The following is a 115,343-nucleotide window of genomic DNA, read 5'->3' on the forward strand; positions in this document are numbered from 1 at the left end:
TGAAAAAAGGCATCGAGAAGGGGGATGTTTTCGTCAGCGACGATCAGCATGGCAAAGCTCCTTTGGCGGGGATGGGCAGTGTAGGCGCTACGCGGCTAGATGGGCCAGCGCATTACTTCAGTGAACGATGTTGTGGCGAGGGAGCTTGCACCCGCTGGGTTGCGAAGCAACCCCTATCCAAAGAGCGACGACTGCTGCGCAGCCGAGCGGGAGCAAGCGCCCTCGCCACGGGTCACCCTATCCCCGGTCAACAGTACAGGCTGGACACACGGGAGCAGGCGATTACAAATCCCCAACACAGCTTTTTTCCTGACCACTGCGTCAAGGCGTAGAATGCGCCGCCTCGCGCTTAATCTTTTCGGACGCTTCGCCTGTGAATACGGTTACAGACACCCCCCCACTCTCCCGCCCGGCCCGGATTCGCCTGGAACTCAAGACGCTGCTGGCCCTGGCAGTGCCGATCATGGTGGCGCAACTGGCGACCACTGCGATGGGGTTCGTCGATGCGGTGATGGCCGGTCGTGTCGGCCCGCGGGATTTGGCGGCGGTGGCGCTGGGCAACTCGATCTGGGTGCCGGTGTTCCTGTTGATGACCGGCACGCTGCTGGCCACCACCCCGAAAGTCGCCCAGCGCTTTGGCGCCGGCACGTTCGACGAGATCGGCCCACTGGTGCGCCAGGCGTTGTGGCTCGCGCTAGTGGTGGGATTGATCGCAACGCTGGCGCTATTCAGCGCCGAACCCATCCTGCACGTCATGAAGGTCGATCCCGAATTGATCGGCCCGTGCATGGAATACCTGCGAGGCATCGGCACGGGCCTGCCAGCCGTGGCGTTGTATCACGTGCTGCGGTGTTTCAGCGACGGCCTGGGTCGTACGCGACCGGCCATGGTGCTGGGCTTGTGCGGGCTCGCCCTGAACATTCCGCTCAATTACATTTTCATTTACGGCCACCTGGGCGTGCCCGCCATAGGTGGCGTGGGTTGCGGCTGGGCCACCGCCATCGTGATGTGGGTCATGGCGCTGGGCATGGCCGGTTGGGCCCGCTGGGCGCCGGCCTATCAGTCGAGTCGACTGTTCAGCCGTTTCGACTGGCCGCAATGGGCGACCATCAAGCGCCTGCTGGGCATTGGCCTGCCGATTGGCATCGCGGTGTTTGCCGAATCGAGCATCTTTGCAGTGATAGCCCTGCTGATCGGCAGCCTCGGCGCTACGGTGGTGGCTGGACACCAGATCGCCCTGAACTTCAGCTCCCTGGTGTTCATGATCCCCTATTCTCTAGGCATGGCCGTGACCGTGCGCGTCGGTCAAGCCCTGGGGCGGCGCCAGCCTCGGGAGGCGCGCTTCGCCGCCGGCGTGGGAATGGCCACGGCGCTGGCCTATGCCTGCCTGTCGGCGAGCCTGATGTTCGGCTTGCGCGGCCCCATCGCTGCGATCTACACCGCCGATCCGATAGTGATCGAGGTGGCATCGATGCTGATTGTCTATGCGGCGCTGTTCCAGTTTTCCGATGCGATACAAGTCACGGCGGCGGGTGCGTTGCGCGGTTACCAGGACACGCGTGTGACGATGATCCTCACCCTGTTCGCCTACTGGGGCATCGGGTTGCCGGTCGGTTACGCCCTGGGCCTGACCGACTGGCTCGGCGCAGCCAGCGGCCCAAGCGGGTTATGGCAAGGCTTGATCGTGGGCTTGAGTTGCGCGGCGCTGATGCTGTCGATCCGCCTGGCCCGCAGTGCGCACAAGCAGATCCGCATCAGCCGCTCGATCGATTAAGCGAGTTTCTTGCGGATCCAGTAGAGGTAGGTGCCGGCCTCTTCCTGCTGCGCCACCAGCTCATGGTCGAGAAACACGCAAAACTTGGGGATGTCGCGGCGGGTCGACGGGTCGGTGGCAATCACCTTGAGCAAACCGCCGGGGGCCAGGTCGCGGATGTGCTGATGCAGCATCATCACCGGTTCCGGGCAATTAAGGCCCGTGGCATCCAGTGTGCCGTCGACCGGCGTATCGTTCATTTCACTCATGTTCTACTCCTGAAACAGGCCGGCATTGTCGCGCAATGCCGGCGCCCTTAACAGACCTGCATCAATCCCTGTGGCGAGGGAGCTATTCAAGGCAACGTCAACGGGACTTCGGCTTTTTACTATCCAACCGCCGCAGATGGCAGGTCACTTCTTCGCGATCGTGGTACAGCTGCTTGCAACCGATCTCAACCTTGATGCCCCGGGCCTTGAAGCCCTCGGCGATGCGTTCGAGCAAGCGCTTGACCTCGGCATACCGTTGTTTCATCGGCAACTTGAGGTTCACCACCGCTTCGCGGCAATGCCCGTCGCCGATCCATTCTTCCAGCATTGCCGCGTTACGTGCCGGCTTCTCGACGATGTCGCAGACCATCCAGTCCACCGGCTGCTTGGGCTTGAAGGTAAAGCCGTCCGCCATCAAATGCTGCACCAAGCCGGTGTCCATTAGGCTTTCGGCCATGGGACCATTGTCGATGGCCGTGACCAACATGCCACGGTTGACCAGTTGCCAGGTCCAGCCGCCCGGTGCCGCGCCGAGGTCCACGCCGGTCATGTCGCTGTGCAGGCGTTCGTCCCACTGGTCACGCGGGATGAAATGGTGCCAGGCTTCCTCGAGCTTGAGGGTCGAGCGGCTCGGTGCTTCCCGGGGGAATTTAAGGCGTGGAATACCCATGGGCCACATCGCCGAATTATCCGCATCCGCCAGGCCCATGAACACTTCGCGGCCGCTCTTGAAGGTCAGCAGTAAACGCGGCTTGCGCGGGTCGTCCACCAACTTGCCGGCCCCAGTCAACGCCTTGCGCAGCGGGCCTTCGAATTTCTTGCAAAAATTCGAAAGTTCCTTGCCGTCGTTGGTGTCCACCACTTCCAGCCACAGGCTGCCGCAGGTCGGGAATGCCGCCATGTGCGCCAGGATCACACTGATGCGGTCGGTTTCCGGCAAATCGATGAAAGTGCCGCGCGCCCATTGGCGCGGAAAAATAAGGTCGGCGAAACGCTGGCCGCGCATCAGGCGCTCGGCCCCGTCGTCTTCGGTGCAGACGAATTCAGCGCAGGCACTGGCCGGTTTGGCCTTGGCGTAGCCGGCCACGTTGAGCCGGGCAGCATGCTCGGCGATCTCGGAACAGACCTCGCCTTCGAAGCCCGGCCGGCAGTGCATAAAAAGCGTGTTCATTGAAACTCCGTAGCAAAGCCTGTCACGAAAACCGCCGCATGATAGCGGAGTTCGGAACCCCGAACCTGCTCGTAGAGTCCAGTGATTAGTCATTCGCTAAAAACAGGGCTAGGTTAAAGGCTCTGTCCGTTCCGTCAGTCCGTAGCCGTGCGGACTCAAAGGAGTGATTTCAATGCCGTCCCTCGATAGCCTGAAAACCCTTAAAACGCTGCAAGTCGACGCCAAGACCTATCATTATTTCAGCCTGCCGGATGCCGCCCGAAGCCTGGGCGACCTGGACAAGCTGCCCATGTCGCTGAAAGTGCTGCTGGAAAACCTGCTGCGCTGGGAAGATGAAAAAACCGTCACTGGCGCTGACCTCAAGGCCCTGGCCGCGTGGCTCAAGGAGCGTCGCTCCGACCGGGAAATCCAGTACCGCCCGGCACGGGTATTGATGCAAGACTTCACCGGTGTCCCCGCCGTGGTCGACCTGGCTGCCATGCGCGCCGCAGTGGAAAAGGCCGGCGGCGATCCCCAGCGGATCAACCCGCTGTCACCCGTGGACCTGGTGATCGACCATTCGGTGATGGTGGACAAATTCGCCAGCAGCCAGGCGTTCGAGCAGAACGTCGACATCGAAATGCAGCGCAACGGCGAGCGCTACGCCTTCCTGCGCTGGGGCCAGAGTGCCTTCGATAATTTCAGCGTGGTACCGCCGGGCACCGGCATCTGCCACCAGGTCAACCTCGAATACCTGGGCCGCACCGTGTGGACCCGCGAGGAGGATGGCCGCCTTTATGCATTCCCGGACACGCTGGTAGGCACCGACTCCCACACCACCATGATCAATGGCCTCGGCGTACTGGGCTGGGGCGTCGGCGGCATCGAAGCCGAAGCGGCCATGCTCGGCCAACCGGTGTCGATGCTGATTCCCGAAGTCGTCGGTTTCAAACTCACCGGCAAGCTGCGCGAAGGCATCACCGCCACCGACCTGGTGCTTACCGTCACGCAGATGCTGCGCAAGAAGGGCGTGGTGGGCAAATTCGTCGAGTTCTATGGCGACGGCCTCGCCGACCTGCCCTTGGCCGACCGTGCCACTATTGCCAACATGGCCCCGGAATATGGCGCCACCTGTGGATTCTTCCCGGTCGACGATGTAACCCTGGACTATCTGCGCTTGTCCGGCCGGCCGGCCGACACTGTGAAACTGGTGGAAGCCTACTGCAAGACCCAGGGCCTGTGGCGCTTGCCCGGCCAGGAACCGGTGTTCACCGACACCCTGGAATTGGACATGGGCAGCGTCGAGGCCAGCCTCGCCGGGCCGAAACGCCCCCAAGACCGGGTATCGCTGCCAAACGTCGGCCAGGCCTTCAGTGACTTCCTGGGACTCCAGGTCAAACCCACCAGTAAGGAGGAAGGTCGCCTGGAAAGCGAAGGCGGCGGTGGCGTGGCGGTGGGCAACGCCGATCAGGTGGGCGAAGCCGAGTACGAGTTCGAAGGCCAGACCCATCGTCTGAAGAACGGCGCGGTGGTGATTGCTGCCATTACGTCCTGCACCAACACCTCCAACCCCAGCGTGATGATGGCCGCCGGGCTGCTGGCCAAAAAAGCAGTGGAAAAGGGCTTGACCCGCAAACCCTGGGTCAAGAGCTCCCTCGCACCGGGCTCCAAGGTCGTCACCGACTATTACAAGGCCGCTGGCCTGACCGAGTACCTGGATAAACTCGGTTTCGACTTGGTGGGCTACGGCTGCACCACCTGTATCGGTAACTCCGGACCGCTGCGGGAACCGATTGAAAAAGCTATCCAGAAAGCCGATCTCACCGTGGCTTCGGTCTTGTCGGGCAACCGCAACTTCGAAGGACGAGTCCATCCGCTGGTCAAGACCAATTGGCTGGCCTCGCCGCCCCTCGTGGTCGCCTATGCCCTGGCCGGTACCGTGCGCATCGACATCAGCAGCGAGCCGCTGGGTAACGATCGAGATGGCAACCCAGTGTACCTGCGGGACATCTGGCCGAGCAGCCGGGAAGTGGCCGACGCCGTGGCCCAGGTGAACACCAGCATGTTCCACAAGGAATACGCGGCGGTGTTCGCCGGGGACGAGCAATGGCAAGCCATCGAAGTGCCGCAAGCGGCCACCTACGTATGGCAATCGGACTCGACCTATATCCAGCATCCGCCGTTCTTCGACGACATCGGCGGGCCGCCACCAGCGGTCAAGAACGTCGAAGGCGCCCGGATCCTGGCCCTGCTGGGAGATTCGGTGACCACCGACCATATTTCCCCGGCCGGCAACATCAAGGCTGACAGCCCGGCCGGTCGCTACCTGCGCGAGCAGGGCGTGGAGCCTAGGGACTTCAATTCCTACGGCTCAAGACGCGGCAATCACCAGGTCATGATGCGTGGCACCTTCGCCAATATCCGCATTCGCAACGAAATGCTCGACGGCGAAGAAGGCGGCAACACGATCTACATCCCCAACGGCGAAAGAATGCCGATCTACGATGCTGCAATGCTCTATCAAGCCACGGGGACGCCGCTGGTGGTGATTGCGGGGCAGGAATACGGTACGGGGTCGAGCCGCGACTGGGCGGCCAAGGGCACTAACCTGCTGGGGGTCAAGGCGGTGATCGCCGAAAGCTTCGAGCGGATCCATCGCTCCAATTTGGTGGGGATGGGCGTGCTGCCATTGCAGTTCAAGCTCGATCAGAATCGCAAGAGCCTGAACCTCACGGGCAAGGAAACCGTGGACATCCTGGGCCTGGACAACATCGAACTGACGCCACGCATGAACCTGCCCCTGGTCATCACCCGCGAGGACGGCAGCCAGGAACGGATTGAAGTGCTGTGTCGGATCGATACCCTCAATGAAGTCGAGTATTTCAAGGCCGGTGGCATCCTTCACTATGTCCTACGGCAATTGATTGCAGCTTAACAGGACCGCTCCTACAAAAACACCGCCGCTTTAGGGCGGTGTTTTTGTATCGGTCTGCCTATAATCCCCGCCGCTAACTTTGCCCTGCCCGCTTTGCGCGTTCGTCAGCCTCAAAAGGATGTGATATGTCTGCCCTGCCCTGGCCCTATCTGGCCCTCCTTTCAATCGGTTACGTCATGGCCCTGGCCTACGGTCAGTTGGCTTGGACTGCCGCCATCTCGGTTGCGCTGCTGCTATTTGCCGGCTATGCCGTTCGCCAGCAGAAGACACCGGTCGGCCAGTTTCTCGGGCACGCGCTGTTCGTGGTGATGGCGCTGGCACTGGCCATGCATTGGATGCCAGGCTTTTTCAACGGGCGGGCCATTGCCGCGCAACGCTTGACCGATGATGCAACGCGCTTCGCCATGTACCTGAACCAGGACAAGCCATTGATCGGCTTCTGGCTGCTGCTGGCCTGCCCGTGGATCGTTGGCCGCCGCTCGTTTCGCCTGTCGGTCTACGCCACGGCCCTGGGCCTGGGCCTAAGCGTAGCGCTGGCCCTCGGCGGGGCCCTGCTGCTGGGCATGATCCACTGGGCACCGAAGTGGCCGGATCACGCCTGGCTGTGGCTACTCAATAATCTTCTATTGGTCACCCTGGTGGAGGAAGCCCTATTTCGCGGCTACATTCAGGGTGGCCTGAGCCGGCACTTCAAACACTTGGCTCATGGCGACAATCTGGCGTTGCTGCTGGCCTCGCTGCTGTTCGGCCTGGTGCATGCGGGCGCCGGTTGGGAATGGGTGCTGCTGTCCGGCCTGGCGGGGATCGGTTATGGCTTGGCGTATCGTTTCGGCGGCCTGAGCGCGGCGATCGCCACGCATTTTGGCCTCAATCTGCTTCATTACGCCCTATTTACTTACCCGATGCTGGCGTGATAGCGACAGGTGAAAATAACTTCAATAAAAACCTGACGACGCCGACAACCTTTCAAAGCCTTGCGGACTCACACACCATGCGTAACAACCAGCCCGTCACACAGCGTGAAAGGACCTTCCCGGCCCAGCAGCGATTGATTTCCACCACCGACGCCAAGGGCGTGATCACCTACTGCAATGACGCCTTCATTGAAATCAGCGGGTATTCGAAAGAAGAACTGATCCGTTCGCCACACAATCTGGTGCGCCATCCCGATGTTCCGTCCGCTGTGTTCGCGCACATGTGGGGCACGCTCAAACAGGGCTTGCCATGGATGGGCATTGTCAAGAACCGCAGCAAGAACGGCGACCATTACTGGGTCAACGCCTATGTCACGCCCGTGTTCGAGGGCAACCAGGTGGTCGGCTACGAGTCGGTGCGGATCAAGCCCACCGCCGAGCAGATCGGCCGGGCCGAGGCGCTCTACCTGCGCATCAACCAGGGTAAATCTGCGGTTCCCAGCAGCGACAAATGGTTGCCGATGCTGCAGGACTGGCTGCCGTTCATTCTGGTCAGCCAGTTGAGCTTCGTCGTTGGCGCCTTCCTCAACTCCCATTGGGGCTTTGCCCTGGCGGCGGTGCTATCGGTGCCCTTGGGACTGATGGGCCTGCAATGGCAGCAACGCGGGATCAAGCGCCTGCTGCGCCTGGCCGAACAAACCACCTCCGACCCGCTGATCGCCCGGATGTACACCGACAGCCGCGGCGCCCAGGCGCGCCTGGAGATGTCGATTCTCAGCCAGGAAGCTCGCCTGAAAACCTGCCTGACCCGCCTGCAGGACACCGCCGAACACCTCAACGATCAGGCACGCCAATCCAACACGCTGGCCCACGACAGCTCCAGCGGCCTGGAACGCCAGCGCGTGGAAACCGAACAGGTTGCCACTGCCGTCAACCAGATGGCCGCGACCACCCAGGAAGTCGCCAGCCATGTGCAACGCACCGCCGACGCTACCCAGGAAGCCAATCGCCTGACCGGACGTGGCCGAGACATCGCTGGGGAAACCCGCGAAGCCATCGAGCGATTGTCGGTGGTGGTCGGCGAGACGGGGCAGACCGTGACCCAACTGGCCAAGGACAGCGACGAGATCGGTGGCGTGGTGGACGTGATCAAGGGCATCGCCGACCAGACCAATTTGCTGGCCCTCAACGCAGCGATCGAAGCGGCCCGTGCCGGTGAGATGGGTCGTGGCTTTGCCGTGGTAGCCGACGAAGTACGCCAACTGGCACAACGCACCAGCGAGTCCACCGGGCAGATCCATGCCCTGATCGCCAAGCTCCAGCAAACCGCCACCAACGCCGTGCAGACCATGGACGCCGGTCATCGCCAAGCCGAAGAAGGCGTGGCGCGGGTCATGGAAGCCGACCGGGCATTGGTTGGCATCAGCGAAGCGGTGGCTCACATCACCGACATGACCACGCAGATCGCAGCCGCAACCGAAGAACAGAGCTCGGTGGCCGAGGAGATCAGCCGCAACATCAGCAACATCTCCGCACTGGCCGACCAGACCTCGGGCCAGGCCCACAGCTCGGCCCTGCTGAGCGAAGAACTGACCCGTACGGCCAATACCCAGTATTCGCTGGTGGAGCGATTCAACCGCTGATAGATGTCTGCCCCATAAAAAACCGGGAAGGTGACGCTTCCCGGTTTTTTATTGCTAATTCAAAATGGTGTCGCGTTATGAACCGTCTTCGCAAGCAAGCCCGCTCCCACAAGGGGATTACAGTTGTTCATGCGAACGCATTTCAAAATGTGGGAGCGGGCTTGCTCGCGAAGAGGCCAGGACAGACGCTATCAATCCTGAAGAAACGCCGCCACCTTTCCCGCCGCCGCCTCCAGATGCTGTTCATGGCTAAACCCCGAAGCCTTCAGCGGCTTGAGATCATGATCCCCAGCCACCAGCCACATCACCTCGATGCTCGGCGACAAGTCATAACCCTGCACCGCCTCCCGATTGCCCAACGCATCGCGCTCGCCCTGGACGATCAAGGTGGGAGTCTTCAGTTCCGCCAGGTGCTCGACCCGTGGCTTTTCTGGCTTGCCCACCGCATAGAAGGGATACCCCAGGCACACCAGCGCGTCGGCGCCCAATTCATCGGCGAGCAAACTCGCCATTCGTCCGCCCATGGATTTGCCGCCGATGGCCAGCCGGCCAGCGACATAAGGCCGCACCGTGGCGTACACCTCACGCCAACACTCCAACAGTTTCGGTGCTGGGTTCGGAGGACGCTTACCACCGTCCTGGCGCCGCTGAGCCATGTAGGGAAACTCGAAGCGCAGCACGTTGACGCCCTGTGCGGCAAGGCGCGCGGCCATTTCGTCCATGAAGCCGCTGTCCATCGGGGCACCGGCGCCATGAGCCAGGATCAGGGTCGGCGACTCGCTTCCACTCTTTGATTGGGCGACGTTCCATAGCCAGCCATGTTGCTCCACACACTGCGCCCATTGATCCCCGTCAATACTGGCCTTGTGCTGTTTGTCCATGCTTGCCTCGCTTTTAGTCTGCCTATAACTCCAGGCGAAGAACGCTGCACTGCCCTGCGCAGGCGCTCACTTCGGCTGAACCGTGGATGGGGAACCATGAACACTTCTATCAGTACCGCCTACAACTACAAGGTGGTCCGCCAATTCGCCATTATGACGGTGGTGTGGGGCATCGTCGGCATGGGGCTCGGGGTTTTTCTCGCGGCTCAATTGGTCTGGCCACAACTCAATTTCGATTTGCCCTGGACCAGCTTCGGCCGCCTGCGCCCGCTGCACACCAACGCGGTGATCTTCGCCTTTGGCGGCTGCGCCTTGTTCGCCAGTTCGTTCTATTCGGTGCAACGCACCTGCCAGACGCAATTGTTCGCCCCGAAAATCGCCGCGTTCTGCTTCTGGGGCTGGCAACTGGTGATCGTGCTGGCGGCCATCAGCCTGCCACTGGGCTACACCAGTTCCAAGGAATACGCCGAGCTGGAATGGCCGATCGACATCCTGATCACCATCGTCTGGGTCGCCTACGCCATCGTGTTCTTCGGCACCGTGGCCAAGCGCAACACCAAGCACATCTATGTCGGTAACTGGTTCTTCGGCGGGTTCATCCTCACCGTGGCGATCCTGCACATCGTCAACAACCTGGAACTGCCGGTGAGCTTCACCAAGTCCTACTCGGTGTATGCCGGGGCCACCGATGCGATGGTGCAATGGTGGTACGGGCACAACGCCGTGGGCTTTTTCCTCACCGCAGGCTTCCTGGGGATGATGTACTACTTCGTGCCCAAGCAGGCTGAGCGTCCGGTGTATTCCTATCGCCTGTCCATCGTCCACTTCTGGGCGCTGATCACCCTGTACATCTGGGCTGGCCCGCATCACCTGCACTACACCGCGCTGCCGGACTGGGCACAGTCGCTGGGCATGGTGATGTCGCTGATCCTGCTGGCGCCCAGCTGGGGCGGCATGATCAACGGCATGATGACCCTCTCGGGCGCCTGGCATAAGTTGCGCAGCGACCCGATCCTGCGGTTCCTGGTGGTATCCCTGGCGTTCTACGGCATGTCGACCTTCGAGGGCCCGATGATGGCCATCAAGACCGTCAACGCCCTCTCCCACTACACCGACTGGACCATCGGCCACGTACATGCCGGCGCCCTCGGCTGGGTGGCGATGATCTCCATCGGTGCGCTGTATCACATGATCCCGAAAGTCTTTGGCCGCCCACAGATGCACAGCATCGGCCTGATCAACGCGCACTTCTGGCTCGCGACCATCGGCACCGTGCTGTACATCGCCTCGATGTGGGTCAACGGCATCGCCCAAGGCCTGATGTGGCGCGCAGTGAACGAGGACGGCACGCTCACCTACTCCTTCGTCGAAACACTGGTGGCCAGCCACCCGGGCTTCGTCGTACGGCTGGTGGGCGGAGCGATTTTCCTCAGCGGCATGCTGCTGATGGCCTACAACACCTGGCGCACCGTGCGGGCCTACCAACCCGCCGAAGCCGCCGCTGCCGCGCAGATGGCCTGAGGAGTCCGCCATGAAACACGAAACCATCGAAAAAAACGTCGGCCTGCTGATGCTGCTGATGGTCCTGGCCGTGAGCATTGGTGGCCTGACCCAGATCGTGCCGCTGTTCTTCCAGGACGTGACCAATAAACCGGTGGACGGCATGAAGCCCTACACCGCCCTGCAACTGGAAGGCCGCGACATCTACATCCGCGAAGGTTGCGTCGGCTGCCACTCGCAGATGATCCGTCCGTTCCGTGCCGAGACCGAGCGCTACGGCCACTACTCGGTCGCTGGTGAAAGCGTCTGGGACCACCCGTTCCTGTGGGGTTCCAAGCGTACCGGGCCAGACCTGGCCCGGGTCGGCGCACGCTACTCCGATGACTGGCACCGTGCGCACCTGTACAACCCGCGCAACGTCGTGCCCGAGTCGAAAATGCCGGCCTACCCGTGGCTGGTCACCCAAGCGGTAGACAGCAGCCACACCGAAGGCAAGCTGCGGGCCATGCGCACCCTGGGCGTGCCGTACACCGACGACGACATCGCCGGCAGCGTGGCCTCGCTCAAGGGCAAGACCGAAATGGATGCGCTGGTGGCCTACCTGCAAGTGCTCGGCACTGCCATCAAGAGCAAGAGGTGAGCCATGGTTTTTGAAATGAGTACCGGAATGATCCGCGGCCTGGGCACCGTCGTGGTGTTCATAGCCTTCATCGGCCTGACCCTGTGGGTGTTCAACAGCAAGCGCAGCCCGGAGTTCGCCGAGGCACGCCTGCTGCCGTTCGCCGACGAACCCGCCGCCGACATCGCCAACCCCCAAGACCCTGCAACAAGGAGTACCCGGCCATGACCACCTTCTGGAGTACGTGGATCTGCGTACTGACCATCGGCAGCCTGATCGGCCTGACCTGGCTGCTGATCGGCACCCGCAAGGGCGAGACCAAGGGCAGCGTCGACCAGACCATGGGCCACAGCTTCGACGGCATCGAGGAATACGACAACCCGCTGCCACAGTGGTGGTTCCTGTTGTTCGCTGGCACCTTGGTGTTTTCCGTCGGTTACCTGGTCCTGTACCCAGGCCTGGGCAACTGGAAAGGCATCCTGCCGGGCTACGAGAATGGTTGGACCGGCGCCCATGAATGGGAAAAGGAAATGGCCAAGGCCGACGCCAAATTCGGGCCGATCTTCGCCAAATTCGCCGCCATGCCGGTGGGGGAAGTGGCCAAGGACCCCCAGGCCCTGAAGATGGGCGGCCGGCTGTTTGCCTCCAATTGCTCGGTCTGCCACGGCTCGGACGCCAAGGGTGCCTTCGGCTTCCCGAACCTGGCCGACAGCAACTGGCGTTGGGGCGGCGCGGCCGACACCATCAAGGCCACCATCCTGGGCGGCCGTATGGCGGCGATGCCGGCCTGGGGCGAAGTGCTGGGAGATGCCGGGGTCAAGAATGTCGCCGCGTATGTGCGCCATGACCTGGCCGGCCTGCCTCTTGCGGCCGACAGCGGTGCCGACCTGCAAGCCGGCCAGCAGACGTTCAACACCACGTGTGCTGCCTGCCATGGCGCCAACGGCCAGGGCACCGAGGCCATGGGCGCGCCGAACCTGACGCAACCGGCCGGCTTCATCTACGGCACCAGCCTTGCACAATTGCAGCAGACCATTCGCCACGGTCGCCAGGGTCACATGCCCGCGCAGAACGAACTGCTGGGTAACGACAAAGTGCAACTGCTGGCCGCCTACGTTTACAGCCTGTCCCACACCGTCAGCGCCGAGCGCCTGCAAGCTGACAGCAAAAGCGAATAAATCCTGACCACACGAACAGCCGCATTCTTCCGGATGCGGCAGTTCCGTGCCCCAGCGCGACGCATTGTCGCACCCTTCCAAGGTCTGCCTTTCGGTTCCCTCCAATCGGGTCTAAGCTAGTTTTGACGTGCACGGGTGATTGCCGGTTTTCAGGTTGACGCGACTCGATGTGTTCGACAATCCGTTCGATAAAAGGCCGCAAATTCAGGTGGATACCCGCTGTTGCGAGATCTGTCCCGCCTGACCCGGACACGGTGTTCGAACACACCCCGTTACAACCGATCCGCCCCCCTCACCTGTTTCATTCGCTGCGACAATTTGTCGGGGGTCAATTTTGACCCTACCCTGCGCATGGAAAGGCCGCAGAATCAGCTTTTGAAAGCATTGACCCAGGTCATGGCGCGTTGCAATGACCCCCCGCTTTCTCCATACTTGCGACCGATTTTTATCCTAATAAAACACCCAAACCGTGGAACCTTAGAATGAGCACAGCAATCAGTCCGACTGCTTATAACTATAAGGTAGTCCGCCAGTTCGCCATCATGACGGTGGTCTGGGGGATCCTTGGCATGGGGCTCGGTGTCTTCATTGCCTCGCAATTGGTCTGGCCGGAGTTGAACTTCGATCTGCCATGGACGACATTTGGACGCCTTCGCCCGTTGCACACCAACCTGGTGATCTTCGCCTTCGGTGGTTGTGCATTGTTTGCCACTTCTTACTACGTCGTGCAGCGAACCTGCCAAACGCGACTGATTTCCGACAGCCTCGCCGCCTTCACCTTCTGGGGTTGGCAAGCGGTGATCGTCGGCGCGATCGTGACCTTGCCACTGGGTTACACCACTACCAAGGAATACGCGGAACTGGAATGGCCCCTGGCTATTCTGCTGGCCATCGTCTGGGTGACCTACGGTCTGGTGTTCTTCGGCACCATCGTCAAGCGCAAGACCAAGCACATTTATGTCGGCAACTGGTTCTACGGCGCCTTCATCGTCGTGACGGCCATGCTGCACATCGTCAACCACGCCTCCCTGCCGGTCAGCTTCTTCAAGTCGTACTCGGCCTACTCGGGCGCGACCGATGCGATGATCCAGTGGTGGTACGGCCACAACGCCGTGGGTTTCTTCCTGACCACCGGTTTCCTGGGGATGATGTACTACTTCGTGCCGAAACAGGCCGAGCGTCCGATCTATTCCTATCGCCTGTCCATCGTCCACTTCTGGGCGCTGATCACCCTCTACATCTGGGCCGGTCCGCACCACTTGCACTACACCGCGCTGCCGGACTGGGCACAATCGCTCGGCATGGCGATGTCGATCATCCTGCTGGCGCCAAGCTGGGGCGGCATGATCAACGGCATGATGACCTTGTCGGGTGCCTGGCATAAATTGCGCACCGATCCGATCCTGCGGTTCCTGGTGGTGTCCCTGGCGTTCTACGGCATGTCGACCTTCGAAGGCCCGATGATGGCCATCAAGACCGTCAACTCCCTGAGCCACTACACCGACTGGACCATCGGCCACGTACACGCCGGCGCCCTCGGCTGGGTAGCGATGATTTCCATCGGCGCCATCTACCACATGATCCCGAAACTGTTCGGGCGTGCCCAGATGCACAGCACCAGCCTGATCAACGCGCACTTCTGGCTCGCGACCATCGGTACCGTGCTGTACATCGCTTCGATGTGGGTCAACGGCATCACCCAGGGCCTGATGTGGCGTGCAATCAACGACGACGGCACCCTGACCTACTCGTTCGTTGAAGCGCTGCAAGCCAGCCACCCTGGCTATATCGTGCGTGCCCTGGGCGGCGCGTTCTTCGCCAGCGGCATGCTGTTCATGGCCTACAACGTGTACCGCACCGTTCGTGCCTCTGACCCGGCTGAAGCTGAAGCCGCCGCCAAGATCGCCGTAGTTGGAGCTCACTGATGAAGCACGAAGCAGTAGAGAAGAATATCGGCCTGCTGGCCTTCTTCATGGTCATTGCCGTGAGCATCGGCGGCCTGACCCAGATCGTTCCGCTGTTTTTCCAAGACGTGACCAACAAGCCGGTCGAAGGCATGAAGCCGCGTACCGCCCTTGAACTGGAAGGCCGCGACATTTACATCGCCAACGGTTGTGTCGGCTGCCACTCGCAGATGATCCGTCCGTTCCGTGCCGAGACCGAACGCTACGGCCACTACTCGGTCGCCGGTGAAAGCGTCTGGGACCACCCGTTCCTGTGGGGCTCCAAGCGTACCGGCCCGGACCTGGCCCGTGTTGGCGCCCGCTACTCCGACGATTGGCACCGTGCGCACCTGTATAACCCGCGCAACGTGGTGCCCGAGTCGAAGATGCCGGCCTACCCGTTCCTCGTGGAAAACAAGCTCGACGGCAAAGACACCGCCAAGAAAATGGAAGTCCTGCGCACCCTGGGCGTGCCTTACACCGACGAAGACATCGCCGGTGCCAAGGATGCCGTGAAGGGCAAGACTGAAATGGACGCGCTGGTGGCCTATCTGCAAGGCCTGGGCACCATCATCAAAAGCAAACGGTGATTGTTAATGGATATCGGGATGATTCGAGGCCTGGGCACCGTCGTTGTGATGGTGGCCTTCATCGGCCTGGCCCTGTGGGTGTTCAGCCCCAAGCGCAAGTCGGAGTTTGACGACGCGACCCTGCTGCCGTTCGCGGATGATCCCGAAGCCATCAAGCACGTCGAGCAAGCTTCTAGGAGTAACAAAGAATGACTACGTTCTGGAGTCTGTACGTCACAGTCCTCAGTCTGGGTACGATCTTCGCCCTGACCTGGCTGCTGCTGTCGACCCGCAAGGGCCAGCGCGCCGAACAAACGGACGAGACCGTTGGCCACTCGTTCGATGGCATCGAGGAGTACGACAACCCTCTGCCGAAATGGTGGTTCATGCTGTTCGTGGGCACCATCGTGTTCGCCCTCGGCTACCTGGCGCTCTACCCCGGCCTGGGCAACTGGAAAGGCCTGCTGCCAGGTTATAACTACCTGGACACGGAAAAGCAGACCGCCTTCGCCAACGGCCAGACCGGCTGGACAGGCGTTCATGAGTGGGAAAAGGAAATGGCTCGCTCGGACGCCAAGTTCGGTCCGATCTTCGCCAAGTTCGCCTCCATGCCGATCGAAGAAGTCGCCAAGGACCCGCAAGCCTTGAAGATGGGGGGCCGCCTGTTTGCCTCCAACTGCTCGGTCTGCCACGGTTCCGACGCCAAGGGCGCCTACGGTTTCCCTAACCTGACCGACGCCGATTGGCGTTGGGGCGGCGAACCGGAAACCATCAAGACCACCATCATGGGCGGTCGTCACGCAGTGATGCCTGGCTGGGCTGCCGTCGTTGGCGAACAGGGCGTGGCCGACGTGGCTTCCTACCTGGTCACCAGCCTGCACGGTCGCAAGCTGCCGGAAGGCGCCAAGGCCGATCCGGCCAACGGCCAGAAGCTGTTCGCTGCCAACTGCGTGGCCTGCCACGGTCCGGAAGGTAAAGGTACGCCCGCCATGGGCGCACCGAACCTGACGCATCCAGCCGCGTTTATCTACGGCTCGAGCTTCGCCCAACTGCAGCAGACCATCCGCTACGGCCGCCAAGGCCAGATGCCTGCCCAGGCCGATCTGCAGGGCAACGACAAGGTCCACTTGCTGGCCGCCTATGTCTACAGCCTGTCCCACGGCGAAAAGGCTCCTGCGGCTGACGCCCAGTAAAGCCCGCTGCCGATGTACGAAAGGCCCCGTCAACCAACGTTGACGGGGCCTTTTTATTTACCGCAGCGATATGGTCAGATTGTTATCTTGCCCGCAAGCAGCGGCGGTAGTAACGTGCCTACATTAAAGTTTCTTGAGGACGCCGCCATGTCCATCACCACGATTTCCAGCCGCGAATTCAATCACGACACAAGTGGTGCCAAAAAAGCCAGTCGCGAGGGGCCGGTCATCATCACCGACCGTGGCAAGCCGGCTCATGTACTGCTAAGCATTGAGGAGTACCAAAAACTGACCGGCCTTGGCAGCAGCATCGTCGAGTTGCTGGTCATGCCCGATACGCCGGATATCGATTTCGACACCGAGCGTGCCGTCATCACGCCTCGACCGGTGGACCTGTCCTGATGTACCTGCTCGATACCCATGTCATTTCAGAATTACGCAAACCTCAAGCCGATAAAAACGTACAGGCCTGGGCGCGTAGCGTCCCCGCCCCCAGCCTCTACGTCTCGGCCATTACCGTATTGGAACTGGAAACCGGCGTATTGCGCTTCGAACGCAAGGACCCGGAGCAAGGGAGCCGCTTGCGCGCATGGCTGGATAATCATGTCATGCCCGCATTTGCCGGAAGAATCCTGGCGGTCGACCGCGCCGTCGCGCTACGCTGCGCTCGCCTGCACGTTCCGGATCGCAGCAATGAATGCGATGCAATGATTGCCGCCACCGCGCTGGTCCACGGGCTGACTGTCGTCACTCGCAACGTCGCAGATTTCCAAAGCAGCGGCGTGGCGTTGCTTAATCCGTGGTCGCACTGATACGCCCCTGCAACAGCCCCTCAATAAAATCGCCAAGGAGACAGGCGCAATGGAAGGCATCGAAGTACTCAAGCGCACAGCCCATATGAGCGTCGAGCATGTCTGACGCGCTCTGGGCGGCCCGCCTGGGCGATGCACTCAACCACACTTCAATGATGGCCGACATCCTCGGCGGCGTGCTGGAGGTGGCGGCGAATATCGCCATCACAGCCCTGGCCACCGCCGCCGTCGTGGCGGCCACCGGCATCACCGTCGTCACAGGCGGCCTGGGCTGCTTCGTCCTTGGCCTGGTGGTCGGCACCATCGTTGGCCTGGCCATGAGCAAGACCGGGGCCGACAAGGGCTTGAGCAATATATGCGAGGGCATCGGCAACGCCCTCTTTCCGCCCACGGTGCAGGCGAACATTCTCACCGGCTCCACCGACACCCTGACCAACAACATCCCCGCCGCCCGCGCTGCCGGAGCGATCGAGTCCCATGTCGCGCCAGCCGGCACCGAGTTGGAAGCTCCCGAGGCGCAAGCCGAACCCAGCTACCTGGACATGGCCGGCAATTTTTTCTCGCAGATGTGGCGCCCCACCGTCGCCACGCCTGCGCCAGGGGCCGTGCCCAAGCCGCAAGACCTGGTCATCTGCATGAAGCACCCGCCGATGCCGCCGCAGTTCATGGCCGAGGGCTCCGACAAGGTCACTATCAATGGCCAGCCTGCCGTGCGCAGTGGCGACCGCAGCACTTGCGATGCGACGGTGGTGTCATCGGGCTTGATCTCTTCGAATGTGACCATTGGCGGCGGTTCGGTGGTGGTGCGTGAAATCCGCAGCGGCAAGACCCCGGGCGTCGGCCTGGCGGTCACGGCGCTGCTGATGCTCAAGGGCGGCAAGGGCAAATTCTTCAGCAAACTGCCCTGCATGCTGGTGGGCGGCGCGGTATCCATGGCCGCCAGCAGCGCCGCGAACGCGGCGGCCAATGCGGCGCTGGGTTCGTCGAACCCGGTCCACGCGGCCACCGGAGCCAAGGTGCTGGGCGGCAACGAAGAGCTGGATTTCGTATTGCCCGGTCTCCTGCCCATCGACTGGCAACGCGTCTACAACAGCCGCGACGAGCGCCGCGACAGTTTGTTCGGTAATGGCTGGAGTGTGTCCTACGAAGTGCAGGTGGAAATCGTCCCTCACCCGGACGGCGGCGAAACCCTGGTCTACACCGACGAACAGGGCCGCCCCATCGACATGGGTTCGATCCCCTTGGGTGGCGCGGTGTTCAGTGCGGGCGAAGGCCTGGCCGTGCGCCGCCACGTCAATGGCCAGTTGCTGATCGAAAGCGACAATGGCCTGTATCGCTTGTTCGAGCCCACGCCGGCCAACCCGTCGCGGCTGCGCCTGAACCAATTCGGCGACCGCAACGACAACCGTATTTATCTCGACTACGACGACGCCGGACGCCTGGTGCGGCTGCGTGACACCTTCGACCTCGTGCAAATCGACCTGATCCGCGAAGGCCAGCACGTCAGCCAGATCGAACGCCTCTACCCGGACCAACAGCGCGAGGTGCTGGTCAGCTACGCCTACGACGCCGCCGGCAACCTGGCCGAAGTGCGCGATGCCACCGGCCAGGTGCAGCGGCGCTTCAGCTACGATGCCGGCCGGCGCCTGGTGGAACATCAGTTGCCCACCGGCCTGCACTGCTTCTACGACTGGGCCCTGATCGAGGACCAGGAATGGCGTGTGGTCCGTCACTGGACCGACGAAGGCGATGCCTACCAGTTCGACTATGACCTCAAGGCTGGCACCACGCGCATCACCGACAGCCTCCAGCGGGTCAGCATGCGGCAGTGGAACAGCCAGCACCAGATCACTCGATTCAGCGATAACCTCGGCCAGACCTGGCTGTTCGAATGGAACGACGAGCGCCAGTTGCTCAACGCCACCGACCCACAGGGCGGGTGCTACGCGTACAGCTACGACGAAGCCGGCAACCTGATCAGCGAAACCGACCCGCTGGGTCGCAGTGAGTCCACCCTCTGGCTTGAGCACTGGGCCCTGCCATTGGTGGACACCAATGCCGCCGGCCATAGCTGGCGGTACCGTTATGACCCGCGTGGCAACTGCATCGCCGAGACCGATCCGTTGGGCCACGTCACTCGCTACCGCTACGACGCCCACGGCCAGATTATCGAAGTCATCGACGCCACCGGCAAAAGCAAAAAGCTGCGCTGGAACCCGTTCGGGCAATTGGTGGAGCACGTCGACTGCTCGGGTTACCCGACGCGGTTCAGCTATGACTCGCGTGGCTACTTGCAGACCATCACCGATGCCCTCGGCGAACGCACGCAATTCAGTTACGACGCCCAAGGCCGACTGCTCAGCAGCCAATTGCCGGACGGCCGCACCGAGCATTACCAGCGCGACATCGCGGGTCAGTTGATCGGCTATACCGACCCGGCCGGACACACCACTCTTTACCAGCACAACCGCCGCGGCCAGATCCGCCAACGCACCGACGCCCAAGGCCGGCAGGTACAGTTCGGGTATGACAGCTTGGGGCGGCTGCAAGCGCTGATCAACGAGAATGGCGAGAGCTATCGATTTGCCTGGGATGCCGGGAACCGGCTGATTGAGCAACAGGACCTGGACGGCAGCGCCAAACGCTACCGCTACGACGTGCTCGATAATGTCGCGGCGGTGACGGCCCTTCCGGCACCTTACGGCAATGGCCTGGCCGTGGTGCCCGAAACCCCACCGGCGCCTATCGTTCATCGCCTGGAACGCGACGCCGTGGGCCGGCTGATTGCCAAAGTCACCGACGACGGCCGCACCGAGTACACCTACAACGCACTGGACCAGCTCACGGCGATCACCTTCACCGACCTGCAAGGCAACACCCAGGTTTTGGGCTTCACCTACGACGCGACCGGTCAGTTGCTGGAAGAACTCAGCGCCGCCGGCAGCCTGCAACATCACTACGACGAACTCGGCAACCTGATCCAGACCCAACTGCCCGATGGCCGCTGGGTCAACCGCCTGTACTACGGCAGCGGCCACCTGCACCAGATCAACCTCGACGGCCAGGTCATCAGTGACTTCGAACGCGACCGCCTGCACCGCGAAGTGCTGCGCACCCAAGGGCAGATCAGCACCCGCAGCGAATACGACCGCAGCGGTCGCCTGCGCGCTCGCCAACGTCGCCACGGCAGTCAACCCTCGCTGCTGCCGGCGGCGGTGCAAAAACACTTCGAATATGACCCCGCCGACCACCTGATCGGCAAACTTGACCAGCAACCCGCCGCGCAACACCGGCAGCTGCTGCATTACGACACCACCGGCCGCATCATCGCCAGCCAGGACAGCCTGCACGGTCAGCGCGAAACCTTCGCCTACGACGCCGCCGCCAACCTGCTCGACGGCCCATCCCCCGGCGCCGGGCTGGTGGTGCACAACAAACTGCTGACCTACCAGGACAAGCGCTACCGCTATGACGCCTTTGGCCGGATGATCGAGAAACGCAGCGCTGCCCGCGGCCTGCAACGCTTCGCCTATGACGCCCAGAGCCGCTTGATTGAAGTGCGCAATGACAACGGCAGCGTGGTCCGCATGACCTACGACCCGTTGGGCCGGCGCATCGAAAAAACCGAACACGACAGCCACGGCTACCCGCTGGGTGAAACCCGCTTCATCTGGGACGGCATGCGCTTATTGCAGGAAAGCCGGTACAACCAGACCAGCCTTTATCTTTATGCGGATAACACCTACGACCCGCTTGCACGGATCGATGGATACGGAGCGCACCAGACCGTCCGTTATTACCACAACGACCTGAACGGTTTGCCAGAACAACTCACCGAGGCCGACGGGCGTAGCGTCTGGCAAGCTCGCTATGAGGTGTGGGGTAACCCCCTTCAGGAAATTCGCGAGCCCTACTTCCTCGAAGAGCAAAACCTGAGGTTCCAGGGACAGTACCTCGATCGAGAAATCGGCCTGCATTACAACGTTTTGAGGTTTTACGATCCAGACGTGGGTCGCTTCACCACGCCCGACCCGATCGGTTTGGCGGGAGGCCTCAATTTCTACGCCTATGCACCCAACCCGATTGGCTACGCGGACCCCCTGGGCCTTGCGGTCGACCCCCTGATAAAACTGAAAGACCGCGGCTATACAGGCGTTACGAAAACCCCTGGTGGAGGTCTCGACTATTCTGAAAGCAATGCGCTCTACAACAAAAAACCTGGCGTAAACCCGATCGTCAGAATTGAATACACCGGGGACTACGCCAAAGACTTCGAGGCCGCGAACAAAGCGGCCAAGTTGAGCCAGAAAACCACACCGGCCGGCCATGTATGGCACCATCTGGACGATTACGATCCCAAGACCAACACCGGCACCATGCAGCTCATCAAGCAAAGCGCCCACAACGGCATCGGCCATAGCGGGGGCGTTGCTCAATACAAAGCGGCTACAGGCAAGGCCTATACCCACCCCGCTCGTTTCAAGAGCAGAACAACAGGAGCCTCCAAATGCGGTTGACCCTCGAAGAATCCGAACAGGCCCTCTCCGTGCAGGAGCTGAATGAGTTCCAAGAGAAATTCAATGTGCAATTACCGACAGCCTTCAGGGAGTTTTATCTAAAGCACAACGGCGGCGATTTGTCTGAGCGTTGTAGCGAGAACGAGTTTTTGCTGGGCGGATTCACACCGATCAAATACGGCAATGCGCCTATCGAAGTTGTCTATCGCGACCTGGTTGACGATATTCCATCGTTGAAAGGAATGATCCCTTTTGCATACGACCAGGGCGGTAATTCATTTCTGCTCTCGCTCAAAGAAGATGACTTTGAAAACATCTACCTGTATTTGATGGACGAAGAAGATTTGGCGTTCGTATGCGAATCATTTGAAGAATTCCTCGCTGAACTCACAAGCCAGTAGCAACTGGGTCCGCGCATTCGATGTGGCACTGGCGAGCAAAGCGCTGAGTTCGGGCAACAATTGGCCAGGGCAAATCAAGCCTCAACGCCAACCCAAAGGGCTCGCCGAATCAGTCAGCAGGCCCTTGGGTTTTTCCCTGCGACGTGGAATGGCTATAGTCAATTGATCTGGGTCAAGACTTGTTACATCCGCTACACCATTCTACGCAGAGCCCCAACGCGACCAAAGGTCGCACCCTTGAGCCAGAGCGACAGGCGTATCATTGCGCCACTGCAACACCCCCCTGTGACCCTGGTCGGCACGTACTGGCCTCGGCACTTTCCACTGCCGTGGGATGCAATTGATGAGCAACCAGATTCCGGTACATGACGTTACCCCGCCTGCCAAGGACGCGAATAAAAGCGTCGACCTCTATGCCTCTCGGGAAAAAATCTACACCCGTGCCTTCACTGGCCTGTTTCGCAATCTGCGAATGGTCGGTGGAGCGGCGTTGTTCCTGCTGTACTTCGGTACGGTCTGGTTGAACTGGGGCGGTCATCAGGCCGTCTGGTGGAACCTGCCGGAACGCAAATTCTTTATTTTCGGTGCAACTTTCTGGCCCCAGGATTTCATCCTGCTGTCCGGGCTGCTGATCATTGCCGCCTTCGGCCTGTTTTTCATTACCGTCTATGCCGGACGAGTCTGGTGTGGCTACACCTGCCCGCAAAGCGTATGGACGTGGATTTTCATGTGGTGCGAAAAAGTCACCGAAGGCGACCGTAACCAGCGCATCAAGCTCGACAAGGCGCCCATGGGGGCCAACAAGTTCCTGCGCAAAACCGCCAAGCACAGCCTGTGGTTGCTGATCGGTTTTGTTACCGGCATGACCTTTGTCGGCTACTTCACACCGATCCGAGAACTGGTGTTCGAATTCTTCACCGGCCAGGCCGATGGCTGGTCATATTTCTGGGTCGGCTTCTTCACCCTCGCCACTTATGGCAACGCCGGCTGGCTGCGTGAACAGGTGTGCATCTATATGTGCCCTTATGCCCGCTTCCAGAGCGTCATGTTCGACAAAGACACCCTGATCGTTTCCTACGACCCGCGTCGTGGCGAAAGCCGTGGCCCGCGCAAGAAAGGTGTTGATTACAAGGCCCTGGGGCTGGGGGATTGCATCGATTGCACCATGTGCGTCCAGGTTTGCCCCACCGGCATCGACATACGCGACGGCCTGCAGATCGAGTGCATCGGTTGTGCGGCGTGCATCGACGCCTGCGACAACATCATGGACAAGATGGATTACCCGCGCGGCCTGATCAGCTACACCACTGAACACAACCTGTCGGGCCAGAAAACCCACAAGCTGCGCCCGCGCCTGATCGGCTATGCCCTGGTGCTGCTGGCGATGATCAGCCTGCTGGTAACGGCGTTCTTCATGCGTTCGCTGGTGGGTTTCGATGTCAGCAAGGACCGCGTGCTGTACCGTGAAAACGCCGAAGGCCGGATCGAGAACGTCTACAGCCTGAAGATCATGAACAAGGACCAGCGCGACCATACGTATGTGCTGGAGGCCGCCGGCCTGCCTGATCTCAAGCTGCAAGGCCGAAGGGAAATCAAAGTCGCGGCCGGCGAGATTTTCAGCCAGCCGGTGGAATTGTCCAGCGCACCGGAGCAACTGCCATCGAGCACCAACGAGGTGATCTTCATCCTCAAGGACGCCGATGACGAAAGCGTACATATCGAAGCCAAGAGCCGGTTCATCGGCCCACAAACTCGTTGAGAGAACTGAACATGCCTGCAGCAACCGCCACCAGCCCTTGGTACAAGCACCTCTGGCCGTGGATCATCATCGCGATCCTGACCTGTTCGGTGACCCTGAGCCTGACGATGGTGACCATTGCGGTCAAGAATCCGGACAACCTGGTCAATGACAACTATTACGAAGCCGGCAAGGGCATCAATCGCTCGCTGGAGCGCGAACTGCTGGCCCAGACCCTGCAATTGCATGCCAACGTAAAGCTCGATGACGTCACCGGCGAAGTGAACCTGCGCCTGAGCGGCAACAGCCGTCCCCAGACCCTGGAACTGAGCCTGGTCTCCCCGACGCAGCCGGAGAAGGACCGCAAGGTCGTCCTCACCCGTAACGACAGCGAGCCGGGACGTTATATCGGCCAGTTGACCGACCGGATCGAAGGTCGGCGCTTTGTCGAGTTGCTGGGCGTGGAAAGCGACAAGACCTGGCGTCTGTTCGAAGAAGAGCAGATCAATCGCGACCAGGACATCCTGCTGGGCGATGAACCGCTGCAAGGCGCTGAAGACCTGAAGAAGTAAACGGGTTTCCTGTGGCGAGGGAGCTTGCTCCCGCTGGGCCGCCAAGCGGGCCCCCGCTGTTCGGACTACTGGTTCTCCTCAGGCATACTGAGCGCTCAATTTACGACGGCTTCGCCGCCGAGCGGGAGCAAGCTCCCTCGCCACAAAGGCTTTCATGCGACAACCATGACCACTCCACAGCCCTGCTACCACTGCGCCCTGCCCGTTCCTCCCGGCAGTCGCTTCACCGCCGTTGTCCTCGGTGAAACCCGCGAGCTGTGCTGCCCGGGCTGCCAGGCCGTGGCCGAAGCCATTGTCGCCGGGGGCCTGGAAAGTTATTACCTGCATCGCAGCGAAGCCTCGGCCAACCCCGAAACCCTGCCCGTCCAACTGACCGATGAACTGGCGCTGTACGATCGTCCTGATGTACAGCAGTCGTTCGTGCGCCATGAAGGCGAGCTGGCCGAAACTACCCTGTTGATGGAAGGCATCAGCTGCGCCGCCTGTGGCTGGTTGATCGAAAAACAATTGCGCAGCCTGCCAGCCGTGGCCGAGGCGCGGTTGAACCTGTCCAATCATCGCTTGCATGTACGTTGGGCCGATGCGCAATTGCCGCTGAGCACGCTGCTCGCCGAACTGCGCCAGATCGGCTACGTCGCCCACCCGTACCAGGCCGACCTGGCCTGCGAACAGCTCGCCGCGCAGAATCGCCTGGCTCTGCGCCAGTTGGGCGTGGCCGGGCTGCTGTGGTTCCAGGCCATGATGGCGACCATGGCCACCTGGCCCGAGTTCAACATCGACCTGAGCCCGGAGATGCACACCATCCTGCGCTGGGTCGCGCTGTTCCTGACCACGCCCATCGTGTTCTATAGCTGCGCGCCATTCTTCAAGGGTGCGATGCGTGACTTGCGCACCCGTCACCTGACCATGGACGTTTCGGTGTCCCTGGCCATCGGCAGCGCTTATGTCGCCGGGATCTGGACCTCGATCACCGGGGTGGGCGAGTTGTATTTCGATGCGGTGGGCATGTTCGCCCTGTTCCTGCTGGCCGGCCGCTATCTGGAACGCCGGGCCCGGGAGCGCACCGCTGCGGCTACCGCGCAATTGGTCAACCTGTTGCCGGCCTCGTGCCTGCGCCTGGAAGATAACGGCCAGAGTGAACGCATCCTGCTCAGCGAGCTGCGCACCGGCGACCGGGTGTTGGTACATCCGGGCGCGGTCCTGCCGGCCGACGGCAGAATCCTCGACGGCCAATCCAGCATCGACGAATCACTGCTGACCGGCGAATACCTGCCACAGCCTCGCCAGATCGGCGATGCGGTCACGGCGGGCACGCTGAACGTCGAAGGTGCCTTGACGGTGGAGGTGCTCGCCCTTGGGCAGGACACGCGCTTGTCAGCCATCGTGCGGCTGCTGGACCGGGCCCAGGCCGAGAAACCGCGGCTGGCCGAAGTCGCCGATCGTGCCGCCCAATGGTTCCTGTTGCTCTCCTTGATTGCCGCCGCCGCCATCGGCCTGCTGTGGTGGCAGCTGGATGCCTCTCGCGCCTTCTGGATTGTGTTGGCGATGCTGGTCGCCACCTGCCCTTGCGCCCTATCGCTGGCCACGCCAACCGCCCTCACCGCCGCCACCGGCACCCTGCACAAACTTGGCCTGCTGCTGACCCGCGGTCATGTGTTGGAGGGCCTGAACCAGATCGACACCGTCATTTTCGACAAGACCGGCACCCTCACCGAAGGTCGCCTGGCGTTGCGAGCCATTCGACCGCTGACGGCCCTGGACAGCGATCAGTGCCTCGGACTCGCCGCAGCCCTGGAGAACCGCTCGGAACATCCCATCGCTCGCGCCTTCGGTCGTGCGCCGTTGGCGGCGGAGCAGGTGCAGAGTACGCCGGGGCTGGGACTGGAAGGCCTGGTAGGCGAACAACGGCTGCGTATCGGTCACCCCGGTTTTGTCTGCAACCTGAGTGGCGCCCCCGTACTGCAGATGCCGGACGAACCCGGTCAGTGGCTGCTGCTGGGCGATGAGATCGGGCCGCTGGCCTGGTTCGTCCTCGACGATCGCTTGCGCGCCGATGCGCCTGCCTTGCTGGCCGCTTGCAAGGCGCGGGGCTGGCGGACGTTGCTGCTGTCGGGTGACAGCTCGCCGATGGTGGCCAGTGTCGCCGCCGATCTGGGCATCGACGAAGCCCGGGGCGGTCTGCGTCCAGACGACAAACTGGCCGTGTTGCAGCAGTTGCACCAGCAAGGCCGCAAGGTGTTAATGCTCGGCGACGGCGTGAACGACGTGCCGGTGCTGGCGGCCGCGGACATCAGCGTCGCGATGGGCTCGGCCACCGACCTGGCCAAGACCAGTGCCGATGCGGTGTTGTTGTCCAACCGCCTCGACGCATTGATCCATGCCTTCAGCCTGGCCCGGCGTACTCGTCGAGTGATCATCGAGAACCTCGTCTGGGCGGGGCTGTACAATGGCCTCATGTTGCCGTTCGCCGCCCTCGGCTGGATCACTCCGGTGTGGGCCGCAGTCGGCATGTCCATCAGTTCATTGACCGTGGTGTTGAATGCCCTGAGGCTGACCCGTCAGCCGAAGGCGCAGGTTATCTACGCCACGCCCGATACCCGTCCGCTGCCGGCCTGAGCCGCGCGGGCATGGAGTTTCGACATGCCAGCTCTTTACGTGATGATCCCGGCCGCACTGCTGATCGTGGCCATCGCCGTGTACATTTTTTTCTGGGCCGTGGACAGCGGACAGTACGACGATCTTGACGGTCCGGCCCACAGCATCCTGTTCGACGATCAGGACCCGAACCACAAGGCAGCAGTAGACGAAGCCAGTGGCGAGGCCCGCAAGCCGGACGACAAGGCTCCGCCCCATGCTTGAATTAGCGCCATTGCTGGTCTCTGCGGTGATCCTTGGCCTGCTGGGCGGCGGCCATTGCCTGGGCATGTGCGGTGGCCTGATGGGCGCCCTGACCCTGGCGATTCCCAAGGAGCAGCGCAGCCGGCGCTTTCGGCTGCTGCTGGCCTACAACCTGGGGCGAATCTTGAGCTACGCCACCGCTGGGTTATTGATTGGCCTGGCCGGCTGGGCCGTGGCGAGCAGCCCGGCGGCGATGATCATGCGGGTACTGGCCGGTTTGCTGCTGATTGCCATGGGCTTATACCTGGCGGGTTGGTGGAGCGGCCTGACCCGCATCGAGAGCTTGGGGCGTGGCTTGTGGCGGCACATCCAGCCCGTCGCCAACCGCCTGCTGCCAGTGTCCAGCCTGCCCCGGGCCTTGCTGCTCGGCGCGTTATGGGGTTGGCTGCCGTGCGGGTTGGTCTACAGCACCCTGTTGTGGTCCGCCAGCCAGGGTAACGCGTTGGACAGCGCACTGTTGATGCTCGCCTTTGGCCTCGGCACCTGGCCGGTGCTGCTCGCCACCGGCCTGGCCGCCGAACGCATCACCGCCCTGCTACGCAAACGCAGCGTGCGCATGGCCGGTGGGTTGTTGGTGATTGTGTTCGGGATCTGGACGCTGCCGGGGCCACATCAGCATTGGCTCATGGGGCATTGATCGAGTAGCACCCAATCGCGAGCGAGCTCGCTCCCACAGGAGCACTAGCGTCGAGACCCTGCTCACACTCAGTGCCCGTTGATGCAAATCAACACACCACCACGCCCGCCCCCCTAGACTCGCGCCCATGCCAGCCTATCCGGGGAACGCCCGCATGCTCGACACCATTCGTTGGGACTCTGACCTGATCCGCCGCTACGACCTGACGGGACCGCGCTACACTTCATACCCGACCGCGGCGCAGTTCGCCGGCCAGGTGGGTACGTTCGACCTGCTCCATGCCCTGCGCGATAGTCGCAAGGCCCAGCGACCGCTTTCGCTGTACGTCCATGTGCCGTTCTGCGCAAACATTTGCTACTACTGCGCCTGCAACAAAGTCATCACCAAGGATCGAGGCCGTGCCCACGCCTACCTGCAGCGCCTGGAGCAGGAAATCCAGTTGATCGGCTGTCACCTCGACCCAGCCCAGCGCGTGGAACAGCTGCATTTGGGCGGCGGGACCCCGACGTTCCTCAGCCATGATGAGCTGCGCCAGTTGATGGCCACGCTGCGCAAGCACTTGAACCTGCTGGACGACGATTCTGGAGACTACGGCATCGAGATCGATCCACGGGAGGCCGATTGGTCGACCATGGGGCTGCTGCGGGAGCTGGGCTTCAACCGGGTCAGTATCGGCCTGCAAGACCTCGACCCGGCCGTGCAGCGTGCCGTCAATCGTTTGCAAAGCCTGGATGAAACCCGCGCGGTGATCGAAGCCGCCAGGACCTTGCAGTTCCGTTCGATCAACATCGACCTGATCTACGGGCTGCCCAAACAAACGCCGGAGAATTTCGCCCACACCGTGGAGGAAGTCATCAACCTGCAACCCGACCGGCTGTCGGTGTTCAACTACGCCCACCTGCCGGAACGCTTCATGCCCCAGCGGCGAATCAACAGCCAGGATTTGCCGAACCCGGAGCAGAAACTGGCGATGCTGCAAGGCACCATCGAACAACTCACCGCTGCCGGTTATCGCTACGTCGGCATGGATCACTTCGCCCTGCCCGATGATGAACTGGCAATTGCCCAGGAAGAAGCCACCCTGCAACGTAACTTCCAGGGCTATACCACCCACGGTCACTGCGACCTGATAGGCCTGGGTGTGTCGGCCATCAGCCAGATCGGTGACCTGTACTGCCAGAACAGCAGCGACCTGAACCAATACCAGAACACCCTCGCCGACGGTCAACTGGCGACCAGCCGCGGGCTGATATGCAATGCCGACGACCGGTTGCGCCGCGCGGTGATCCAGCAATTGATCTGCCATTTCTACCTGGACTTCGCCGAGATCGAGCAACGCTTCAATATTGATTTTCGCGGCTATTTCGCGCCGCTGTGGCCGCAGTTACAGGCGATGGCCCACGATGGCCTGATACACCTCGATGGCGCATACATCAGGGTATTGCCTGCTGGCCGGCTGCTGGTGCGTTCGGTGTGCATGGTCTTTGATGCCTATCTTGACCAGCAAAATCGGCAGCGTTTCTCCCGCGTGATTTGAGCGCGACAATTTGACGAGAAAACCACACTGGCTGCCGTGCCTGCGCTGGGGTACCCTTACGTCTTATGTGTGTTTTCCCACAAGGATTTAAGAAATGTCCGAGCCCGTCAAACAGCGCGCCCACAACCAGGCCCATTGCAAGGATTGCAGCCTGGCGCCCCTCTGCCTGCCACTTTCTTTGAATCTGGAGGACATGGATGCGCTGGACGATATCGTTAAACGGGGCCGGCCCTTGAAGAAAGGCGAATTCCTGTTTCGCCAGGGCGACACTTTCGATTCCGTTTATGCGGTGCGCTCGGGCGCCTTGAAAACCTTCAACCTCAGTGACGGCGGCGAAGAGCAGCTCACCGGCTTCCATCTGCCCAGCGAGCTGGTGGGCCTGTCGGGCATGGATACCGAAAGCCATCCGGTCTCGGCCCAAGCGCTGGAAACCACTTCGGTGTGCGAGATTCCTTTTGATCGCCTGGACGAACTGGCCCTGCAACTGCCGCAACTGCGTCGCCAGTTGATGCGCGTCATGAGCCGGGAAATCCGTGACGATCAGCAAATGATGTTGCTGCTCTCGAAAAAAACCGCCGACGAGCGCATCGCCACATTCCTGGTCAACCTCTCGGCACGCTTCCGCGCCCGCGGGTTTTCGGCCAACCAGTTCCGCCTGAGCATGTCCCGCAACGAAATCGGCAACTATCTGGGCCTGGCGGTGGAAACCGTGTCCCGGGTGTTCACCCGTTTCCAACAGAACGAGCTGATCGCCGCCGAGGGCAAGGAAATTCATATTCTCGACCCGATCCAGCTCTGCGCCCTGGCCGGGGGCTCGCTCGACGGCTGATGGACGAGCGCGGCTGAGGGATTCCTCGGGCCGCGCTATACTGCCGCGTTTGCAGCCCTGCCAGGACACCTCGACGATGGTCTTCGATTCCTTCGACATCAAATCCCTGATCCGCCCCGTAATCGACTTTCCCAAACCAGGCGTGATCTTTCGCGACATCACCCCGCTGTTCCAGTCCCCCACTGCCCTGCGGTTGGTGATGGATAGCTTTGCCCACCGCTACGTCGAGGCCGAGTTCACCCACATCGGTGCGATGGACGCACGGGGCTTCCTGATCGGCTCGATCCTGGCCTATCAGTTGAACAAGCCATTGGTGTTGTTTCGCAAGCAAGGCAAACTGCCGGCTGATGTATTGGCCGAGGGCTACCAGACCGAATACGGCGAGGCTTTCCTGGAAGTGCACGCCGATAGCTTGTGCGAAGGCGATTCGGTGGTGATGTTCGATGACCTCATCGCCACCGGCGGCACGCTGATCGCCGCCGCCAACCTGATCCGCCGCATGGGCGCCAAAGTCCACGAAGCCGCAGCGATCATCGACCTGCCGGAACTGCTCGGCTCCCAGCGTCTGGAAGACATGGGCATCCCGACGTTCTGCCTGACACAGTTTTCGCTTAGCGAAAAATAAAGTTCACGACAAAACCTAATGTGGGAGCGGGCTTGCTCGCGAATGCGGGGTGTCAGTCAACATAAGTGCTGACTGATACACCGCATTCGCGAGCAAGCCCGCTCCCACAGGTTTTGTATGGCCGTTACAACGCGATCGGTTTGCGCCCGGCAAACGAATGCGCCAGCGTCCCGCCGTCCACCAGTTCCAGCTCCCCCCCCAACGGCACGCCATGGGCGATGCGCGAGGCGACCAAACCTTTGTTGCTCAGCAATTGAGCGATGTAATGGGCGGTGGCTTCGCCCTCGACCGTCGGGTTGGTGGCGAGGATGACTTCGGTGAACGTGCCCGCCTCTTCGATCCGCGCGATCAACTGGGGAATGCCAATGGCTTCCGGCCCCAGACCGTCGAGGGGCGACAAATGGCCCTTGAGCACGAAATAGCGACCCCGAAAACCGGTCTGCTCCACCGCATACACATCCATCGGTCCTTCCACGACGCAGAGCAGGCTGTCATCGCGCCGCGGATCGGCGCATTGCGGGCAGAGGTCGTCTTCGGTGAGGGTCCGGCACAAGCGGCAATGGCCTACACCTTCCATGGCCTGGCTCAGGGCCTGGGCCAGGCGCGAGCCGCCGCTGCGGTCACGCTCGAGCAGCTGCAACGCCATGCGCTGGGCAGTTTTCTGACCCACACCCGGCAGCGTTCGCAGGGCATCGATCAGTTGGCGAATCAAAGGGCTGAAGCTCATTGAGGAAATGTCCGACATGACAACAAGACGCGGTTTATACCCGCGCCTCCGATTAGCGTCAAATACTCAATCCTGCGCGACCCGTACCACCAACTTGCCGAAGTTGCGCCCTTCCAGCAGGCCGATAAAGGCCTGGGGCGCGTTCTCAAGTCCATCGACCACGTCCTCGCGGAACTTGACCTTGCCATCGCGCACCCACGGCGCCATGGCGCTGATGAACTCCGGCTGGCGATCACCGTAGTCGTCAAACACGATAAATCCCTGGATACGCACGCGTTTGGTCAGCAATGTCCGCTGCAGTTGCGGCAAACGATCCGGGCCGCTGGGGGCCTGATGCTCGTTGTAGGAAGCGATCAAGCCACAGAGCGGGATGCGCGCCTTGGCGTTAAGCAGCGGTACCACCGCGTCGAAGACCTTGCCACCGACGTTTTCGTAGTAAATATCGATGCCTTTGCCACAGGCCCGGGCCAACTCCTCGGCAAAGTTTTCACTCTTGTGATCGACGCAGGCGTCGAACCCCAACTCGTCCACCACGTATTGGCATTTTTCGCTGCCGCCGGCCACGCCGATGACCCGCAAGCCTTTGATCTTCGCCACTTGGCCGACCACCGAGCCCACGGCACCCGAAGCCGCCGCCACCACCAAGGTTTCCCCAGCCTTGGGTTGACCGATGTCCATCAGGCCCATGTAGGCGGTCATGCCAGGCATGCCCAGCACACCCAGGGCCATCGACGGGCTGGGCAAGCCGGATGGGATGGGAATGACGTTACGGCCGTCACTGATGCTGTGGCTCTGCCAACCTGTGGCACCCACCACCAGATCGCCCTCCTGGAATTTCGGGTGCATCGATCGCTCCACCCGGCTGACGGCGCCACCTGTCATCACCTCGTCGATTTGCACCGGCGCGGCGTAGGACGGCGCATCGCTCATCCGCCCGCGCATATACGGGTCCAAGGACAGGAACAGGGTCTTGAGCAGGATCTGCCCTTGTGCCAAGTCCGGCAGTGTCACGTGTTCCAGGCGGAAATTGTCCGGGGTCGGTGCTCCCTGGGGGCGGGAGGCCAGGACGATGCGCTGGTTGGAGGTCAATGCTTGTGACATGGGAAGCGTCTCCTTGATCTGAGTGGCACGTATAAGGGAGCAGACCATTGCCGAAGGGGCGGCGTTCGATGTTTGTTCAGTTGGACGGCGGCGCTTGCTCGCGATGGCGATCTCACCGCCAACGCAGTTCTGGAGCAGAAACAAAAATGCCAGGCGCGATGCCTGGCATTGTGTGTAGCCCATCCCGACCGGGATGGCGAATCAGAACGGCAGCTTCATGCCCGGCGGCAGTTGCATGCCAGCGGTCATGCCGGACATCTTGTCCTGGCTGTTGGCTTCGATCTTGCGCACCGCATCGTTGACGGCGGCAGCGAACAGGGCTTCGAGCATTTCCTTATCGTCTTCGCTCAGCCCTTCGACCACGCTTGGGTCGATGCTGACGCGCTTGATGTCGTGGCGACCGGTCATGACCACGGTCACCATGTCGCCGCCGGACTTGCCGGTGACTTCGGCGTTGGCCAGCTCTTCCTGCATCTTGGCCATTTTTTCCTGCATCTGCTGCGCCTGCTTCATCAGGCCGGCCATGCCACCCTTCATCATGGGAATCACCTCGAAAGTACTTGGATAAACAACGCGCCCGGCCCGTTCGGCCCGGCGCTTTCAGTTATGAGCCCTGGATGACCGGGGCCTCGACAGGTTCGATAGTATCGTGACGGACCACGGCGCCGAACTGTTGCATCATCTGCTGGATGAACGGATCGCTGTGGATCGACTCCTCGGCTTCGCGCTGACGGTCGGCACGACGACGGGACGCGGCCTGGGCCGGGGTCTCCTGCTCCGGCTTGATCAGCTCGATGCTCAGCGTCAGGGTGCGCTGGTGGTACTGGTTCAGCGCGTCGTTGAGGCGCCGTTGCTGGGTCGCGTTGAACAGGGCGCTGTGGGCCGGATCCAGGTGCAGCAGCCAGTGGTCGCCCTCCACGGAAATCAGCGTACAGTTGGCGGCGATGCTGCCGGTCATGCCGGTAATCGGCAGTTTCGGGAACAGCTCCAGCCATTGCAGGGCCAGACCGGTGGCCGGCATTGCCGCAGGTTCCGGCTCGGGCTCCGGGGCCGGCTCGGCGGCGTGCTCGCTGGCCAGCTCATCCAGATAACTGTAGGCCGAATCCATGTCCGGTTCGATGTAATCCTCATCCAGCGGCGGCTCATCGTCCGGGTCGATGCCCGACGTGGCGACATCCACATCCGCTACCGTCGGCTCAGGCACCGGGGCGGCGACCCATTCCGGCGCATCGGGCACCACGCTGTCGGGCGTCGGCAGGGGCATCGGCGGCAACTCGGGCTGCTCGGCGACGGTCTCAAGCACCGGTTCCACCGCAGGCTGCTGGACGATTTCAGGCTCGACCGGGTCGTTCCAGGGCAGGTCTATAACGGCTTCGGCCACAGGCGCGGGCGTGGGCTCGGCGATCATTTCCGGTTCCGGTTCAGGCACCGCAACAGCAGGCGCCGGCGCCGGCGCCGGCTGCACCATAGGCGCCTGCGCTGTCGGAGGCGAAGCCACTGCCGGCGCAACGTTGGGCGCGGCAGCCACTGGCTTGGCGGAATCAGCTGTGGCCTGGCTGATCCCCACTGGCTTTAGCGGCTGCCTCGGGGCGTCCGCCGTGTCGGCAGGCCGGAAGGCCAGCATTCGCAGCAGTACCATTTCGAAGCCACCGCGTGGATCCGGCGCCAGGGGCAGGTCGCGACGACCGATCAGGCCCATCTGGTAATAGAACTGCACGTCTTCGGCGGGCAATGCCTGGGCCAGCGCCAATACGCGATCGCGGTCGCCATGGCCGTTGTCGACGCCTTCAGGCAAAGCCTGGGCGATGGCGACACGGTGCAACACGTTGAGAATTTCCGAGAGCACGCCATTCCAGTCCGGCCCCTGCTCGGCCAAATGACGCACCGCCTCGAGCAACGCCTTCGCATCGCCTTCGATCAGTGCATGCAGCACGTCGTAGACCTGGCCGTGATCGAGGGTGCCGAGCATCGCCCGCACATCGGCGGCCATGACCTTGCCCTCACCAAAGGCGATGGCCTGGTCGGTCAGGCTCATGGCATCGCGCATCGAACCGTCGGCGGCGCGGCCCAGCAGCCACAGCGCGTCGTCTTCGAAAGGCACGTTTTCGACGCCCAGCACGTGGGTCAGATGCTCGACGACCCGTTCCGGGGTCATGTTCTTCAAGGAGAACTGCAGGCATCGCGACAGAATCGTTGCGGGAAGTTTCTGCGGATCGGTGGTCGCCAGGATGAACTTGACGTAGGGCGGCGGTTCTTCGAGGGTCTTGAGCAGCGCATTGAAGGAATGGCTGGAAAGCATGTGCACTTCGTCGATCAGGTAGACCTTGAAGCGCCCACGGCTTGGCGCGTACTGCACGTTGTCGAGCAGTTCGCGGGTGTCTTCGACCTTGGTGCGGCTGGCGGCGTCGATCTCGATCAGGTCGACGAAACGGCCTTCGTCGATTTCCCGACAGACCGAACACTCGCCGCAAGGCGTCGAGGTAATGCCGGTTTCACAGTTCAGGCACTTGGCGATGATCCGCGCGATGGTGGTCTTGCCCACACCCCTGGTGCCGGTGAACAGGTAGGCGTGGTGCAGCCGCTGGCTGTCCAAGGCATTGATCAGAGCCTTGAGCACATGGGTCTGGCCGACCATTTCGCGGAACGAGCGCGGACGCCATTTACGTGCAAGAACCTGATAACTCATCGAAAACCGTCGCAACGAAGGAACATAAGCGGCTAATGCTAGCGGAGCAGGGGCGAAATTGCATCCGGTGTACTCGTCTAATCTGACTAAGCTTGGATCTGGGGCACGGTTGTCGACTTGGTTTTGCACAGTCAGGAGAGTGTATGCGCTCAGCCATGGGGGCTTTGCTGTTGGTGAGTACCGGTTGCTTCGCTGAACAACTACCGTTGCGTTTCGCTATCACCGACGGCTGGGCCATGCCCATGGTGCAGATCGAACGAGGCCGTCCGACCCAGGGCATCATTCCCGACATCATGACCAGCCTGGCAACCCAGGTCGGCATGTCGGCGCAATTTCACGTGCTGTCCCGCGCCCGTCTGGATGGCGCCATGAAACACGGCGAAGTCGACCTGCGCTGCTATGTCAGTCCCGATTGGGTCGACGACAAAAGCGGTGACTACCTCTGGAGTGTCCCGCTGTTCTTCCAGCGTGACCTCCTGGTCGGCATGCCAGGCACCCCCGGCCCGGTGGTACCGGCGGGTCTGGCGCAACAGGCCATCGGCACCGTGCTCGGCTACACCTACCCGACCTTGCAGCCGCTGTTCGACAGCCGCAATCTGCGCCGTGATGACGCGCGCAGCCAGGACCAGGTATTGGAGAAACTGCTGGCCGGCCGCTACCGCTATGGCGTGACCAATCAATGGGCCCTGGACTGGTTCAATCAACGGCACACCGCTGACCGGCAATTGCAAATCGTGGCGGTCCTGCAGGAACGGCAATTGAGTTGCTACCTGCGTGACAACCCGGCAATCCCGACGCAACGCATTTTGCGCACCTTGCTGAAGATGAAAACCTCAGGGGAAATCGATGCGATCATCCAGCTCTACACCGGCCGCAGCGAATCGACAGGCGCCCAATCTGGTTCACCTTGAATCCCTGATCGCCGCTGCCACTGCGCTGGGGCAATAAAGCCTTTTACCCAGCCTGGCACCTGCTCGGGCGGCATGGGCCGGGCGATGAAGTAGCCTTGCGCCACCTCGCAGCCCAGGCGCAGCAACAGTTGCCCATGCTCAAGGCTGTCCAGTCCCTCGGCCACGACCTGACGGCCAAACGCCCGGGCCAGGCCGATCACGGCCTCGGTCAACGCCAGGTCGTCCTGGTCATTGAGAATGTCGCGCACAAAAGTCTTGTCGATCTTGATGGTCTGCGTGCGCAAGTGCTTGAGGTCGTTCAGCGAACAATAGCCGGTGCCGAAGCCCCCGAGGGAAAAGCCCACCCCCAGGGCCTGGCACGCCTGGAGACAAGCGCTGACATGTTGAAGGTTTTCCACGGCGACGGATTCGACGATTTGCAGGTCCAGCATGCGCGGCGACACCGCCGGATGCCGCTCTAGCACCTGTCGCAATCGCTCGACGAAATCGGCGCGCTGGAAATGCCGGACTGAAATATTAATGCTCACGGGCCAGCCCTGCCCCGCTTTCTGCCAAGACTGCAGTTGGGTCAGAACCTGTTCCATGACCCACTCGCCGATCTCGACGATCAGGTCGGTTTCCTCGACCAGCGGCAGAAATTCCCGTGGCGGCACCAGCCCGCGCTGCGGATGTTTCCAACGCAGCAGCGCCTCGAGGCCAACCACCACGCCACTGCGCATATTGACCTTGGGCTGGAAATGCAAGCGCAGTTCATTACCGGTCAGTGCCTGCCGGACCCGTTCGACGGTCTGGTAGGTGGCCCGCACCTCCTTGTCCCGGGACACATCGAACAAATGGAAACGGTTGCGGCCACTCTGCTTGGCCACATACATCGCCTGATCGGCATGGCGCAACAAGGTCTCGGCATCGTCGTTATCCCAAGGGAACAACGTGACGCCGATGCTGGCGAAGACCTTGATCCCCTTGCCGTCGATGGCATACGGCATCGAAACGGCGATCAATACCCGGTTCAACGCGGCGTGCAATTCATCCATCCCATGGACGTGGCGCAGCACCAGTACGAACTCGTCCCCCGCCAGTCTCGCGACCACATCCTCGCCGCGCACAATGCTGCGCAAGCGCCTGGCAACTTCCACCAGCAGCCGGTCGCCGCTGGCATGGCCGTAGCTGTCATTGACGGCTTTGAAACCGTCCAGGTCGAGCATGCACACCGCCAGGGGAAGATTCTCTACGCGCGAAAACTCCAGCGCCTGGTCCAACAGATCGGAAAGATAGGTGCGATTGGGCAAGCCAGTCAGCACGTCGTGGCCGACGCGCCATTGCAAGGAGTCCAGCAGCCGGCGTTTCTCGCTGACATCGAAGCGAATCGCCAGGTAGCGCTCGACTTGCCCGGTCACATCGTCGATCACCGGAATCAGGGTCGTGTCGACCCAATGCAACGAACCGTCCCTGGCGCGGTTGCAGATTTCCCCCTTCCATACCTGCCCCATTGCAATGGTTCGCCACATGGCACTGAAAAACTCGCCCGGGTGCTGTCCGGAATTGAGCAGGCGATGGTTTGCCCCCAGCAATTCATCGCGCCGGTAGCCGAAAAGGTTACAGAACTGGTCATTGACGTGGGTGATGCGCCCGCTCGAATCGGTTTCGGAAAAAATCGCGGCGGCGTCAACGGCTCTGCGGTACTTCTTATCCATCGAAGCAGTCATCCATGAGTCAGGCTCATTTGTCGCGCGCGGTTGCCGCCTTCAAAAAGGCGAAGATCAACTAGGCTCAAACACTTTGAGAAACTGGAGCGCGGGCCTTGATGGCGTTTCCCGAGGGTTCGAGGCCATGCCCATGGTCGCGGCAAAAACGCAAGACCTGGTCTCCTCACACATCCTGGCACCTGTAACAGGTCACCGAATGCCCGTGCTAAAGGCCGATTCTACGAAACACATCACACTTTGCAAAGCAAGGTGATGGAATACGTGGTTGCCTAATGCGAAAATCTATCGTTAAGTTCTTGATTCTAAATGGGAATTGAGCGATGCGAATTTCAAGTTTGGGTCCGGCCATCAGACGCTACCGCAAAGTAGCGGGGCTTACTCAGGCTGAACTTGGCGAAAAAACCGGTTTTGACCCCAAAACCATCAGCCGTTTCGAAACCGGCACCTACACCCCCAGCGTCGAGGCGTTGTATCTGCTTGCCAACGTGCTGGATGTGCAGCTTAAAGTCTTTTTTGCCGACATGGACGACGAGGATGAACAGCGAGCGTACCTGTTCGGTGTCATTCACAGAGCCACCCCCAAGGATCTGGGGAAGCTGATCGCAGCGGTTGACCAGGCCTTGTCCAAGCCTTGATGTAGTCATGAAAAAGAGAAGCCAGTATACCTTCCGACCCTGCTGCTTCTGTTCGACGGCGGGTACCTGCGGCGTGACAACGCGCTCAGCCTGGAACACGTACTAGTCAAACTGCTGGCGAACATGTTGATGCAACATGTCATCGATGGCATGGAAACCGCCAGGGCAGGTTCTGTCTTCGGGAAAATTCCAAAGCTTGCCTTACGGCAGCGTTGCGCGGGATACGAGTGCCCGCCGACCGCCGGGATGGGGTCATGAGCAGAGCTTGGTAGACGATGCACACCGGCCAATTGAGAGGAATCAATAACCGGCTCAAGCACAATAAGCGCACGCCCGTGGCTAACGAACAGTGAGTTCCTTTTATATAAAGCGACTCTCCCTGCAAATCGCGAAGAACTTAAAACCACCGCTCGTCCGGACTGTCAGTTCTGACAGTAGACAGCAAATATGGCAAAAAAAATACTCACAGGGCAAGAAACCGCTAACTTCTTGCAGCGCCGCACCAACTCAGGCCATGTTTACTGGACAATCAAATGAAAACCAAATCAGTGACCGCATCAAATAAAACGCCCATGACCATCAGATCTTCTAAGGCGCTTTTATTGTCAAAGAGCTTGTATACCCGGACTGGCCTTACAAATCCAGAATGGAGACTGGTTGAAACCTGGCAAGTCGAGCCGTTTCTTTTCCCTACAACAACAGATATACGCCCTAACCATTATGGCTTAATAGTCGCCTACATCCCTGACTCAATCACTCTGAAAATGAGTGACCCAGAAACAGGGGCCATATTCGAAATAAAAAAATTTGGAGACCACGTTACTTATACATCAATGAACTCACAGGGGTCGGTCGCGACAGGCTTTGAGTGGGGCATCCTCGTATCCGTGGATCTTATCGTTGGCGGGCAAAGCCAGTCATCTCATAACAACAAAAACCAGTTTCATGAAGAAAATGACATCCAACACCTTATAGCAGTTGGCGAGGAACAAGGTTCCATTTTCAGCAATGCAAAAGAATCCGTCATCATTCCGAACACGACATATTTTTCATTTACAACAAATACCAGCTTGTATTTCTCCGCAGGCGAAAACCAAGCTAGCTCCATCCATCAAGTGATTAATGAGAAATTAGTAAAAGTAGAGAGCCGCATCCTCCGGGGCTATGCATCTACGGGAGGAAGATATGCCCTTACCGATAACGAGGACACGCTTTACCCTGACGGAATATCAATCTTGAATATAGATGATGGATTTTCGGAGAGTGTAGCTAAAATAGAATTCAACCATAACACCACCGACGGAACCGTTAAAATATCGGTACTGTCGAAAACAGTTAGAGTTTGTGAACTAAGAGAATCGATGATTGTATTTGCACTATAACTTCGGGAGTGAAACACCTCACCCAAGCACGGGCGTTTTCACCAGCAATAACCTGCGCTATCCCAGAAAATTTCAAAGCGAAAAGGATCATCCCGCTTCAGACTGACCGAAAGGCATCTCATAGACCTTACGAACGAAGGCCTGGGTGTTATGGAGGCAACCCCACCAGCCACACCCCGGCACACAATGTTCCCGCTGTGGCTGCTTCCTTCCGGATCTGACCAGGTTCACGGGTAATCGTTGCGGGGGGACCGATGGGGTCACCATAACGACGCCCGCCTGACGGCGAGCCGGGCCATTGTACCTATCTGACGAGAAGTTACAAGCGTTCGCGGCGGATAAAAAAACTGAAGATGTTCAAGTACTTGCTGTGAGCGCATCGCTTGCTAGCGATGACGTTGGCACATTCGACATGAATGCAAGCTGGCTCAGCGTTATCGCGAGCAGGCTCCCACAGGGGATCTGTAGTGATGCAAATCCCGAGGCCATCCAAAAACAACTGTGGGAGACTCTATGGTGCATGCATAGCCCTTAAATGCCTTTCGGCAGATATTCGCAACGGCTCGTTTGCACAGCTTTGCTTGAGGCTGACACGAGCCTGAACCAAGGCGCCCCGCGCCGAAGAAGACTTATAAGCCGGCGCGGTTCAGGAGTGCAGGTCATGCCCTTCGTTTTCAAGTAGCGGGCCAGCAGTCGAGCATCCAGCGCATCAGTTTTGGCCCGTACGTTCACGCCCTTGCGGTAATGGCTGAGCTCATAACCACCGACCATATGGATCACACAGCCGCCCCGCATGAACCAGATCGGTGAACTTCTGGTGATAGATGTTGCTGGCTTCGATGGCCACTCCCACTGGCGCGAACAAGGCCTTGAGCCATTTCTTGACCGCCGATTTGTTGTTGGGAATCGTCTCAAGCCGATCTCCCTTGGATGAACGGAGGAGGAGTGAAATCTCCCACGGCCTGTACTGCGCTAACAGTCAGAAGCAGACTTTGTCCCTTCTCCTCCCTTCAAGTCCTACCTTACAAGCGGGCTTGCTCACGAAAGCGCCGGCACACGCAACATGAACGCCTACACCCTACACTTTTAACTAACCCCGAATCATTGTCGACGTTAGATCCTAGCAGCAAGAGCGGCGAAAATTAATCTTTCGGCGACAGGATTGAACACTCAGAGGTCGTTATGCTTGAACAGCAATTAATCACGACGAAGTATTACAAACTACTACTGGGCAGAATGGTCCATACTCGCCATTAAGCGCCTGGGCCCGAACTTGAACATTGAAGTACACCGGCCTGGAGCCACCACTGACGCCTATTTCATGGCGGTACCAACCACGATGGTCCGGCCGGACTGTGGTGGCGGGGACAAACTGCCCCTGCCCAGTAGACACGGCGGTCACTCTGAACGTATGAGCGGCAATCTGGTCGGGGCGGACGTTATCCGATATTTGCCAGGCCAATATAATTGTGTAAGTGCTTTGTCCTGCCTGGGAAAGCCTCCGGGGCACATTGGGAATGGTCGTCGCCTTATCCATCTGATCGTGTTTCATAAAATTCTCCATAATAAATATAGCCATCATCCATGGCGGCCTTAGAGTAAAGGAAAGCTAGAATATAAAACCACCGTCAAAACAAATGGCATCACTTTAACTTCGTCCAGCCTCTTATCGAGCGTCGACTCTTTATCTGGCGAGCAAAACTTCCTGCTTGAGCAAACTACAACAGCACCCCATCCGCCCGACCACCCTCCTCCTGGATCACCAGATGGATGAAGTGCAGCTTGGTAATCACCGCGGCCGGTACGACGAATGGGTAGAAATCCGGTTGACCCATGCTGCGAGACAGTTCGTTGAGCATGCCGGCCAATTCGATCCAGGCGTTAACGAACGAGAGGAAGGCCGCACCGCCAGCGTGCCCGGAATCGTATAGGGTTTCGGGTGGGAACGGCTGGTAGTCGAAGTCCATTTCGCGGGCGCTCATGCCGAATCCCAGCGCGGTGTCCACTGCGTCCATCATGTGCAGGTAATGCGCCCAGGTTTCCGCCCAATCTTCCCAGGGATGCATAGTGGCGTAGGCGCTGACGTAACGGGTTTGCCAGTCCAGCGGCGCGCCTTGCTGGTAGTGGCGCTCCAAGGCGTCGGCATAGCTGGCGCGCTCGTCGCCGAACAGCTGGCGAAAGGGTTCGAGCCAGTGACCGTTGGCGATCAATCGATCCCAGTAGTAGTGCCCCACTTCATGACGAAAATGCCCAAGCAAGGTGCGATATGGCTCGCGCATCTGCTGGCGCACGTGCTCGCGATGAGCATCATCCGCCTCCTTGATATCGAGGGTGATCAGGCCGCTGGCATGGCCGGTCGTCGGCGGCGTGCCGTCAGGGTCAACGCCAATGAAATCGAAGGCCAGGCCGGTGTTTTCATCGACGGTTTTCGGAATGACCGGCAAACCGAGAGTGATCAGTTGCGCCACCATCCGGCGCTTGGCGGTTTCCACCTTGCGCCAACGCTCAGGGTTCTCCGGGATCGACAGGTCTGGAATGGTCCGATTCAGGCTACAGGCGATACACAAGGTGTCGCGCCCGTTGTCCGGCAGCAGCCAGTTGCATGACGCCGCCGTGTCGAGATTGGCGCAGCGGCGAAACAGCCCGGCTTGCGGGTCGGCGTCCAGGGTCCACGTGTCGGATCGTTCGCCGGGTTGCAAGGACGACAGGCGACTCTGCTCAGGCTGATAGCCCAGCGCCGCCAGGCAGGCCAGGCATTGGCTATTGCGGAAAAACAGCGACTGGCCGCAGCGACACGGCCATATCTTGCTGTTGCGTGAGCGGTCGCCCATGAAAGGTGCGGCGATGCGTGAGCTCAGTTGTTCGAAGAAGCGGTACATGGCGGTCTCTCCCTGGAGCCTGCAAGACTAGATCATCGCCACGTCCTGATCGTTCCGCGTCGCGTCAGACGGTTTTTACGACGGCTGCGCCGCCGAGCGGGAGCAAACTCCCTCGCCACACGACTAAACCGTGATCCCGTGCTGACCCAGGAAACCGACAAACGCTTCCTCATCCAGCACCTTCACCCCCAACTCATTCGCCTTGGCCAACTTCGAGCCCGCGCCTGGCCCAGCCACCACGCAGTGGGTTTTCGCCGACACCGAGCCGGCCACCTTGGCCCCCAGGCTTTCCAGCTTGTCCTTGGCGATGTCGCGGCTCATCAGTTCCAGCGAGCCGGTCAACACCCAGGTATGCCCCGCCTCAGGCAAGCCTTCGACCACTTTTTTCTCGCTCTGCCAGTGCATGCCAAAGTCGCGCAGCTGTTGTTCCGCCGCCTCGGCCTGCTGGCGATTGGCGTCGATGGCGAAGAACTCGCGCACGGCGTTGGCCTGCTTTTCCGGCAATGCCTGGCGCATGTCCAGCCAATCGGCATTCATCACCGCTTCGAGGGAGCCGAACTTGTCCGCCAGTTTCTGCGCCCCACCCGGCCCGACCGACGGGATATGCAGCTTGTCGAGAAAGCCACCCAGCGTGGTGCTGGCAGAAAACTCGGCACCCAACTCGCCTTGGTCCTGGATATCCATGCCATGGCGCAACAGATCCTTGATCACCAGGCGGTTATGCGAATCTTCGAAGAAGCTGTGGATCTCGTGGGCCACTTCCAGGCCAACGTCCGGCAAGTATGTGAGCACCTGGGGCAAGGCCGCCTGCACGCGCTCCAGCGAGCCGAGGGAACGGGCAAGCACCTTGGCGGTCTCCTCGCCCACGTCAGGAATCCCGAGGGCATAGATGAAGCGCGCCAGGCTCGGCTTTTTGCTGTCGTCGATGGCTGCCAGCAGATTCTTGCTCGACAACTCGGCGAACCCTTCCAGGTCGACCACCTGTTCGAAAGTCAGGGCATACAAATCGGCGGGCGAGCCCACCAGGCCTTCATCCACCAATTGCTCGACGCTTTTCTCGCCCAGGCCCTCGATGTCCATCGCCCGGCGCGACACGAAATGAATGATCGCCTGCTTGAGCTGGGCCCCGCAGGCCAAGCGGCCGACGCAGCGGTACACCGCGCCTTCGCTGATGGTTTCGCGGCCCTTGCTGCGCTTGATCAACTGCGTGCGCTCGACGTGGGAGCCGCAGACCGGACATTGCTTGGGAACCTCCACCGGGCGGGCATCGTCCGGGCGGCGCTCGGTGATGACTTGCACCACTTGCGGGATCACATCACCGGCACGCCGGATAATCACGGTATCGCCGATCATCAAGCCAAGCCGCGCCACCTCGTCCATGTTGTGCAACGTCGCGTTGGCCACCGTCACACCGGCGACTTTCACCGGCTTGAGGCGCGCGACCGGCGTCACCGCACCAGTGCGTCCGACCTGGAACTCGACGTCCAGCAACTCGGTGAGCTCCTCGGTGGCCGGGAATTTGTGGGCAATGGCCCAGCGCGGCTCCCGGGCGCGAAAACCGAGTTCGCGCTGGGAGGCGATGCTGTTGACCTTGAACACCACACCGTCGATTTCATAAGGCAACGCGTTGCGCCGCTCGCCGATGTCACGATAGTAGTCCAGGCACTCGTCAATGCCGTGGGCCAGCTTCAGTTCACGGCTGATGGGCATGCCCCAAGCCTTGAGCTGCTTGAGATTGCCAATATGCGTGTCGGCAATATCCGAGGTGACCTGGCCGATGCCATAGCAGCAGAATTCCAGGGGACGGTTGGCGGTGATGCGCGAGTCCAGCTGGCGCAGGCTGCCCGCCGCGGCGTTGCGCGGGTTGGCGAAGGTCTTGCCCCCCGCCTCCAGCTGCGTGGCGTTGAGGCGCTCGAAGCCGGCCTTGGACATGTACACCTCGCCGCGCACTTCCAACAGCGGCGGCCAGCCGTTGCCCTGCAACTTGAGGGGAATGTTGCGCACGGTGCGCACGTTGACGCTGATGTCTTCGCCGGTAGTGCCGTCACCACGGGTGGCTCCGCGCACCAGCATGCCGTCCTGATACAACAGGCTGACCGCCAAGCCATCGAGCTTGGGTTCGCAACTGTATTCCACCGCCGCACCGCCGCCCAATAGATCCCCCATGGGCAGGTCGAGGCCTTCGGTTACCCGGCGGTCGAATTCGCGCATGGTCGTTTCGTCGAAGGCGTTGCCCAGGCTGAGCATCGGGATTTCGTGACGCACCTGGCTGAACGCCGACAAGGCCACGCTGCCGACCCGCTGAGTCGGCGAATCACTGGTCACCAGATCCGGGTGCTGCTCTTCCAACGCCTTGAGTTCATGGAACAGGCGGTCGTACTCGGCGTCCGGAATGCTTGGCTCGTCGAGGACGTGGTAGCGGTAGTTGTGCTCATCCAACTCGGTGCGTAGCTGTTGGATACGGGTTTCGACGGCGTTCATGGGTGTTCTCTCATAAAGCAAAAGAGCAGCCTAGGCTGCTCGATTTTCTTGATTCATGGGGTGCTTTGCACCCCGGCGGGAGCAAGCTCCCTCGCCACATAAAGCTCTCTGACCGCGAGAGCCGTGCATCGATCAGCGCTTCTGGGTCAGCGCCCGGCGCTCGAATTCGACGATGCGCTGGCGGTAATGCTCGATAGTCTGGGCAGTCAGCACGCTGCGCTGGTCGTCCTTCAGTTCGCCGTTGAGCTCCTGGGACAGCTTGCGCGCCGCGGCCACCATCACATCAAAAGCCTGCTTGGGATGACGCGGGCCTGGCAGGCCGAGGAAGAAGCTCACCGCCGGCGTGCTGAAATGATCGATGTCGTCCAGGTCGAACACACCAGGCTTCACGGCATTGGCCATGGAAAACAGCACCTCGCCATTGCCGGCCATGCTTTCGTGACGGTGGAAAATGTCCATTTCGCCGAAACGCAGGCCGCTTTCCAGGATGTTCTGCAGCAATGCCGGGCCCTTGAAGCCGGCCGGGTCGCGACAGATCACACTGATCACCAGGACTTCTTCGGCCTGGGCCTGGTCCTTGTCGGCGCTTGGAACTTTGCTCTCGTCCGGGAAATCATTGTCACGGCTGCTAAAGCTTGGGCCGCCGTCCAGGTCCAGGTTGAGATTGAGGTCACCCTGGGACGGTTCGCTGTTGCGCTTGCCGCGCTTGGAACCCGATTCCCGTGGCTCGCGTGCCGGCGCGCTCATCGACGGCAGGTCGTGCTCGTCCAGCTGTGGTTCCTTGTGGGTGTCCAGCACCCGAGGTGGGCCCAGCAGTTCGGCGTTGCCATCGTCATCCGGCAGGTTCGACAGACTGCGATCAAGGCGAAACTTCAGCTTCCCCTTGCCGCCGCGCATGCGCCGCCAGCCGTCGAAAAGAATACCGGCAATGACAATGATGCCGATGACGATCAGCCACTCGCGCAGACCGATTTCCATGTAATCCCGTGCCTCTATAAAAATGCTGAAAAATAAGGGGCTTAGCTAATTGCAAACCGCTTTAAAACGTGGCGCCAACTCTATGTTCTGAATGGCGTTTTGCCCACGCATACGAAAAATTGACATTAAACTAGCACGACCAAAGATAACTTTACACCGTCTGTCGCATGGGCTTGTGTCCAATCTGTGATTTGAACAACAGGCCCAAGGGTAAAAAAGACCTACAACGTTACAGGTAGATGCCCTACAGCCCGGGTTTCAAGCATCCACCATTGCCATGGCCTCCTCCACATCCACCGCCACCAGCCGCGAACAGCCTGGCTCGTGCATGGTCACGCCCATCAATTGATCAGCCATCTCCATGGCGATCTTGTTGTGGGTGATGTAGATGAACTGCACCGTTTCGGACATTTCCTTCACCAGCCGTGCGTAACGGCCTACGTTGGCGTCGTCCAGTGGTGCATCGACTTCGTCGAGCATGCAGAACGGCGCCGGGTTCAATTTGAAAATGGCGAAAACCAAAGCCAGCGCGGTCAGCGCTTTTTCGCCACCGGAGAGCAAATGGATGGTGCTGTTCTTCTTGCCAGGAGGACGCGCCATGATTGTCACCCCTGTATCGAGTAAATCTTCGCCCGTCAGTTCCAAGTAGGCGCTGCCGCCACCGAAAACTTTTGGGAAAAGCGCCTGCAAACCACCGTTGATCTGATCAAAGGTATCCTTGAAGCGGTTACGGGTTTCCTTGTCGATCTTGCGAATAACGTTTTCCAGGGTATCCAGCGCCTCCACCAGATCATCGTTCTGGGCGTCCAGGTAGCGCTTGCGCTCGGACTGCTGCTGGTATTCGTCGATGGCCGCCAGGTTGATTGCCCCCAGGCGCTGGATGCGTTGGGCGATACGTTCCAGCTCTTCCTCGGCGTCCTTCTCGTTCGCCCCGGCAACGAGGGTGGCGAGGACGCCGTTCAGGTCGTAGCCGTCCTCCAGCAACTGGTCCTGCAACGCCTTGCGGCGCACGGTCAGGGCTTGCCACTCCATGCGCTGCTGTTCCATCTGGCCGCGGATCAATTGGGACTGTTGCTCGGCCTGGCTGCGGCGCTTCTCGGCGTCGCGCAGTTCGCGGTCGGCGTCCTCCAGGGCAATCTGTGCGGTCTTGAGTTCTTCATCGACACTCATGCGCTTGTCGAGCAGCTCTTCGAGCTTGAGGCGCAGCTCCTCCAGCGGTGCTTCGCCTTCCTCCAGATTGAGGCTCAACTGCTCGCGTTTTTCGGTCAGGCGTTCGGACTGCATTTCCAGTCGTTCCAATGCCTGACGCGTGGAATCGTACTGGGCCCGCAGCGAGCCCAGGCGCACCGCCAACTGATGGGCATGGTCCTTATGCTGGCGGGCTTCCTGGCGCACTCGGTCCAGGCGCTCGCGCAGGCTGTCGCGCTGGGCCAGCAACAGCTCGCGCTGCTCGGTGTCCAGCGCCATGGCATCGAGCGCGTCCTGCAATTGCAGGCGCGCCTCGCCAATCTGTTCATGCTCAAGCGCACGCTGCTCGCCAAGCTCGGCGATTTCTTCTTCGAGGCGGGTGCGACGCAGGGCCAGTTGTTCGACCTTGGCCTTGCCGGCCGACAACTGCGCCTTGAGCTCGCCTTGCTGGCGCGCTTCGTCCTGCAACAGCCGCCGCAGGTGTTCACGGCCGTTCTCTTGTTGACGCTGTTGCGCCCGCAGGTTTTGCAATTCGGTTTCCAAGGCTTCGACGCTGGCTTCACGTTCTTCGCGCTCGGCGCCCAGGCGCTGGATTTCCTGGCCCCGGGCGAGCATGCCGCTCTCGGCTTCGCTGGCCCGGCGCACCCGCAGGAAATGCCGGCCCACCCAGTAGCCGTCACGGCTGATCAGGCTTTCGCCCGCAGCCAATTGCCCGCGCAGGGCCAAGGCTTGCTCAAGACTCTCCACCGGCTTGACCTGTCCCAGCCAGGGCGACAGGTCGACTTGGGCCTCGACCTTGTCCAGCAGGCTGCTGGGCATGCGCACGCCATCGCCAGCCGGGCTGAGCAAGCGCAGGTCACCCTGGGTAAAACTTGAAAGATCGAAGCCGCCGAAATCATCAACCAGCACCGCTTGCAGATCCGCACCCAGTACGGTTTCCACCGCCAGCTCCCAGCCCGGATCGACTTTCAGCCCTTCGGCCAAGCGTGGGCGTTCGGCCAGGTGCTGGTCCCGCAGCCATTCGGCGGTGCCGGTGCCCGGGTCCAGCGCGGCCTGTTGCAAGGCTTCCAGCGAGGCCAGGCGACCGTTGAGCCGCTGCAGTTCACCTTGGGCCTGCTGCTGATTCTGCAGGGCCAGTTGCAAAGCCTGGCGCAGTTGCTCGAGCCGTTCGACCTGGGCGTCTTCGCTGGCCTGCAAGTCTTCGAGGGTGGCTTCGCTGGCCGCCAACTGCTCGCTCAGCTCGAGAATCGCCGCGTCTTCCGGGTCCGCCGCGAGCAAGGCGCGCTCTTCGGACAGGCGACGCTGGCGATCGGCCAAGCGCTCCATACTGGTTTCCAACTGCTGGATGCGCGACTGCTGCACCTCGGCCTGGCGCCGTGGCTCGGCCGAGGTCAGGTTGAAACTGTCCCACTGCTCTTGCCAGCCGTGCATGGTCAGCTCGGCTTCTTCCAGGGCAGCGGCCGCCTCCTCGGCGGCGGCGCTGGTGATTTCCTGCTCCGGCGTAAGCCTGTCCAGCTCTTCGCCGAGGGTCAGCAGCAATGTGCGGTCGTGGCCCAGGTGGGATTCGGTTTCCAGGCGCGCCCGTTCGGCTTCCTTCAAGTCGTCCTGCAACTGCCGCAGCCGCTGCTGGCCGTGTTGGATACTCTGTTCGACCCGGGCGATGTCGCCACCCACCGAATAGAAGCGCCCCTGCACCAGATTGAAGCGCTCGGACAGGTCGTGGTGGCCGTCGCGCAGGCGCTCGATGGCCGCATCGGCGTTGCGTTGCTCGGCCACCAGGGCCTCGAAACTGACCTCCTGGTTGCCAATGATCGCCTCGCGCTGGCCGACCTGCTCATCCAACGCCTGCCAGCGCAGGGCCGAAAGCTGGGCCTTGAGCTGGCGCTCCTCGCCTTTGTATTCCTGGTATTTCTTGGCGGCCTCGGCCTGACGGTGCAAGCGTTCGAGCTGACGCTCGAGCTCTTCACGCAGGTCGGTCAGGCGAGCGAGGTTTTCATGGGTGCGACGGATACGGTTTTCGGTTTCGCGGCGCCGCTCCTTGTACTTTGAAATGCCGGCGGCTTCTTCGATGAAGTTGCGCAGGTCCTCGGGCTTGGCCTCGATCAGCTTGGAGATCATGCCCTGCTCGATGATCGAATAGCTGCGCGGCCCCAGGCCAGTGCCGAGGAAAATATCGGTGATGTCGCGGCGTCGGCATTTGGTGCCGTTGAGGAAGTAACTGTTCTGGCTGTCGCGGGTCACTTTGCGGCGGATGGAAATTTCCGCATAGGCCGCGTATTCGCCGATCAGGGTGCCGTCGGAGTTATCGAACACCAGCTCGATGCTGGCTTGGCTGACCGGCTTGCGACTGGTGGAGCCGTTGAAGATGACGTCGGTCATCGACTCGCCGCGCAGATTTTTTGCCGAGCTCTCGCCCATCACCCAGCGCACGGCGTCGATGATGTTCGACTTGCCGCAACCGTTGGGCCCGACCACCGCCGCCATGTTACTGGGGAAGTTCACCGTGGTCGGGTCGACGAAAGATTTGAACCCCGCCAGTTTGATGCACTTGAGCCGCACGGTCAGGCCTTCGTCAGGGCAGAGACCACCAGGTCGCAACTGCGCTGGGCATAGGCCGTCAGCACAATGCGAATCTGCGGCAGATCACGGGCCAGCACGGCGACGAGCAGGCGCTGGAACAGGTCGAGGAATTCGCTCATCTCGGCCTTGCGCTGTTCCAGGGCGAGGAAATAGGCACGGCTCATGGCAGGTTGCAGGTTCTCGACGGTTTCCTGCAAGTACGGGTTGTTGGCGAACGGATACGCGGCGCGCATCACGCTGAAGCTTTCGTCGACGAACGTACGGATGTCCTGGCGTTCATAGGCGTCCTTGAGGCGCTGCTGGATTGCCATGAACGGCGCCATGTCGGCCTGCTCCTGCCAGCCATGGGCCACGGCGTTGCCCAACAGGATGTACAACTCGCTCATCAGCGTGCAGAGGCTGCGCACGTTATGTTCAGTGAGCTCGGTGACGTGCGCGCCACGACGCGGCAGGATCGCGATCAGGTGGCGCCGCTCCAGGATCAGCAAGGCCTCACGGACCGAGCCGCGGCTGACATTGAGCGCCAGCGTGACCTTCTGCTCCTGGATGCGCTCTCCCGGCTTCATTTCGCCACGAATGATGCGTTCAGCGAGGTGGTGGGCGATTTGCTCAGCGAGGCTGTCCGGGGCCTTGAACGTCATGGTTGTCCTTCAAACTCTTCGATCTGCATAAGCGGCGCAGTGTAGCGCACTCGATACGTCATGGCGCAGGGCCTGCACGGGGTTTTTGGCACGATATAAGCAATTTTTTCAGTGCTCCGCCCATGTGGGAGCGGGCTTGCTCGCGAAGAGGCCAGTTCGTCCGCAAGAAATCTTCCGACAGAAATGCCGCCTTCGCGGGCAAGCCCGCTCCCACAGGGATTTGCGCTTAACTGATGGATAGGACATCGCTAAAGAACCAATACCTTGAATCCGTTGTTCATCGACCAAACGAACTTTCCTGACCCTCAAGTCAGAAAATCATTGACCGAAAAGTCAGAACTGATAAATTCAGTCCACGTCGATAAAACAATAATGAGTCTGCGAGGCCTTCCGTGATCCAGTTTTTACTCAACCAGGAACTCCGTAGCGAGCATGCCCTGGACCCGAACCTGACCGTGCTCAACTATTTGCGCGAACACGTCGGTAAATCCGGTACCAAAGAAGGCTGCGCCAGCGGCGACTGTGGCGCGTGCACCGTGGTGGTGGGCGAACTGCATACGGACGAAGCCGGTGCAGAGCGTATGCGCTATCGCAGCCTCAATTCGTGCCTGACGTTTGTCTCGGCCTTGCACGGCAAGCAATTGATCAGCGTCGAAGACCTCAAGCACCAGGGCCAATTGCACAGCGTCCAGCAGGCGATGGTCGATTGTCATGGTTCGCAATGCGGCTTTTGCACGCCAGGTTTCGTCATGTCGCTGTTCGCCCTGCAAAAGAACAGCGAGCAACCCGACACTCACAAGGCCCACGAGGCCTTGGCCGGCAACCTCTGCCGCTGCACCGGCTACCGGCCGATCCTGGCCGCCGCCGACCAGGCCTGCTGCGGCAAGCAGCCGGACCAGTTCGACGCCCGGGAAGCCGAGACCATTGCCCGCCTCAAAGCCATCGCCCCGACCGAAACCGGCGAACTCAACAGCGGCGACAAACGCTGCCTGGTACCGCTGACCGTCGCCGACCTGGCCGACCTCTACGATGCTTACCCCCAGGCGCGCCTGTTGGCCGGTGGCACCGACCTGGCCCTGGAAGTCACTCAGTTCCACCGCACCCTGCCGGTGATGATCTACGTGGGCAACGTCGCCGAACTCAAGCGCATCGAGCGCTTCGACGACCGCCTGGAGATTGGCGCCGCCACCGCCCTTTCCGACTGCTACGAAGCCTTGAAGGCTGAATATCCGGACTTTGGCGAGCTGCTGCAGCGCTTCGCCTCGCTGCAGATTCGCAACCAGGGCACACTGGGCGGCAACATCGGCAATGCCTCGCCGATCGGCGACTCGCCGCCCCTGCTGATCGCCCTCGGCGCGCAGATCGTGCTGTGCAAGGGCCAGACCCGCCGCACCCTGGCGCTGGAAGACTATTTCATTGATTACCGGGTCACCGCCCGCCAGGAAAGCGAATTCATCGAAACGATCATCGTGCCCCGGGCCTGCGCCGAGCAATCGTTCCGCGCCTACAAGGTTTCCAAGCGCCTGGACGACGACATCTCTGCCGTGTGCGCGGCATTCAACCTACGGATCGACAACGGCATCGTCCATGACGCCCGCGTGGCCTTCGGCGGCATGGCGGCGACGCCCAAACGCGCCAAGCATTGCGAAGCCATCCTGATCGGTGCGCCGTGGAACGAGAGCACTGTCGAGCGCGCCTGCGCAGCCCTGGCCGAGGACTTCACGCCGCTCTCGGATTTCCGCGCCAGCAAGGAATACCGTCTGCTCAGCGCCCGCAACCTGTTGCGCAAATACTTCATCGAACTGCAAACACCGCACATCGAGACTCGGGTGACCGCTTATGTCTAACCATCACGCCGTAGAGAAGACTCAAGCCGAACTCGCCGAGCTGTTCGCCCGCGACCTGACCACTGGCGTAGGCCGCAGTGTCAAGCATGACAGCGCCGCCAAGCATGTGTCCGGCGAAGCCCAATACATCGACGACCGCCTCGAATTTCCCAACCAACTGCACGTTTACGCCCGGCTGTCGGACCGCGCCCATGCCCGCATCATCCGCATCGATACCGCGCCCTGCTATGCCTTCGAGGGCGTGCGCATCGCCATCACCCATGCAGACATCCCGGGGCTCAAGGACATAGGCCCACTGTTGCCCGGCGATCCGTTGCTGGCCATCGATGACGTGCAGTTCGTCGGCCAACCCGTGCTGGCCGTGGCCGCGAAAGACTTGGAAACCGCGCGCCAGGCCGCGATGGCGGCCATCGTCGAATACGAAGACCTGGAACCGGTGCTGGATGTAGTCGAAGCCCTGCGCAAGCGGCATTTCGTGCTCGACAGCCACACCCACCAGCGCGGTGATTCAGCCACGGCGCTGGCGAGCGCCGAGCATCGTATCCAGGGCTCACTGCACATCGGTGGCCAGGAACACTTTTATCTGGAAACCCAGATTTCCTCGGTGATGCCCACCGAGGACGGCGGCATGATCGTCTACTGCTCGACCCAGAACCCCACCGAAGTACAGAAATTGGTGGCCGAAGTGCTGGGCGTGTCGATGAACAAGGTCGTGGTAGACATGCGCCGCATGGGCGGCGGTTTTGGCGGCAAGGAAACCCAGGCCGCCAGCCCGGCGTGCCTGTGCGCAGTCATCGCCTACCTCACCGGCCAACCCACCAAGATGCGCCTGCCGCGAGTCGAAGACATGCTGATGACCGGCAAGCGCCACCCCTTCTACATCGAATACGACGTGGGCTTCGACGGCAGCGGACGCCTGCACGGCATCGCACTGGAACTGGCCGGCAACTGCGGCTGCTCGCCGGACCTGTCGGCGTCGATTGTCGACCGGGCGATGTTCCATGCCGATAACGCCTATTACCTGGGCGATGCGACCATCAACGGCCATCGCTGCAAGACCAACACCGCCTCGAACACTGCCTACCGGGGCTTCGGCGGGCCGCAAGGCATGGTCGCCATCGAAGAGGTGATGGATGCCATCGCCCGGCACCTGGGGCTCGATCCGCTGGCGGTGCGCAAGGCCAATTACTACGGCAAGACCGAGCGCAACGTCACCCACTACTATCAGACCGTCGAGCACAACATGCTCGAGGAAATGACCGCCGAGCTTGAGCACAGCAGCCAGTACGCCGAACGCCGCGAAGCGATCCGTCGCTACAACGCCAATAGCCCGATCCTGAAAAAAGGCCTGGCGCTGACCCCGGTGAAATTCGGTATTTCGTTCACGGCCAGTTTCCTCAACCAGGCCGGCGCGCTGATCCACGTCTACACCGACGGCAGCATCCACTTGAACCATGGCGGCACCGAAATGGGCCAGGGTTTGAATACCAAGGTTGCCCAAGTGGTGGCCGAGGTTTTCCAGGTAGAGATGGATCGCGTGCAGATCACTGCGACCAATACCGACAAGGTGCCGAACACCTCGCCCACCGCCGCCTCCAGCGGCGCCGACCTGAACGGCAAGGCGGCGCAGAACGCTGCCGAAATCATCAAGCAGCGCTTGGTGGAGTTCGCCGCGCGGCAATACAAGGTCAGCGAAGAAGACGTAGCTTTCCACAACGGTCACGTGCGAGTGCGCGACCACATCCTGACCTTCGAAGGGTTGATCCAGCAGGCGTACTTCGCCCAGGTCTCGCTGTCGAGCACCGGCTTCTACAAGACACCGAAAATCTACTACGACCGCAGCCAGGCCCGTGGCCGGCCGTTCTACTACTACGCCTATGGCGCGGCGTGCGCCGAGGTGATCGTCGACACCCTCACCGGCGAGTACAAGATGCTGCGCACCGATATCCTCCACGACGTCGGCGCGTCACTGAACCCGGCCATCGACATCGGCCAGGTGGAGGGCGGTTTCATCCAGGGCATGGGCTGGCTGACCATGGAAGAGCTGGTGTGGAACGACAAGGGCAAGCTGATGACCAACGGCCCGGCCAGCTACAAGATCCCGGCGGTGGCCGACATGCCGCTGGACCTGCGGGTCAAGCTGGTGGAAAACCGCAAGAACCCCGAAGACACGGTGTTCCATTCCAAAGCCGTGGGCGAACCGCCGTTCATGCTCGGCATCGCCGCGTGGTGCGCCATCAAGGACGCCGTGGCGAGCCTGGGGGATTACCGGCATCAACCGAACATCGATGCGCCGGCGACGCCGGAGCGGGTGCTGTGGGGGTGTGAGCAGATGCGGCAGTTGAAGGCCGCGAAGCCTGTGGAAGCCGAGGTCGAGTTGGCTCCGCTCTAAGACCGAGGCGTGGCCTTCGCGAGCAAGCCCGCTCCCACAGGAGACCGCGATCCACTGTGGGAGCGAGCCTGCTCGCGAAAGCGGCCGAACAGAAAAAGAGAGGTCGAGGTAATTATGTACAACTGGATCAGCGCCCTCGCCGACCTGCAAGACCGCGGCGAACCCTGCGTGCTGGTGACGATCATCGAAGAACTCGGCTCAACACCGCGCAACGCCGGCTCGAAAATGGTCATCAGTACCCGCCAGATCTTCGACACCATCGGTGGCGGGCACCTGGAATACAAGGCCATGGAGATCGCCCGGCAGATGCTCGCCAGCGGCCAGCAAACCACCCATCTGGAACGCTTCAGCCTGGGCGCCAGCCTTGGCCAGTGTTGCGGCGGCGTCACCGTATTGCTGTTCGAGCCCATGGGCCAGGTGCAGGCGCAGATCGCTGTGTTCGGCGCCGGCCATGTTGGTCGCGCCCTGGTGCCGTTGCTGGCGAGCCTGCCCTGCAAGGTGCGCTGGATCGACTCGCGGGAAGCTGAGTTTCCCGAGCACCTGCCCCACGGCGTGCGCAAAATCGTCAGCGAGGAGCCGCTGGATGAGGTCGACGAACTGCCCGCCGGCAGCTACTGCATCGTCATGACCCACAACCATCAGCTCGACCTGGAATTGAGCGCCGCGATTCTCAAGCGCAACGACTTCGCCTACTTCGGCCTGATCGGCTCGAAGACCAAACGGGTGAAGTTCGAGCATCGCCTGCGCGACCGCGGTTTCAACAGCAGCACTCTGCAGCGCATGCGTTGCCCGATGGGCATCGGCGAAGTCAAAGGCAAGTTGCCTGTGGAAATCGCCATCTCCATCGCCGGCGAAATCATCGCCACCTATAACGCCGATTTTGGCCAGCACACCACGCGCGCCGAACCGATTGCCAAGCTGCTGCCGGCCTCGCGTCGCAGCCAGGCGAACCGTTGAACAATCGTTGAGAATCCCCATGCCCCTGACACGCAAAGCCTACCGCGCCGCCCTGCTCCACAGCCTCGCCGACCCTGCCGAAGTCGGCATCGAGGCGTCCTACGAATATTTCGAAGACGGCTTGCTGGTGGTGGAAAACGGCCAGATCAGCGCCATCGGCCACGCCCGCGATTTGCTGCCGACCCTGCCAGCGGAGATCGAAATCAGCCACTACCCGGACGCGCTGATCACCCCCGGCTTCATCGACACGCACATTCATCTGCCACAGACTGGCATGGTCGGTGCGTATGGCGAGCAACTGCTCGACTGGCTCAACACTTACACCTTTCCTTGCGAAAGCCAGTTCGCCGACAAGGCCCATGCCGATGCCGTGGCCGATATTTTCGTCAAGGAACTGCTGCGCAATGGCACCACCACCGCGCTGGTTTTCGGCAGTGTGCACCCGCAGTCGGTGAACTCGTTTTTCGAAGTGGCCCAGCAATTGGATCTGCGGATGATCGCCGGCAAGGTGATGATGGACCGCAACGCCCCGGACTATCTGGTGGACACCGCCGAGTCGAGCTACACCGAAAGCAAGGCGCTGATCGAACGCTGGCACGGCAAGGGTCGTCTGCATTACGCCGTCACCCCGCGCTTCGCCCCCACCAGCACGCCGGAACAACTGGCCCTGGCCGGTCAGTTGCTGAGGGAATATCCCGACCTGTATATGCAAACCCACATCAGTGAAAACCTGCAGGAAGTGCAGTGGGTCAAGGAATTGTTCCCTGAGCGCAAAGGCTATCTGGACGTCTACGACCACTATCAGCTGCTCGGCGAGCGCTCAGTCTTCGCCCACGGTGTGCATTTGTGCGACGACGAATGCGCACGCCTGGCCGAGACCGGTTCGGCCATCGCGTTTTGCCCGACCTCGAACTTCTTCCTCGGCAGCGGCCTGTTCAATTTGCCGATGGCCGAAAAGCACAAAGTCAACGTTGGGCTGGGTACGGACGTGGGGGGCGGCACCAGTTTTTCGCTGCTGCAAACCCTGAACGAAGCCTACAAGGTCATGCAGCTACAGGGCGCACGGCTGAGCCCGTTCAAGTCGCTGTACCTGGCCACCCTTGGCGGTGCCCGGGCATTGCGCCTGGAAGACAGGATCGGGACTCTGCAAGCGGGCACCGATGCGGACTTCCTGGTGCTGGACTACAACGCCACACCGCTCTTGAGCTATCGCCTGAAGCAGGCACGGGACATTGCCGAGCGGCTGTTTGTGTTGATGACGCTGGGGGATGACCGGACGGTGGCGCAGACTTATGCGGCGGGTCGGCTGGTGCATCAGCGATAGAGTTTTTTCGCCTATCAGACCGCTTTCGCGAGCAAGCCCGCTCCCACATTTGATCGGCATATGTCATGACAACACGGTCGAATGTGGGAGCGGGCTTGCTCGCGAAGGGCGCGACTCGGTGCCGCTGACTTCACTCAATCAGAGCTTGGCCGTCGAACGCCCTGGCTTCTTGCTCTGCAGCAGGTGCGAGAACACCGCATGCAAATCGTCCGACGCGCTTTCTTCGTCGAGGTTGAGCTTGCTGTCGATGTGGTCCATGTGATGCATCATCAGGTCCACCGCCAGCGTGGCGTCGCGGGCTTCGATGGCATCGATCAGTTGGGTGTGTTCGTCGTAGGAACAGTGGGAACGATTGCCGCTTTCGTACTGGGCGATGATCAGCGACGTCTGGGACACGAGGCTGCGCTGGAAGCTGATCAGTGGCGCGTTCTTCGCCGCTTCGGCCAGCTTGAGGTGGAACTCGCCCGACAGGCGGATGCCGGCGCCGCGGTCACCGCGGGAGAAACTGTCGCGCTCGTCGCTGACCATCTGCCGCAGTTCGGCCAACTGCTCGGCGGTGGCGTGCTGTACCGCAAGCTCGGTAATCGCACGTTCTACCAGGCGCCGGGCCATGAACACCTGGCGCGCCTCTTCGACGCTCGGGCTGGCCACCACGGCGCCGCGATTGGGTCGTAGCAACACCACCCCTTCATGGGCCAGGCGTGACAGCGCCCGACGAATGATCGTGCGGCTGACTCCGAAAATCTCCCCCAGTGCCTCTTCGCTCAACTTTGTACCGGGCGCCAGGCGTTGTTCGAGGATGGCCTCGAAGATATGCGCGTAGACAATATCGTCCTGGGTTCCGCTGCGGCCGGCTTTACCAGCACGCGGTTGTTTCTTGAGGGGCTGCAACTGTTCGTTCATGGGCACTCGAGTCGGAAAAACTGCGGCGAATTGACCGTGACTGTAATACGGCACAGCGGGTCGCTGGCAAGTATCGCGTAAAAAACACGGCGATTGTACACAACCTCTGATGGCAACACGACTGTACGGCTGTTTGCGGGCATGGCTGTATTGCAATTGGCTACTGGGTTGAGTTTAGGCTTAAACCCAAATCCGTGGCTCCCGGAGCCCGGCTAATTTACAACAAGGACCACCGCCCACCATGACCGACGTCACGACCGCGCCACTTCGTCCTCTGGCCGACACATCGCCCTCAGCTATCGTGGCCGGATTCATCGCGATGATGACCGGCTACACCAGCTCCCTGGTGCTGATGTTCCAGGCCGGGCAGGCAGCGGGGCTGACCAGTGGGCAGATCTCTTCATGGATCTGGGCGATTTCCATTGGCATGGCGATCTGCTCCATCGGCCTGTCGCTGCGCTACCGCACCCCGATTACCATCGCTTGGTCCACCCCCGGCGCGGCACTGCTGATCACCAGCCTGGGCGGCGTGAGCTATGGCGAGGCCATCGGTGCCTATATCACCTGCGCGATACTGGTGACCATCTGCGGCCTCACCGGCAGCTTCGAACGGTTGGTCAAGCGCATCCCCGCGTCGCTGGCGGCAGCCTTGCTGGCGGGCATCCTGTTCAAGATCGGCAGCGAGATTTTCGTCGCCACCCAACACCGCACCGGCCTGGTGCTGGGGATGTTCTTTACCTATTTGATCGTCAAGCGCCTGTCGCCACGCTATGCCGTGCTGGCGGCGCTGTTGATCGGCACGGGGCTGTCCGGCCTGTTGGGGCTGCTGGATTTCAGTAGCTTTGCCCTGGAAGTGGCGACGCCGGTGTGGACCACACCGCACTTTTCCCTGGCGGCCACCATCAGCATCGGCATTCCGCTGTTCGTGGTGGCAATGACGTCGCAGAACATGCCCGGCATCGCCGTGCTGCGGGCCGACGGCTATACCGTGCCGGCCTCGCCATTGATCACCACCACCGGCATCGCCTCGCTGCTGCTGGCACCGTTCGGTTCCCACGGCATCAACCTGGCGGCCATCAGCGCGGCCATCTGCACCGGGCCGCACGCCCACGAGGACCGCAACAAGCGCTACACGGCAGCGGTCTGGTGCGGGATTTTCTATGGCATTGCCGGGGTGTTCGGCGCAACGCTGGCGGCACTGTTCGCGGCCTTGCCCAAGGAACTGGTGTTATCAATCGCCGCGCTGGCGCTGTTCGGGTCGATCATCAATGGCTTGACCATCGCCATGAGCCAGGCCAAGGAGCGGGAGGCGGCACTGATCACCTTCATGGTCACGGCATCGGGAATGACGCTGTTTTCCATCGGTTCGGCGTTCTGGGGGATTGTCGCGGGGGTGTTGACGTTGCTCATCCTGAACTGGCGCAACGCCTGATAGCTTAAAAGCTTCGCGAGCAAGCCCGCTCCCACAGAAGTGATGTGAACGACACATATCCACTGTGGGAGCGGGCTTGCTCGCGAAGGCGGCCTGGCAAGCAACGCATAAATGGCAGGCACAAAAAAACCGGCGCCCGGAAGGGCTGCCGGTTTCGGAACATCAGGCGACCGGATTGATCGGCTTCTCCGGGTACCAGACGTCCATCAGCGGGCTGACTTCAGCGCTGGTCAGCTCAGGACGCGCCTTGAGCCAGGCTTCAACGGCAGCACGCTGCTCTTCGGTCACACAGCCACGCTTCTGCAGGCAAACCAGACCGTAGTCGTCGCCGCCGACGTAGCCCAGGCCATTGGCTTCCATGGCTTCTTTGAGAAAAGCGTCGAGGAAAGCGTCAATAGCCTCATCGGCCAGATCTTCTTTGAAATCCAGGTTGAGTTCGAAACCCAGCTCTTGAAATTCATCCACGCACAATTTTTTGCGCAGACGCTGGGAACGGTTAGTCGCCATTGGAACAATCCTCATAAGTAATAACGGCCGGCACTTTACCAGTTTGGTGCACCGATTGCCCGACTGATCGGGCATCTTGGCCTACCGTCGGTAAAAAATAGCGCCTGGAAGGCTCAGGCGCGGCACAAGCCGTTGCAGCTTGGGGCATAATGCCGACACTTTCATGACCACTGAGGGCGTTCATTTCCATGCCCTCGTCTTTTTCCCCCTCGCCCGTAGGGTTTTATTTCAAATGATCAAATCTTTGCGTCCACTGCTTCTGGCCAGCTTTCTTCTTCCCCTGGCCCTTCCCGTTTCTACCAGCGCCGCCACTCTCAACACCGCCCTCTCGCCCAACGTGCAAAAGGCCCTCAAGGCCAGCAAGCTGCAAGACGATGCCCTGTCCCTGGTGATGGTGCCCCTCACCGGCCCCGGCACACCGACAGTGTTCAACGCCGACGTCTCGGTAAACCCGGCGTCTACCATGAAACTGGTCACCACCTATGCGGCCCTGGAAATGCTCGGCCCCAACCACCAGTGGAAAACCGAGTTCTACACCGACGGCACCCTCAGCGGCGGCATTCTCAACGGCAACCTGTACCTCAAGGGCGGCGGCGATCCCAAGCTGAACATGGAAAAGCTCTGGCTATTGATGCGTGACCTGCGCGCCAACGGTGTGCAGCAGATCACCGGCGACCTGGTGCTGGACCGAGGGTTCTTCATCCAACCGCAACTGCCCGAATTCAACGATGACGGCAACGACGAAAACAAGCCGTTTCTGGTCAAGCCCGATTCGCTGCTGGTCAACCTCAAGGCCCTGCGCTTCGTCGCCCGCAATGACGGCGGTCGAGTACTGGTGTCGGTGGAGCCGCCCATTGCCAGCATTCGCATCGAGAACCAGGTCAAGGCTGTCAACTCCAAGCAATGCACCGGCGGCGTGCGCTACAACCCGGTGCCCCAGGCTGACGGCAGCGTGACCGTGACGGTGGGCGGGCAGTTGGGTGACGGTTGCAGTTCCCAGACCTACCTGTCGCTGCTGGACCATCCCACCTACACCGCCGGTGCCGTGCGGGCGATCTGGAAGGAATTGGGCGGCAGCATCCAGGGCAAGGACCGCCTGGCCTCGACGCCGAGCAGCGCCAAGGTGCTGGCCCGGGCGTTCTCGCCGGATTTGGCGGAGATCATCCGCGACATCAACAAATACAGTAACAACACCATGGCCCAGCAATTATTCCTGAGCCTCGGCGCGCAGTTCCGCAACGAAGCCGACGGTGACGACGCCAAGGCCGCACAGCGGGTGGTGCGCCAGTGGCTGGCCAAGAAAGGCATCACCGCGCCGCACCTGGTGATGGAGAACGGTTCCGGCCTGTCCCGCGCCGAACGAGTCAGCGCCCGGGAAATGGCAGCGATGCTGCAAGCCGCCTGGCACAGCCCGTATTCGGCGGAGTTCATCAGTTCGATGCCGATCGCCGGCACCGACGGCACCATGCGCAAACGCCTCAAGACCACCGCCATGGCCGGCGAAGCCCACATCAAGACCGGTACCCTGAACACCGTCCGGGCCATCGCCGGCTTCAGCCGTGACGTCAACGGCAACACTTGGGTAGTGGTGGCGATCCTCAACGATCCGAAGCCATGGGGCGCGTCGTCGGTGCTGGACCAGGTGCTGCTGGACCTGTACCGCCAGCCGAAACTGCCGCAAACGGCTTCGGTGCTCTAAGCCCGCCAGGAACCGATGTGGGAGCGGGCTTGCCCCCGAAAGCGGATTGTCAGGTTAATCAATGCCCCTGACACACCGCCTTCGCGAACAAGCCCGCTCCCACAATTGACCGCGCGCATCCAGCAAAACAACTAGCTCAACTGCGCCTCAACCCGATCCCGCCCGGACTGCTTGGCCGCATACACCCCCGAGTCAGCCCTCAGCAGCAGCGCATCGGCGCCTTCTCCGAGGCGCCAAGTGGCGATACCGAAGCTGGCGGTGACGACGCCCACGTCATCAATGGGCGCAGCTCGCAAGCTTTCCCAAAGCTCCAGCGCCAGGGAATAGGCACTGTCACTGTCCGTGTCCGGGCATAGCACCACGAACTCTTCCCCCCCCAGCCGGCAGAACACGTCGGTGCGTCGCAACCGTTGCGATACACGCTGGCAGACGGCTTGCAGCACCCGGTCGCCCACCGCATGGCCGTGCCGGTCATTGATGCGCTTGAAGTTGTCGATGTCGAGCATGATGACCGCCAGGCCACCGGAGCCGCGTTCGACCCGGGCCATTTCCGACGTCAGGCGATCCTGGAAATATCGCCGGTTGCGAATGCCGGTCAGGGCGTCGGTGACCGACAAGGCCCGCAGCTCTTCTTCCACGCGCTTGAGGTCGGAGATATCCGAGACGTAGCCATGCCACAGCACTCCGCCTCCGGGCAGTTCCTCGGGCGTGGCCTCGCCGCGCACCCATCGCAAGCCGCGCGAGGGAAGCTGTACCCGATACTCTTCACGCCACGGACTTAAAGTCGCGGCCGATGCCCGAATCGAGGCGCGGACCCGCGTGCTGTCCAGCGGATGAATCCGGGAAAAGATCGCCTCGGCGTTCTGCACCAGCACATTGGGTTCCAGCTCGTAGATATCGCGAATGCCGTCGCTGGCGTAGATCACACTGAAACGGCCATTGAAATCCATCTTGAACTGATAGATCCCGCCAGGAACATGAGCGCTGAGCTTTTTCAACAACAGGTCGCGGGCCGCCAGTGCTTCGTGGACACGCTTGCGTTCGGTGATGTCGATGCAGATCGCCAGGTGCCCGACCCACAGGCCCTGATCGTCGAGCATCGGCGTCGCCAGCATGTTGACCGTGAGGTGACTGCCATCGCGGCGCACCAGGGTCCACTCTCGCGCCTGTTGCCCGCCTTGTTCGCCGCCCTCGAGCAGCATCGCGTGGCAGGTGGGAATCGGTTTGCCGAAACGAGCGCCGAGTTGCGCGGCGCGGGCCTGGAGCTCACGGGGAAGGTGGAGGCTTTCGAGGGTCATGCTCTGCAACACTTCACAGCTCTGATAGCCAAGCATTTGCTCGGCACCGGCGTTGAAGGTGGTGATGACGCCACGCAGGTCCGTGGCGATGATCGCCACCTGGGTCGCCGCATCCAGCACACCGCGCAGTTGGCCGTGAGTACCCCGCAGTTCCTGCTCTCGGGCACGCAGTTCATGGGTGCGTTGTTCTACCAGCTTCAAGGCCCGCTGCCGCTGGCTGACCAACACGTAGAGCAAGGCGCTGAGCAGCAGGCTGAGCAGACTCCCCAGCACCATCAGGCTCGTCACTGAAGAGTGATTGGTCGACAGGAACGCGCGACTGGGTCGCAAATCTACCCGGTAGTCGCGATCGGCCAGGCGCAACAGGCGGCTCGCCGAAAGATCGCTGTGGTCCGGTGGGTTGTTAGACTCGTATAGCGCTTCTTGCCGGTCGTCTGTCGACAGGTCCAGGATACGCATCGAGAGGTTGTCATGCCCCGCAGTCGGCAGGCCATCACCCGCCAACTGGTGCATGCTGATGGCTGCCACGACGTACCCGAACGGTTCGCTCGCCGCTTCCCGGGTGACCGGCGCCACCAGCAGAACCCCGCGGGCCAGCACCGGGTCGGCGCCCAGCAGGTCCAGGGGTTGGGACACGACCAGTCCGCCACGCTGATGAGCCCGTTCAAGGGTTGCGCGGCGCACGGGATCGCTAAGCAGATCCAGGCCCTGTGGCCCCCCGTAGGAAGCCTGGCTCTGGACATAGAGCACCGGCACGTATTCGTCCCGTTCGGCGACTTGGCGCAAACCGCCCTTGCCGTCCGCCTCGAGGATGGTAAAGCGGGGGGCGCCTTCGGCCCGCGCCTGCTGCTCGAACGACTGCCGTTCGTTTCCAGGCACTCGGGGCGCCCAGGCAAGTGCCCGGGTGCGCCTCAACAGAGCGTCGGCGTAACCACGGAACTCGCTGCTGGATACCCCTTCCGAATTGGCAAAGAAACGCCTCAGGCCATCGAGGCGCTGTTCCTGCTCCTGGAAACGCTCCTCAATGCGACTGAAACGCTCCTCGGCTTGCAGCTCGAAGCGTTGGCGCAGTTGCTGATTGAACAGATTCATCGTCGCCCACGACAACAGCCCGGTCAGGAACAAGCCGGCGAGCAAGACCAGCGAAGCCACCAGCCAGGCCGATACATCTTCGCTGATAAAGCCCAGGATCCTGGGACGCACCTGATGCAATGCCATAAACGCAACTCAGAAAGGGGCCAGGCATAGGATCAGCCCCGGCCGCTGGCTAAGTTATAGCTATTAGCCATCAGTTTGACCAGCCCTAAAATGAGCTGGAAGCCTTGAATTACAAGGCCTGCATGGATCCAATCAGAAAATTCATCAGCGCGCCATGATCTTCCATGCGCGATGGATTTTACCGTTGCGGGCGAAATCCGGATCAATGGTCTTGGCGGTTATCTCTTCCACCGCGTAGCGCTCGCCCAGGTTGTCCTCGAGCTGGAACTTGCGGAAGTTGTTCGAGAAGTACAACACACCGCCGGGTGACAGACGCGCCATGGCCAGGTCCAGCAACTGGACGTGGTCACGCTGCACGTCGAACACCCCTTCCATGCGCTTGGAGTTGGAGAACGTTGGCGGGTCGATGAAGATCAGGTCGTACTCGTCACGACTGGCTTCGAGCCAAGCCATCACATCGCCCTGCTCCAGGCGGTTCTTGTCCGAGAAACCATTGAGCGACAGGTTGCGCCGTGCCCAGTCCAGGTAGGTCTTCGACAAGTCGACGCTGGTGGTATTGCGCGCGCCCCCCTTGGCGGCGTGGACGCTGGCAGTCGCGGTGTAGCAGAACAGGTTGAGGAAGCGCTTGCCGGCCGCCTCTTTCTGGATCCGCAGGCGCATCGGCCGATGGTCGAGAAACAGTCCGGTGTCCAGGTAGTCGGTGAGGTTGACCAACAGCTTCACGCCGCCTTCGTTGACCTCGGTGAACTTGCCCTGGGCGCTCTGGCGCTCGTACTGCTTGGTGCCGCTCTGACGCTCGCGGCGCTTGATGACCACGCGGCTCTTGTCGACGTTAAGCGCCTGGGGAATCGCCGCCAGGGCATCGAACAGGCGGGCCGAGGCCTTTTCCGGGTCGATGGACTTGGGTGCGACATATTCCTGGACGTGTACCCAGTCGTGGTAAAGGTCGATGGCCATGGAGTATTCCGGCATGTCGGCATCGTAGACCCGGTAGCAGTCCACACCTTCGCGCTTGGCCCACTTGCTCAGTAACTTGAGGTTTTTTTGCAGGCGATTGGCGAACATCTGCCCGCCTTCGCTCAACCGCGCCTGCTCCACGACAGGGGCCGGCGCCGGGGCCGGTTTGATCGGGTTGCCATTCTTGTTGTACTGGCGCTCTTGCGGGACCTCAGGTGCCTGGTCATAGGCAGCTTGCTCGCGCTCGGCCTGACGTTGTTCCGGGGTGCGACGCTCGCCAGTCACGAACTGATCCGGCAGCACCTTGATCAGCAACAGCTTGCACGGCAACGCACCGTTCCAAAATGAGTATTGCTTGTGGCTGCGAATGCCCATGCGCTTGCCCAGGTCCGGCGCGCCGGTGAACACCGCCGCTTCCCAGTTCAGGCACGCCTGGCGCAGACGCTCGCCGAGGTTCTGGTAGAGGTAAAGCAGGCTCGCTTCGTCGCCCAGGCGCTCGCCGTATGGTGGGTTGCAGATCACCAGGCCCTTCTGGTTCTGGTCCGGACGCGGCTCGAACGTGGCGACTTCGCCTTGATAGATCTTGATCCACTCGCTCAGGCCTGCACGTTCGACGTTGTTGCGGCCCGGCTGGATCAGCCGTGGGTCGGCCTCGTAGCCGCGAATCCACAGCGGTGGCTTGGCCAGCCCGGCGTCAGCGCGGGCGGTGGCCTCTTCATGGAGCTTCTTCCACAACGCCGGCACGTGGCCGAGCCAAGCGGTAAAGCCCCATTGCTGGCGACGCAGGTTCGGCGCCATGTCGGCGGCGATCATCCCGGCTTCCACCAGGAACGTGCCCACGCCGCACATCGGGTCAGCCAGTGCCCCGCCTTCGGCGGCAATACGCGGCCAACCGGCGCGGATCAGGATCGCGGCGGCAAGGTTTTCCTTCAGCGGCGCAGCACCTTGCTGCAAGCGGTAGCCGCGCTGGTGCAGGCTGTGGCCGGAAAGGTCCAGGGAGAGGATCGCCTCACCACGGTCCAGGCGCAGGTGGATGCGCAGGTCCGGGTTGAGCTTGTCGATGGATGGCCGCTCGCCCGATGGGGTGCGCAACTTGTCGACGATGGCGTCCTTGACCTTCAAGGCGCCGAAATGAGTGTTGTCGATGCCCGAACCGTGTCCGCTGAACTCCACCGCCAAGGTGCCATCGGCCAGCATGTGGTCTTGCCAGTCGACGTCCAGTACGCCGTGGTACAGGTCTTCGGCGTCCTTCATCGGGAAGCGCTTGAGCACCAGCAATACGCGGTTGGCCAGGCGCGACCACAGGCACAGGCGATAAGCCGTTTCCATATCGGCCATGCCGCGTACCGCCGAGGTGTGCTCGCGCGCCTCTTCAAGGCCAAGCCCGACGGCTTCCTCGATGAGCAGGCCTTCGAGGCCCTTGGGGCAAGTGAGGAAGAGTTCGAAACGATCGGACATTGGGGTTCCAGAGCCTTTGGCTAAGTGGACCGGGCAACGCATTGCCGGGCCGGGTTCAATCAGGTGCTTTTCTCAAGAGCACCCGTATGGCACGAGGATGTGCCGCTTCCGCCCTCGCTGCTCAGGTTAAAAGAGCTTAGATGCGAGGGCAGATAAAAAATTCTGTGCAACAAATTATGAAAACTCGTCCCTTTCGTCGAATAGTACCCGAGTGCAACGGGGGGACATTCTCATCCGGGCACGGACGGCGCCCTTCAGCGCAGGGCCGATCATACAGGGGTCTGGCTCATTAGCGGGCATCGAACATCATGTTACTTATGGCGCTAACATCTTTATTGTTACGTGCTTATGACAAAACGATCATTCCATCCCTGTGACGCTTTGGTTAGAACTCAACACAGGTTGACGTCGCAACGGCGTCAACACCTCGGCTCGTCACGCCGGCAACGAGCCACCAACGGCAGAATGATTCTGCCCCGGCCTCGATAGAGGTCGACGCTAAGCAACAGTCAACAAGTGAGGGCAACACCCTATGAGAAGACTTAAGCGTGATCCGTTGGAAAGAGCTTTTTTACGCGGTTACCAATATGGCGTTGGTGGTAAATCCCGTGAGCTTTGCCCCTTTACTCTACCGTCGGTACGTCAAGCCTGGATCAATGGCTGGCGAGAAGGACGCGGCGACAACTGGGACGGTATGACCGGCACTGCGGGTATCCACAGACTCAACGAACTTCACGCCGTCGGCTGACACAGGGCTTAACACTCAAGAACTCGACAATTTGATAGCCACATCGACTTAACCACGCGCGTCCCATCCGGACGGCGGGCTACGGCCCAGGGGGCTCCTTCGAGGAGCCCTTTTTAATGCCTGCGATTCTGATGAACACTGTTCCTACCGGAGCTGTGAACACAGTTGTGGGTTTCCAAAGATCAATCAACGCAACGCCGCGATCGCATCCACCGATTCACGAATCAACGCTGGCCCCTTATAGATGAAGCCCGAGTAAATCTGCACCAGGCTTGCCCCGGCGGTGATTTTCTCGGCGGCATGCCGGCCTTCGGTAATCCCGCCCGCGGCAATGATCGGCAAGCGCCCTGCCAGCTCGGCGGCCAGCACCTTCACGGTATGGGTGCTCTTGTCCCGTACCGGCGCGCCAGACAACCCGCCCGCCTCGTCGCCATGCTCAAGCCCCTCGACACCTTCGCGGCCCAGCGTCGTATTGGTGGCGATTACCGCGTCCATCCCAGTCTCGATCAAGGCCTGGGCGACCTGGGTGGTTTCCTCGTCAGTCATGTCCGGGGCAATCTTGATCGCCAGCGGCACATGCCGACCATGAATCAGCGCCAGCTCGGCGCGACGCCGAGCCAGGTCGGCCAGCAGTTGCTTGAGAGAATCACCAAATTGCAGGCTGCGCAGCCCTGGGGTGTTCGGAGAACTGACATTGACCGTCACGTAGCTCGCGTGGGCATAGACCTTGTCCAGGCAAATCAGGTAGTCGTCGACGGCACGTTCCACCGGCGTGTCGAAGTTCTTGCCGATGTTGATGCCCAGCACGCCCTTGTACTTGGCGGCGGCCACACGGGTCAGCAAGTGGTCGACGCCCAGGTTATTGAAGCCCATGCGGTTGATGATCGCCTCGGCTTGCGGCAGGCGGAAAAGCCGTGGCTTGGGATTGCCTGGCTGTGGGCGCGGCGTGACGGTGCCGATTTCCACGAACCCGAAACCCAGCTGGGCGAACCCGTCGATGGCTGCGCCATTTTTGTCCAGGCCTGCCGCCAGCCCCACCGGGTTAGGAAACTCCAGCCCCATGACCGTCACCGGCAATTTCGCCGGGGCCTTGCACAACAAGCCGTTAAGCCCCAGACGCCCACCCGCGCCGATCAGGTCCAGGGACAGATCGTGGGAGGTTTCCGGGGAAAGTTTGAACAACAGCTCACGGGCCAGGGTGTACATGGGTGGGTTTGACTCTCTGGGCGATAAAAAAGTGTCGGGATTATACCGGGCAGGAGGGCGACCGGCGAGAACCCTGGCTATCCGAAGGTTCATCTTTGCCTCAAGGCCCCTGGGCCATCACCTCGGAGCGTTATTTGATAGTTGGTACCGCAAAAAGCCTTCAAAAGATTCCTGCTGCTGCCATTGCAGCCCTACCAGACCTCCGCCACGCAGGATCAGGAAATGCTTATTCCCCCAGGTTCACCTGTCGCTCAAACCATTCTCAATGGATCCTTTCGTACTGATAAACCGGACACTGTCATCAATGTCGGTGAGGCCCCACCGCACATTGGCATAGACATGGACATACTCAATGAGCACATCCCTGCTGAGCAGCAAACTCAACTTCCACCAAGCACGGCCAACGTACTGGAAGAACTCGCCATCGAAATCGATGGGCTTATCGACGAAATAAATACTGCCGATGGTGGCAACGACATTCTTAAGTTCGTTAACAACATTACATCGCAGATACGCAACACCGAGCCGCTCGTCGATACCATTTTGGGCATACCCCATCTAGACATGTTAGAAGGCTCAAGTCATTCGCAACCGTCCGACACGTTCATGCAACGCGCCCAAACCAACATTAATCACCTTGGTGAACTGTTAGGCAAACTGACCCGCAACGAATTCGAAGGCGATCTTGGACGCTGGGCCAGCAACCTGACCATTTCCGGCCTACGCACCGGCCTGGTCACCGCCACCCTTACGGTGTTCAGGCAAATGATCGGATTCGCCCTGGAAAAAACCCTCCAATCCACTGCCACCACAGCGCTGACACGCAGCGTTATCGGCGCAGTCGTCCAGAGCATTGGCCCGTTGCTGAACGTCCTCGGAGCGATCAGGGACGAGTGCAATGATACGGCAACCAAAGAAACACGCATGGCACGCTCTGTCACATTAATCCTATCGCTCATAGCCATCACAGCCGCTGTCTCCGTGCCCACCGCGCTACCTGCATTGGCCTCCTTCGGCTCGCAAATGGCGTTCTATACGTTTGCCCAGGATTTGGTGAGCCTGTTTTGTCCCACCGGTGACAATGCCAAAGCCAGCCACAGCGGTACAGCGGTCGCAGGCCTGCTGAACGGCATGCTCCAATTCCTGTCCTTCACGGGAATGAACTACACCGCGCCACACTCCGGTCCTGGGTATGTCATGGCGCAAGGTAGCCAGCCATTGCCGCCAGAGTCAGAAGGCTTGGCCTCTCAACTTGCGAATTGGTGCGAAAAACATAAAACCAACCCAAACCTGCCGCCTGAGGCCCAGGCCGAACAGATTCTCGACTCCCTGACTCTGGAACTGGGCCACGACATAACGCGAGGTGGGCTCAATGCCACGGCCGACATCCTTGGCCAAGTGTTCATGGGCGAAGCGGGGCACGCCTTACAAAAAAATCCTTCGGAAAAGGGGTTTCGAATCAACCCCATCTCTTTGCGAATACCCACCGCTGAACAAGCGGCCAATCAACTCCTGTCCACCAATGCGATACGCACCTCCGTAGGCCAGATCATCATGGGCGTCGTCATATCGGCCTCCCGCTACTTTTCAACCCTGCCGATTCCCAAAGAAGTGGTGGACCATATCGCCAACCTGTTGGTCGCTGCCGTGGTGATCGCTGCGCGTACCGGTACGGGCTATGTCAACGCGCGCAGCACGCCTGCATAGTTTTTTGCAAAGGGCGTGTTCCTTGCCTGACGCCGGTCGGTCAGGCGAGGCGAACCGTGGCGAGGGAGCTTGCTCCCGCTGGGCTGCGCAGCAGACCCAAGACGGGGGCCGCTTCGCGCCCCAGCGGGAGCAAGCTCCCTCGCCACGGGTTATCGTTTTGTCTTTATTTCTTCATGGACCTTAAGGGTATGGTCCCCTTCACCACTCACTCTTCTCCCAAGCGTCATCGCCCATGGGCTGAAACACATCCCGCATCACACTCTTGACGAAAACATCCATCGCAAACGCCAAGCCATTCGCGCCGCTGACTTCCTTGTAAAGCGGCGATTTCTCCAGGCCCTCTTCCTTCAAGCGAAACAGGACCTTCAGCGTGATCGCCATCAGCGCGCTGGCGGTGGGGTACGCAGCGGTTTCGCCATCCGCCCCGCGCAATGTACGAAGAAATGCATGAATGGCCTTCTCGCCCTGCCCTTCCATAGCCAGCAGTAATTGATACAAATGCTCGAACGCCGGGTCCGGGCGTTTGCTGGCGGACGTTTGCTCGCCGGCAGCCAACAGTCGCGATTCCAGCGTCTCGACTGACAGATTGGCGTCACGGTCCAGGGCGCTGGGACCGCTTATGGTTTCAATCTTCATGGTTAACCTCGGTTGCCGTGGAATTGATGGGACGCTCGACGAAGCTTGAGCACAAGTCCGTCAGGGCCTGTAACGCCACCTGGTCCAGGGAGCGAACCGACTCCGGCAGAGCCGCGATGCTCGCCAGCAACCTTGGCGCCAGACGTTCCCGGATCGTTTCAACATCGAATTCCAACAGTTGATCCGCCAATCGCAAGACGTAGCGCTCCTGCGAGTGATATTCCAAGACCAGCTCGCCGGCCCATTGCTGGCTCAAGCGTTCGCGTAATTCACGCCCCCGCAGACGGCAATGCAACGGCAACAGCACGTGCAACACCGCGCCGCAATTGTCCGCTTGCCCGGCCAACCAACGCTCCAGCATTTCATCCAGCCATTGGGGCTGACTCAAGGCTTGGGCAAGCAGCTCATGAGCGGCCCGAGCCAGCTCGTTGCGCAATTGCAGCCCCAGGGTCTGCGATTTCAGCAAACCATCGCCCAGGTGCCCGGCCATACGCAGGACGCCCTCGGCATAGCCCTGTTGAAACGCTCGGGCATGCACCGCTTCGGCATCGCGCTGGGCCTGTTCGACACACTCCCGCGCCCGGCGCCGGGCCTCACGCTGCAAGCGTTGGCGACTACGCGCCGCAGCGATGTCTTCGCGAGCCACATGCACATGCTCGCCAACCGAAAGGTCAGTCAAGGACCGGATGGAGTCGAGCATGCTGCACCGCCATGAAAAAAAGAGTGGGATCGGGTTTCGCGACCGGCCATTGCCGATGCAGGCGCACGACAGGCTCGGTAAATTGCAGGGCCAGGCGTTCGAGCAACGGAGGCGGAACGTGCCCATGCCAACTCCATAGCGCGTTGAGACCTGCCGCTTCGACCTGCGCTAAAGAAACAGGCGAGGGATCGATCGGCAGGCCACCCCGAACAGCCACGCTGCAATTGGCGAACCGGCGAACCGACACGGGCAGACGCAGTAGCGCCGCGCCTCGTGCCAACTCGGGCATCAAGCGGCAGGCGCCCATCAGCAAGGCGATATAGGGCAGTTGTCGCCAACCGCGCACCCACTTTACAGCCACGCTGCTCAGTGGCATCAACGGCAATGGCTCTTCTAGCCTCAATCCTTGGAGCACTATCTGGTTAAGAACACGTTGCGCCTCGGCCCCCTCGAATCCCGCCGGAACGACCAGCCGCTGGGGATGCAGATACACCAGTGGCTCCGCCAGGATTTGCTGCAAGCATTCAAAGTCCGACATCACGCCGCCCCGTGCTTGACTGGCGATAGGCCCAGGCACCGCCACCGGCCAAAAGCAATCCAATCACCACCGCTAACAACCACGGCCAGGGCGAAGCTCCCCGAGTTGCGTCCCTCAGCGGCGCGACGTGCTGGATCGGGGAGCGCTTGGACAGGACCACCGAAACATTCTCGTACTCCACCGCCGCAAAACTGTTCTTGAGGAAACGCTTGATGTCGGTGATCAACAACTGCGCTTCGACATCGCGCTCATGCAACACCACGGCCGAGAGATGAACCGGTGGCGACTTGCGCCCGCCTTCGCCGGCATCCAGGTCATAACTCACATGCACCCGGGCGGAAACCACACCTTCAAGCACCGCCAGCGACTGTTCGATGCGCTGCTCCAGTGCCGAATACAAGCGGGCTTTTTCAGCGCGGGGCGAGGCCACCAGGGAGTCGGAGGGAAACATCTCGGCGACTTGCAGGCGTGGCCGTGAAGGTAACGAATAGAGATTGAGCAAATCGACGGCGGCAGAAAAATCCAACTGATCGATTTTCACCGCATAACCGGCCTTGCCAACATCGACTTTCACCGCCGCGATGTTGTTGCGTTGCAGCACTGAAAGCACTTCGTTGGCCTGCTGCTGATCCAGCCCCTCCAACAGATTCGGCTGGCGACACCCCGCCAGCACCAGGCACAACAAAAGCCACAACACGCCCGGTTTCATGACGCGCGCAACAAGGTTTCTGCCGTGCCCACCGCCTTGCGTACCAGCACGTTGAGCAAATTGATGTCGACGTTGTATTGGCCGGTCAGCTCTTGCAACTGAGCCAATACTTCGGGGTCGCTGATGTCCGGACGCTGCAACAATTGATTGATCGCTGCGACGCCTTGCCGGCTGTCTACGGCGGAGCCGGCGAACGCTTCGATCAAGCGCGATTCAAGTGAAACGACCGCGCCTTCCTGCGGGCCGCGCAGATCAACGAAGGTCGAGCCGTGAACAAGCGAAGGGGAAACACTGGGAATGGACATACGATGCACTCATGAAATGGCCATCGTCACGCCCGATGGCCAGTCGAAAAAGGCCAGCGTCAGCGAGCCGCCTGGATGATTGCCATGTCGATATCCTTGAAACCCTTGATGGTATTGGTCTGGGCGTTGCGAAAGACCGTGTACGACGAAAACGCAGTCTGGTAGGCCGCGAGCTTTGAAGGGTCGGATGCATCGAGCTTGAGGTCCTCCAGCGCCTGGTCCAAGGCGTCCTTGAGGCCCTGGGCGCCACGCTCGAACGCTGCGGCTTGCTCGCCGAGAAAGTCGTCGGGAAATTCGGGAAACATGATTGGGATTCCAGGCATACGTCACCTACTTTGTTGGTTGGAAAAAAGCCAGGACGAAGCACTCGTCTTGACGTAGCCCTGTGGGCCGGTTTGGAACGACAGGCTCTTGAGCGAGTCATCCTTGAGCTCGACAGCGAAGTGCACGTAGCGCTCCCCCCACTGCCGGTAAAAATCCTCGACATATTGGCGAGCAGCGGACAACTCGGAATCCTGCAGATCGCCCTCTACCGCGAACGTGACGCTGTCCAAGTGCTCGACCCGATTGAACGCCAATGCAAGTCGCTGCAAACCTCCCTGCGCAAGGTCGGCGAGCAATTTGTCATCCTGCATTTGCACCACCACATCACGGGCATAAGGCGCCGCTGCGAGCAGCCTATCGATCAGCCTGGCCTGTTTTTCCGGGGTAAGCAGGTTGCGTTGCGCGCTGAGCACCAGGCGCGGCATGGACGGGTCCTTGAGGTCGAGAAAATGCCAGGCCAGTTGCGGATCGTGATCGGCCAACACCTGCTCCAGCCGACGGCGCTCCTGATTCACCATTATCACCTTGCCGTTCGGGGCGTTGTGGCGCGTCAGCACCTGCCGGCTCCAACCGGCATCACGTTCGGAAGACACAAACACGTAGACCGATTGATCGCGCCCCGACAGCACCTGGACCTGCGCACTGGCGCCAGTAATGAGCGCGCGGATATCGGTTTCGGGCGTCGCCCCCGGCATCGACCAGAGCCCCACCCCAGTGATCAACACAATCAATGCCAGAGCGCCGGCCCCCCATCGCATCCCATGAGCGCCCCTTCCCACGAAAGCATCGGACCGAACGCCGGGTGAATGACCGAGGCACTCGGTAGCCCAGGGTTGACCTTCAGGACGCAAGGCAATGAGCAAGCCACCAACTTGCACCCTGGTCTGGAACGCACAATGGCGTACTTCCACCGAATCGCCGAGCAACCGCAACGGCAAGCCGTCCGTCGTGGCCTGGTCGGCCAGCACCTCGAAATTGCGCCCACCTTCCTCCAGCGGAACGAAGATGGCCTCTACCGGAACACTGGCAGAACGTGCGCCGTCTCCGAGCAAATCCACGGGCCCTACCACGAACAAGGTAGTGCTTTTGCCCACCGGAAACTCGCAGCCCTGCAGCGCACCGTTGAGGATCCGCACAATGCTGGGTTTTAGAAGGGTGGCCGTCGGGTCTGTCACCGTCCGGGCTCCGAGGCAGTCGAATGAGCGGACAGGTTAGAAAGGCCAGCCGCAGGGTTCCTGATCGAATTCTGCCGATTGCTTGCGGCAAGGATCAGAATCCCGCAGCCAGCCCTGTTCATGGCGCTGCCATTCGCGCCTGGGTGAACGCTTGGTAGCGTTTCCAGACCTTGCGCGCATAGCGAAGCCGCGCAGCCTGACGGTGAGGGGAATGGCCGGCGTTGTAGGCGCCGACCGCCGTCCAGTTGTAGCCGTAGCGGGCGATGAATTCAGCGAGCACCTGCGCACCGACCTCCACCGACAGGCAAGGCTCATCCAATAGGCGCTGCTCGGTAATGCCCTGGGCACTCAATCGGGGCAGGTGGATGCTGTTGATCTGCATCAGTCCGATGTCGCGGGTGCCGTTGCGGTTGTGGTTGATTGCGTCTGGCCGCTGCCCGGATTCGACATCGGCAATCGCTTGCAGCAGCTCGGGTTCGATGGCGTGCAACTGCCCCGCCCTGCTCCAGCACCAAGCGTGGGCCTGGGCCATGCCAAGCCCCAGGCCCAGACACATCGGCACGCATAACCACTTGCTCCTGCGCCGCCTCATGCCAGGCGCCGCTCGCTGATCCACGTCAGCTGCTCGTGAATGCGCACTCGCAAGATCTGCGCCCGCACACAACCCGGGTCATGCTGAAGACATTGGTCGATCATCTGCGCCGCCTGCTCGTTGCGCCGCCAGAACCAGTGATGCCAGGCATGAAAATACAGCACGTCAGCCTGATCGGCCGACAACAGGCAGCGCCGGAACAACACCTGGGCCGCTTCCTCGCAGCCACGCAAACTGGTGAGCAACGCCAGGCGCGTCAACGCCGGGATGCTGCCAGGGTCCAGCGCCAGGGCATTGGAAACGGCCGAATGCGCCTCTTCGATGGCACGCCCCTGATCACCCAGCCCCATCATCGCCTGCCCCAGCCACACATCCGCCAGACCGCACCAGGGCGGCGCGTAGCCGGCATCGAGTTTCAAACACTGGCGGAACAGCACAGCGGCATCGCGCAGGCTTTGCGCCGTGTGTTGTTGCAAGCTGCACAGCCCGTTGAGATACGCCACCGCCACCGGGTACGAACTGCAACGATCACCGACTGGACGCAACCCGGCGACGCGCTGGGCCACCAGGCACGTCAATGCACCAAGGGCCTCGCCAGGATCATGGGCGTCCAGCGTCTGCCCATGGACCAGCGCCTGGTCGTTGCCACGAATCAACTCAACCGACCAGTGTCGCTGCCCACCCGAACCGATGAACCGCCCGCTCAAGCAATAATCCGCCGACAATCGGCCGGCCAACGAACGCACATCCTCCGATGCCCCACAGGCCGCGATCACCCCCGAGGGCATCACATGCAACGCCTCGCCGAACGCCGTGCTCAACTGGCGGATCATCACATCCTGCAGTTCCAGCGCCGCCAACTCGTCCAAGTGACGAAAAGGCAAAACCGCCAGCGAAGGCGCCACTGCCCAGGCCGAGTGCGGCACGTCGAGCTCGACCACCGAACCGGTGAATCGATAGCCCTGGCCGTAGACCGTCGCAATGTAGTCCTTGTTTTCCTTGAGCAACTTACGCAAAGCGTAGATGCAGCGCGTCAGCGACTCCTCCGCCGCATCCATCCTGGGCCAGACATGGTCCAGCAAATAATCCTTACTGACGACCGTACCTGCGGACGTCAACAACAGGCGCAGCACGTGCAGCTCTTTGGGTGGAACATGAACTCCTTGTCCATCTCGCATCAGCGTTCCATCGCTTTGCAATAGCCAGTGGTCAAAAACGAATGACTTCACCAGCGGTTGATCAGTTGCACTGTCCATACTTTTTATACTTCTCTATAGAAAGTTACTGAAGCGCGATTAAGCCTGCGCTAGAGCAGGCTCCAGATGACGAGCCGCCTGACTATAGGAAGTTGTGTGGCGCGATTCCGTAGGGCTGACAATCTTATTGATGTAGGAAACCGCGACATAAAACGTAGGCCCTTCGCTTCGAAGGTTTGGCAAAGCAGAGTGGGACATTTTCATACAAGGAGGCGTCACCGCCGCAAATTGCTCACGGCAGCGACGTTTTTTTCAAGCACCTCTCGCAGCCGCAACTGAATGAATGATATCGGACACAGAGTTCCAAGCCTCGACCTGATAGGGAGGAAGATCAACATTAAACGCTTCATCGAGCATTATAATAATTTCCACCACATCCACGGAATCGACATTCAGATCCTCCACTAACCGCGAACATCTGCCTATCTTTCCTTGGCTCGTCGGAAAATAGCCAGACAGCAGCGCTATCACTTTTGATTCGATGCATGTTTGAGCAACTGACGCATTCATTTATCACCGCATCGTCGTCTAGTTAAAAACTCAACATCGCCCTCAACATATCCGCAAACTGATTCAAATGCGCCGACAGTGTCTTATTGAAGTTGTCATGGTACGAATTGGCATTTGAATATTTCTGCGTCAGCGACTGCAGCATGTTTTTCAAGCGTTCTTCCTGTGCGTTGAAGCCGGTTTGCCATTGGTTGTACTTGGCGGTATCCCACGTCACTGTGCCGCTTTCCAACAGCAGGCTTCTTAGCATGGTCGTCAACGGGCTGAGGTCGATGACGACACACCAGCCGCCATTCGGAGGGGGATTCTGTTTCAGGCAACTGGCAGGCAAGCCCAGGGCCTTGAGCCATTTCTCTGCTTCTTCCTTGCTCGCTGCGCCGTCGCCAGGCTTCGGGAAAAGCACGGACGCGGAGTTCGGATGACTGTATTTTTTGATCAGGTTGTCCAATGCGGTGCGCAACGCATCGACATTCACCTTGGCGTCTTTACCGTCGTTCGTCCCCTCGATCCAGTCCTTCATCTTCGCGGTGATTTCAACGTTGAAATCGGCAAAGAAGTCGGTATAGGCCTTGATGATGTGTTCGTAACCGGCGAGGTAGCCGTTCTTGATCAGGTCGATCAGCTCAAGCAGTTTTTCGAAGAAGTCATTGGAGGAATTGACCCCGGCATCCAGGGCCTCCGCAATTTCGAGGGGTTTGTCCTGTTCCAGGGCTTGCTTGAGGCTGCGCAGGATCTCGCCTTGTTCGTCATTGAGTTGGCGCAGCCGATTTTCGTCTAGAAGCGTCGGCTTCATGCTTTGGCTCATCACCGCGCAACACTGATGGGCGCGCTGGGCCCACAGGTGTGAGCGATCGCGCTTGGCGTGGATCTGTTCGAGAAGCTCCGGGATAAACAGTTGCGCCACGAACTCGGTGGTCATGCCTTCCAGCGACTTGGCGTTGAGCGGGCCCCTGAGCAAATTGGCGAGGCTGCGATTGAGTGCGTTCACGGAACGGTCTAGCAACTGCGTCAGAGAGCTGACCGTTTGTGCCTCAACGGGGATGTCCACAGGCAACGGCGTATCGACCGTGGTGTCAATGTTCGGCAGCAATACCACGGGCGTCTGTACGAATCTCGTGATTTCCATATTCCTCTCCTCAAGCCGTCACGGCGCGAATAACGTCACTGCGCGATTGAAAAAGCTGCATGACCATGTCCATCAGTTTTTGCAGCAATGCGGCATCGGCCGAGTCTTTCTGTGCGACTTCATCCCCCAGGCTCTTCTGGCTGGTCTGCGCACTTTGCTGCAGCACCTCTTTCTCCCGTGCGGTGTACTCAGCCAGGCGCACGATGCTGGAGACCACCTGGCTCAGGTTCGTCGCCATGGCACTGAGGGCGCGGCCGATTTCCAGTTTCTTTTCGATCCCCCGAGTCCCCATCTGGCTTAGCCAGTCCGAAGTCTGGCCAACCTTCTGCGCCTTGAGAATTTCGCTGTCGAACCAAGCCTGTTCCTGGGTGTTCAGCGTCGCGCCCTTGGGTTGGAAGTCGACTGTTTTCGTCCGACCGAAATCATCGAAGGTGCTGATCTTGTAATGAGTTTCAGGGTTCCAATCGTCTCGGTTGCGATCCGTCCTAAGGTCGCGTTCGAGATTGCCGGCGTCCATGGCGTTACGTTTATGCAGGTTGATATCCGCATGCTTCAACGTCTGGCCATGCAGGGTCTTGAGCAGGGCGAACCCGGAGATCGCACCGGACACGATCGCCCCCGTAATAGCACTGTTTCGTGCGGCCTCGCCTGACTCGATAATGGCCGCGCCCTGGGCCTTGGCCGCCTCGGAGGCCATGACGCTGAAATGTCCACGCAGTTGAGCGTTGGCGACCCGCGCGATGTTCAGTGCAATGATCGCCGCCACCAGTACATTCGCGTGTTTCTCCCAGGCGCCTGGGTCGAAGATCAGGTCGTTGCGCACTTCATCGCTGACCATCGTCGAGGCGGCCATGAAGTCTTGCCAGTCCGACTCGGTGGGTTCGTAGGCGTTGATTGCACTCTCCAATTCCGCCGCCGAAGGTGCTGTGCTGCCGGGGTTCTGCAGGATCTGTTTTGCAGTGATCGTGTCGAAATTCGGTGAATCCAGGAGGGACCTATTTTGAAGAAGTTGTGGAGACCCGGTTGGACTGGTTGGCACGCCCATCTCTGCACCAGAGGCGAGGGGATGCCTGATCGAAGTATCAATAGCTTTCATCGTAGGTACCTGTTATCCGTGATTTCAAACGTTCCGAACCATGTTCAGGCTGGTGTTTAAGCTCTGTAGCTGGCCGGAGAGCATCCGTTCGATCTCCTGGGTTCGCTCCCGCATCGCCTGGCCGTAGTCCTCGACCACCTGGGTCAGGTATTTGCTGATTTCCTCGCTGATCGCCATGCGCACTCGCACGTCCGCCAGGTGCACCGCCGCCTGGGCCTGATGCCGACCGCTTTCGATTTGCATCACGCCCTGGGCCGCGACATTGGCGAACTCGGTGACGGCCTGGGCGATCTCCAGGTTGGCGGCGTAACGGGCCAGCGATACCGCATCGGCACCGTTGGTCACCAAGCTGCGCAACTGCGTGAGCATCTGGGTCAGCGATTTGCCCACTGAGGTTGCCATCTGCTTCATGGCTTGCATGGCGGCGGGCGCGGCCTGGGCGACCACCGATCCCAGTTTTGAGGCGACGGCGCTGACCATCGGCCCGATCACCTGCGCCCCGACGATGGCCATAAGGGCAATAGCCGCCAGCGTCGAGATAACGCCCTGGATCATGCCGGCGATTTGCGCGATGTCCTTGGCTGTTTCCTCATCGACACCCAGGTCTATCAGCAACTGAGTGTAAATCTCGGTGAAAAACTTGATCGCCTCTTGCATGACGACAGTTAACGGCTTCATGGCCTCGGCCATGAAAGACTTGCCGGTTTTTTCCTCGACCACCGCATCGGCAATCATGACCGCCGCGCCTATCAATCCCACCACGATCAGCACCGGGTTGGCGGTCAGGACACCTGCGACGATAGTTGCGGCGGTCAATATCGCCCCGATGATCTTGCCGATGCAGCCCATAGTCTTCTGCAACGCCTCGGCCTTGCGCACTTCCTCCAGGTATTTATCCGACTCACGCTTCATGTGTTCCTGAAGCTTGGCCTGCAACTCCTGGAACAGCTCCTGGCTCAGTTCCTCCTTGTTCTGCGCCGCCTCACCGAGCAACTCGATGATTTTCAACCGGTTGAGCAACGCCAAAGCACTGCCGCTGAGGGCCTTTTCGTCGGTTTCCTTGTGGTCGGGGCCGACGCCGGACACCACCACTTTCATGACCACCCCGCTCAGGGTTTTGGCAAAGGTATTGGCGATCTCGATCAGCTTCAGGTGCGCAGCGGTCGCTGCGTTAAACGTGTGAGTGTGGCTCGCCAGTTCGCCCTTGAGCTGGTCGCGATGGGCCAGCTCCTCGGCGTATTCGGGTGATTCAGGGTCCAGCTGCGCCAGGCGCGCCTCGCTGTCTGCCAGTAGCCCTTGGAAATGCAGAACCCGTTCGTGCAACCGTTCGAGGTGCTCCTGGCTGCTGCCGACATCGCCCTCGGCATCGGCCATGGCCTGGACAGCGGCGGCGTATTCGGCCGAAAGGTTTTCAAGCCCCTGCTGGCGGGCACCGGCCATGCTCTGCAGCATCGCCAGGCGGTTTTTCAGTTTGTTGACATCGACCTCACCGATCAGCTCGGCAATCATCGCCATCAAGAGCGTGAACAAGTCGCCATTGGTTTCCTGTTTGTTGCCATCGGCCCGAAGCGCTGGCGCGTGCAACACGGGCCGGCCAGTGCTCGCGGTAGACGGGCCAGCGTGACCGTCATATTTCACTGACATCAGGTCCGCCAGGGCTTTGCGACCGGTCTCCTGATAGTCAGTGGTCCTGGCGGCCTTGCTGGCAGCCGCGCCGTATTTTTCAAAGGCTTCGGTGCGGCTCATCGCGCCCGGGAATGAGGGGCTAAAGGTGTTTCTGATTTCCGTCATGTTCAGTCCTCCGAACAGTGCAATTCCATGTGGGCCAGAGTGTCGAGATACACCTTGGCCTGCTCACGCAGATCGTCTTCCGTGGCTTGCTCGATCACGTATTCGAAACACAGCCGGGCCTTGCCAACCTTGCCCAGGGCCAGGTGGCACTGGCCGGTGTACAGCATTGGCCGGTAGTCGTTTTTGCCTTGGGCGAAAGCGATGGCATACAGGTCGATCGCCTTTTGGTGGTTTTGCTTGAGCTGGTGCACCGCAGCCAGTCCCATCCAGTAATGGCTGTTGTAGAAGTCGTAGATGCACAGGAAGTGGAAAAACTTCTCGGCATCGTCCAGCCGCCCCTGTTCGTAGAACTGGAAGGCGAAGGCATAGAGACCGTCCATGTGCTCGTCAGTGATGCCTTGCACGTCTTTCAACGCCGCGCCACCGAGCACTGCATCCACGACGTCCAGGGCCACCTGTTCGTCTTGTTTTGTATTGCGACTCATCGGCCACACTCCTGAAATAACGTCAGCGCTGCTGACCGGTGCATTGAGCCAAAGATGCCGGCGGGCACGCTGCCAAATTGCGCTCATCGATGCTCTTGTGGCGAGGGAGCTTGCTCCCGCTGGGCGGCGCAGCAGCCCCCCAAAGGCCACCGCAATCAAACTGATACACCGCGTCGTCGGGTTTCAGGGCCGCTTCGCGACCCAGCGGGAGCAAGCTCCCTCGCCACGGGGATAGTGAGTCGTTTCGATATGCGCAGGCCTCAGGCCTGCTCGACCTGCTCCAGCCAGATCAACAGGCGCAGCACTTCCTCGACTTCCTGCACTTGGAGGAAGCTGTAGCGCTGGTGGGTCTTGAAGATCCGTCGGGCCAAGGCGATGTCGTTGATAACGGGTATACCGACCTCCTTGGCATAGGCCCGGACTGCCAGGGCGCGTTGGTTGGTTTCCATCAGGGAGATGAACGGCAGCAAGGTGATTTCCGGACGGAAATACACTCCGATGGCAATGTGGGTCGGGTTGGCGATGATCATGCGCGAGCTGCGCACGTCGGATTTGACCTGCTCCGACAGCAACTCCATGTGCAGGTCACGGCGGCGGCCCTTGATTTGCGGGTTGCCGTCCTGCTCCTTGTGTTCGCGCTTGACCGAATCCTTGTCCATCATCTGGTCTTTCATGAACAACCAGTATTCGCTGAGTGCATCGAGCACGACGATCAACAGGACGCAGGCCAGGAAGGCCAACACCAATACCAGCAACAGACGCCCCCAGATCGCAAACAGATCCGGTGTTTGGGCAAACAGCTGGGCAAACAGCAATTGCCGCTGGGTGGTCCAGACGATCCACAGCGCCATGGCGAAGCTGCCCAGGTATAACAGCGCCTTGAACGTGTCCTTGACCGTGCGCAGGCTGAACAATTTTTTGAAACCGTTGATTGGGTTCAGCGCGCCGAGATTCAGTTTCAGCGCTTCGCTGGCCAAGGCAAAGCCGCTTTGCAGCAGCGCCGGCAACGCACTGGTCAGCACGCAGACCAGCAACAACGGCAGCAACGCCTTGAGACCGACCAGCACCAGCATCGCCGAGTAGGCTTGCAGCTCGGTGTCAAAATCACTGGCGATGATGCGCCGGTAGACCTCCATGATCTCGAACAACGAGCTGTTGAACACCATGTAGCTGATGCCGCACAGGGTCAGGCAGGTAATGACCAGGTCCTTGGCCTTGAATGTCTGGCCTTTACGCGCCGCATCCCTGAGGCGTTTGGCGGTGGGTTTTTCAGTCTTCGAGGCGCTGGATGACATCGTCGCCCTCCTCGCCATCCAAGTACGCCGCCAGCGCGTCGGAGGTCATGCCCATGCGCAGGATTTCATCCGGCAGGTGTACGCCGAAATACAGCATCAACACCACCAGCGCCACCAGGCTCTTGACCGTCAGCGACACGGAAAACGCGTTCATCTGTGGCGCATATCGCGAGAGCAAACCGAGTAACGCTTCGCTGATCAACAACATCGCCACCACCGGCGCGCTAATGACCACGGTCTTGCTCACCAGCCCATCCAACAAACCATGAATAGCCGGCAGGTGCATCTCGCACGCATTCGCCGGGGCGCAAATGCGGTAGCTCTGGGCGACGGTTTCGAGCATCAGCAACAGGCCCCCACCTTCCAGGTAAACCGCCGCTGCGAACAACTGGAGAAAATTCGCCAACTCCGATGTGTCGACACCGTTCGCCGGATCCACCGTGCTGCTGAGCATGGCCCCGCGCTGGTTGTCGATCAGGTTGCCCATGGCATGCAACACCCAGAACGGCCAGCACAGCAGCACACCCAGCAGCACGCCGATACTCGCCTCCCGCAGCATCAAGCCGAGGAACGCCAGGCTGTCGAGGGCGGGCGTCGGTACGCCGACGTAGGCCCAGAACCCCAGCGCCACCAGGACAATCACCGCTTGGCGCGCGACACCGGTCAGCACGCCGCTGTTGAGAAACGGCAACATGAAGAAAATCGGCGCCAGGCGCGCCACGCCCAACAGCGCGGCAGCGAACCCGGCGTACAACTCGAAGAACAGCGTCACCGCCATCGGCTCAACTCAACGCCAGGCGGATGACTTCGCGGCTGAAGTCGAGCAGGGTTTCGCCGTACCAACCCGAGAGCAGAAACAGGCACGCGGCGACCGCCATCAGCTTGAAGCCAAACGGCAGGGTCTGTTCCTGCAACTGAGTCACGGTCTGGATCAAGCCGACCACCAGGCCGACCACCGTGGCGACGATGATTGGCCAGGCCACCATCAGCAGAATCAGGTACAGGGTCTTGTTGCCGGCGTAGACCAGATCGTTCATGGATGCGCCTACGCCAGCAAGGTCAGGTATTGCTTGACCAGCCCGGTGGACAGCAGTGCCCAGCCGTCCAGGGCGACAAACAGCACCAGTTTGATCGGCACGGAAATGATCACCGGACTCATCATCATCATGCCCAGCGCCAGCAGGATGCTGGAGATCACCAGGTCGACGATGACGAAGGGCAGGTACAGGTAGAAGCCGATCTTGAAGGCACTCTTGATTTCACTCAGCGCATAAGCCGGCAGCAGCGAAAACAGCGAGGGCGCAAGCGCTTCATCGGCAGGCCAGTCGGTTTCACTTCGGGCTGCCTGAGCCCGCTCGAAAAACAGCGCCAGCTCCGGATCGGTGTACTTGCGCAGGTAGTCCTTGTAGCTGCCCAGGCCGTTCTCGGCGAAATTCACCACCGACTCGATGTCGGTAAAGGCCACCGCCTCGGTCTTGTAGTAGTCGTGCCCCTGCTTCATGACCGGCGTCATGACGAAAATGGCCAGCATCAGGGCAATCGCATTGAGCGCCATGTTCGACGGCACTTGTTGCAGGCCCAAGGCGTTGCGCACGATGACAAAGACGATGGAAAACTTGATGTAGCAAGTTCCCGCCGCCACCAGGAACGGCAGCAGCGAAGCGAACGCCAGCAGCGCGATCAGCGAGACGTCATTCATCGTCGCCGTCTCGATAGACCTTCAGCAATTGCACACCCAACTGTCCGTCCAACTGCACCAACTCGCCACAGGCCACACGCTTGCCGTTGGCGCGCACTTCGATGTGCTGGGCCGCGTTATCTGCCAGCGGGATCAGCTGCCCGGCGATGATCTGCGTCAGCCCGGCCAGGTCGATGTCATGGGTGGCGAGCAGGAACTCCAGACACACCGGGAGCGCCCCCAGGTCGATCTCCACGGCGGGCTCTGACGTATTCTCTGGACTGGCCTCGGTCACGGTCGGTTGCATGTGTAGACCCTCTTCGGTAAAGGTGAAAACGCCGAGGCATCGGCCCGCTGACAAGCAGCGTTGAGTGCGCTGGGTGATGCACAGGACGTCGCCTTCGTTCAGCCGTCTCCGACTGGCAAGGCTCAGGTGACTGACGCCAAGGATCAGCTCCAGGCGCAACGGCAATGTCTTCAGCCATGAATCGGCTGACACTGGGCCACGCACGGCATTCCTTGGCGGCAACTGGGTCAACCACACACGCCCCCGCGTTGTGTCGAGCCACGGCACTTCGCCTGTCGGCAATCGCGCCGGGGCCACGTATTCGATGTTCGTCAGACCGCTGTAATGCAACTCTTCCATGTCCAGTGACAAGGGTCGTGGCACCGCCCGGAACAACGCGACAATGCTCGGTAACGGGCACTCCAGCACCAGCAACGATTGCAAGGTCGGGAGCGAATGATGCAACCAGTCACGGGCCGCGATCAGCCCCTGCCAGGGACCGTTGTCGCCTTGTGCGCAAAAGCTCAGATGGTCCGAACGTTCCGGCACCCTGGCCAACCCCACCTCATGACCGGCATGTCGCCAGCGTTGAATCGCCTGGGCGCGGGCATGGGCCAAAGGGTCGACCCGACGTAACTGCAAAGCGCTCATGCCGGATGCTCAGCCGGATCGTCCTGATCCTCGTCCGGCCCCTGCTGCGAACCCTGGCGCGGCTGCTCGCCGCCACTGTCGGCGAGCAGCCAGCCAGGCTCCCGGGCCAGCGCGAAAGGCTCCTTGAGTTGCTCGAACACCAGGGCATTGCTGGGGCTGAGCGTCAGGTGTCGGCTGGGCTCATCAGGCACTCGGCTGATGGTGACTTGTCCGCTGGCCATCCCCCGATTGAAGGGTACTTGCAGGAACTCCCGATCCGGTCCCGGCAGCGTCTCGACCATGACATCGAGCATTGGCGGCAGCGTCGGTGAAGGGATGGACGGGCTGACAATTGCCGGTGCATGGCGCGTGCCTGGGGGACTCAACGGCGCCTGGGGCAGCGGTTCATCGACGAGGACCACCGACCGCTCACTGAACACGGTGAACGTCTCCCGTGGCGGCGCCTCGATCGATACCGAATAGGCCGACCCCGCTGATTGGTCGCTAACCGCCACAACAGGCTCCAGGCGTTGAGGCAGCGGATGTTTTGTCAGCGGGCTGAGCAGCGGGCCGGCGTGTGGAAAAATTATCGCGTTCCGGGCAGTCGGTGGTGGTGCGCCAACGGCTTCAACGTCCACTGCTCCCCGGGCAACCGACCGCTCCCCATCGCCTTCTATCTCCGCCGCGCCCTGAACAACGCTCATCGAGCGCCAGGCCAGCGCACGGTCATGGTTCATCGGGGCGCGATAAGGCCGAACCAACAAAGCCATCAGGTCCAGCACGCCCTGCGGCAGCTCATCCTCTTGCACCGGGACGAGCGGGTCCAGCAGCTCGTCCAGCGGGTCTTCGTCGACGCAATCCAGGATCAGGACCGGCAGAGAGGAAACCACAGAAATCTCTTTCATCGACGCACCCCGATCATGTCTTCCAACTCCCGCTCTTCCCGGCGTACCGCCTCGAGTCGTCGCTCTAGCAACAGCTGCCGGAAGGAACGCTGGTACTTGTCGTGTTTGCGCAGCAACCCACGCAGTTGTTCACGCTGCTCCTGCAACTGCTGTTCGACCTGCCGACACTGCTGGTCCACGCAGTCACGCTCGACACGCAGCAGATCGATCCGCCGACGGATGACCGCCTGGGTTCGCAACAGCGCCAACAACTGCCCGTGATCCAGCACGCAGTCATTGGCGCGATGGCTGGCCAACAGGTCTTGCAGCGCGGCTTCCTGCGCCTCGAAGCCGTCGCGCTCCGTCAGCAGCGGCTGCAATTGGCGCTGGACGCGCAGCAGCGCCTGTTCACCGCGTTGCCGCCGGAACTCGCTGAAGGCCAATAAGCGTCGCTGATCAGGCAAGGATTTCATGCAGGCTCCGTAAGGTTTCGTCCGGCTCGCAACACTCGCCCGTCGGCTGGCGCAACCATTGGCCGAGGGCTTCGCGCCGTTGCATCGCGTGGTCATTGGCCGCGTCCGCGCCCGGGCTGTACTCGCCCATGTCGAGAAAAACCTGCAACTGTTCAACGCGCGCCAGGATCTCCCGGGTGGATGCGGCCAGTTGCTGGACCTGAGGCGCAGTAACTTGCGTCGCCACCCGGCTGACGCTGCGCAAGACATCGATAGCCGGGTAGTGCCCCTTGGCTGCCAGGGCACGGCTGAGGTAGACATGGCCATCGAGGATGGAACGAATTTCTTCGGCGATCGGATCGGGCTCGTCATCGCTTTCCAACAGCACCGTGTACCAGGCGGTGATGCTGCCGGTCGCCGTCACCCCAGGTCGTTCCAGCAAGCGTGGCAAGGCATCGAACACCGAGGCCGGATAACCACGCCGCGCCGGTGCTTCGCCGGCCGCCAGCGCCAGGTCGCGACGGGCGCGGGCGTAGCGGGTCAGGGAGTCCAGCAACAACACCACGCGTCGCCCCTGGTCGCGAAAGTACTCGGCGATAGTCGTGGCTTGCAGCGCCGAGTTGCAGCGATCCACCGAGGAAAAATCCGACGTGGCATACACCACCACGCAACAGGCGCGCTTGGGCGATTGGCGCAAGTGCTCGATGAATTCGGTCACCTCCCGCCCACGCTCGCCAATCAAGCCGATCACGAAGACCTCCGCATCGGTGTGCTCGATCAGCATGTTGATCAAGGTGGTCTTGCCGGAGCCGGCGGCGGCGAAAATGCCGATGCGCTGGCCTACGCCGCAGGTCAGCAGCCCGTCGATGACACGAATGCCGGTGCGCAAGGGCTCGGCCACCGGACGCCGCTGCTGGTAGGACGGCGGGTCGGCATCCACCGGACAATCCCGTTGCGCCACCGCCGTCGATGGCGCCAGGCGCTCGACGATCGTGCCCTGGGGATCGACCACACTGCCGAGCAACGCGTCACTGCAGGTCAGTTGCAAGGTCGAGCCGGTGGGCACGATCATCGACGCCCGGGACAGGCCTTTGCCATCGCCCAGCAGGCTGAGCACCACCGCACCGGGCTTGAAGCCGATCACCTGCGCCCTCGCCGCGACCTCGGGCGAGCGCCAATGCCGACGCACCTCACAGACCTCGCCGATCACCACTTCGTCCAGCGCCGCTTCGATCAGCGGACCGCTCAAACGCAAGGGATGGGCCGCGTGTCTTTCCAGGCGCAGGCGCATCGACGCGGGTTCTCCAACAGCCATTTGCAGGGTTCCCCTCACAGCGTTTTGATGACATTGACGGAAACGGTCTCGGAGATTTCGCCGAACGACATGACGTCCAGCTCCCGGAAGCGCCCCTCGATGAGTTTCTTGATGTAGCGCCGCACATCCACCGAACACAGCAACACCATGTCTTTCTGGGCGATGTGCACGCTGTCCAGGCCGACGCTGAGGCGGTCCATCAACTCTTCCGACTCGGCCGGCTCCAGATTGAGGAAACTGCCGCCGGAGGTTTGCCGGATGCCGCGGCGTACCACGTCTTCGAACTCCGGCGACAACAGCAGCACGCGCAAATCGTTGCCCTGGGCAAACTTGTTGCTGATGTAGCGGGCCATGGCGCCGCGCACGTGTTCGACCAGCGCCAGCACGTCCTTTTCCCGGGAAGCCCAATGGGCAAGGGACTCGAGAATCAGCTTCATGTTGCGTACGGAAATGCGCTCGCCAATCAGGCGCTGCAGCACTTCAGCAATCTTTTGCACGGTGACGTGGCGATAGACTTCCTTGAGCAGGTCGGGGTAGCGGGTTTCCATTTCATCGAGCAGCTGCTTGGTTTCCTGCACGCCGAAGAATTCCTGGATATTGCGCGCCAGCAGCGTGACCAGGCAGCGGTAGCATTCTTCATCGGCCGCCCGCAGGTGATAGCCCAACTGCTGCACCCGCTCGCGGTCGTCCGCGCTGACCCAGACCCCGCCGAGGCGGTTGCTGTCGCTGCCACGCACCAGGGCGAAGCCCAGGGGATCCAGCTCGGGTGAATAGTCCAGCAAGCGCCAGTGCTCGAAATGGATATCGAACTGCTCGGCCCGCACTTCGTTGATCAGCACCGCCACCTGATGCGCTGGCAACGCCTCGCTGACCCGCAGTCGCGGTTCGGGAATGCGCAAGCCGTAATCGATGAAAAACTGGCTGCGAAACCGCGCCGCCCAACGATTCTTCTCCAGCGCTTCGAGTTGCGCCTTGGGCACCAGCAGCATCAGCGCGATGGTTTCCGTCGCGACAGTGTCGACGTCATCGAGCAGTCCCGATTCGCTCGGCAGCGCGCCTTGCTCGGTGGTGTCGCTGCGGCTTTGGTCCGGGGCTGCCTGGCGCGAGGATCGACGGTGGCGCACGAACACAACCAACCCCAGGACACTGGCGATGGATAAAAATGTCAGCAGCGGGAAACCCGGCAACAGGCCCACGCCCACCGCCAGCAATGCGGTCACGCCGAGAACGAACGGGTTGCCAAGCATCTGGGCGAGCATGTTGCGCCCCAGGTTGCTGTCATCGCCGTTGACGCGAGTCACGATGAAACCCGCGCCGATGGCGATCAGCAACGCGGGTATCTGCGCCACCAGGCCATCGCCGATGGTCAGCAAGGTGTAGGTCGACAACGCCGTGGACATGTCCATGCTCAGTTGCCCGACGCCGATGGCCATGCCGCCGATGAAATTGACGAAAATAATGATGATGCCGGCGATGGCATCGCCCTTGATGAACTTCATCGCCCCGTCGAACGAACCGTACAACTGGCTTTCACGCTCCAGCACGCTGCGTTTTTCCCGGGCCTGGGCCGCATCGATGGCGCCGGCCTTGAGGTCACCGTCGATGCTCATCTGCTTGCCCGGCATGCCGTCCAAGGAGAAACGCGCCGCGACTTCGGCCACGCGTTCCGAGCCTTTGGTGATCACGATGAACTGGACGATGGTGACGATGGAAAAAATCACGAAGCCCACCACCAGGCTTTCGCCGATCACAAAATCACCGAACGAGGCGATGATTTCCCCGGCATCGGCTTGGCTGAGAATCAACCGGCTGGTGCTGATCGACAGCGCCAGGCGAAACAACGTCGTCAACAACAGCAACGCCGGAAACGTCGAATAGCTGAGGATGCGCTCGATGTAGAACGAGCCCATGAACACCAGCAGCGAAATGACGATGTTCAGGCCGATGAGAAAATCCACCAGCACCGTCGGCAAAGGGATGATCAGCATGGCGATGATCATCACCATCAAGGTCAGGATCAGCAGCTCCGGGCGAGCGCCGATGTTGCGCAAAAACACATTGAGCAGGCTCATGGGCAACTGCCCGAGCGCCGCTGATCGATGCATTCGTGGGCATAGGCCAGGTCCGCCAGGCGCGTGAACTGGGCTGCCAGGCGCTGTGGCGCATCTTCATCGGCAAACAGTGGCAGCGGCAATTGCAGGCTGAGCCGGCGCACGGTCTGCAACACCGTTGAACGTTCACGATGAGCACTGAGCAGCAGCCCCTCTCCCAACGCGGCGAGCAGCAACTGGTCGAGTTCATCGGGATAGGTCAACACGCCGAAGAAAAACACCAGCCAGTCGGCTTCATGGGGGTTGTGTCGGCAGACGATGGCATCGCCGAGCAGCGCGCCGATGAACCGGTTATCGGCCGAGCGCAGACGCTTGAGGTCGTTCACGCGGGTGAGCAATTGACCGAACTCGGCGCGCGAGCAACTAGGATCCTGGGCATTGATGTCGGTAAGCAACGCCGCTTCGATGAAGGCCAGCACCGCTTGGCGTTGCGACGGGCCGTACAGGGCGATCCAATCCTGATAGCAACTGAGCGAACCGTCATCGGACTCGAGGAAATCCCGGTAGGTCTCGCGCAACAGGCCGGCGCGCACCGCCATGCCCTGGCCGAACATCCTGGCCTTGAGCGCCGCGTTGATGCCGGCGTTCATGCGCTTGGGGGACGCTTGGGCAACCACTGTTTGCAACAGCGTCTCGAGACGCTGGCGGGTGCGCGTCTCCAGGTTCCGGCGGCGCAACAACGCTCGCAGCACCAGGGCCAGATCGCTGTCATCGGGAAACAGGCTTCGTGCCATTTGCAGCAACCAGGCCACAGGCTTGTCCGCCAGCCGCGCCAGGTTCAGCACCTGGTGGGCCTTGGGCACGGTATCGTCCTCAAGCACGCGTTCGAAGGTATCGGTCAGCGCATCGGACTTGAGCTCGAACAACCGCCGGCCGCGGAACTGAGTCAGGGCCGCCGACAACTCATCGCTGATCTGCACGAGGCGCTGGGCCACTGCCGCCGTCGCGCTGTCGTCGGGCGCAGCCTCGGCATCGATTGGCGGTTGGGGATGTTCGGCGGCCTTATCGGCATTCAGTCGCGCCTGGGCGGCTCGGCCACCGATGGAAACCGGCGGCAGAATCATTTCTCCGACATCCGGAAGTACATTCGGCGCACGCGCTCATGCTGTTGCGGGGTCAGCAATTGCCCAGCCGGCTCGTCCGTGGCCGGTTCAAAGGCGTCGCGAATTTCCTTGGGCTGGATCAGGAATACCCGCACCGTGTTGGCCGAACGATGCTGGCGATAGCTGAACAAGCGACCAATCCACGGGATCGAACCCAACACCGGCACCCGCCCGATCTGCTCGCCATGGTCGTCGCGGGTGAAACCGCCCACCAGCAGGCTTTTGCCCTGGGGCACCCGCGCCACGGTATTGATGCGGGTACGCCCCACCGTCGGCAGCGCGCCCTGACGCTCGCCCTGGCCGGGACTCTCGATTTCGTTGCCATCTTCTATGTTGAGCGACATTTCGATCTCGTCCGCCTGGGCGAAACGGGGCAGTACGCTCACCAGCGTGCCGTAGGTCACGTGCTGCAAATCGACGCTGCGCTCACCCACCAGCGGGGCATAGAAGGTGCGGTTGTTGTCGAAGATCGCCGGCACGTTTTCCTGCGTCAGGATCACTGGCCGCGAAACGACGTTGGCGCGGTGGGTGCGTTCCAGCGCCATGACTTGGGTCACGAATGAAACGCCATCCAGCGTGGTCGCCGAACCGGCATTGAGCGATGCGCTGAAGGCGCTCCCGGACTTCACCGCGCCTTGCCAGTTGATGCCCAACTGGTTGAGCTCGTCCTTATGCAGGTCGATGATCCACAGCGACAATTCGACGTGCCGTTTCGGCGTGTCCAGCGCACTCACCAGGTTCTCGATAAAGTGCACCTGCTCCGGCAGACCCTTGACCAGCAGGCTGTTGGTGTCCGGATAGGCCACCACCCGAATGTTGCCGGCGGCCACTTCCCGGGCAATCACTCGGGGCGCCGTCGGGTCCTGGTCCGAAGGCGATCTCGCCAGGCCCTCCAGGGGGAATACTGGCATCGCTCCAGCCGATCGCGGCGCGGAGCCTTGGGCCACTTCCGGCTCGACGCCCTGCTTTTCACCGCGCAGCAACGCTTCGATGACCGTTGCCAACCCTGGGATGGTCACCTTGTCGTCGCGCAGCTCGTAGTTGCGATCGCTGACAAAGGTATTTCGCACATGGATCACGCCGATCTGCTGTTTGCCCAACAGCAACTCCGAGCGCTGGTTGTCCATCAACCCGGCGGCTTGTACCACCAGGTCGACATACATCGGCGGGCCCGATACATGGAACGTCCGCAGGCCGTCGTGACGCAGCGGGTAGCGGGCATCGTGCAGTCCCGAGCGCCCGAGGAATGCCTGAAGCTTGTCCACGGTCAGGGTTTGCAGCGACATCATCGAGCTTTTGATTTCCGAAGCGTCATAGAGATAAATCGCCTGGCCATCGCTGTACCAGATCAACCCCATTTGCCCGGCGAGGCGCTCGAACGTTCGTTGCGGCGTGCGCAGGTCGAACGTACCGCCGATGCGCTTGTTGGCGGCAACCTTGCTGACAATGACTGGCATGCCCAATGGTCCGGACAATTCGCTGAAAAACGTCCGCGCGCTTTGTTCCCGGGCCTCGAAGGTGTAGACATCGGCCTGCACCGCGAGGGGCGCCAGCAGCACGAGGCCTGAGCAGAGGAATAAAAGGCCGAGGGACGTCAAGCGCAGGCTCATCGGCTCACTTGGCCTGGCAAGTAAGTAATGTCCGCCAGGCTGCTGGGCGCAAAGCCCACTAGTTCGCGAACCTCCTTGGAAAAATGCGACGACGAGGCAAAACCGAACTCCAGCGCCACATCGGTCAACGAGCCGTCGTGCAGGCTCATGTTCAACAGCGCCTGGGCTGTGCGCCAGCCACGCAGTGCCGGCTTGGCCGCAGTGCCCAGGGCCTGCCGGCAAAGCCTGCGGAAGTGCGACACCGAGACCCCGTAGCGTTGCGCCAGGGTATTGAGCTTTTCGCTGCGCGTGCCTTGCTCCAGCAGAAACCGCACGAGCCCGTAACTTTCGTGATGACGCAACGTGTCGGCAAAAGCACGGTAGGCCAGCGCACCGCCCATCGCTTGCTCGATGTACCAGCGTTCGAGCCGTTGCCGGGAGCGGACGATGTCATTCGCCACGGGCAACAGCGCCCACGCTGCCACGTCACCCTTCTGCCGCGCCTCATCGAAGGCATCGCTCATGTCGAAAAAAGCCTGCAACGTCATCAGTGGCGCTTCGCAGACGGGCAGCACATGCAACTCGCCGCCCCGCCATTGCAGCGAATCACCCAGCACGACCAGCCCTTCCCAACCGACCGGCAGGCAGTGACTGAGGCCAAAGGGTGCTGCATTCAGTTGGACCGGGCTTTGGGCTACGCGCAGGTGAAGCACGCGTTCGCGCAGATCGGGCCATGCCATGGAGCGAAATGATTTGTCCTGCACACCGGTCTCCTTGGCTGCGTGGCGTTGGAAGGCCGACAGGATGAAAGACCCCGCGCCGGGAATCTTGATGAAAAGCTGATGGCGCACGCTGGCATATGCCTTGCACCGTTTTTGTTCATCGGTGCCCAGGCCAATGGCGGAATGAGTGCCACACTGTTTGAAGGACAACGGCGTCGTCATCCGGCCTGCCCTGGCAGCCGTCCGGGTACGGCGCTTTTTTATGTGGAAGGTGATGCGCGATGAATGAAGTTCCAGCCAACCCCCTGGCTTGGGTCAACGGCAGCGATGCCCCGGAAAAGAGCGCGGTCAACCTCGGTTTCATGGCCTTGAGCGACTGCGCCCCGGTGGTGGTAGCGGCCACCCAGGGCTTCGCCCAACCCTATGGCCTGACGTTGAATCTCAAGCGCCAGGCATCCTGGGCCAACCTGCGGGACAAGCTGGTCAGCGGCGAAATCGATGCCGCCCATAGCCTGTACGGCCTGGTCTACGCCGTACACCTAGGCATCGGCGGCGTCGCACCGACCGACATGGCCGTGTTGATGGGGCTGAACCAGAACGGCCAAAGCATCAATCTGTCCCATGGCTTGCAGGCCCAGGGCGTGACCAGTCCTGAAGCACTGGAACAGCACGTGCACCAAACTCGCCCGAAACTCACCTTCGCCCAGACGTTCCCCACCGGCACCCACGCCATGTGGCTTTACTACTGGCTCGCCGCCCAGGGCATCCATCCGTTGTCGGACGTCGACAGCGTGGTGGTGCCGCCACCGCAAATGGTCGCGCACCTGCAAGCCGGGCGGATCGATGGGTTTTGTGTCGGCGAGCCCTGGTGCGCCAGCGCGGTGAAGCAGAACCTCGGTTTTACCTTGGCAACCACCCAGACCATTTGGCCTGACCACCCGGAAAAAGTCCTTGGCTGCACCCGTGCGTTCGTCGAGCAGTACCCCAATACCGCCCGTGCCCTGGTGATGGCGATCCTCGAAGCGAGCCGCTTCATCGAACAAAGCACTGAAAACCGTCGCAGCACCGCGCAACTGTTGAGTGCCCCCGAATACCTCGACGCACCGCTCGATTGCATCGAGCCCCGCCTGTTAGGGATTTATGCCGACGGCTTGGGCAACAGCTGGCAGGATCCCCACGCCATGCGCTTCCATGGCAAAGGCGAGGTGAACTTGCCGTACCTGTCGGACGGCATGTGGTTCATGACCCAGTTCCGCCGCTGGGGCCTGCTGCGCGAAGACCCCGATTACCTGGCCGTGGCCCAGGAGGTCCAGCAACTCAAGCTGTACCGCGAAGCCGCTGGAGCACTGGGCATCGCGTCCCCGCGCCAAGATATGCGCAGCAGCCAACTGATCGACGGCAGCACCTGGGACGGCTCGGATCCGGCCGGTTACGCCCGTGGCTTCAAACTGCACGCCTTGAGCGATGCGGCTCCCCTTCTCGCCAGCCGCTGACAGGAGCCTTGAACATGCTGCGTATCCTGCTGATCAACGACACTGCGAAGAAAGTCGGTCGCCTCAAGGCGGCCCTGACGGAGGCCGGATTCGAAGTCATCGACGAATCCGGCTTGACCATCGACCTGCCGGCGCGCGTCGAAACAGTGCGTCCGGACGTGATCCTGATCGATACCGAGTCACCCGGACGCGATGTCATGGAACAAGTGGTGCTGGTCAGTCGTGACCAGCCACGACCGATCGTCATGTTTACCGACGAGCACGACCCGGATGTGATGCGCCAGGCGATCAAGTCCGGCGTCAGCGCCTACATCGTCGAAGGCATCCATGCAGCGCGCCTGCAACCGATCCTCGACGTGGCCATGGCCCGCTTCGAAAGCGACCAGGCCTTGCGCGCCCAGCTCCTGGCCCGCGACCAGCAACTGGCCGAGCGCAAGCGCATCGAACTGGCCAAGGGCATGCTGATGAAGATGAAGGACTGCAACGAAGAACAGGCCTATACCCTGATGCGCCGCCAGGCCATGAGCCGCCAGCAGAAGCTGATCCAGGTGGCGGAGCAGATCATTGCCATGAACGAATTGCTGGGCTGAAAGCCTTGTAGCGCCTGGGCCGGCGCCTTCGCGAGCAAGCTCGCTCCCACAGGTCCTGCGGCCACCGGAATCCAAATGTGGGAGCGAGCTTGCTCGCGATAGGCTTCTGCCAATGCCTGCTGTTGGCACAGTTCTCGCTTAAGCCATCCCACAGGTAACCAACGGCGGTTGCCCCACCTACGACAAAGACGTCGCATACCCTCCTCGCCCCTCTGGCGAGCCGGGTTGCGGCGTTTTTTTTGCTTTGGCCCCAACGTCCGGGGTCGGTGGGGTCGCCATGACGGCGCACCACCTCGAAGCACTGACTCATTACCCGAGACTTTTACAGCTGAGGTGCGCGATGAATTCAAGCTTCTGGAAATCCGGCCATACCCCGACACTGTTCGCGGCCTTTCTCTATTTCGACCTGAGTTTCATGGTCTGGTACCTGCTCGGCCCGCTGGCGGTACAGATCTCCGCCGACCTGCACCTGACCACTCAACAACGTGGGCTGATGGTGGCGACGCCGATCCTGGCCGGCGCCATCCTGCGCCTGTTCATGGGCCTGCTGGCCGACCGGATTTCGCCAAAGACTGCCGGCATGGTTGGCCAAGTGATCGTGATCGGCGCGCTGTTCTGCGCCTGGAAACTGGGCATTCACAGCTATGAGCAGGCCCTGCTGCTGGGGCTGTTCCTGGGCATGGCCGGCGCCTCATTTGCCGTCGCCTTGCCGTTGGCCTCCCAATGGTATCCACCTCAACATCAAGGCAAGGCCATGGGCATTGCCGGTGCAGGCAACTCGGGCACCGTGTTCGCGGCGCTGATCGCACCGGTCATCGCCATGTCTTTTGGCTGGACCAACGTGTTCGGCTTTGCATTGATTCCACTGGTGCTGACCCTCGTTCTGTTCGCCTGGCTGGCCAAGAACGCCCCCGAGCGGCCAAAAGCCAAATCCATGGCCGATTACCTCAAGGCACTGGGTGATCGCGACAGCTGGTGGTTCATGTTCTTCTATAGCGTGACCTTTGGCGGTTTCATCGGCCTGGCCAGCGCCCTGCCCGGCTACTTCAACGACCAATATGGCCTGAGCCCGGTGACTGCCGGCTACTACACCGCCGCTTGCGTCTTCGGTGGCAGTCTGATGCGGCCACTGGGCGGCGCTCTGGCGGACCGTTTCGGCGGCATCCGCACGTTGCTGGGCATGTACACCGTGGCAGCCATCTGCATCGCCGCAGTGGGCTTCAACCTGCCAAGCTCCTACGCGGCCCTGGCCCTGTTCGTGTGCACCATGCTCGGCCTCGGAGCGGGCAACGGCGCGGTGTTCCAGCTGGTACCGCAACGTTTCCGCCGCGAAATCGGCGTGATGACCGGGCTGATCGGCATGGCCGGCGGCATCGGCGGCTTCGCCCTCGCGGCGGGCATGGGTGCGATCAAGCAAAGCACCGGTAGTTATCAACTGGCGCTGTGGTTGTTCGCAAGCCTGGGTGTCCTGGCCTGGTTCGGCCTGCACGGCGTCAAGCGTCGCTGGAGGACCACTTGGGGTTCGGCCGCCGTCACCGCGGCTCGGGTATAACCAGCCCCCATGAGCCTGCAACTGAGTTTCGCCGAAGCCAGTGCCATCGGCCCGCGGGAGGAAAACCAGGACGCCCTGCGCCTGGTCACCCCGGCCCCGGCCCTGGCCGCCAGCAAGGGTTACCTGTTCGCCATCGCCGACGGCGTGAGCCAGTGCGCCGATGGCGGATTGGCTGCCCGTTCGACCTTGCAGGCCTTGGCCCTGGACTATTACTCCACACCACAGACTTGGGGCGTGGCCCAGGCCCTGGACCGCTTGCTGCTGGCGCAGAATCGCTGGCTGCAAGCCAACGGTGGCGGACAACCGCTGCTCACCACGGTCAGCGCCCTGGTCCTGCGGGGCCGACGCTTCACCCTGGCCCACGTGGGCGATTGCCGGGTCTATCGCTGGCACGACAATCACCTGCAACGGGTCAGCGAAGACCACGTCTGGGAACAACAGGGCATGCAGCATGTGCTCAAGCGTGCCCTGGGCCTGGACCAACACCTGATCCTTGATTTCCTTGACGGCGAGTTGCGCACCGACGAAACCTTCGTCCTGCTCAGCGACGGCGTCTGGGCGGTACTGGGGGACACCGCCATTGCCGGCATCCTTCGCGACCAGCCGGACCTGGACCATGCCGCCCAGACCCTGGTCAACGCCGCGCACCTGGCCGGCAGCCAGGACAATGCCAGCGCGCTGTTGGTGCGGGTCGACGCCGTGGGCGAAGCCAGCATCGGCGATGCGCTGATCCAGTTGCAGCAGTGGCCCCTTCCGCCAGCACTGAAACTGGGGCAAATGTTCGAAGGTTGGCAGATCGAAAGCCTGCTCGGTCAGAGCCAGCAGTCATTGCTCTACCGAGTGCACGACAGCCAGGGCCAACCCTGGTTGCTGAAAACCCTGCCGACGCAACTGCGGGACGACAGCCGCGCCGGGCAAGCACTGCTCTCCGAAGAATGGTTTCTCAAACGGGTGGCCGGACGGCAGTTTCCCGAGGTCCATGGCGTTCCCCAGCGGCAGCACTTGTATTACGTGATGCGCGAATACCCGGGCATGACCCTGGCCGAACTGTTCGATCAGGGCGGGCCACTGCCGCTGGCTCAATGGCTGGACCTGGCGCAGCGGCTGGTGCGGGCGGTGGGCCTGTTGCACCGAAGGCAGATCTACCACCGCGACATCAAGCCGGAAAACCTGCACCTGGGCGATGACGGCGAACTGCGTTTGCTGGACTTCGGGTTGGCGTACTGCCCAGGCTTGTCCGAAGACCAGGCCAGCACGCTACCGGGCACGCCCAGTTACATTGCCCCGGAAGCCTTCGGCGGCGACGCGCCGACAGCACGACAGGATTTGTATGCCGTCGGCGTGACCTTGTATTTCCTGCTGACCGGGCATTACCCCTATGGCGAGATCGAGGCGTTCCAGCGTCCGCGCTTTGGCGTGCCGGTCAGCGCCAACCGCTATCGACCGGACCTGGCCGAATGGCTCGGGCAAAGCCTGGAGCGAGCCGTTGCGGCCGCCCCCGACGAGCGTTTTGAAACGGCCGAGGAATGGCTGCTGGTGCTGGAACAGGGCGAACGCCGCAGCTTGAACGTAAGGCCCCGGCCACTGCTGGAGCGCGAGCCGCTGAAGGTCTGGCGGACCTTGGCGCTGGTGTCGTTGGTGATGAATGTCGTGCTGTTGTTTTTGGTGTTCCATTCGTAATGCCCTGTGGCGAGGGAGCTTGCTCCCGCTAGAGCGCGAAGCGGTCGCAGGTTATTGGGTCTGCTTCGCAGCCCAGCGGGAGCAAGCTCCCTCGCCACATAAAGCTCAACAGCGCTCCATTAGCGAGCAACACGCTTTGATTCGGTGCAATAAATCCTCTTCTCCTTCGCTCACCCAGCCTATCCCCCAATAAATCCATGCCTTCAAGCCACTTGGCACAACCACTGCATAATCCCTCTCAACATACATAAGGCAACGCCTCCAACGATGAAGGCGGTGCCTCCCGAGAGAACGGGACCAGGACAAAGGCGTCCTCGCTAGCTTGCTAGCGGGACGCCTTTTTTTGTTTTCGTAAAAATGCCGAGCCAGTCCGATCGCCGTGATGAAACGTGACGAAACCGGTCTGGGCTTGCGGAGAACCCTGATGAAAAAACTCAAACTGGTAATGATCGGCAACGGCATGGCCGGGGTTCGAACCCTTGAAGAACTGCTCAAGCTGAGCAACGAGCTGTACGACATCACGGTGTTCGGCGCCGAGCCTCACACCAACTACAACCGCATCCTGCTCTCGCCGGTGCTGGCCGGTGAGCAGACATTCGAAGAGATCGTGCTCAACGACCTGAGCTGGTACCTGGACAACAACATCAAGCTGCTGCTCAACCGCAAGGTGGTGGAGATCGATCGGGTCAAGCGCCGGGTCATTGCCGAAGACGGCAGCGAAGCCGAATACGATCGCCTGCTGATCGCCACCGGTTCCACCCCTTTCATCCTGCCGATCCCCGGCAATACCCTGGATGGCGTGATCGGCTACCGCGACATCGCCGACACCCAGGCGATGATCAACACCGCCAAGACCCACAAGCACGCCGTGGTAATCGGCGGTGGCCTGCTCGGCCTGGAAGCCGCCAATGGCCTGAAGCTGCGGGGCATGGACGTGACCGTCGTGCACATTGGCGAATGGTTGCTGGAACGCCAACTCGACAAGACCAGCGGCCAACTCCTGCAAATCGCCCTGGAAAACCGCGGTCTGAAATTTCGCCTCAGCGAGCAGACCCAGGCCCTGCACGACGCCGGCAACGGCCGGGTCGGCTCGGTGCAGTTCAAGAACGGCGACATCATTCCCGCCGACCTGGTGGTGATGGCCGCCGGCATCCGCCCCAACACCGAATTGGCGGAAAAGTCCGGCATCCCCTGCAACCGCGGGATCCTGGTCAACGACACCATGCAAACTTACGACCCGCGCATCTATGCCATCGGTGAATGCGCCAGCCATCGCGGCACCGCCTACGGTCTGGTCGCACCGTTGTTCGAACAGGCCAAGGTCTGCGCCAACCACCTCGCACAACTGGGCTTCGCCACGTACAAGGGTTCAGTGACTTCGACCAAGTTGAAAGTCACCGGCATCGACCTGTTCTCCGCCGGCGATTTCATGGGTGGCGAAGGCACCGAGACCATCACCCTTTCCGACCCGATCGGCGGCGTCTACAAAAAGCTGGTGATCAAGGATGACGTGTTGGTCGGCGCCTGCCTGTACGGCGATACGGCGGATGGCGGTTGGTATTTCCGTCAGATCCGTGAAAACCACGCCATCAGCGAGATCCGCGATCACTTGATGTTCGGGGAAAACGCCTTGGGCGATGTAGGCCACCAAGGCCAGGACAAAGCCATGAGCATGGCCGACACTGCCGAAGTCTGCGGCTGCAATGGCGTGTGCAAGGGCACCATCGTCAAGGCGATCCAGGAACACGGGCTGTTCAGCGTCGACGATGTGAAAAAACACACCAAGGCCGCCAGCTCCTGCGGTTCCTGCGCCGGCCTGGTGGAGCAGATCCTGATCAACACCGTGGGTGGCGCGGCGGACGTCAAACCCAAAAGTGAGAAAGCCATCTGCGGTTGCAGCGACCTCAACCACGGCCAGATCCGCCAGGCGATCCGCGACCAGCACCTGCTGACCATCGCCGGAACCATGAGCTACCTGAACTGGCGCACCCCGAACGGCTGCGCCACCTGCCGCCCGGCGTTGAACTACTACCTGATTTCCAGCTGGCCCGGCGAAGCCCAGGACGACCCGCAATCGCGCCTGATCAACGAGCGCGCCCATGCCAACATCCAAAAAGACGGCACCTACTCGGTGGTCCCGCGGATGTGGGGCGGCGTGACCAATCCATCCGAGCTGCGGCGCATTGCCGACGTGGCCGATAAATACAACGTGCCCATGGTCAAGGTCACCGGCGGCCAACGCATCGACTTGCTCGGCATCAAGAAACAGGACCTGCCCGGCGTGTGGAAAGACCTCGACATGCCGTCCGGCCACGCCTACGGCAAGTCTATCCGCACCGTGAAGACCTGCGTGGGCAGCGAGTTTTGCCGCTTCGGCACGCAAAACTCCACGCAGTTGGGCATCGAACTGGAACATGACCTGTTCAACATGTGGTCGCCCCACAAGGTCAAGCTGGCCGTCTCCGGTTGCCCGCGCAACTGCTCGGAAGCGGGCATCAAGGACGTCGGCATCATCGGCGTCGATTCCGGCTGGGAGATGTACATCGGTGGCAACGGCGGGATCAAGACCGAGGTCGCCGAATTTTTCGTCAAGCTCAAGACCGCCGAAGAAGTGCGTGAATACAACGGCGCCTTCCTGCAGTTGTACCGCGAAGAAGCCTTCTACCTTGAACGCACCGTGCACTACATGCAGCGGGTCGGCATGGAGCACATCAAGAAAGCCGTGCTAGAAGACCCCGAGCGGCGCAAAGCCCTTCACGAACGTCTGAAATTTTCCCTGTCGCTGGAACAGGACCCGTGGAAGCAACGCCTGGAACAACCCCAACTGAAGAAAGAGTTCGAGGTCATTCCCGTGAAAAACCTGGAGGTGCCGGCATGAACTGGCTGGATATCTGCGCCCTGGAAGAGATCAATATCCTGGGCTCGCGCATCATCAATGGCCCGAAAGGCGATATCGCGATTTTTCGTACCAGCGACGATGAAGTATTCGCACTGGATGACCGTTGCCCGCATAAGGGTGGCCCGTTATCCCAAGGCTTGGTGTACGGCAAGCGCGTGGCCTGCCCGCTGCACAACTGGCAGATCGACCTGGAAAGCGGCCAGGCCCAGGCGCCGGATGTGGGCTGCGCCCATCATCATTCGACGCGGGTCGAGAACGGCCGGGTGATGCTGGCGCTGCGGGACGCAAGCTGATGAGCCGCCAGACCACTGCCTCGACCTGCTGTTACTGCGGGGTCGGTTGCGGCGTGCTGATCAACCATGACGACGAGCGCATCCTCGGCGTCAGTGGCGATCCCGCGCACCCGGCCAACTTTGGCAAACTGTGCAGCAAAGGCTCGACCCTGCATTTGACCGGCGACCTCGCCGCCCGCGCCTTGTATCCCGAACTGCGTCTGGGCAAAGGCTTGGCTCGAGCGCGTACCGACTGGGACAGCGCCCTCGAACACGCCGCCAGCGTGTTCGCCGACACCATTGCCGAGCATGGTCCCGACAGCGTGGCGTTCTATATCTCCGGCCAACTGCTGACCGAGGATTACTATGCCTTCAACAAACTCGCCCGGGCGCTGGTGGGCACCAACAACATCGACAGCAACTCGCGGCTGTGCATGTCCTCCGCCGTGGTGGGCTACAAGCGCAGCCTCGGCGCCGATGCGCCACCGTGCAGTTATGAAGACCTGGAGCTGAGCGACTGCGTAATGATCGTCGGCAGCAACATGGCCTACGCGCACCCGATCCTGTTTCGTCGCCTTGAAGAAGCCAAATCCCGCCGGCCACAGATGAAAATCATCGTCATCGACCCTCGGCGTACAGACACCTGCGACCTGGCGGACCTGCACCTGGCGATCCTGCCCGGTACCGATGTCGCCTTGTTCCATGGGATTTTGCACCTGCTGCTGTGGGAAGACTGGGTCGACCGCGACTTCATCAAGGCCCATACCGAAGGGCTGGCCGACCTGAAGAACCTGGTGCGCGACTACACCCCGAGCATGGTCGCCCAGCTATGCGGTATTAGCATCGAGCAGCTGCACCAATGCGCCGAGTGGGTCGGTACGTCGCCGAGTCTCCTGTCGCTGTGGTGCATGGGCCTCAACCAGTCCACCGCCGGGAGCGCCAAGAACAGCGCGCTGATCAACCTGCATCTGGCCACCGGACAAATCGGCCGCCCGGGCGCCGGGCCCTTCTCGCTGACCGGCCAGCCCAACGCCATGGGCGGACGGGAAACCGGCAGCCTGTCGAACCTGCTGCCCGGCCATCGCGAGGCCGCCAACCCGGAGCATCGCGCCGAAGTCGCCCGCTACTGGGGCGTCGAGCAATTGCCCGCCAGCACTGGCTTGAGCGCCATCGAGTTGTTCGAGCAGGTTCGCAGCGGCAAGATCAAGGCCTTGTGGATTGCCTGCACCAACCCGGCCCAATCGATGCCGGACCAGACCGCGGTACGTGAAGCGCTGCAAGCCTGCCCGTTCGTGGTGTTGCAGGAAGCCTTCCGCACCACCGAAACCGCCGCATTTGCCGACCTGCTGTTGCCTGCCGCCAGTTGGGGCGAGAAAGAAGGCTCGGTGACCAACTCCGAACGGCGCATTTCCCACGTCCGCCGGGCAGTCGCCGCACCGGGTGAAGCGCGCGCGGACTGGGCAATCACGGTGGATTTCGCACAGCGCCTGGAGAAACGCCTGCGGCCTGGCCAGCCCAGCCTGTTTGCCTTTGAAAACCCGGCCCAACTGTTCGATGAATACAAGCAACTGACCCGTGGCCGTGACCTGGACCTGTCGGGCATCAGCCATGCCTTGATCGATCAACTCGGCCCGCAGCAGTGGCCCTTCCCGGAAGGCGCCACGGTGGGCACCGCTCGCCTGTACGTGGACGGTATTTTCCCCACTGATAACGGCCGCGCCCGATTTGTGACCGAACCGTATCGCGCCGCCAAGGAACTGCGTGATGCACGCTACCCCTTGACCCTGAACACCGGTCGCTTGCGTGACCAATGGCACGGCATGAGCCGCACCGGTACCGCGGCGCAGTTGTTTGGCCACGTGAACGAAGCCGTCCTCAGCCTGCACCCCGATGAACTGACTCGCCACCGCCTACAAGCCGGCGACCTGGTCAGCCTCAAGAGCCGGCGTGGTGCGCTAGTCGTGGCCGTGGACAGCGACGAAAGCGTCCGCCCCGGCCAGGCGTTCCTGCCCATGCACTGGGGTGACCGCTTCCTCAAGGGTGGGGTCAACAGCCTGACCCAACCGGCCTTCGATCCCTTGTCGAAACAACCGGAACTCAAGCACAGCGGCGTGCGCCTGGAACCGGTGAGCCTGCCCTGGCAACTTTTCGCCCTGATCGAGGGCGATGTCCAACGGCATTTGGAGACCTTGCGACCGCTGTGTGAGGCGTTTGCCTACGTCAGCCTGAGCCTTACCGGTCGTGAACGTCCGGCGTTGCTGATTCGCGCTGCCAGCGCTGTCGCACCCGAACCTCAACTGCTGCAGGCAATCGACGAGCAATTGGGCCTGATCGATGGACCGGTGTTGGCCTATGACGATCCGCGTCGCGCCATCGGTAAACGAGTGCGGATCGAAAACGGTCGCATCACCGCCATTCGCCTGGCCGGGGAAACCCTGGCCCGACACTGGTTGCAGAATCTCTGGCTGGAAGGCCGTGCCGATGAACAACTGCGGCGCTGGTTGCTGGCGCCTTTGAGCGCGCCGCCGGGTAACGTCGGCGCTGCGACAGGCGGCGGCAAGACGTTGTGCAACTGCCTGAATGTCAGCCAGCGAGCGATTTGCGCGGGCATCGAGCGCGGCCTGGACTTGCAGGGGCTGAAACAGGAACTGGGCTGTGGCACGCAATGCGGGTCCTGCGTACCGGAAATCAAGCGCCTGCTGGTTGCCACTGCGCAACCGCTGGTGGCTATCTCGTGAGGAAAACACTATGAACGCAAAAGTCTGGCTGGTGGGTGCAGGTCCCGGTGACCCTGAATTGCTGACCCTCAAAGCCGTGCGCGCCTTGAGCGAGGCCGACGTGGTGCTGATCGACGACTTGGTCAACGACGCGGTGCTGGAGCACTGCCCCACTGCGCGCATCATTGCCGTGGGCAAGCGCGGCGGGTGCCGGTCCACGCCACAGGCCTTCATTCATCGGCTGATGCTGCGTTACGCCCGCCAGGGCAAATGCGTGGTACGCCTCAAGGGCGGCGATCCGTGCATTTTCGGCCGCGGCGGTGAAGAAGCGCAGTGGCTGCGTGAGCATGGCGTCGAAGTGGAACTGGTCAATGGCATCACCGCCGGGCTTGCGGGGGCTACCCAGTGCGATATCCCCTTGACCCTGCGCGGCGTTGCCCGAGGCGTGACGCTGGTCACCGCCCATACCCAGGACGGCAGCAGTCTGAACTGGCAAGCATTGGCCCAAGGCGGGACGACCCTGGTGGTGTACATGGGGGTGGCGAAACTGAGCGAGATTCGTGAACAGCTGCTGGCCGGTGGCTTGGCGGCTGAGACGCCGGTGGCCATGATCGAAAATGCCTCCCTGCCCCACCAACGTGACTGCCGCAGCGACCTGGCCTCGATGGAAACCGCTGCCAGCGCCTTCCAACTCAAGAGCCCGGCGATCCTGGTGATTGGCGCGGTGGCCGGCGCTGTCGAACTGGCCGCCTCGCAGCCCGCGTGGGCCCAGGCTCCGGCGCAGTAACAAACACTCCCGCAGGTTTTGCTTTGCCTGGCATAAGCTGCGAGCCATAAATCGCAGGCAAAGAAAAGCCCGGCCTAAGCCGGGCTTTTCCAAAGCTGTGGGCTAATTACTTAGCTTGGGCTTCAACCTGCGCTTCTACGCGACGGTTAACTGCACGACCAGCTTCAGTAGCGTTGTCAGCTACTGGGCGGGATTCGCCGTAGCCAACCGACTGAACGCGGGACGATTCAACACCGTACTGGTTGGTCAGAACGTTCTTAACGGCGGTAGCACGACGCTCAGACAGTTTCTGGTTGTAAGCGTCAGGACCGACGGAGTCAGTGTGACCTTCAACAGTAGTGGTGGTGGATGGGTACTGCTTCATGAAGTCAGCCAGGTTCTTGATGTCGCCGTAGCTGTTAGGCTTGACAACCGACTTGTCGAAGTCGAACTTGACGTCCAGCTCAACACGTACGACTTCAGCAACAGCTGGGCAGCCATCAGCGTCAACGGTAACGTTGGCTGGGGTGTCTGGGCACTTGTCGACGTTGTCGCACACGCCATCGTTGTCGCTGTCGGAGCAGACTTCAGCCGGAGCTGGAACTGGAGCAGCAGCAGGCTTGGAGCCGCCACCGAAGTTCACACCGATACCGACGCTTGGCGCCCACTCGGTGTCGCCCTGGTCGATGTTGTACTGAGCTTCAACGCCGGCACGGGCGTAGAAGTTCTCGGTGAAGTACAGCTTGGCGCCGCCACCAACGTTGGCGAAGGTGGAACGGTTACGACCGCCGGAGCCGTTCTGACCGATGCTTTGGTCGGAGAAGCCAGCCGATACGTACGGACGCAGCATGTCACCCGGGTTGTTGAAGTGGTACAGGGCATCCAGAGCGGTGTTGGCGCCCTTGATGTTACGACCATCATCGGAACGTGCGTTGTGCACTTCGTCGTAGGCCAGACGCAGTTCAACGTCGTCGGTCAGGAAGTAACCAACCGAACCGCCGAACAGGTTGCCGTTGTTCTTGAAGTTACGAGCGCTGTCGAATTGTTCTTTCTTGGCGAAGCCTTCGATTTCAACTGCGCCTTGGCCTTGTGCCAGAGCGCCGAACGAAGTGGCAGCAATCAAAGAACCAATGGCAAAGCCCAAGGTGTTTTTCAGTTTCATCCGTTAAATCCCCATCTGGTGATTGTGAAGCAGTCCCGCAAACCGGGGGACAACTCGGCGGCAAGTCTATCAGAACTTGCCTACACGTAAGAGATATTTGCGCTGAACTAAGTTTCAGCAATGCCTGCAAATTTCTCACGCAATTTGTCAAGAGCGCGCTTGTAACGCATTTTTGTCGCGCTCAAACCCATATGCATTATGTCTGCGATCTCCTGGAATTCCAGCTCTGCGACAAATCGTAGCACCAGAATTTCCCGATCGATCGGGTTTACATAGACCAGCCAGCGATCGAGTCCACCCTTTTCCTCGGGCTTGGGCGCCTTGTCTTCCGACGCTTCCTCGAGAGGGTCCAGGCTCAACGCGTCCATCAAGCGACGCTTTCGCCGTTCCTTGCGATACTGCGTGATGCATTCGTTGTAGGTGATGCTGTAGAGCCAGGTCTTGAACTTCGATTTCCCCTCGAAGTTCTTCAGGCCATACAGCACCTTCAACATCACCTCCTGACAGACATCGTCAGCATCGCGATCGTTCCCCAGATAACGTGCACAGACGTTAAATAATGTTCTCTGGTAACGGCGCATCAACTCTTCGTATGCACGGGTTACGTGGAACAGCTCCGTATGCGCGCGCGCGACCAACTCCTCATCGGAGAGATCACGGGGGTCATAGCGCGTGGATAGCGATTGGGGTTTGTTCAAAACAAGTCGGGCCGACAGTCAAGGTCAATGTGCGCCGCAGCCTGCGTTACCAGGCATTTTGCGGCGGCATACATTAGCAGGGTTTGCCGGGTTAGCGGCTACTCACATGCTGTTCCAGCAGGATCCGATTGGAGAGCGACACCAGCTCGCCCTCGTCGGTCAGCAATGTAGTCTTCACCGTGCCGATCTCTTCGATCTGGCCTTCGACCTCGCCAACACGCACTTGTTGCCCAACCTCATACAGCTCACGCACATAGATTCCCGCAAGAATCTGGCCGGCGATTTCCCGGCTTCCCAAGCCCATGGCCAGCGCAACCGCCAGACCAACGGTAATCAATACGATCACGATCACGTGGTTGAGCAGGTCGGTCTTGACCTCCAACTGGCTGATCGCCACCGAAATACTGATGATGATCACCAGGCCCTGGGCGATTCGCCCAACGCCAGCGGCGTAATCCAGCCCGACGCCTTCGGCCGCACCGCGCACCAGCCCGTTGGCCAGTTGCGCCAGCAGCACGCCGACCAGCAGCACCAGCGCCGCACCGAAAACCTTCGGCAGATACAGCGCGAGCATGTCCAGCGTCGCTGAAACCCGCTCAAGGCCAAGGGATTCAGCCGCCGAAACGAGGAAAATGAGCAGCACGAACCAATAGACAATCTTGCCGACCAGGGTCGAGATCGGCACCTGGATGCCGCCACGGGACAACAATTTGGTCAGGCCGGTGCCACCCATCAGGCGATCGAGGCCCAGTTTGGCGAGCAGCTTGGAGAGCAGCGTATCCAGCAGCTTGGCCACGACAAACCCGAGCAACAGCACGACCAGCGCGCCGAAGAGGTTGGGGATGAAGTTGGCCACTTTGGTCCACAACGCAGTCATTGCCGTGACGAGGCTCTGGGTCCAGAGATCAAGTTCCATATTCAATCAGCCTTATCAGCGGTGCGAGTAACGGGTTTACGACGGGAAACCGGCGAGACATGGGCCGATCCGTTATTCAAGGCGATCATCAGCGCGGGCAACCAGCAGCCCAGCAGGCTGAACAGATCGCCGGCGCCGACCTGGCGGTTGGCGGTTTTCAATACACGTCCCAGGCATGCATCGTCGTCCCGGCTGGACGGCGAAGCCTTGAGCATGTCGCGCAAAGACTGTTCAAACGGATCGTGCATACGCACCTCTCGTGATGTCTGTGGAAGACGCGATCAAATTTCGTCGGGTCACATGAAGCCTCGTCACACCCAGCGCAAACGGCGAAATAACCACCATTGCCCCAGGGCCACGCAGATCATCAGCAAGCAAGCGACGATGAATCCGTAGGGGCTGGCGGAAAACGGAATGCCGCCGACGTTGATCCCCAGAAGCCCGGTGAGAAAACTCATCGGCAGGAAGATCCCGGTGATGATGCCGAAGCGGTACATGGTGCGGTTCATGCGTATTGAAAGACGCCGGTCTTCGGCCTCCAGCACAAGCCCCACGCGCTCCCGGGTCAATTCCAGCTCCTCGAGGTAGCGGGTCAGGCTGTTGTTCAACTCGTTCCAATAGTCACCGTCGTCATCGGCAAACCATGACAATTTCAGCCGGGTCATCTGGCCGAAGATGTCCCGCTGCGGTGCGAGGAATCGCTTCAATCCGGCCGCCCTTCGGCGGATGTGCAAAATGACGTCGTGTTCGGGGGTATACCGTTCGTCGGCATCGAGTTTTTCTTCCTCGCCATCGACGATTTCCGAAAGACAGGTCACCAGGTCCTGCACCTTGTTGGTGAGGTACTGCGCCATATAAAGGATGAGTTCCGACGCCGTTTTCGGTCCCTTGCCCTCGGCCAGTTGCGTCAGCAGCTCATCGGTGGCACGCAATGGACGCAGGCGCAGGGAAATCACGCGCTCGGCGGAAGCGAAGATGCGCACCGAGACCATGTCTTCGGGCTCGGCCCCCGGGTTGAGATTGATCCCGCGCAGAAACAGCAGCAGCTCGGCGTTGGGCAACGGCAACAACCGTGGCCGGGTATTTTCTTCCAGCAACAGGTCGCAGTTGAATTCACTCAGGCCGCTGGATTTGCGCAGCCAGGTATGGGTTTGCGGATGACTGCGATCCCAGTGCAGCCACAGGCTTTCATGAGCCAGCAGCTGCAGGTCGTCGAGTTCGGTCCGGGCTATGGAACGCGCGCCACCTTTACCGTCCAGCACCAGGGCATGCACCAGCCCCCATTGCGCGTTTTCTTCCTCGAACATCCTCATCCCTTATGGCTGTGGCGCTTCATTCAGGCATTTTCAGCGGGCTGGGCGAGACGATCACGCCGTTGTTGTCCGCATAGACATACTCGCCTGGACGAAACGTCACGCCGGCAAAGGTCACCGGTACATTGAGCTCGCCGACGCCGCGCCGATCAGTCTTCATCGGATGACTGGCCAGGGCCTGAACCCCAAGGTCCGTCTGGGCAATGATGTCGACGTCGCGGATGCACCCGTAGACCACCAGCCCTTCCCAGCCATTTTTCGCGGCTTTTTCCGCCAGCATGTCACCCAGCAATGCCCGGCGCAGGGAGCCACCGCCGTCGACTACCAGCACCTTGCCATTGCCCTGGAGCTCAACCTGCTCCTTGACCCGCGAATTGTCCTCGAAGCATTTGATGGTCACGATTTCGCCGCCGAACGAATCGCGGCCACCGAAATTGCTGAACATCGGCTCCAGCACCTGCACCAGTTCCGGATAGGCGTCGCACAGGTCGGGCGTGAGGTAATGGTTCATCGAACAACTCCTGAAAGGCTGGAACGTCAGATTGAATGGGCAACCGTTTGTGACCGTAACCGCGTAACGCGTCATATCTTAGCCGCAAGCCGACCTGAGCGAAATGCCCTTGTCAGAGCCTTCGCCTCAAACCGCTTCGGCCAGGCTGGGCTGTTGCGCGAGCAACGGCGTGTGCTGATCCTCCAGCCAACGCGCAACCAGCGGCCAGACCTCGGCGTGGGCGGCTTTGCTGACCAGCATCTCGACATGGCCGAAATCGCCAGTGAAACCCTGCTGGCGACCGAGGCAGACAAACTGCTTGTGCTCGGAACCGATCTGCTCGAAGAGTTTGCGACATGCCCAGGTCGGATCCTGATGATCGCCCGCAGCACTGACCGCCAGTACTGGCAGCTGGACGTCAGCCAACCCAGCCCACCAGTTCTTCTCCGCATCGCCGAAACGCCCGAACAGGCCATACCAGCGCATGCTTTCCAGCGCCAGGCCGATGGGCTCGTCCTCGGGACCGCGCTTGAGCCGAGAACCAGACAATTGGGCGAATCGCTTGAGGATGAACCGTCCGCTCCACTCTACCGGCGGAATTTTCAGCGGCCAGTAGGTGCGGCTGACTTGGGTACCAAAAAACGCCGCCGAAGCCACGGCCGGCTCGCCCAGGTAATGACCGCCCAACGCCGCCGCCAGGGTGATACCACCCAGGGAATGGCCGATCCAATGCGGCACTTGCCCGCTTTGCTCGCGCACAAAGGCGCCAATGGCCGGCAAGTCATAACGGGCGTAATCGGCCACGCGATTGTTGCGATAGCCCTGGTTGCGCTGGGACAGCCCATGGCCGCGCATCTCGGGAATCCAGACATCGAACCCCAGTCGGGTCAGGTAAGCCCCCAGGCCAAGCCCCTTGGGCGAATACCAGAAGCGTCGGTTGGAGAAACTGCCGTGCAGCAGGATCACCGGGACACCACGGGTTTCGCCCGCATCGGCCAGGCCCAACCGCGTGACGGCCAGCTCGACGCTGACGTCCGGGCTGTTGCCAGGTTTCAAGCGATAGACATCTTCGCTCAGATCACCGCGCCGCTCGGCGCTGATCAGGGCGACAGGAAAGAGGTTGCTGCTGCTTTGCATAAGGCTCTTGCACAAAAAAGGGCGGCATCCGAAGAGCCCGCCCTACTTAATCAAAAGGGGGTCGTTAAGGCGAAATGCCCGTTGGTTTAGCGAAACCTATGTGGGAGCGGGCTTGCTCGCGAAGAGGGCGGAACATTCAACACTAATGTTGCCTGATACACCGCTTTCGCGAGCAAGCCCGCTCCCACAGGGGGTTTCGCTTAACTGACAAAAATCAGCCAGTCAGCCCCCTTCCCTCAATCAGACCGCCGCCTGACCCTCGGCCAGGAAGAACCAGGTTTCCAGCACGGAGTCGGGGTTCAACGAAACGCTTTCGATGCCCTGCTCCATCAGCCACTTGGCCAAATCCGGGTGGTCCGAAGGGCCCTGGCCGCAGATGCCGATGTATTTGCCGGCCTTGTTGCAGGCGGCGATGGCATTGGCCAGCAGCTTCTTGACCGCCGGGTTCCGCTCGTCGAACAAGTGCGCGATGATTCCGGAGTCGCGGTCCAGGCCCAGGGTCAGCTGGGTCAGGTCGTTGGAGCCGATGGAGAAACCGTCGAAGAACTCGAGGAACTCTTCCGCCAGGATCGCGTTGGAAGGCAGCTCGCACATCATGATCACGCGCAGGCCGTTCTCGCCACGGGCCAGGCCGTTTTCCGCCAGCAGGTCGACGACCTGGCTCGCTTCGCCCAGGGTGCGCACGAACGGCACCATGATCTCGACGTTGGTCAGGCCCATCTCGTTGCGCACGCGCTTGAGGGCGCGGCACTCGAGCTCGAAGCAGTCACGGAACGATTCGCTGATGTAGCGCGAAGCACCGCGGAAACCCAGCATCGGGTTTTCTTCTTCCGGCTCGTAGAGTTTGCCGCCGATCAGGTTGGCGTATTCGTTGGACTTGAAGTCCGACAGGCGCACGATGACTTTTTTCGGCCAGAACGCCGCCGCCAGGGTGCTGATGCCTTCCACCAGTTTCTCGACGTAGAAGCCGACCGGATCGTCGTAGCCGGCGATGCGCTTGTCGACGCTGTCCTTGATCTCCGACGGCAGGCCGTCGTAGTTCAGCAGCGCCTTGGGGTGCACGCCGATCATGCGGTTGATGATGAACTCCAGGCGGGCCAGGCCCACGCCGGCATTCGGCAATTGTGCGAAGTCAAAGGCACGGTCCGGGTTGCCGACGTTCATCATGATCTTGAACGGCAGCTCCGGCATGGCGTCCACGGAGTTCTTCTTGATGTCGAAGCCCAGTTCGCCCTCGAAGATGTAGCCGGTATCGCCTTCGGCGCAGGAAACGGTCACGCCCTGGCCGTCCTTAAGCAGTTGGGTGGCGTTACCGCAACCGACGACCGCCGGGATCCCCAGTTCACGGGCGATGATCGCCGCGTGGCAGGTACGCCCGCCGCGGTTGGTGACGATGGCGCTGGCGCGCTTCATCACCGGTTCCCAGTCCGGATCGGTCATGTCGGAAACCAGTACGTCGCCGGGCTGGACCTTGTCCATTTCCGAGACGTCCTTGATGATCCGCACCTTGCCGGCGCCGATGCGCTGGCCAATGGCGCGGCCTTCCACCAGCACGGTGCCGGTTTCCTTGAGCAAGTAGCGCTCCATGACGTTGGCCTGGGTGCGGCTCTTCACGGTTTCCGGACGGGCCTGCACGATGTACAGCTTGCCGTCGTCACCGTCCTTGGCCCATTCGATGTCCATCGGGCACTTGTAGTGCTTCTCGATGATCATCGCCTGCTTGGCCAGCTCGCTGACTTCGGCGTCGGTCAGGCAGAAACGCGCGCGTTCGGCCTTGTCCACATCGACGGTTTTCACCGAGCGACCGGCCTTGGCCTCGTCGCCGTAGATCATTTTGATCGCCTTGCTGCCCAGGTTTCGGCGCAGGATGGCTGGACGGCCGGCTTCCAGGGTGCCCTTGTGAACGTAGAACTCATCCGGGTTCACGGCGCCCTGCACGACGGTTTCACCCAGGCCGTAGGCGCCGGTGATGAACACCACGTCACGGAAACCCGACTCGGTGTCGAGGGTGAACATCACGCCGGCGGTGCCGGTTTCGGAACGGACCATGCGCTGCACACCGGCGGACAGGGCGACCAGCTTGTGGTCGAAGCCCTGGTGCACGCGGTAGGAAATGGCACGGTCGTTGAAAAGGGAGGCGAAGACTTCCTTGGCAGCACGGATGACGTTTTCCACGCCACGGATGTTCAGGAACGTTTCCTGTTGGCCGGCAAAGGAGGCGTCCGGCAGGTCTTCGGCGGTGGCCGAGGAACGCACGGCGACGGCAACGTCGGGATTGCCTTCCGACAGCTTGGCAAACGCGGTGCGGATCTCGGCGTTCAGTTTCTCGGGGAACTCGGCTTCCATGATCCATTGGCGGATCTGGGCGCCGGTCTTGGCCAGGGCATTGACGTCATCGACATCCAGGGCATCGAGCGCGTCGTGGATCTGTTGGTTCAGGCCGCTCAGTTCCAGGAAATCACGATAAGCCTGGGCGGTCGTGGCAAAGCCACCTGGCACCGATACACCGGCACCGGCGAGGTTGCTGATCATCTCGCCCAGGGATGCGTTCTTGCCCCCCACATGCTCCACATCATGGACGCCGAGCTTATCGAGGGAAACTACGTACTCTACCAAGGTGATCTCTCCACTAACTGTGTTGGAAAAGCTCAAGGCACCGACGGCTCCAGGGGAGCGATTGCCGGCGATATGGCCTGGACCTGGAAAATAAGTGAGAATGCGGGCCACTGGCGGCCGACAAATCGCGCCTATCATATCCAAGAATCGTCACTAGCTCACTAGCTTAAGGCCCAGGGCACAAATGAAACGATCTGCGTTCTTTATTTCCGATGGCACCGGCATCACGGCCGAGACCTTGGGCCAAAGCCTGTTGGCACAGTTCGAAAACATTACCTTCGCCAAGCTGACACGTCCGTACATCGACAGTGTCGACAAAGCGCGGGCCATGGTACAGCAGATCAATAAAGCCGCCGAAACCGACGGTTTCCGCCCGATCATCTTCGATACCATCGTCAATCAGGACATCCGTGAGATTCTCGCAACGTCCAATGGTTTCATGATCGACATATTTTCCACCTTCCTGGCACCCCTGGAGCAGGAACTCAGCGAGCACTCCTCCTACTCCGTCGGCAAGTCCCATTCCATTGGCCATAACTCCAACTACATGGAGCGGATCGAGGCCGTCAACTTCGCGCTGGACAACGATGACGGCGCCCGCACGCATTATTACGACAAGGCCGACCTTATCCTAGTGGGTGTGTCGCGCTGTGGTAAGACGCCGACGTGTCTGTACATGGCGATGCAGTTTGGCATCCGCGCAGCCAACTATCCGCTGACCGAAGACGACATGGAACGCCTGCAACTGCCCAGCGCCCTGCGCGCCCACCAGCACAAGCTGTTCGGGCTGACCATCGATCCGGACCGCCTCACCGCAATCCGCAACGAACGCAAGCCCAACAGCCGCTATTCGAGCTATGCCCAGTGCGAATTCGAAGTGCGCGAAGTGGAAAATCTATTCCGGCGGGAGAACATTGCGCATATCAATTCCACGCATTTTTCCGTGGAGGAGATTTCGGCGAAGATCCTGGTGGAGAAAGGGGTGGAGCGGCGGTTCAAGTAAAGTAACGACAACACAACATCCCTGTGGCTCGGGAGCTTGCTCCCGCTGGGGCGCGAAGCGGCCCCTGGCG

97 protein-coding genes, 1 other RNA gene and 1 pseudogene (1 of these 99 running past the window's edge) are annotated in these 115,343 nt (G+C 61.0%); 44 read left to right on the forward strand and 55 right to left on the reverse strand.

The window, feature by feature from the left end:
* A protein-coding gene (gene pdxB, locus PFLQ2_RS09935) for a 4-phosphoerythronate dehydrogenase PdxB (protein WP_003183450.1) crosses the window boundary here: on the reverse strand, nucleotides 1–50 show its beginning. Its footprint begins 1,093 nt before the window's first position; only the first 50 of its 1,143 coding nucleotides appear in the window; its start codon is at nucleotides 48–50; the stop codon falls past the left edge of the window.
* Between the two features lie 323 nt (nucleotides 51–373).
* On the opposite strand from pdxB, the gene PFLQ2_RS09930 reads away from it, so the two are divergent.
* The gene (locus PFLQ2_RS09930; RefSeq protein WP_003183452.1) at nucleotides 374–1,774 is read left to right on the forward strand and encodes an MATE family efflux transporter; all 1,401 of its coding nucleotides are present in this window, start codon (nucleotides 374–376) and stop codon (nucleotides 1,772–1,774) included.
* On the opposite strand, the gene tusA is transcribed toward PFLQ2_RS09930, so the two are convergent.
* Together tusA and rlmM are read right to left on the reverse strand one after the other, a co-directional pair.
* Entirely contained in the window at nucleotides 1,771–2,022 is a 252-nt protein-coding gene (gene tusA / locus PFLQ2_RS09925; protein ID WP_003183455.1) for a sulfurtransferase TusA, read from the reverse strand. The two genes, PFLQ2_RS09930 and tusA, sit on opposite strands and share 4 nt — an antisense overlap.
* A 97-nt stretch (nucleotides 2,023–2,119) precedes the next feature.
* Nucleotides 2,120–3,193, reverse strand: coding sequence for a 23S rRNA (cytidine(2498)-2'-O)-methyltransferase RlmM (gene rlmM, locus PFLQ2_RS09920; protein ID WP_003183457.1), 1,074 nt, complete (start codon nucleotides 3,191–3,193; stop codon nucleotides 2,120–2,122).
* 172 nt (nucleotides 3,194–3,365) lie between these two features.
* Between rlmM and acnA the strand changes: the two genes are divergently transcribed.
* The 3 genes from acnA to PFLQ2_RS09905 all read left to right on the forward strand — a co-directional run bounded on the left by acnA (nucleotide 3,366) and on the right by PFLQ2_RS09905 (nucleotide 8,664).
* Nucleotides 3,366–6,107, forward strand: coding sequence for an aconitate hydratase AcnA (gene acnA, locus PFLQ2_RS09915; protein WP_003183458.1), 2,742 nt, complete (start codon nucleotides 3,366–3,368; stop codon nucleotides 6,105–6,107).
* Nucleotides 6,108–6,232: 125 nt separating this feature from the next.
* A complete protein-coding gene (locus PFLQ2_RS09910; RefSeq protein WP_003183460.1) occupies nucleotides 6,233–7,021 on the forward strand; it encodes a CPBP family intramembrane glutamic endopeptidase in 789 nt (262 codons plus the stop codon).
* 77 nt (nucleotides 7,022–7,098) lie between these two features.
* Entirely contained in the window at nucleotides 7,099–8,664 is a 1,566-nt protein-coding gene (locus tag PFLQ2_RS09905; protein WP_003183462.1) for a methyl-accepting chemotaxis protein, read from the forward strand.
* Between the two features lie 191 nt (nucleotides 8,665–8,855).
* On the opposite strand, the gene PFLQ2_RS09900 is transcribed toward PFLQ2_RS09905, so the two are convergent.
* Nucleotides 8,856–9,545 carry an alpha/beta family hydrolase gene (locus tag PFLQ2_RS09900; RefSeq protein WP_003183464.1) on the reverse strand — a complete coding sequence of 230 codons (690 nt, stop codon included), beginning with the start codon at nucleotides 9,543–9,545 and terminating at the stop codon, nucleotides 8,856–8,858.
* 96 nt (nucleotides 9,546–9,641) lie between these two features.
* Between PFLQ2_RS09900 and ccoN (PFLQ2_RS09895) the strand changes: the two genes are divergently transcribed.
* From ccoN (PFLQ2_RS09895) to PFLQ2_RS09800, 20 genes are all read left to right on the forward strand, one after another.
* On the forward strand, nucleotides 9,642–11,066 hold the full coding sequence (gene ccoN / locus PFLQ2_RS09895; protein WP_003183467.1) for a cytochrome-c oxidase, cbb3-type subunit I: 1,425 nt from the start codon (nucleotides 9,642–9,644) through the stop codon (nucleotides 11,064–11,066).
* 10 nt (nucleotides 11,067–11,076) lie between these two features.
* Entirely contained in the window at nucleotides 11,077–11,685 is a 609-nt protein-coding gene (gene ccoO, locus PFLQ2_RS09890; RefSeq protein ID WP_003183469.1) for a cytochrome-c oxidase, cbb3-type subunit II, read from the forward strand.
* Nucleotides 11,686–11,688: 3 nt separating this feature from the next.
* Nucleotides 11,689–11,892 carry a cbb3-type cytochrome oxidase subunit 3 gene (locus PFLQ2_RS09885; protein ID WP_003183470.1) on the forward strand — a complete coding sequence of 68 codons (204 nt, stop codon included), beginning with the start codon at nucleotides 11,689–11,691 and terminating at the stop codon, nucleotides 11,890–11,892.
* Nucleotides 11,889–12,842, forward strand: a complete 954-nt coding sequence (gene ccoP / locus PFLQ2_RS09880; protein ID WP_003183471.1) for a cytochrome-c oxidase, cbb3-type subunit III — start codon at nucleotides 11,889–11,891, stop codon at nucleotides 12,840–12,842. Before PFLQ2_RS09885 ends, ccoP (PFLQ2_RS09880) begins: the two co-directional genes overlap by 4 nt.
* 482 nt (nucleotides 12,843–13,324) lie before the next feature.
* Nucleotides 13,325–14,767 (forward strand): cytochrome-c oxidase, cbb3-type subunit I, encoded by a 1,443-nt coding sequence (gene ccoN, locus PFLQ2_RS09875; RefSeq protein ID WP_003183472.1) that lies wholly within the window; start codon nucleotides 13,325–13,327, stop codon nucleotides 14,765–14,767.
* Nucleotides 14,767–15,375 (forward strand): cytochrome-c oxidase, cbb3-type subunit II, encoded by a 609-nt coding sequence (gene ccoO, locus PFLQ2_RS09870; protein ID WP_003183473.1) that lies wholly within the window; start codon nucleotides 14,767–14,769, stop codon nucleotides 15,373–15,375. The genes ccoN (PFLQ2_RS09875) and ccoO (PFLQ2_RS09870) overlap by 1 nt, the downstream gene beginning before the upstream one ends.
* Before the next feature lie 6 nt (nucleotides 15,376–15,381).
* A complete protein-coding gene (locus PFLQ2_RS09865; protein WP_003183474.1) occupies nucleotides 15,382–15,567 on the forward strand; it encodes a CcoQ/FixQ family Cbb3-type cytochrome c oxidase assembly chaperone in 186 nt (61 codons plus the stop codon).
* Complete coding sequence (gene ccoP / locus PFLQ2_RS09860; RefSeq protein ID WP_003183475.1) at nucleotides 15,564–16,547, forward strand: cytochrome-c oxidase, cbb3-type subunit III; 984 nt, start codon at nucleotides 15,564–15,566, stop codon at nucleotides 16,545–16,547. Before PFLQ2_RS09865 ends, ccoP (PFLQ2_RS09860) begins: the two co-directional genes overlap by 4 nt.
* A 147-nt stretch (nucleotides 16,548–16,694) precedes the next feature.
* On the forward strand, nucleotides 16,695–16,949 hold the full coding sequence (locus tag PFLQ2_RS09855) for a type II toxin-antitoxin system Phd/YefM family antitoxin (RefSeq protein ID WP_003183476.1): 255 nt from the start codon (nucleotides 16,695–16,697) through the stop codon (nucleotides 16,947–16,949).
* Nucleotides 16,949–17,359 (forward strand): type II toxin-antitoxin system VapC family toxin, encoded by a 411-nt coding sequence (locus tag PFLQ2_RS09850; RefSeq protein ID WP_003183478.1) that lies wholly within the window; start codon nucleotides 16,949–16,951, stop codon nucleotides 17,357–17,359. Before PFLQ2_RS09855 ends, PFLQ2_RS09850 begins: the two co-directional genes overlap by 1 nt.
* 98 nt (nucleotides 17,360–17,457) lie before the next feature.
* A complete protein-coding gene (locus PFLQ2_RS09845; protein ID WP_003183479.1) occupies nucleotides 17,458–21,876 on the forward strand; it encodes an RHS repeat-associated core domain-containing protein in 4,419 nt (1,472 codons plus the stop codon).
* Nucleotides 21,867–22,277: an SMI1/KNR4 family protein gene (locus PFLQ2_RS09840; RefSeq protein WP_003183481.1), complete on the forward strand. Its 411-nt coding sequence runs from the start codon at nucleotides 21,867–21,869 to the stop codon at nucleotides 22,275–22,277. The genes PFLQ2_RS09845 and PFLQ2_RS09840 overlap by 10 nt, the downstream gene beginning before the upstream one ends.
* Nucleotides 22,278–22,620: 343 nt before the next feature.
* The gene (gene ccoG / locus PFLQ2_RS09835; protein ID WP_003183484.1) at nucleotides 22,621–24,036 is read left to right on the forward strand and encodes a cytochrome c oxidase accessory protein CcoG; all 1,416 of its coding nucleotides are present in this window, start codon (nucleotides 22,621–22,623) and stop codon (nucleotides 24,034–24,036) included.
* An 11-nt stretch (nucleotides 24,037–24,047) separates the two neighbouring features.
* Nucleotides 24,048–24,587 (forward strand): FixH family protein, encoded by a 540-nt coding sequence (locus PFLQ2_RS09830; protein WP_003183492.1) that lies wholly within the window; start codon nucleotides 24,048–24,050, stop codon nucleotides 24,585–24,587.
* 165 nt (nucleotides 24,588–24,752) lie between these two features.
* Nucleotides 24,753–27,203, forward strand: coding sequence for a heavy metal translocating P-type ATPase (locus tag PFLQ2_RS09825; RefSeq protein WP_003183493.1), 2,451 nt, complete (start codon nucleotides 24,753–24,755; stop codon nucleotides 27,201–27,203).
* Between the two features lie 24 nt (nucleotides 27,204–27,227).
* Nucleotides 27,228–27,446, forward strand: coding sequence for a cbb3-type cytochrome oxidase assembly protein CcoS (gene ccoS, locus PFLQ2_RS09820; RefSeq protein WP_003183505.1), 219 nt, complete (start codon nucleotides 27,228–27,230; stop codon nucleotides 27,444–27,446).
* Nucleotides 27,439–28,122 (forward strand): sulfite exporter TauE/SafE family protein, encoded by a 684-nt coding sequence (locus tag PFLQ2_RS09815; RefSeq protein ID WP_003183506.1) that lies wholly within the window; start codon nucleotides 27,439–27,441, stop codon nucleotides 28,120–28,122. The genes ccoS and PFLQ2_RS09815 overlap by 8 nt, the downstream gene beginning before the upstream one ends.
* A gap of 154 nt (nucleotides 28,123–28,276) precedes the next feature.
* Nucleotides 28,277–29,659 (forward strand): oxygen-independent coproporphyrinogen III oxidase, encoded by a 1,383-nt coding sequence (gene hemN / locus PFLQ2_RS09810; RefSeq protein WP_003183507.1) that lies wholly within the window; start codon nucleotides 28,277–28,279, stop codon nucleotides 29,657–29,659.
* Nucleotides 29,660–29,753: 94 nt separating this feature from the next.
* The gene (gene fnr, locus PFLQ2_RS09805) at nucleotides 29,754–30,488 is read left to right on the forward strand and encodes a fumarate/nitrate reduction transcriptional regulator Fnr (RefSeq protein WP_003183508.1); all 735 of its coding nucleotides are present in this window, start codon (nucleotides 29,754–29,756) and stop codon (nucleotides 30,486–30,488) included.
* A gap of 76 nt (nucleotides 30,489–30,564) precedes the next feature.
* Nucleotides 30,565–31,113 carry an adenine phosphoribosyltransferase gene (locus PFLQ2_RS09800; RefSeq protein ID WP_003183509.1) on the forward strand — a complete coding sequence of 183 codons (549 nt, stop codon included), beginning with the start codon at nucleotides 30,565–30,567 and terminating at the stop codon, nucleotides 31,111–31,113.
* Nucleotides 31,114–31,237: 124 nt separating this feature from the next.
* Here PFLQ2_RS09800 and recR read toward each other — a convergent pair whose 3' ends face one another.
* The 4 genes from recR to dnaX all read right to left on the reverse strand — a co-directional run bounded on the left by recR (nucleotide 31,238) and on the right by dnaX (nucleotide 35,627).
* Nucleotides 31,238–31,840 carry a recombination mediator RecR gene (gene recR / locus PFLQ2_RS09795; RefSeq protein ID WP_003183510.1) on the reverse strand — a complete coding sequence of 201 codons (603 nt, stop codon included), beginning with the start codon at nucleotides 31,838–31,840 and terminating at the stop codon, nucleotides 31,238–31,240.
* Between the two features lie 66 nt (nucleotides 31,841–31,906).
* Nucleotides 31,907–32,941 carry an NADP-dependent oxidoreductase gene (locus tag PFLQ2_RS09790; protein WP_003183511.1) on the reverse strand — a complete coding sequence of 345 codons (1,035 nt, stop codon included), beginning with the start codon at nucleotides 32,939–32,941 and terminating at the stop codon, nucleotides 31,907–31,909.
* Nucleotides 32,942–33,142: 201 nt separating this feature from the next.
* Nucleotides 33,143–33,481, reverse strand: coding sequence for a YbaB/EbfC family nucleoid-associated protein (locus PFLQ2_RS09785; protein ID WP_003183512.1), 339 nt, complete (start codon nucleotides 33,479–33,481; stop codon nucleotides 33,143–33,145).
* A gap of 64 nt (nucleotides 33,482–33,545) precedes the next feature.
* Complete coding sequence (dnaX, locus tag PFLQ2_RS09780) at nucleotides 33,546–35,627, reverse strand: DNA polymerase III subunit gamma/tau (protein WP_003183513.1); 2,082 nt, start codon at nucleotides 35,625–35,627, stop codon at nucleotides 33,546–33,548.
* 143 nt (nucleotides 35,628–35,770) lie between these two features.
* Between dnaX and PFLQ2_RS09775 the strand changes: the two genes are divergently transcribed.
* Nucleotides 35,771–36,538 (forward strand): substrate-binding periplasmic protein, encoded by a 768-nt coding sequence (locus PFLQ2_RS09775; RefSeq protein ID WP_003183514.1) that lies wholly within the window; start codon nucleotides 35,771–35,773, stop codon nucleotides 36,536–36,538.
* On the opposite strand, the gene PFLQ2_RS09770 is transcribed toward PFLQ2_RS09775, so the two are convergent.
* Nucleotides 36,490–38,232 (reverse strand): putative bifunctional diguanylate cyclase/phosphodiesterase, encoded by a 1,743-nt coding sequence (locus tag PFLQ2_RS09770; RefSeq protein WP_003183515.1) that lies wholly within the window; start codon nucleotides 38,230–38,232, stop codon nucleotides 36,490–36,492. The genes PFLQ2_RS09775 and PFLQ2_RS09770 overlap by 49 nt on opposite strands.
* 332 nt (nucleotides 38,233–38,564) lie before the next feature.
* Between PFLQ2_RS09770 and PFLQ2_RS09765 the strand changes: the two genes are divergently transcribed.
* Both PFLQ2_RS09765 and PFLQ2_RS30005 read left to right on the forward strand, forming a co-directional pair.
* Nucleotides 38,565–38,879 carry a helix-turn-helix domain-containing protein gene (locus tag PFLQ2_RS09765; RefSeq protein WP_003183516.1) on the forward strand — a complete coding sequence of 105 codons (315 nt, stop codon included), beginning with the start codon at nucleotides 38,565–38,567 and terminating at the stop codon, nucleotides 38,877–38,879.
* Between the two features lie 533 nt (nucleotides 38,880–39,412).
* Complete coding sequence (locus PFLQ2_RS30005) at nucleotides 39,413–40,261, forward strand: hypothetical protein (RefSeq protein WP_152632792.1); 849 nt, start codon at nucleotides 39,413–39,415, stop codon at nucleotides 40,259–40,261.
* A 160-nt stretch (nucleotides 40,262–40,421) separates the two neighbouring features.
* On the opposite strand, the gene ffs is transcribed toward PFLQ2_RS30005, so the two are convergent.
* The 7 genes and pseudogenes from ffs to PFLQ2_RS09740 all read right to left on the reverse strand — a co-directional run bounded on the left by ffs (nucleotide 40,422) and on the right by PFLQ2_RS09740 (nucleotide 51,008).
* Nucleotides 40,422–40,518, reverse strand: an RNA gene (gene ffs / locus PFLQ2_RS28390) — signal recognition particle sRNA small type.
* Between the two features lie 299 nt (nucleotides 40,519–40,817).
* A pseudogene (locus PFLQ2_RS31045) lies at nucleotides 40,818–41,213 on the reverse strand (IS110 family transposase); the annotation flags it as partial.
* 766 nt (nucleotides 41,214–41,979) lie between these two features.
* Nucleotides 41,980–43,140, reverse strand: a complete 1,161-nt coding sequence (locus tag PFLQ2_RS09760) for a zinc-binding metallopeptidase family protein (RefSeq protein WP_003183517.1) — start codon at nucleotides 43,138–43,140, stop codon at nucleotides 41,980–41,982.
* 123 nt (nucleotides 43,141–43,263) lie between these two features.
* On the reverse strand, nucleotides 43,264–45,621 hold the full coding sequence (ligA, locus tag PFLQ2_RS09755) for an NAD-dependent DNA ligase LigA (protein ID WP_003183519.1): 2,358 nt from the start codon (nucleotides 45,619–45,621) through the stop codon (nucleotides 43,264–43,266).
* A 132-nt stretch (nucleotides 45,622–45,753) separates the two neighbouring features.
* Nucleotides 45,754–46,599, reverse strand: coding sequence for a cell division protein ZipA (gene zipA, locus PFLQ2_RS09750; RefSeq protein ID WP_003183521.1), 846 nt, complete (start codon nucleotides 46,597–46,599; stop codon nucleotides 45,754–45,756).
* A gap of 258 nt (nucleotides 46,600–46,857) precedes the next feature.
* Complete coding sequence (gene smc, locus PFLQ2_RS09745) at nucleotides 46,858–50,346, reverse strand: chromosome segregation protein SMC (RefSeq protein ID WP_003183522.1); 3,489 nt, start codon at nucleotides 50,344–50,346, stop codon at nucleotides 46,858–46,860.
* A 2-nt stretch (nucleotides 50,347–50,348) separates the two neighbouring features.
* On the reverse strand, nucleotides 50,349–51,008 hold the full coding sequence (locus PFLQ2_RS09740) for a GntR family transcriptional regulator (RefSeq protein ID WP_003183524.1): 660 nt from the start codon (nucleotides 51,006–51,008) through the stop codon (nucleotides 50,349–50,351).
* Between the two features lie 392 nt (nucleotides 51,009–51,400).
* Between PFLQ2_RS09740 and xdhA the strand changes: the two genes are divergently transcribed.
* From xdhA to guaD, 4 genes are all read left to right on the forward strand, one after another.
* Nucleotides 51,401–52,855: a xanthine dehydrogenase small subunit gene (xdhA, locus tag PFLQ2_RS09735; RefSeq protein ID WP_003183525.1), complete on the forward strand. Its 1,455-nt coding sequence runs from the start codon at nucleotides 51,401–51,403 to the stop codon at nucleotides 52,853–52,855.
* On the forward strand, nucleotides 52,848–55,247 hold the full coding sequence (xdhB, locus tag PFLQ2_RS09730; RefSeq protein ID WP_003183526.1) for a xanthine dehydrogenase molybdopterin binding subunit: 2,400 nt from the start codon (nucleotides 52,848–52,850) through the stop codon (nucleotides 55,245–55,247). Before xdhA ends, xdhB begins: the two co-directional genes overlap by 8 nt.
* Before the next feature lie 114 nt (nucleotides 55,248–55,361).
* Complete coding sequence (gene xdhC / locus PFLQ2_RS09725) at nucleotides 55,362–56,204, forward strand: xanthine dehydrogenase accessory protein XdhC (RefSeq protein ID WP_003183528.1); 843 nt, start codon at nucleotides 55,362–55,364, stop codon at nucleotides 56,202–56,204.
* A gap of 19 nt (nucleotides 56,205–56,223) precedes the next feature.
* Nucleotides 56,224–57,528: a guanine deaminase gene (guaD, locus tag PFLQ2_RS09720; protein ID WP_003183529.1), complete on the forward strand. Its 1,305-nt coding sequence runs from the start codon at nucleotides 56,224–56,226 to the stop codon at nucleotides 57,526–57,528.
* Nucleotides 57,529–57,666: 138 nt separating this feature from the next.
* On the opposite strand, the gene PFLQ2_RS09715 is transcribed toward guaD, so the two are convergent.
* Nucleotides 57,667–58,431, reverse strand: coding sequence for a GntR family transcriptional regulator (locus PFLQ2_RS09715; RefSeq protein WP_003183531.1), 765 nt, complete (start codon nucleotides 58,429–58,431; stop codon nucleotides 57,667–57,669).
* A gap of 241 nt (nucleotides 58,432–58,672) precedes the next feature.
* On the opposite strand from PFLQ2_RS09715, the gene PFLQ2_RS09710 reads away from it, so the two are divergent.
* Nucleotides 58,673–59,863, forward strand: a complete 1,191-nt coding sequence (locus PFLQ2_RS09710) for a benzoate/H(+) symporter BenE family transporter (protein WP_003183533.1) — start codon at nucleotides 58,673–58,675, stop codon at nucleotides 59,861–59,863.
* Nucleotides 59,864–60,025: 162 nt separating this feature from the next.
* On the opposite strand, the gene PFLQ2_RS09705 is transcribed toward PFLQ2_RS09710, so the two are convergent.
* Entirely contained in the window at nucleotides 60,026–60,370 is a 345-nt protein-coding gene (locus tag PFLQ2_RS09705; protein WP_003183535.1) for a YggL family protein, read from the reverse strand.
* A gap of 232 nt (nucleotides 60,371–60,602) precedes the next feature.
* Between PFLQ2_RS09705 and dacB the strand changes: the two genes are divergently transcribed.
* Nucleotides 60,603–62,069: a D-alanyl-D-alanine carboxypeptidase/D-alanyl-D-alanine endopeptidase gene (dacB, locus tag PFLQ2_RS09700; protein ID WP_003183536.1), complete on the forward strand. Its 1,467-nt coding sequence runs from the start codon at nucleotides 60,603–60,605 to the stop codon at nucleotides 62,067–62,069.
* Nucleotides 62,070–62,200: 131 nt separating this feature from the next.
* On the opposite strand, the gene PFLQ2_RS09695 is transcribed toward dacB, so the two are convergent.
* Together PFLQ2_RS09695 and rlmKL are read right to left on the reverse strand one after the other, a co-directional pair.
* Entirely contained in the window at nucleotides 62,201–64,585 is a 2,385-nt protein-coding gene (locus PFLQ2_RS09695; RefSeq protein WP_003183538.1) for a sensor domain-containing diguanylate cyclase, read from the reverse strand.
* A 144-nt stretch (nucleotides 64,586–64,729) separates the two neighbouring features.
* Nucleotides 64,730–67,000, reverse strand: a complete 2,271-nt coding sequence (gene rlmKL, locus PFLQ2_RS09690) for a bifunctional 23S rRNA (guanine(2069)-N(7))-methyltransferase RlmK/23S rRNA (guanine(2445)-N(2))-methyltransferase RlmL (protein WP_003183540.1) — start codon at nucleotides 66,998–67,000, stop codon at nucleotides 64,730–64,732.
* Nucleotides 67,001–67,532: 532 nt separating this feature from the next.
* Between rlmKL and rmf the strand changes: the two genes are divergently transcribed.
* Nucleotides 67,533–67,748 carry a ribosome modulation factor gene (gene rmf, locus PFLQ2_RS28935; RefSeq protein ID WP_003223300.1) on the forward strand — a complete coding sequence of 72 codons (216 nt, stop codon included), beginning with the start codon at nucleotides 67,533–67,535 and terminating at the stop codon, nucleotides 67,746–67,748.
* A 186-nt stretch (nucleotides 67,749–67,934) separates the two neighbouring features.
* Here rmf and PFLQ2_RS09685 read toward each other — a convergent pair whose 3' ends face one another.
* Complete coding sequence (locus PFLQ2_RS09685; RefSeq protein WP_003183542.1) at nucleotides 67,935–68,954, reverse strand: quinone-dependent dihydroorotate dehydrogenase; 1,020 nt, start codon at nucleotides 68,952–68,954, stop codon at nucleotides 67,935–67,937.
* Between the two features lie 222 nt (nucleotides 68,955–69,176).
* Here PFLQ2_RS09685 and PFLQ2_RS09680 point away from each other — a divergent pair, with 222 nt between their 5' ends.
* Nucleotides 69,177–70,661 carry a hypothetical protein gene (locus PFLQ2_RS09680; protein ID WP_152632794.1) on the forward strand — a complete coding sequence of 495 codons (1,485 nt, stop codon included), beginning with the start codon at nucleotides 69,177–69,179 and terminating at the stop codon, nucleotides 70,659–70,661.
* A gap of 198 nt (nucleotides 70,662–70,859) precedes the next feature.
* Here the strand turns inward: PFLQ2_RS09680 and PFLQ2_RS09675 are convergent, their stop codons facing one another.
* The 26 genes from PFLQ2_RS09675 to PFLQ2_RS09555 all read right to left on the reverse strand — a co-directional run bounded on the left by PFLQ2_RS09675 (nucleotide 70,860) and on the right by PFLQ2_RS09555 (nucleotide 93,987).
* A complete protein-coding gene (locus tag PFLQ2_RS09675) occupies nucleotides 70,860–71,297 on the reverse strand; it encodes a hypothetical protein (RefSeq protein ID WP_003183546.1) in 438 nt (145 codons plus the stop codon).
* Nucleotides 71,287–71,997, reverse strand: a complete 711-nt coding sequence (locus PFLQ2_RS09670) for a hypothetical protein (protein ID WP_003183548.1) — start codon at nucleotides 71,995–71,997, stop codon at nucleotides 71,287–71,289. The genes PFLQ2_RS09675 and PFLQ2_RS09670 overlap by 11 nt, the downstream gene beginning before the upstream one ends.
* A complete protein-coding gene (locus PFLQ2_RS09665; protein ID WP_033046163.1) occupies nucleotides 71,969–72,535 on the reverse strand; it encodes a secretion system protein in 567 nt (188 codons plus the stop codon). The genes PFLQ2_RS09670 and PFLQ2_RS09665 overlap by 29 nt, the downstream gene beginning before the upstream one ends.
* Entirely contained in the window at nucleotides 72,522–73,244 is a 723-nt protein-coding gene (locus PFLQ2_RS09660; RefSeq protein WP_003183552.1) for an EscJ/YscJ/HrcJ family type III secretion inner membrane ring protein, read from the reverse strand. The genes PFLQ2_RS09665 and PFLQ2_RS09660 overlap by 14 nt, the downstream gene beginning before the upstream one ends.
* Entirely contained in the window at nucleotides 73,241–73,549 is a 309-nt protein-coding gene (sctI, locus tag PFLQ2_RS09655) for a type III secretion system inner rod subunit SctI (RefSeq protein WP_003183554.1), read from the reverse strand. The genes PFLQ2_RS09660 and sctI overlap by 4 nt, the downstream gene beginning before the upstream one ends.
* Nucleotides 73,550–73,608: 59 nt before the next feature.
* Nucleotides 73,609–73,854 (reverse strand): type III secretion system needle filament subunit SctF, encoded by a 246-nt coding sequence (sctF, locus tag PFLQ2_RS09650; protein WP_003183556.1) that lies wholly within the window; start codon nucleotides 73,852–73,854, stop codon nucleotides 73,609–73,611.
* A 21-nt stretch (nucleotides 73,855–73,875) separates the two neighbouring features.
* Entirely contained in the window at nucleotides 73,876–75,048 is a 1,173-nt protein-coding gene (locus PFLQ2_RS09645; protein WP_003183558.1) for a PrgH/EprH family type III secretion apparatus protein, read from the reverse strand.
* Nucleotides 75,049–75,166: 118 nt separating this feature from the next.
* Entirely contained in the window at nucleotides 75,167–75,640 is a 474-nt protein-coding gene (locus tag PFLQ2_RS09640) for a transglycosylase SLT domain-containing protein (RefSeq protein ID WP_003183560.1), read from the reverse strand.
* A complete protein-coding gene (locus PFLQ2_RS09635) occupies nucleotides 75,637–76,896 on the reverse strand; it encodes a winged helix-turn-helix domain-containing protein (RefSeq protein WP_003183562.1) in 1,260 nt (419 codons plus the stop codon). Before PFLQ2_RS09635 ends, PFLQ2_RS09640 begins: the two co-directional genes overlap by 4 nt.
* 252 nt (nucleotides 76,897–77,148) lie before the next feature.
* The gene (locus PFLQ2_RS28940; RefSeq protein WP_003183565.1) at nucleotides 77,149–77,406 is read right to left on the reverse strand and encodes an acyl carrier protein; all 258 of its coding nucleotides are present in this window, start codon (nucleotides 77,404–77,406) and stop codon (nucleotides 77,149–77,151) included.
* Between the two features lie 22 nt (nucleotides 77,407–77,428).
* Nucleotides 77,429–78,532, reverse strand: a complete 1,104-nt coding sequence (locus tag PFLQ2_RS09630) for an IpaD/SipD/SspD family type III secretion system needle tip protein (RefSeq protein ID WP_003183566.1) — start codon at nucleotides 78,530–78,532, stop codon at nucleotides 77,429–77,431.
* A 10-nt stretch (nucleotides 78,533–78,542) separates the two neighbouring features.
* On the reverse strand, nucleotides 78,543–79,439 hold the full coding sequence (locus PFLQ2_RS09625) for a cell invasion protein (RefSeq protein WP_033046167.1): 897 nt from the start codon (nucleotides 79,437–79,439) through the stop codon (nucleotides 78,543–78,545).
* A 213-nt stretch (nucleotides 79,440–79,652) separates the two neighbouring features.
* Nucleotides 79,653–81,419 carry a type III secretion system translocon subunit SctE gene (gene sctE, locus PFLQ2_RS09620; protein WP_003183570.1) on the reverse strand — a complete coding sequence of 589 codons (1,767 nt, stop codon included), beginning with the start codon at nucleotides 81,417–81,419 and terminating at the stop codon, nucleotides 79,653–79,655.
* A gap of 2 nt (nucleotides 81,420–81,421) precedes the next feature.
* Nucleotides 81,422–81,904, reverse strand: coding sequence for a type III secretion system translocator chaperone SicA (sicA, locus tag PFLQ2_RS09615; RefSeq protein ID WP_003183573.1), 483 nt, complete (start codon nucleotides 81,902–81,904; stop codon nucleotides 81,422–81,424).
* A 260-nt stretch (nucleotides 81,905–82,164) separates the two neighbouring features.
* A complete protein-coding gene (locus tag PFLQ2_RS09610; protein WP_003183575.1) occupies nucleotides 82,165–83,199 on the reverse strand; it encodes an EscU/YscU/HrcU family type III secretion system export apparatus switch protein in 1,035 nt (344 codons plus the stop codon).
* Nucleotides 83,174–83,977, reverse strand: coding sequence for a type III secretion system export apparatus subunit SctT (gene sctT / locus PFLQ2_RS09605; RefSeq protein ID WP_003183577.1), 804 nt, complete (start codon nucleotides 83,975–83,977; stop codon nucleotides 83,174–83,176). Before sctT ends, PFLQ2_RS09610 begins: the two co-directional genes overlap by 26 nt.
* Nucleotides 83,978–83,981: 4 nt before the next feature.
* A complete protein-coding gene (locus tag PFLQ2_RS09600) occupies nucleotides 83,982–84,236 on the reverse strand; it encodes an EscS/YscS/HrcS family type III secretion system export apparatus protein (RefSeq protein WP_003183579.1) in 255 nt (84 codons plus the stop codon).
* Between the two features lie 8 nt (nucleotides 84,237–84,244).
* A complete protein-coding gene (locus tag PFLQ2_RS09595) occupies nucleotides 84,245–84,898 on the reverse strand; it encodes an EscR/YscR/HrcR family type III secretion system export apparatus protein (protein ID WP_003183580.1) in 654 nt (217 codons plus the stop codon).
* A complete protein-coding gene (locus PFLQ2_RS09590; RefSeq protein WP_003183582.1) occupies nucleotides 84,891–85,814 on the reverse strand; it encodes a FliM/FliN family flagellar motor switch protein in 924 nt (307 codons plus the stop codon). Before PFLQ2_RS09590 ends, PFLQ2_RS09595 begins: the two co-directional genes overlap by 8 nt.
* A complete protein-coding gene (locus PFLQ2_RS09585; protein ID WP_033046169.1) occupies nucleotides 85,811–86,698 on the reverse strand; it encodes a hypothetical protein in 888 nt (295 codons plus the stop codon). Before PFLQ2_RS09585 ends, PFLQ2_RS09590 begins: the two co-directional genes overlap by 4 nt.
* Nucleotides 86,695–87,150, reverse strand: a complete 456-nt coding sequence (locus tag PFLQ2_RS09580; protein WP_003183586.1) for a type III secretion protein — start codon at nucleotides 87,148–87,150, stop codon at nucleotides 86,695–86,697. Before PFLQ2_RS09580 ends, PFLQ2_RS09585 begins: the two co-directional genes overlap by 4 nt.
* Nucleotides 87,134–88,420 (reverse strand): type III secretion system ATPase SctN, encoded by a 1,287-nt coding sequence (gene sctN, locus PFLQ2_RS09575; protein WP_003183587.1) that lies wholly within the window; start codon nucleotides 88,418–88,420, stop codon nucleotides 87,134–87,136. The genes PFLQ2_RS09580 and sctN overlap by 17 nt, the downstream gene beginning before the upstream one ends.
* Before the next feature lie 38 nt (nucleotides 88,421–88,458).
* Nucleotides 88,459–90,510 (reverse strand): EscV/YscV/HrcV family type III secretion system export apparatus protein, encoded by a 2,052-nt coding sequence (locus tag PFLQ2_RS09570; protein WP_033046578.1) that lies wholly within the window; start codon nucleotides 90,508–90,510, stop codon nucleotides 88,459–88,461.
* A gap of 2 nt (nucleotides 90,511–90,512) precedes the next feature.
* The gene (sctW, locus tag PFLQ2_RS09565) at nucleotides 90,513–91,619 is read right to left on the reverse strand and encodes a type III secretion system gatekeeper subunit SctW (RefSeq protein ID WP_003183590.1); all 1,107 of its coding nucleotides are present in this window, start codon (nucleotides 91,617–91,619) and stop codon (nucleotides 90,513–90,515) included.
* Nucleotides 91,616–93,268: a type III secretion system outer membrane ring subunit SctC gene (gene sctC, locus PFLQ2_RS09560; protein ID WP_003183592.1), complete on the reverse strand. Its 1,653-nt coding sequence runs from the start codon at nucleotides 93,266–93,268 to the stop codon at nucleotides 91,616–91,618. Before sctC ends, sctW begins: the two co-directional genes overlap by 4 nt.
* A complete protein-coding gene (locus PFLQ2_RS09555) occupies nucleotides 93,265–93,987 on the reverse strand; it encodes a helix-turn-helix domain-containing protein (RefSeq protein WP_003183594.1) in 723 nt (240 codons plus the stop codon). Before PFLQ2_RS09555 ends, sctC begins: the two co-directional genes overlap by 4 nt.
* A 263-nt stretch (nucleotides 93,988–94,250) precedes the next feature.
* On the opposite strand from PFLQ2_RS09555, the gene PFLQ2_RS09550 reads away from it, so the two are divergent.
* The 8 genes from PFLQ2_RS09550 to cobA all read left to right on the forward strand — a co-directional run bounded on the left by PFLQ2_RS09550 (nucleotide 94,251) and on the right by cobA (nucleotide 105,959).
* Complete coding sequence (locus PFLQ2_RS09550) at nucleotides 94,251–95,462, forward strand: CmpA/NrtA family ABC transporter substrate-binding protein (RefSeq protein WP_003183596.1); 1,212 nt, start codon at nucleotides 94,251–94,253, stop codon at nucleotides 95,460–95,462.
* Nucleotides 95,463–95,476: 14 nt separating this feature from the next.
* Nucleotides 95,477–96,052 carry an ANTAR domain-containing response regulator gene (locus tag PFLQ2_RS09545; protein WP_003183597.1) on the forward strand — a complete coding sequence of 192 codons (576 nt, stop codon included), beginning with the start codon at nucleotides 95,477–95,479 and terminating at the stop codon, nucleotides 96,050–96,052.
* Between the two features lie 340 nt (nucleotides 96,053–96,392).
* The gene (locus PFLQ2_RS09540; protein ID WP_003183599.1) at nucleotides 96,393–97,604 is read left to right on the forward strand and encodes a nitrate/nitrite transporter; all 1,212 of its coding nucleotides are present in this window, start codon (nucleotides 96,393–96,395) and stop codon (nucleotides 97,602–97,604) included.
* 9 nt (nucleotides 97,605–97,613) lie between these two features.
* Entirely contained in the window at nucleotides 97,614–99,284 is a 1,671-nt protein-coding gene (locus PFLQ2_RS09535) for a bifunctional protein-serine/threonine kinase/phosphatase (protein WP_003183601.1), read from the forward strand.
* 424 nt (nucleotides 99,285–99,708) lie between these two features.
* Nucleotides 99,709–102,162: a nitrite reductase large subunit NirB gene (gene nirB / locus PFLQ2_RS09530; protein ID WP_003183603.1), complete on the forward strand. Its 2,454-nt coding sequence runs from the start codon at nucleotides 99,709–99,711 to the stop codon at nucleotides 102,160–102,162.
* The gene (nirD, locus tag PFLQ2_RS09525; protein ID WP_003183605.1) at nucleotides 102,159–102,476 is read left to right on the forward strand and encodes a nitrite reductase small subunit NirD; all 318 of its coding nucleotides are present in this window, start codon (nucleotides 102,159–102,161) and stop codon (nucleotides 102,474–102,476) included. The genes nirB and nirD overlap by 4 nt, the downstream gene beginning before the upstream one ends.
* A complete protein-coding gene (locus PFLQ2_RS09520) occupies nucleotides 102,476–105,193 on the forward strand; it encodes a nitrate reductase (RefSeq protein WP_003183608.1) in 2,718 nt (905 codons plus the stop codon). The genes nirD and PFLQ2_RS09520 overlap by 1 nt, the downstream gene beginning before the upstream one ends.
* Nucleotides 105,194–105,203: 10 nt before the next feature.
* A complete protein-coding gene (cobA, locus tag PFLQ2_RS09515) occupies nucleotides 105,204–105,959 on the forward strand; it encodes a uroporphyrinogen-III C-methyltransferase (RefSeq protein ID WP_003183610.1) in 756 nt (251 codons plus the stop codon).
* A 106-nt stretch (nucleotides 105,960–106,065) separates the two neighbouring features.
* Here cobA and PFLQ2_RS09510 read toward each other — a convergent pair whose 3' ends face one another.
* The 8 genes from PFLQ2_RS09510 to ppsA form a co-directional block, all read right to left on the reverse strand.
* Nucleotides 106,066–107,100, reverse strand: a complete 1,035-nt coding sequence (locus PFLQ2_RS09510; RefSeq protein WP_003183613.1) for an OmpA family protein — start codon at nucleotides 107,098–107,100, stop codon at nucleotides 106,066–106,068.
* 107 nt (nucleotides 107,101–107,207) lie between these two features.
* Complete coding sequence (gene sigX / locus PFLQ2_RS09505) at nucleotides 107,208–107,798, reverse strand: RNA polymerase sigma factor SigX (protein ID WP_003183614.1); 591 nt, start codon at nucleotides 107,796–107,798, stop codon at nucleotides 107,208–107,210.
* A gap of 91 nt (nucleotides 107,799–107,889) precedes the next feature.
* The gene (locus PFLQ2_RS09500; RefSeq protein ID WP_003183617.1) at nucleotides 107,890–108,714 is read right to left on the reverse strand and encodes a mechanosensitive ion channel family protein; all 825 of its coding nucleotides are present in this window, start codon (nucleotides 108,712–108,714) and stop codon (nucleotides 107,890–107,892) included.
* Between the two features lie 2 nt (nucleotides 108,715–108,716).
* Nucleotides 108,717–108,962, reverse strand: coding sequence for a hypothetical protein (locus tag PFLQ2_RS09495; RefSeq protein ID WP_003183619.1), 246 nt, complete (start codon nucleotides 108,960–108,962; stop codon nucleotides 108,717–108,719).
* 63 nt (nucleotides 108,963–109,025) lie between these two features.
* A complete protein-coding gene (locus tag PFLQ2_RS09490) occupies nucleotides 109,026–110,021 on the reverse strand; it encodes a zinc transporter ZntB (RefSeq protein WP_003183620.1) in 996 nt (331 codons plus the stop codon).
* Between the two features lie 25 nt (nucleotides 110,022–110,046).
* On the reverse strand, nucleotides 110,047–110,538 hold the full coding sequence (gene rraA / locus PFLQ2_RS09485; RefSeq protein WP_003183622.1) for a ribonuclease E activity regulator RraA: 492 nt from the start codon (nucleotides 110,536–110,538) through the stop codon (nucleotides 110,047–110,049).
* 126 nt (nucleotides 110,539–110,664) lie between these two features.
* Nucleotides 110,665–111,654 (reverse strand): alpha/beta fold hydrolase, encoded by a 990-nt coding sequence (locus PFLQ2_RS09480; RefSeq protein ID WP_003183623.1) that lies wholly within the window; start codon nucleotides 111,652–111,654, stop codon nucleotides 110,665–110,667.
* Between the two features lie 240 nt (nucleotides 111,655–111,894).
* Nucleotides 111,895–114,270, reverse strand: coding sequence for a phosphoenolpyruvate synthase (gene ppsA, locus PFLQ2_RS09475; protein ID WP_003183625.1), 2,376 nt, complete (start codon nucleotides 114,268–114,270; stop codon nucleotides 111,895–111,897).
* A gap of 184 nt (nucleotides 114,271–114,454) precedes the next feature.
* On the opposite strand from ppsA, the gene ppsR reads away from it, so the two are divergent.
* Nucleotides 114,455–115,273, forward strand: coding sequence for a posphoenolpyruvate synthetase regulatory kinase/phosphorylase PpsR (ppsR, locus tag PFLQ2_RS09465; RefSeq protein ID WP_003183628.1), 819 nt, complete (start codon nucleotides 114,455–114,457; stop codon nucleotides 115,271–115,273).
* The last annotated feature ends 70 nt before the right edge of the window (nucleotides 115,274–115,343 follow it).

The organism is Pseudomonas fluorescens Q2-87 (genome assembly GCF_000281895.1).
GTDB classification, from domain to species: domain Bacteria; phylum Pseudomonadota; class Gammaproteobacteria; order Pseudomonadales; family Pseudomonadaceae; genus Aquipseudomonas; species Aquipseudomonas fluorescens_S.

Coding starts and splice junctions, on each gene's coding strand:
- tusA (WP_003183455.1), bottom strand. CDS start 2,022: ATGAGTGAAATGAACGATACGCCGGTCGACGGCACACTGGATGCCACG.
- rlmM (WP_003183457.1), bottom strand. CDS start 3,193: ATGAACACGCTTTTTATGCACTGCCGGCCGGGCTTCGAAGGCGAGGTC.
- acnA (WP_003183458.1), top strand. CDS start 3,366: ATGCCGTCCCTCGATAGCCTGAAAACCCTTAAAACGCTGCAAGTCGAC.
- PFLQ2_RS09910 (WP_003183460.1), top strand. CDS start 6,233: ATGTCTGCCCTGCCCTGGCCCTATCTGGCCCTCCTTTCAATCGGTTAC.
- PFLQ2_RS09905 (WP_003183462.1), top strand. CDS start 7,099: ATGCGTAACAACCAGCCCGTCACACAGCGTGAAAGGACCTTCCCGGCC.
- PFLQ2_RS09900 (WP_003183464.1), bottom strand. CDS start 9,545: ATGGACAAACAGCACAAGGCCAGTATTGACGGGGATCAATGGGCGCAG.
- ccoN (WP_003183467.1), top strand. CDS start 9,642: ATGAACACTTCTATCAGTACCGCCTACAACTACAAGGTGGTCCGCCAA.
- ccoO (WP_003183469.1), top strand. CDS start 11,077: ATGAAACACGAAACCATCGAAAAAAACGTCGGCCTGCTGATGCTGCTG.
- PFLQ2_RS09885 (WP_003183470.1), top strand. CDS start 11,689: ATGGTTTTTGAAATGAGTACCGGAATGATCCGCGGCCTGGGCACCGTC.
- ccoP (WP_003183471.1), top strand. CDS start 11,889: ATGACCACCTTCTGGAGTACGTGGATCTGCGTACTGACCATCGGCAGC.
- ccoN (WP_003183472.1), top strand. CDS start 13,325: ATGAGCACAGCAATCAGTCCGACTGCTTATAACTATAAGGTAGTCCGC.
- ccoO (WP_003183473.1), top strand. CDS start 14,767: ATGAAGCACGAAGCAGTAGAGAAGAATATCGGCCTGCTGGCCTTCTTC.
- PFLQ2_RS09865 (WP_003183474.1), top strand. CDS start 15,382: ATGGATATCGGGATGATTCGAGGCCTGGGCACCGTCGTTGTGATGGTG.
- ccoP (WP_003183475.1), top strand. CDS start 15,564: ATGACTACGTTCTGGAGTCTGTACGTCACAGTCCTCAGTCTGGGTACG.
- PFLQ2_RS09855 (WP_003183476.1), top strand. CDS start 16,695: ATGTCCATCACCACGATTTCCAGCCGCGAATTCAATCACGACACAAGT.
- PFLQ2_RS09850 (WP_003183478.1), top strand. CDS start 16,949: ATGTACCTGCTCGATACCCATGTCATTTCAGAATTACGCAAACCTCAA.
- PFLQ2_RS09845 (WP_003183479.1), top strand. CDS start 17,458: ATGTCTGACGCGCTCTGGGCGGCCCGCCTGGGCGATGCACTCAACCAC.
- PFLQ2_RS09840 (WP_003183481.1), top strand. CDS start 21,867: ATGCGGTTGACCCTCGAAGAATCCGAACAGGCCCTCTCCGTGCAGGAG.
- ccoG (WP_003183484.1), top strand. CDS start 22,621: ATGAGCAACCAGATTCCGGTACATGACGTTACCCCGCCTGCCAAGGAC.
- PFLQ2_RS09830 (WP_003183492.1), top strand. CDS start 24,048: ATGCCTGCAGCAACCGCCACCAGCCCTTGGTACAAGCACCTCTGGCCG.
- PFLQ2_RS09825 (WP_003183493.1), top strand. CDS start 24,753: ATGACCACTCCACAGCCCTGCTACCACTGCGCCCTGCCCGTTCCTCCC.
- ccoS (WP_003183505.1), top strand. CDS start 27,228: ATGCCAGCTCTTTACGTGATGATCCCGGCCGCACTGCTGATCGTGGCC.
- PFLQ2_RS09815 (WP_003183506.1), top strand. CDS start 27,439: ATGCTTGAATTAGCGCCATTGCTGGTCTCTGCGGTGATCCTTGGCCTG.
- hemN (WP_003183507.1), top strand. CDS start 28,277: ATGCTCGACACCATTCGTTGGGACTCTGACCTGATCCGCCGCTACGAC.
- fnr (WP_003183508.1), top strand. CDS start 29,754: ATGTCCGAGCCCGTCAAACAGCGCGCCCACAACCAGGCCCATTGCAAG.
- PFLQ2_RS09800 (WP_003183509.1), top strand. CDS start 30,565: ATGGTCTTCGATTCCTTCGACATCAAATCCCTGATCCGCCCCGTAATC.
- recR (WP_003183510.1), bottom strand. CDS start 31,840: ATGAGCTTCAGCCCTTTGATTCGCCAACTGATCGATGCCCTGCGAACG.
- PFLQ2_RS09790 (WP_003183511.1), bottom strand. CDS start 32,941: ATGTCACAAGCATTGACCTCCAACCAGCGCATCGTCCTGGCCTCCCGC.
- PFLQ2_RS09785 (WP_003183512.1), bottom strand. CDS start 33,481: ATGATGAAGGGTGGCATGGCCGGCCTGATGAAGCAGGCGCAGCAGATG.
- dnaX (WP_003183513.1), bottom strand. CDS start 35,627: ATGAGTTATCAGGTTCTTGCACGTAAATGGCGTCCGCGCTCGTTCCGC.
- PFLQ2_RS09775 (WP_003183514.1), top strand. CDS start 35,771: ATGCGCTCAGCCATGGGGGCTTTGCTGTTGGTGAGTACCGGTTGCTTC.
- PFLQ2_RS09770 (WP_003183515.1), bottom strand. CDS start 38,232: ATGGATAAGAAGTACCGCAGAGCCGTTGACGCCGCCGCGATTTTTTCC.
- PFLQ2_RS09765 (WP_003183516.1), top strand. CDS start 38,565: ATGCGAATTTCAAGTTTGGGTCCGGCCATCAGACGCTACCGCAAAGTA.
- PFLQ2_RS30005 (WP_152632792.1), top strand. CDS start 39,413: ATGAAAACCAAATCAGTGACCGCATCAAATAAAACGCCCATGACCATC.
- PFLQ2_RS09760 (WP_003183517.1), bottom strand. CDS start 43,140: ATGTACCGCTTCTTCGAACAACTGAGCTCACGCATCGCCGCACCTTTC.
- ligA (WP_003183519.1), bottom strand. CDS start 45,621: ATGAACGCCGTCGAAACCCGTATCCAACAGCTACGCACCGAGTTGGAT.
- zipA (WP_003183521.1), bottom strand. CDS start 46,599: ATGGAAATCGGTCTGCGCGAGTGGCTGATCGTCATCGGCATCATTGTC.
- PFLQ2_RS09740 (WP_003183524.1), bottom strand. CDS start 51,008: ATGACGTTCAAGGCCCCGGACAGCCTCGCTGAGCAAATCGCCCACCAC.
- xdhB (WP_003183526.1), top strand. CDS start 52,848: ATGTCTAACCATCACGCCGTAGAGAAGACTCAAGCCGAACTCGCCGAG.
- xdhC (WP_003183528.1), top strand. CDS start 55,362: ATGTACAACTGGATCAGCGCCCTCGCCGACCTGCAAGACCGCGGCGAA.
- guaD (WP_003183529.1), top strand. CDS start 56,224: ATGCCCCTGACACGCAAAGCCTACCGCGCCGCCCTGCTCCACAGCCTC.
- PFLQ2_RS09715 (WP_003183531.1), bottom strand. CDS start 58,431: ATGAACGAACAGTTGCAGCCCCTCAAGAAACAACCGCGTGCTGGTAAA.
- PFLQ2_RS09710 (WP_003183533.1), top strand. CDS start 58,673: ATGACCGACGTCACGACCGCGCCACTTCGTCCTCTGGCCGACACATCG.
- PFLQ2_RS09705 (WP_003183535.1), bottom strand. CDS start 60,370: ATGGCGACTAACCGTTCCCAGCGTCTGCGCAAAAAATTGTGCGTGGAT.
- dacB (WP_003183536.1), top strand. CDS start 60,603: ATGATCAAATCTTTGCGTCCACTGCTTCTGGCCAGCTTTCTTCTTCCC.
- PFLQ2_RS09695 (WP_003183538.1), bottom strand. CDS start 64,585: ATGGCATTGCATCAGGTGCGTCCCAGGATCCTGGGCTTTATCAGCGAA.
- rlmKL (WP_003183540.1), bottom strand. CDS start 67,000: ATGTCCGATCGTTTCGAACTCTTCCTCACTTGCCCCAAGGGCCTCGAA.
- rmf (WP_003223300.1), top strand. CDS start 67,533: ATGAGAAGACTTAAGCGTGATCCGTTGGAAAGAGCTTTTTTACGCGGT.
- PFLQ2_RS09685 (WP_003183542.1), bottom strand. CDS start 68,954: ATGTACACCCTGGCCCGTGAGCTGTTGTTCAAACTTTCCCCGGAAACC.
- PFLQ2_RS09680 (WP_152632794.1), top strand. CDS start 69,177: ATGCTTATTCCCCCAGGTTCACCTGTCGCTCAAACCATTCTCAATGGA.
- PFLQ2_RS09675 (WP_003183546.1), bottom strand. CDS start 71,297: ATGAAGATTGAAACCATAAGCGGTCCCAGCGCCCTGGACCGTGACGCC.
- PFLQ2_RS09670 (WP_003183548.1), bottom strand. CDS start 71,997: ATGCTCGACTCCATCCGGTCCTTGACTGACCTTTCGGTTGGCGAGCAT.
- PFLQ2_RS09665 (WP_033046163.1), bottom strand. CDS start 72,535: ATGTCGGACTTTGAATGCTTGCAGCAAATCCTGGCGGAGCCACTGGTG.
- PFLQ2_RS09660 (WP_003183552.1), bottom strand. CDS start 73,244: ATGAAACCGGGCGTGTTGTGGCTTTTGTTGTGCCTGGTGCTGGCGGGG.
- sctI (WP_003183554.1), bottom strand. CDS start 73,549: ATGTCCATTCCCAGTGTTTCCCCTTCGCTTGTTCACGGCTCGACCTTC.
- sctF (WP_003183556.1), bottom strand. CDS start 73,854: ATGTTTCCCGAATTTCCCGACGACTTTCTCGGCGAGCAAGCCGCAGCG.
- PFLQ2_RS09640 (WP_003183560.1), bottom strand. CDS start 75,640: ATGAGGCGGCGCAGGAGCAAGTGGTTATGCGTGCCGATGTGTCTGGGC.
- PFLQ2_RS09635 (WP_003183562.1), bottom strand. CDS start 76,896: ATGGACAGTGCAACTGATCAACCGCTGGTGAAGTCATTCGTTTTTGAC.
- PFLQ2_RS28940 (WP_003183565.1), bottom strand. CDS start 77,406: ATGAATGCGTCAGTTGCTCAAACATGCATCGAATCAAAAGTGATAGCG.
- PFLQ2_RS09630 (WP_003183566.1), bottom strand. CDS start 78,532: ATGGAAATCACGAGATTCGTACAGACGCCCGTGGTATTGCTGCCGAAC.
- sctE (WP_003183570.1), bottom strand. CDS start 81,419: ATGACGGAAATCAGAAACACCTTTAGCCCCTCATTCCCGGGCGCGATG.
- sicA (WP_003183573.1), bottom strand. CDS start 81,904: ATGAGTCGCAATACAAAACAAGACGAACAGGTGGCCCTGGACGTCGTG.
- PFLQ2_RS09610 (WP_003183575.1), bottom strand. CDS start 83,199: ATGTCATCCAGCGCCTCGAAGACTGAAAAACCCACCGCCAAACGCCTC.
- sctT (WP_003183577.1), bottom strand. CDS start 83,977: ATGGCGGTGACGCTGTTCTTCGAGTTGTACGCCGGGTTCGCTGCCGCG.
- PFLQ2_RS09600 (WP_003183579.1), bottom strand. CDS start 84,236: ATGAACGATCTGGTCTACGCCGGCAACAAGACCCTGTACCTGATTCTG.
- PFLQ2_RS09595 (WP_003183580.1), bottom strand. CDS start 84,898: ATGAATGACGTCTCGCTGATCGCGCTGCTGGCGTTCGCTTCGCTGCTG.
- PFLQ2_RS09590 (WP_003183582.1), bottom strand. CDS start 85,814: ATGAGCGCTTTGCAGTTACGTCGGGTCGACCCTTTGGCCCATGCCCGC.
- PFLQ2_RS09585 (WP_033046169.1), bottom strand. CDS start 86,698: ATGAAAGAGATTTCTGTGGTTTCCTCTCTGCCGGTCCTGATCCTGGAT.
- PFLQ2_RS09580 (WP_003183586.1), bottom strand. CDS start 87,150: ATGAAATCCTTGCCTGATCAGCGACGCTTATTGGCCTTCAGCGAGTTC.
- sctN (WP_003183587.1), bottom strand. CDS start 88,420: ATGCGCCTGCGCCTGGAAAGACACGCGGCCCATCCCTTGCGTTTGAGC.
- sctW (WP_003183590.1), bottom strand. CDS start 91,619: ATGATTCTGCCGCCGGTTTCCATCGGTGGCCGAGCCGCCCAGGCGCGA.
- sctC (WP_003183592.1), bottom strand. CDS start 93,268: ATGAGCCTGCGCTTGACGTCCCTCGGCCTTTTATTCCTCTGCTCAGGC.
- PFLQ2_RS09555 (WP_003183594.1), bottom strand. CDS start 93,987: ATGGCATGGCCCGATCTGCGCGAACGCGTGCTTCACCTGCGCGTAGCC.
- PFLQ2_RS09550 (WP_003183596.1), top strand. CDS start 94,251: ATGAATGAAGTTCCAGCCAACCCCCTGGCTTGGGTCAACGGCAGCGAT.
- PFLQ2_RS09545 (WP_003183597.1), top strand. CDS start 95,477: ATGCTGCGTATCCTGCTGATCAACGACACTGCGAAGAAAGTCGGTCGC.
- PFLQ2_RS09540 (WP_003183599.1), top strand. CDS start 96,393: ATGAATTCAAGCTTCTGGAAATCCGGCCATACCCCGACACTGTTCGCG.
- PFLQ2_RS09535 (WP_003183601.1), top strand. CDS start 97,614: ATGAGCCTGCAACTGAGTTTCGCCGAAGCCAGTGCCATCGGCCCGCGG.
- nirB (WP_003183603.1), top strand. CDS start 99,709: ATGAAAAAACTCAAACTGGTAATGATCGGCAACGGCATGGCCGGGGTT.
- nirD (WP_003183605.1), top strand. CDS start 102,159: ATGAACTGGCTGGATATCTGCGCCCTGGAAGAGATCAATATCCTGGGC.
- PFLQ2_RS09520 (WP_003183608.1), top strand. CDS start 102,476: ATGAGCCGCCAGACCACTGCCTCGACCTGCTGTTACTGCGGGGTCGGT.
- cobA (WP_003183610.1), top strand. CDS start 105,204: ATGAACGCAAAAGTCTGGCTGGTGGGTGCAGGTCCCGGTGACCCTGAA.
- PFLQ2_RS09510 (WP_003183613.1), bottom strand. CDS start 107,100: ATGAAACTGAAAAACACCTTGGGCTTTGCCATTGGTTCTTTGATTGCT.
- PFLQ2_RS09500 (WP_003183617.1), bottom strand. CDS start 108,714: ATGGAACTTGATCTCTGGACCCAGAGCCTCGTCACGGCAATGACTGCG.
- PFLQ2_RS09495 (WP_003183619.1), bottom strand. CDS start 108,962: ATGCACGATCCGTTTGAACAGTCTTTGCGCGACATGCTCAAGGCTTCG.
- PFLQ2_RS09490 (WP_003183620.1), bottom strand. CDS start 110,021: ATGTTCGAGGAAGAAAACGCGCAATGGGGGCTGGTGCATGCCCTGGTG.
- rraA (WP_003183622.1), bottom strand. CDS start 110,538: ATGAACCATTACCTCACGCCCGACCTGTGCGACGCCTATCCGGAACTG.
- PFLQ2_RS09480 (WP_003183623.1), bottom strand. CDS start 111,654: ATGCAAAGCAGCAGCAACCTCTTTCCTGTCGCCCTGATCAGCGCCGAG.
- ppsR (WP_003183628.1), top strand. CDS start 114,455: ATGAAACGATCTGCGTTCTTTATTTCCGATGGCACCGGCATCACGGCC.